The sequence below is a fragment of the Corynebacterium sp. MSK039 genome, from assembly GCF_030232315.1.
Classification (GTDB): domain Bacteria; phylum Actinomycetota; class Actinomycetes; order Mycobacteriales; family Mycobacteriaceae; genus Corynebacterium.
The window spans coordinates 1-115,343 of record NZ_JASPJL010000001.1; the positions used below are offsets into that span (position 1 = coordinate 1).

At 64.7% G+C, this 115,343-nt stretch carries 101 protein-coding genes, 2 tRNA genes, 2 rRNA genes and 2 pseudogenes (1 of these 107 running past the window's edge); 52 read left to right on the forward strand and 55 right to left on the reverse strand.

What is annotated here, in order from left to right; all coding sequences use genetic code 11:
* The 16 genes from QP997_RS00005 to der all read left to right on the forward strand — a co-directional run.
* Window positions 1-89 (forward strand): 23S ribosomal RNA (locus tag QP997_RS00005); the annotation flags it as partial.
* 157 nt (window positions 90-246) lie between these two features.
* Window positions 247-363, forward strand: a 5S ribosomal RNA gene (gene rrf, locus QP997_RS00010).
* 164 nt (window positions 364-527) lie between these two features.
* The gene (locus QP997_RS00015) at window positions 528-1,700 is read left to right on the forward strand and encodes a tetratricopeptide repeat protein (protein ID WP_284845828.1); all 1,173 of its coding nucleotides are present in this window, start codon (window positions 528-530) and stop codon (window positions 1,698-1,700) included.
* A gap of 2 nt (window positions 1,701-1,702) precedes the next feature.
* The gene (locus tag QP997_RS00020) at window positions 1,703-2,728 is read left to right on the forward strand and encodes an HAD-IIA family hydrolase (protein ID WP_284845829.1); all 1,026 of its coding nucleotides are present in this window, start codon (window positions 1,703-1,705) and stop codon (window positions 2,726-2,728) included.
* Window positions 2,729-2,739: 11 nt separating this feature from the next.
* Window positions 2,740-2,958 carry a hypothetical protein gene (locus QP997_RS00025; protein WP_246818112.1) on the forward strand — a complete coding sequence of 73 codons (219 nt, stop codon included), beginning with the start codon at window positions 2,740-2,742 and terminating at the stop codon, window positions 2,956-2,958.
* Window positions 2,959-3,042: 84 nt separating this feature from the next.
* A complete protein-coding gene (locus QP997_RS00030) occupies window positions 3,043-3,876 on the forward strand; it encodes a TlyA family RNA methyltransferase (protein ID WP_284845830.1) in 834 nt (277 codons plus the stop codon).
* Window positions 3,873-4,838, forward strand: coding sequence for an NAD kinase (locus tag QP997_RS00035; RefSeq protein ID WP_012360344.1), 966 nt, complete (start codon window positions 3,873-3,875; stop codon window positions 4,836-4,838). The genes QP997_RS00030 and QP997_RS00035 overlap by 4 nt, the downstream gene beginning before the upstream one ends.
* 68 nt (window positions 4,839-4,906) lie before the next feature.
* Window positions 4,907-6,583 carry a DNA repair protein RecN gene (gene recN, locus QP997_RS00040; protein ID WP_284845831.1) on the forward strand — a complete coding sequence of 559 codons (1,677 nt, stop codon included), beginning with the start codon at window positions 4,907-4,909 and terminating at the stop codon, window positions 6,581-6,583.
* 44 nt (window positions 6,584-6,627) lie between these two features.
* The gene (gene steA / locus QP997_RS00045; protein ID WP_284845832.1) at window positions 6,628-7,818 is read left to right on the forward strand and encodes a putative cytokinetic ring protein SteA; all 1,191 of its coding nucleotides are present in this window, start codon (window positions 6,628-6,630) and stop codon (window positions 7,816-7,818) included.
* Between the two features lie 11 nt (window positions 7,819-7,829).
* Window positions 7,830-8,831, forward strand: coding sequence for a copper transporter (locus tag QP997_RS00050; protein ID WP_284845833.1), 1,002 nt, complete (start codon window positions 7,830-7,832; stop codon window positions 8,829-8,831).
* A 15-nt stretch (window positions 8,832-8,846) separates the two neighbouring features.
* Window positions 8,847-9,758 (forward strand): site-specific tyrosine recombinase XerD, encoded by a 912-nt coding sequence (gene xerD / locus QP997_RS00055; protein ID WP_284845834.1) that lies wholly within the window; start codon window positions 8,847-8,849, stop codon window positions 9,756-9,758.
* Between the two features lie 249 nt (window positions 9,759-10,007).
* Window positions 10,008-10,826 carry a ParA family protein gene (locus QP997_RS00060; RefSeq protein WP_173362353.1) on the forward strand — a complete coding sequence of 273 codons (819 nt, stop codon included), beginning with the start codon at window positions 10,008-10,010 and terminating at the stop codon, window positions 10,824-10,826.
* A gap of 46 nt (window positions 10,827-10,872) precedes the next feature.
* Complete coding sequence (locus tag QP997_RS00065; RefSeq protein WP_284845835.1) at window positions 10,873-11,679, forward strand: segregation and condensation protein A; 807 nt, start codon at window positions 10,873-10,875, stop codon at window positions 11,677-11,679.
* A 50-nt stretch (window positions 11,680-11,729) separates the two neighbouring features.
* Window positions 11,730-12,326, forward strand: coding sequence for an SMC-Scp complex subunit ScpB (scpB, locus tag QP997_RS00070; protein ID WP_284845836.1), 597 nt, complete (start codon window positions 11,730-11,732; stop codon window positions 12,324-12,326).
* 77 nt (window positions 12,327-12,403) lie between these two features.
* Window positions 12,404-13,252, forward strand: coding sequence for a pseudouridine synthase (locus QP997_RS00075; protein ID WP_246818113.1), 849 nt, complete (start codon window positions 12,404-12,406; stop codon window positions 13,250-13,252).
* Between the two features lie 18 nt (window positions 13,253-13,270).
* The gene (der, locus tag QP997_RS00080; RefSeq protein WP_284845837.1) at window positions 13,271-15,625 is read left to right on the forward strand and encodes a bifunctional cytidylate kinase/GTPase Der; all 2,355 of its coding nucleotides are present in this window, start codon (window positions 13,271-13,273) and stop codon (window positions 15,623-15,625) included.
* An 18-nt stretch (window positions 15,626-15,643) separates the two neighbouring features.
* Here der and trhA read toward each other — a convergent pair whose 3' ends face one another.
* From trhA to QP997_RS00095, 3 genes are all read right to left on the reverse strand, one after another.
* Window positions 15,644-16,369, reverse strand: a complete 726-nt coding sequence (gene trhA, locus QP997_RS00085; protein ID WP_284845838.1) for a PAQR family membrane homeostasis protein TrhA — start codon at window positions 16,367-16,369, stop codon at window positions 15,644-15,646.
* 27 nt (window positions 16,370-16,396) lie between these two features.
* Complete coding sequence (locus QP997_RS00090) at window positions 16,397-18,112, reverse strand: formate--tetrahydrofolate ligase (protein ID WP_284845839.1); 1,716 nt, start codon at window positions 18,110-18,112, stop codon at window positions 16,397-16,399.
* Between the two features lie 193 nt (window positions 18,113-18,305).
* Window positions 18,306-19,904, reverse strand: a complete 1,599-nt coding sequence (locus QP997_RS00095) for a cation:proton antiporter domain-containing protein (RefSeq protein WP_284845840.1) — start codon at window positions 19,902-19,904, stop codon at window positions 18,306-18,308.
* Window positions 19,905-20,009: 105 nt separating this feature from the next.
* Here QP997_RS00095 and QP997_RS00100 point away from each other — a divergent pair, with 105 nt between their 5' ends.
* A complete protein-coding gene (locus tag QP997_RS00100; RefSeq protein WP_284845841.1) occupies window positions 20,010-20,615 on the forward strand; it encodes a helix-turn-helix domain-containing protein in 606 nt (201 codons plus the stop codon).
* Between the two features lie 69 nt (window positions 20,616-20,684).
* On the opposite strand, the gene QP997_RS00105 is transcribed toward QP997_RS00100, so the two are convergent.
* From QP997_RS00105 to QP997_RS00120, 4 genes are read right to left on the reverse strand one after another with little or no spacing between them, the layout of a single operon-like run.
* Window positions 20,685-21,290 (reverse strand): response regulator transcription factor, encoded by a 606-nt coding sequence (locus QP997_RS00105; protein WP_284845842.1) that lies wholly within the window; start codon window positions 21,288-21,290, stop codon window positions 20,685-20,687.
* Window positions 21,287-22,480 (reverse strand): sensor histidine kinase, encoded by a 1,194-nt coding sequence (locus QP997_RS00110; protein WP_284845843.1) that lies wholly within the window; start codon window positions 22,478-22,480, stop codon window positions 21,287-21,289. The genes QP997_RS00105 and QP997_RS00110 overlap by 4 nt, the downstream gene beginning before the upstream one ends.
* Complete coding sequence (locus tag QP997_RS00115) at window positions 22,417-23,178, reverse strand: ABC transporter permease (protein ID WP_284845844.1); 762 nt, start codon at window positions 23,176-23,178, stop codon at window positions 22,417-22,419. The genes QP997_RS00110 and QP997_RS00115 overlap by 64 nt, the downstream gene beginning before the upstream one ends.
* Before the next feature lie 4 nt (window positions 23,179-23,182).
* Window positions 23,183-24,100 (reverse strand): ABC transporter ATP-binding protein, encoded by a 918-nt coding sequence (locus QP997_RS00120; RefSeq protein ID WP_284845845.1) that lies wholly within the window; start codon window positions 24,098-24,100, stop codon window positions 23,183-23,185.
* 823 nt (window positions 24,101-24,923) lie between these two features.
* Here QP997_RS00120 and QP997_RS00125 point away from each other — a divergent pair.
* Genes QP997_RS00125 through QP997_RS00135 form a run of 3 tightly spaced genes read left to right on the forward strand, consistent with a single transcriptional unit; the run spans window position 24,924 to window position 31,169 of the window.
* On the forward strand, window positions 24,924-26,858 hold the full coding sequence (locus tag QP997_RS00125; RefSeq protein ID WP_284845846.1) for a type I restriction-modification system subunit M: 1,935 nt from the start codon (window positions 24,924-24,926) through the stop codon (window positions 26,856-26,858).
* A 59-nt stretch (window positions 26,859-26,917) separates the two neighbouring features.
* Window positions 26,918-28,087: a restriction endonuclease subunit S gene (locus tag QP997_RS00130; RefSeq protein WP_284845847.1), complete on the forward strand. Its 1,170-nt coding sequence runs from the start codon at window positions 26,918-26,920 to the stop codon at window positions 28,085-28,087.
* Window positions 28,080-31,169, forward strand: a complete 3,090-nt coding sequence (locus QP997_RS00135) for a type I restriction endonuclease subunit R (RefSeq protein WP_284845848.1) — start codon at window positions 28,080-28,082, stop codon at window positions 31,167-31,169. Before QP997_RS00130 ends, QP997_RS00135 begins: the two co-directional genes overlap by 8 nt.
* A 171-nt stretch (window positions 31,170-31,340) precedes the next feature.
* Here QP997_RS00135 and QP997_RS00140 read toward each other — a convergent pair.
* A tRNA-Pro gene (locus QP997_RS00140) sits at window positions 31,341-31,417 on the reverse strand.
* Window positions 31,418-31,479: 62 nt separating this feature from the next.
* A complete protein-coding gene (gene rraA, locus QP997_RS00145) occupies window positions 31,480-31,977 on the reverse strand; it encodes a ribonuclease E activity regulator RraA (RefSeq protein ID WP_148811890.1) in 498 nt (165 codons plus the stop codon).
* A gap of 134 nt (window positions 31,978-32,111) precedes the next feature.
* Between rraA and secA2 the strand changes: the two genes are divergently transcribed.
* The 4 genes from secA2 (at window position 32,112) to QP997_RS00165 (ending at window position 36,507) form a co-directional block, all read left to right on the forward strand.
* A complete protein-coding gene (gene secA2, locus QP997_RS00150) occupies window positions 32,112-34,433 on the forward strand; it encodes an accessory Sec system translocase SecA2 (protein ID WP_284845849.1) in 2,322 nt (773 codons plus the stop codon).
* Between the two features lie 96 nt (window positions 34,434-34,529).
* The gene (odhI, locus tag QP997_RS00155; protein ID WP_070759131.1) at window positions 34,530-34,964 is read left to right on the forward strand and encodes an oxoglutarate dehydrogenase inhibitor Odhl; all 435 of its coding nucleotides are present in this window, start codon (window positions 34,530-34,532) and stop codon (window positions 34,962-34,964) included.
* Window positions 34,965-34,969: 5 nt separating this feature from the next.
* Window positions 34,970-35,713 (forward strand): transcriptional regulator FtsR, encoded by a 744-nt coding sequence (gene ftsR, locus QP997_RS00160; protein ID WP_284845850.1) that lies wholly within the window; start codon window positions 34,970-34,972, stop codon window positions 35,711-35,713.
* 260 nt (window positions 35,714-35,973) lie between these two features.
* Window positions 35,974-36,507, forward strand: a complete 534-nt coding sequence (locus QP997_RS00165; RefSeq protein ID WP_070759129.1) for a MerR family transcriptional regulator — start codon at window positions 35,974-35,976, stop codon at window positions 36,505-36,507.
* A gap of 55 nt (window positions 36,508-36,562) precedes the next feature.
* On the opposite strand, the gene QP997_RS00170 is transcribed toward QP997_RS00165, so the two are convergent.
* From QP997_RS00170 to gnd, 6 genes are all read right to left on the reverse strand, one after another.
* The gene (locus QP997_RS00170) at window positions 36,563-37,798 is read right to left on the reverse strand and encodes a vWA domain-containing protein (protein WP_284845851.1); all 1,236 of its coding nucleotides are present in this window, start codon (window positions 37,796-37,798) and stop codon (window positions 36,563-36,565) included.
* A 64-nt stretch (window positions 37,799-37,862) separates the two neighbouring features.
* On the reverse strand, window positions 37,863-38,810 hold the full coding sequence (locus QP997_RS00175; protein WP_284845852.1) for a 3-methyladenine DNA glycosylase: 948 nt from the start codon (window positions 38,808-38,810) through the stop codon (window positions 37,863-37,865).
* A 44-nt stretch (window positions 38,811-38,854) separates the two neighbouring features.
* Window positions 38,855-39,889, reverse strand: a complete 1,035-nt coding sequence (locus QP997_RS00180; RefSeq protein ID WP_070759126.1) for a hemolysin family protein — start codon at window positions 39,887-39,889, stop codon at window positions 38,855-38,857.
* On the reverse strand, window positions 39,889-41,286 hold the full coding sequence (locus tag QP997_RS00185) for a hemolysin family protein (protein WP_284845853.1): 1,398 nt from the start codon (window positions 41,284-41,286) through the stop codon (window positions 39,889-39,891). The genes QP997_RS00180 and QP997_RS00185 overlap by 1 nt, the downstream gene beginning before the upstream one ends.
* Before the next feature lie 78 nt (window positions 41,287-41,364).
* Window positions 41,365-42,603 (reverse strand): DEAD/DEAH box helicase, encoded by a 1,239-nt coding sequence (locus QP997_RS00190; protein WP_284845854.1) that lies wholly within the window; start codon window positions 42,601-42,603, stop codon window positions 41,365-41,367.
* 63 nt (window positions 42,604-42,666) lie between these two features.
* Window positions 42,667-44,166 (reverse strand): NADP-dependent phosphogluconate dehydrogenase, encoded by a 1,500-nt coding sequence (gene gnd, locus QP997_RS00195; protein WP_284845855.1) that lies wholly within the window; start codon window positions 44,164-44,166, stop codon window positions 42,667-42,669.
* A 43-nt stretch (window positions 44,167-44,209) separates the two neighbouring features.
* Between gnd and QP997_RS00200 the strand changes: the two genes are divergently transcribed.
* Window positions 44,210-44,686 (forward strand): PaaI family thioesterase, encoded by a 477-nt coding sequence (locus tag QP997_RS00200; RefSeq protein WP_284845856.1) that lies wholly within the window; start codon window positions 44,210-44,212, stop codon window positions 44,684-44,686.
* Between the two features lie 91 nt (window positions 44,687-44,777).
* On the opposite strand, the gene QP997_RS00205 is transcribed toward QP997_RS00200, so the two are convergent.
* A complete protein-coding gene (locus QP997_RS00205) occupies window positions 44,778-46,208 on the reverse strand; it encodes an NAD(P)/FAD-dependent oxidoreductase (protein WP_012360311.1) in 1,431 nt (476 codons plus the stop codon).
* A 146-nt stretch (window positions 46,209-46,354) separates the two neighbouring features.
* Here QP997_RS00205 and QP997_RS00210 point away from each other — a divergent pair, with 146 nt between their 5' ends.
* From QP997_RS00210 to QP997_RS00240, 7 genes and pseudogenes are all read left to right on the forward strand, one after another.
* Window positions 46,355-47,857, forward strand: a complete 1,503-nt coding sequence (locus QP997_RS00210) for a class I SAM-dependent methyltransferase (protein WP_284845857.1) — start codon at window positions 46,355-46,357, stop codon at window positions 47,855-47,857.
* A 150-nt stretch (window positions 47,858-48,007) separates the two neighbouring features.
* Entirely contained in the window at window positions 48,008-49,714 is a 1,707-nt protein-coding gene (locus QP997_RS00215) for an FAD-binding dehydrogenase (RefSeq protein WP_284845858.1), read from the forward strand.
* A gap of 120 nt (window positions 49,715-49,834) precedes the next feature.
* Window positions 49,835-50,521 (forward strand): annotated as a pseudogene (locus tag QP997_RS00220) (amidase family protein); the annotation flags it as partial.
* A gap of 151 nt (window positions 50,522-50,672) precedes the next feature.
* Entirely contained in the window at window positions 50,673-51,224 is a 552-nt protein-coding gene (locus tag QP997_RS00225; RefSeq protein ID WP_284845859.1) for an amidase family protein, read from the forward strand.
* Window positions 51,225-51,346: 122 nt separating this feature from the next.
* Complete coding sequence (locus tag QP997_RS00230) at window positions 51,347-52,765, forward strand: YkvI family membrane protein (protein WP_284757404.1); 1,419 nt, start codon at window positions 51,347-51,349, stop codon at window positions 52,763-52,765.
* Between the two features lie 225 nt (window positions 52,766-52,990).
* The gene (locus QP997_RS00235) at window positions 52,991-54,352 is read left to right on the forward strand and encodes a TrkH family potassium uptake protein (RefSeq protein WP_284845860.1); all 1,362 of its coding nucleotides are present in this window, start codon (window positions 52,991-52,993) and stop codon (window positions 54,350-54,352) included.
* Window positions 54,345-55,034: a potassium channel family protein gene (locus QP997_RS00240; protein ID WP_262369151.1), complete on the forward strand. Its 690-nt coding sequence runs from the start codon at window positions 54,345-54,347 to the stop codon at window positions 55,032-55,034. Before QP997_RS00235 ends, QP997_RS00240 begins: the two co-directional genes overlap by 8 nt.
* A 33-nt stretch (window positions 55,035-55,067) precedes the next feature.
* Here QP997_RS00240 and mgtE read toward each other — a convergent pair whose 3' ends face one another.
* The 4 genes from mgtE to QP997_RS00260 are packed head-to-tail and all read right to left on the reverse strand — an operon-like array spanning window position 55,068 to window position 57,812.
* Window positions 55,068-56,450, reverse strand: a complete 1,383-nt coding sequence (gene mgtE, locus QP997_RS00245; RefSeq protein ID WP_284845861.1) for a magnesium transporter — start codon at window positions 56,448-56,450, stop codon at window positions 55,068-55,070.
* 1 nt (window position 56,451) lies between these two features.
* Window positions 56,452-56,631 carry a hypothetical protein gene (locus tag QP997_RS00250; protein WP_070759116.1) on the reverse strand — a complete coding sequence of 60 codons (180 nt, stop codon included), beginning with the start codon at window positions 56,629-56,631 and terminating at the stop codon, window positions 56,452-56,454.
* 54 nt (window positions 56,632-56,685) lie between these two features.
* Window positions 56,686-57,381, reverse strand: coding sequence for a YceI family protein (locus QP997_RS00255; protein ID WP_070759115.1), 696 nt, complete (start codon window positions 57,379-57,381; stop codon window positions 56,686-56,688).
* 47 nt (window positions 57,382-57,428) lie between these two features.
* Complete coding sequence (locus QP997_RS00260; protein ID WP_070759114.1) at window positions 57,429-57,812, reverse strand: hypothetical protein; 384 nt, start codon at window positions 57,810-57,812, stop codon at window positions 57,429-57,431.
* Between the two features lie 115 nt (window positions 57,813-57,927).
* On the opposite strand from QP997_RS00260, the gene QP997_RS00265 reads away from it, so the two are divergent.
* The gene (locus tag QP997_RS00265; protein WP_168167047.1) at window positions 57,928-58,296 is read left to right on the forward strand and encodes an RNA polymerase-binding protein RbpA; all 369 of its coding nucleotides are present in this window, start codon (window positions 57,928-57,930) and stop codon (window positions 58,294-58,296) included.
* A 79-nt stretch (window positions 58,297-58,375) separates the two neighbouring features.
* On the opposite strand, the gene QP997_RS00270 is transcribed toward QP997_RS00265, so the two are convergent.
* The 13 genes from QP997_RS00270 to QP997_RS00330 all read right to left on the reverse strand — a co-directional run bounded on the left by QP997_RS00270 (window position 58,376) and on the right by QP997_RS00330 (window position 74,564).
* The gene (locus QP997_RS00270) at window positions 58,376-59,173 is read right to left on the reverse strand and encodes a polyprenol monophosphomannose synthase (RefSeq protein WP_070759112.1); all 798 of its coding nucleotides are present in this window, start codon (window positions 59,171-59,173) and stop codon (window positions 58,376-58,378) included.
* Window positions 59,174-59,185: 12 nt separating this feature from the next.
* On the reverse strand, window positions 59,186-60,748 hold the full coding sequence (lnt, locus tag QP997_RS00275) for an apolipoprotein N-acyltransferase (protein ID WP_502870408.1): 1,563 nt from the start codon (window positions 60,746-60,748) through the stop codon (window positions 59,186-59,188).
* Entirely contained in the window at window positions 60,745-61,230 is a 486-nt protein-coding gene (locus QP997_RS00280) for an FxsA family protein (protein ID WP_284845863.1), read from the reverse strand. Before QP997_RS00280 ends, lnt begins: the two co-directional genes overlap by 4 nt.
* Window positions 61,231-61,348: 118 nt before the next feature.
* A complete protein-coding gene (locus QP997_RS00285; RefSeq protein ID WP_070760244.1) occupies window positions 61,349-62,083 on the reverse strand; it encodes an SDR family NAD(P)-dependent oxidoreductase in 735 nt (244 codons plus the stop codon).
* The gene (locus QP997_RS00290; protein WP_284845864.1) at window positions 62,076-64,811 is read right to left on the reverse strand and encodes a DEAD/DEAH box helicase; all 2,736 of its coding nucleotides are present in this window, start codon (window positions 64,809-64,811) and stop codon (window positions 62,076-62,078) included. The genes QP997_RS00285 and QP997_RS00290 overlap by 8 nt, the downstream gene beginning before the upstream one ends.
* A 104-nt stretch (window positions 64,812-64,915) precedes the next feature.
* On the reverse strand, window positions 64,916-65,947 hold the full coding sequence (gene tatC, locus QP997_RS00295) for a twin-arginine translocase subunit TatC (RefSeq protein ID WP_284845865.1): 1,032 nt from the start codon (window positions 65,945-65,947) through the stop codon (window positions 64,916-64,918).
* A 43-nt stretch (window positions 65,948-65,990) separates the two neighbouring features.
* Complete coding sequence (gene tatA, locus QP997_RS00300) at window positions 65,991-66,239, reverse strand: Sec-independent protein translocase subunit TatA (protein ID WP_284845866.1); 249 nt, start codon at window positions 66,237-66,239, stop codon at window positions 65,991-65,993.
* Window positions 66,240-66,282: 43 nt separating this feature from the next.
* Complete coding sequence (locus tag QP997_RS00305) at window positions 66,283-68,589, reverse strand: WYL domain-containing transcriptional regulator (RefSeq protein WP_284845867.1); 2,307 nt, start codon at window positions 68,587-68,589, stop codon at window positions 66,283-66,285.
* A 6-nt stretch (window positions 68,590-68,595) separates the two neighbouring features.
* Window positions 68,596-70,107 (reverse strand): Pup--protein ligase, encoded by a 1,512-nt coding sequence (gene pafA / locus QP997_RS00310; protein ID WP_284845868.1) that lies wholly within the window; start codon window positions 70,105-70,107, stop codon window positions 68,596-68,598.
* The gene (locus QP997_RS00315; protein WP_012360290.1) at window positions 70,104-70,301 is read right to left on the reverse strand and encodes a ubiquitin-like protein Pup; all 198 of its coding nucleotides are present in this window, start codon (window positions 70,299-70,301) and stop codon (window positions 70,104-70,106) included. Before QP997_RS00315 ends, pafA begins: the two co-directional genes overlap by 4 nt.
* 65 nt (window positions 70,302-70,366) lie before the next feature.
* Window positions 70,367-71,956 carry a depupylase/deamidase Dop gene (gene dop, locus QP997_RS00320; protein WP_284845869.1) on the reverse strand — a complete coding sequence of 530 codons (1,590 nt, stop codon included), beginning with the start codon at window positions 71,954-71,956 and terminating at the stop codon, window positions 70,367-70,369.
* Window positions 71,957-72,008: 52 nt separating this feature from the next.
* Window positions 72,009-73,625: a proteasome ATPase gene (gene arc, locus QP997_RS00325; RefSeq protein WP_284845870.1), complete on the reverse strand. Its 1,617-nt coding sequence runs from the start codon at window positions 73,623-73,625 to the stop codon at window positions 72,009-72,011.
* A 105-nt stretch (window positions 73,626-73,730) separates the two neighbouring features.
* Window positions 73,731-74,564 carry a tRNA (adenine-N1)-methyltransferase gene (locus QP997_RS00330; RefSeq protein ID WP_015381648.1) on the reverse strand — a complete coding sequence of 278 codons (834 nt, stop codon included), beginning with the start codon at window positions 74,562-74,564 and terminating at the stop codon, window positions 73,731-73,733.
* A gap of 35 nt (window positions 74,565-74,599) precedes the next feature.
* On the opposite strand from QP997_RS00330, the gene QP997_RS00335 reads away from it, so the two are divergent.
* Window positions 74,600-75,277: a YoaK family protein gene (locus tag QP997_RS00335; RefSeq protein ID WP_284845871.1), complete on the forward strand. Its 678-nt coding sequence runs from the start codon at window positions 74,600-74,602 to the stop codon at window positions 75,275-75,277.
* Between the two features lie 70 nt (window positions 75,278-75,347).
* Entirely contained in the window at window positions 75,348-76,175 is an 828-nt protein-coding gene (locus tag QP997_RS00340; protein ID WP_284845872.1) for a RecB family exonuclease, read from the forward strand.
* Between the two features lie 3 nt (window positions 76,176-76,178).
* Here the strand turns inward: QP997_RS00340 and aspA are convergent, their stop codons facing one another.
* The 6 genes from aspA to QP997_RS00370 form a co-directional block, all read right to left on the reverse strand.
* Window positions 76,179-77,711 (reverse strand): aspartate ammonia-lyase, encoded by a 1,533-nt coding sequence (gene aspA / locus QP997_RS00345; RefSeq protein WP_083317963.1) that lies wholly within the window; start codon window positions 77,709-77,711, stop codon window positions 76,179-76,181.
* 244 nt (window positions 77,712-77,955) lie between these two features.
* Complete coding sequence (gene hisG / locus QP997_RS00350) at window positions 77,956-78,870, reverse strand: ATP phosphoribosyltransferase (RefSeq protein WP_015381644.1); 915 nt, start codon at window positions 78,868-78,870, stop codon at window positions 77,956-77,958.
* A gap of 96 nt (window positions 78,871-78,966) precedes the next feature.
* Window positions 78,967-79,239 (reverse strand): phosphoribosyl-ATP diphosphatase, encoded by a 273-nt coding sequence (locus tag QP997_RS00355; RefSeq protein WP_012360282.1) that lies wholly within the window; start codon window positions 79,237-79,239, stop codon window positions 78,967-78,969.
* A 112-nt stretch (window positions 79,240-79,351) separates the two neighbouring features.
* Window positions 79,352-79,762, reverse strand: a complete 411-nt coding sequence (locus QP997_RS00360) for a hypothetical protein (RefSeq protein WP_284845873.1) — start codon at window positions 79,760-79,762, stop codon at window positions 79,352-79,354.
* A 17-nt stretch (window positions 79,763-79,779) separates the two neighbouring features.
* The gene (gene mshC / locus QP997_RS00365) at window positions 79,780-81,099 is read right to left on the reverse strand and encodes a cysteine--1-D-myo-inosityl 2-amino-2-deoxy-alpha-D-glucopyranoside ligase (protein ID WP_284845874.1); all 1,320 of its coding nucleotides are present in this window, start codon (window positions 81,097-81,099) and stop codon (window positions 79,780-79,782) included.
* Between the two features lie 9 nt (window positions 81,100-81,108).
* On the reverse strand, window positions 81,109-81,948 hold the full coding sequence (locus QP997_RS00370; RefSeq protein WP_070761424.1) for an undecaprenyl-diphosphate phosphatase: 840 nt from the start codon (window positions 81,946-81,948) through the stop codon (window positions 81,109-81,111).
* Between the two features lie 97 nt (window positions 81,949-82,045).
* Here QP997_RS00370 and QP997_RS00375 point away from each other — a divergent pair, with 97 nt between their 5' ends.
* Window positions 82,046-83,197: a YncE family protein gene (locus tag QP997_RS00375; RefSeq protein ID WP_284845875.1), complete on the forward strand. Its 1,152-nt coding sequence runs from the start codon at window positions 82,046-82,048 to the stop codon at window positions 83,195-83,197.
* A gap of 55 nt (window positions 83,198-83,252) precedes the next feature.
* Window positions 83,253-84,380 carry a quinone-dependent dihydroorotate dehydrogenase gene (locus tag QP997_RS00380; protein ID WP_070761422.1) on the forward strand — a complete coding sequence of 376 codons (1,128 nt, stop codon included), beginning with the start codon at window positions 83,253-83,255 and terminating at the stop codon, window positions 84,378-84,380.
* A 32-nt stretch (window positions 84,381-84,412) separates the two neighbouring features.
* On the opposite strand, the gene QP997_RS00385 is transcribed toward QP997_RS00380, so the two are convergent.
* Window positions 84,413-84,976, reverse strand: coding sequence for a YbhB/YbcL family Raf kinase inhibitor-like protein (locus tag QP997_RS00385; protein WP_284757441.1), 564 nt, complete (start codon window positions 84,974-84,976; stop codon window positions 84,413-84,415).
* 161 nt (window positions 84,977-85,137) lie between these two features.
* Between QP997_RS00385 and QP997_RS00390 the strand changes: the two genes are divergently transcribed.
* The 3 genes from QP997_RS00390 (at window position 85,138) to QP997_RS00400 (ending at window position 86,754) form a co-directional block, all read left to right on the forward strand.
* A tRNA-Leu gene (locus QP997_RS00390) sits at window positions 85,138-85,226 on the forward strand.
* 252 nt (window positions 85,227-85,478) lie between these two features.
* Window positions 85,479-85,997, forward strand: a complete 519-nt coding sequence (locus QP997_RS00395; protein ID WP_284845876.1) for a TVP38/TMEM64 family protein — start codon at window positions 85,479-85,481, stop codon at window positions 85,995-85,997.
* 106 nt (window positions 85,998-86,103) lie between these two features.
* On the forward strand, window positions 86,104-86,754 hold the full coding sequence (locus tag QP997_RS00400) for a DNA-binding protein (protein ID WP_284845877.1): 651 nt from the start codon (window positions 86,104-86,106) through the stop codon (window positions 86,752-86,754).
* Between the two features lie 94 nt (window positions 86,755-86,848).
* Here the strand turns inward: QP997_RS00400 and QP997_RS00405 are convergent, their stop codons facing one another.
* On the reverse strand, window positions 86,849-87,688 hold the full coding sequence (locus tag QP997_RS00405) for a DUF3097 domain-containing protein (RefSeq protein WP_070758898.1): 840 nt from the start codon (window positions 87,686-87,688) through the stop codon (window positions 86,849-86,851).
* A gap of 46 nt (window positions 87,689-87,734) precedes the next feature.
* Between QP997_RS00405 and QP997_RS00410 the strand changes: the two genes are divergently transcribed.
* A complete protein-coding gene (locus QP997_RS00410) occupies window positions 87,735-88,577 on the forward strand; it encodes an Rv1486c family protein (protein ID WP_502870410.1) in 843 nt (280 codons plus the stop codon).
* A 57-nt stretch (window positions 88,578-88,634) separates the two neighbouring features.
* On the opposite strand, the gene QP997_RS00415 is transcribed toward QP997_RS00410, so the two are convergent.
* Window positions 88,635-90,608 (reverse strand): DIP1281 family NlpC/P60 protein, encoded by a 1,974-nt coding sequence (locus QP997_RS00415; protein WP_284845878.1) that lies wholly within the window; start codon window positions 90,606-90,608, stop codon window positions 88,635-88,637.
* A 576-nt stretch (window positions 90,609-91,184) separates the two neighbouring features.
* Complete coding sequence (locus QP997_RS00420) at window positions 91,185-91,778, reverse strand: Rv1476 family membrane protein (RefSeq protein WP_284845879.1); 594 nt, start codon at window positions 91,776-91,778, stop codon at window positions 91,185-91,187.
* A 295-nt stretch (window positions 91,779-92,073) separates the two neighbouring features.
* Between QP997_RS00420 and QP997_RS00425 the strand changes: the two genes are divergently transcribed.
* Window positions 92,074-94,884 carry an aconitate hydratase gene (locus QP997_RS00425; RefSeq protein ID WP_284757452.1) on the forward strand — a complete coding sequence of 937 codons (2,811 nt, stop codon included), beginning with the start codon at window positions 92,074-92,076 and terminating at the stop codon, window positions 94,882-94,884.
* A gap of 127 nt (window positions 94,885-95,011) precedes the next feature.
* Window positions 95,012-95,566, forward strand: a complete 555-nt coding sequence (locus QP997_RS00430) for a TetR/AcrR family transcriptional regulator (protein WP_284845880.1) — start codon at window positions 95,012-95,014, stop codon at window positions 95,564-95,566.
* An 11-nt stretch (window positions 95,567-95,577) separates the two neighbouring features.
* On the opposite strand, the gene QP997_RS00435 is transcribed toward QP997_RS00430, so the two are convergent.
* Both QP997_RS00435 and QP997_RS00440 read right to left on the reverse strand, forming a co-directional pair.
* Complete coding sequence (locus QP997_RS00435) at window positions 95,578-95,745, reverse strand: hypothetical protein (protein WP_284845881.1); 168 nt, start codon at window positions 95,743-95,745, stop codon at window positions 95,578-95,580.
* A 10-nt stretch (window positions 95,746-95,755) separates the two neighbouring features.
* A pseudogene (locus tag QP997_RS00440) lies at window positions 95,756-95,956 on the reverse strand (NAD(P)H-binding protein); the annotation flags it as partial.
* Between the two features lie 55 nt (window positions 95,957-96,011).
* Between QP997_RS00440 and QP997_RS00445 the strand changes: the two are divergent.
* The 3 genes from QP997_RS00445 to QP997_RS00455 all read left to right on the forward strand — a co-directional run bounded on the left by QP997_RS00445 (window position 96,012) and on the right by QP997_RS00455 (window position 98,604).
* Window positions 96,012-96,281, forward strand: a complete 270-nt coding sequence (locus tag QP997_RS00445; RefSeq protein WP_070758901.1) for an ACT domain-containing protein — start codon at window positions 96,012-96,014, stop codon at window positions 96,279-96,281.
* Between the two features lie 11 nt (window positions 96,282-96,292).
* Window positions 96,293-97,657: a PFL family protein gene (locus QP997_RS00450; protein ID WP_070761417.1), complete on the forward strand. Its 1,365-nt coding sequence runs from the start codon at window positions 96,293-96,295 to the stop codon at window positions 97,655-97,657.
* 143 nt (window positions 97,658-97,800) lie between these two features.
* A complete protein-coding gene (locus QP997_RS00455) occupies window positions 97,801-98,604 on the forward strand; it encodes a hypothetical protein (protein ID WP_284757457.1) in 804 nt (267 codons plus the stop codon).
* A 61-nt stretch (window positions 98,605-98,665) separates the two neighbouring features.
* Here the strand turns inward: QP997_RS00455 and QP997_RS00460 are convergent, their stop codons facing one another.
* Window positions 98,666-100,297, reverse strand: coding sequence for an ABC-F family ATP-binding cassette domain-containing protein (locus QP997_RS00460; protein WP_012360263.1), 1,632 nt, complete (start codon window positions 100,295-100,297; stop codon window positions 98,666-98,668).
* Between the two features lie 44 nt (window positions 100,298-100,341).
* Between QP997_RS00460 and QP997_RS00465 the strand changes: the two genes are divergently transcribed.
* Window positions 100,342-101,589: a lycopene cyclase family protein gene (locus QP997_RS00465; RefSeq protein WP_284845882.1), complete on the forward strand. Its 1,248-nt coding sequence runs from the start codon at window positions 100,342-100,344 to the stop codon at window positions 101,587-101,589.
* Here QP997_RS00465 and QP997_RS00470 read toward each other — a convergent pair.
* The 7 genes from QP997_RS00470 to QP997_RS00500 form a co-directional block, all read right to left on the reverse strand.
* Window positions 101,586-101,990, reverse strand: coding sequence for a metal-sulfur cluster assembly factor (locus QP997_RS00470; protein ID WP_012360260.1), 405 nt, complete (start codon window positions 101,988-101,990; stop codon window positions 101,586-101,588). The genes QP997_RS00465 and QP997_RS00470 overlap by 4 nt on opposite strands.
* Before the next feature lie 74 nt (window positions 101,991-102,064).
* Window positions 102,065-102,532: a Fe-S cluster assembly sulfur transfer protein SufU gene (gene sufU, locus QP997_RS00475; protein WP_015381632.1), complete on the reverse strand. Its 468-nt coding sequence runs from the start codon at window positions 102,530-102,532 to the stop codon at window positions 102,065-102,067.
* Between the two features lie 111 nt (window positions 102,533-102,643).
* Window positions 102,644-103,891 carry a cysteine desulfurase gene (locus QP997_RS00480; protein ID WP_284845883.1) on the reverse strand — a complete coding sequence of 416 codons (1,248 nt, stop codon included), beginning with the start codon at window positions 103,889-103,891 and terminating at the stop codon, window positions 102,644-102,646.
* A 109-nt stretch (window positions 103,892-104,000) separates the two neighbouring features.
* Entirely contained in the window at window positions 104,001-104,762 is a 762-nt protein-coding gene (gene sufC / locus QP997_RS00485) for a Fe-S cluster assembly ATPase SufC (RefSeq protein ID WP_070758909.1), read from the reverse strand.
* 44 nt (window positions 104,763-104,806) lie between these two features.
* On the reverse strand, window positions 104,807-106,024 hold the full coding sequence (gene sufD, locus QP997_RS00490) for a Fe-S cluster assembly protein SufD (protein WP_148820499.1): 1,218 nt from the start codon (window positions 106,022-106,024) through the stop codon (window positions 104,807-104,809).
* A gap of 5 nt (window positions 106,025-106,029) precedes the next feature.
* The gene (sufB, locus tag QP997_RS00495) at window positions 106,030-107,460 is read right to left on the reverse strand and encodes a Fe-S cluster assembly protein SufB (RefSeq protein ID WP_070761412.1); all 1,431 of its coding nucleotides are present in this window, start codon (window positions 107,458-107,460) and stop codon (window positions 106,030-106,032) included.
* 7 nt (window positions 107,461-107,467) lie between these two features.
* Window positions 107,468-108,139, reverse strand: coding sequence for a helix-turn-helix transcriptional regulator (locus tag QP997_RS00500; RefSeq protein WP_012360254.1), 672 nt, complete (start codon window positions 108,137-108,139; stop codon window positions 107,468-107,470).
* Between the two features lie 127 nt (window positions 108,140-108,266).
* Here QP997_RS00500 and mptB point away from each other — a divergent pair, with 127 nt between their 5' ends.
* From mptB to QP997_RS00520, 4 genes are all read left to right on the forward strand, one after another.
* Complete coding sequence (gene mptB / locus QP997_RS00505; RefSeq protein WP_284845884.1) at window positions 108,267-109,997, forward strand: polyprenol phosphomannose-dependent alpha 1,6 mannosyltransferase MptB; 1,731 nt, start codon at window positions 108,267-108,269, stop codon at window positions 109,995-109,997.
* Between the two features lie 43 nt (window positions 109,998-110,040).
* Window positions 110,041-111,072, forward strand: a complete 1,032-nt coding sequence (locus tag QP997_RS00510; RefSeq protein ID WP_070758913.1) for an ABC transporter ATP-binding protein — start codon at window positions 110,041-110,043, stop codon at window positions 111,070-111,072.
* Window positions 111,069-111,977: an ABC transporter permease gene (locus tag QP997_RS00515; protein WP_284845885.1), complete on the forward strand. Its 909-nt coding sequence runs from the start codon at window positions 111,069-111,071 to the stop codon at window positions 111,975-111,977. The genes QP997_RS00510 and QP997_RS00515 overlap by 4 nt, the downstream gene beginning before the upstream one ends.
* A gap of 165 nt (window positions 111,978-112,142) precedes the next feature.
* Window positions 112,143-113,216, forward strand: a complete 1,074-nt coding sequence (locus QP997_RS00520; protein ID WP_284846006.1) for a COX15/CtaA family protein — start codon at window positions 112,143-112,145, stop codon at window positions 113,214-113,216.
* Between the two features lie 182 nt (window positions 113,217-113,398).
* Here QP997_RS00520 and QP997_RS00525 read toward each other — a convergent pair whose 3' ends face one another.
* Both QP997_RS00525 and QP997_RS00530 read right to left on the reverse strand, forming a co-directional pair.
* Window positions 113,399-113,737, reverse strand: coding sequence for an SdpI family protein (locus tag QP997_RS00525; RefSeq protein WP_012360249.1), 339 nt, complete (start codon window positions 113,735-113,737; stop codon window positions 113,399-113,401).
* Between the two features lie 92 nt (window positions 113,738-113,829).
* Window positions 113,830-114,756 (reverse strand): heme o synthase, encoded by a 927-nt coding sequence (locus QP997_RS00530; RefSeq protein ID WP_284846007.1) that lies wholly within the window; start codon window positions 114,754-114,756, stop codon window positions 113,830-113,832.
* Window positions 114,757-115,107: 351 nt separating this feature from the next.
* On the opposite strand from QP997_RS00530, the gene tkt reads away from it, so the two are divergent.
* Window positions 115,108-115,343 carry the 5' portion of a transketolase gene (gene tkt / locus QP997_RS00535; RefSeq protein WP_284846008.1) on the forward strand. 1,813 nt of this gene lie beyond the right edge of the window, so 236 of the gene's 2,049 nt are visible here — the first part of the coding sequence; its start codon is at window positions 115,108-115,110; its stop codon lies off the right edge, out of view.

Below are 115,343 nucleotides of genomic sequence, written 5' to 3' on the forward strand. Positions count from 1 at the left end.
CCCTAGAGATGATGGGGTTGATAGGCCAGATCTGGAAGCACTGTGAGGTGTGGAGGTGACTGGTACTAATTGGCCGACGTGTAACAAACCACACAATTGCCTTTTGGGTTGGTTGTGTGAAGCGCACACAATGTGAACTTCTAATGAGGATGAAGTGCTCGCGTCTGTTATGCAGTGTCTGGAATGACACGGCACACCAAACGCCTGTTGTGGGTGTGGTTGGGTGTGTGTTGTTCTGTTGTGTTTGTCGGTGGTTTTTGCGGTGGGGTCACGCCCGGTCCCTTTCCGAACCCGGAAGCTAAGCCTACCTGCGCTGATGGTACTGCACCTGGGAGGGTGTGGGAGAGTAAGACGCCGCCGGCATTAAACTTTCATAGTGGTGGTGCGACGTGTTGTTGGTTGTTCCCGTTTTGTACGGGTGATGATCAGCACCTCGTCGCACCACCACTTTTTTATTGCCTAAAAACCCCGTCCACCCGGGGTGATATCGTGTGAGCAGTCCACAGAGTCTGTGAAAGAAGGGTTCAATGTCGGAATACCAAAGCCGCGGCGATCGAGGTCACCGTCCCCGCAACCAGCGAGACGGAAACTTCAAGCCCCGCAGGCACCGTAACTCCGACGACAACCGTCGCGGAAACAACCGTGACCGTGACTTTGACCGCGGGGAGCACCGCGGAGGTAACCGTTACCGGGACCGCGACGATCGGCGAGACAACCGCTACCGTGACCGCGATGACCGTCGCGATGGGCGGTACAACGACCGTGACGGCGACCAGCCACGCGGCCGTCGGGGCGGTGGCCGTCCGTACGGTGGGGGCAAGAAGTTCGACCGGGATCGTCGCAAGGGTGGCGACCGGCGGGGCGGGAACTTCAGGAACCGTGGTGGCCAGGCCAATCGAGCACGTCAGTCCGGGCCCCAGCGCTCTGGCTACCGCGAGGAGCGCATCAACGCCCGCATGAAGGAACCCCGCATTCCGGAGGGTGTGGATCCGAAGGACCTCGATCCACAGGTGCGCCAGGAGCTGCGCAGCCTGTCTCGCGATAACGCAGACATGGTCGCCAAGCACCTCATCATGGCCGCCACCCTTCTCGACGAGAACACCGAAAAGGCTCTCGAGCACGCGCGTGCCGCCAAGGACCGTGCTGGCCGCGTGGCAGTAGCCCGCGAAACCAACGGCATCGCTGCCTACCACGCTGGAGAGTGGAAGGAAGCCATCTCTGAGCTGCGCGCTGCTCGTCGCATGCAGGGTGGTCCAGGTCTGATTGCCGTCCTTGCCGACGCTGAGCGTGCGCTCGGACGACCGGAGAAGGCGCTGGGAGTGGCCGGCGAGTACCGTCCCGAGGAGCTCGACCCGGAGACCCGCGTTGAGCTCGCCATGGTCGTGGCCGGTGCTTACCAGGACCTTGACCGCCACGAGGAGGCCATCGTCGCTCTCGAGGAGGAACTCGACGCTGCCGACGCTCCAGACGTCACCAAGCTGCGCGTGACCTACGCGTACGCCGATGCACTCGCACGGGCTGGACGCACGGCCGATGCCATCCAATGGTTTACCAACGCCAACGAGTTGGATACTGAAGAGGTGCTCGACGCCGAGAAGCGCATCGCGGAGCTCAATGAGGGTACCGGCGAGAAGAAGACCGAAGATACCGGCGAGAGCAATGGCAACGATGCTGGCGCGGAGAGCAGCGAGGAGAAGTAGCCATGCTTGAGCTGCTCAGCCGCTACGACACCCTCCTGCTCGACCTCGACGGGACCATTTTCGCGGGGGATAAGCTGATCCCCGGCGCAGTCGAGGGCATTGCTGACCGGGGCAGAGTCTTCGTGACTAATAACGCCTCGCGCAGTCCTGAGGAGGTCGTGGAGCACCTGGGCAGCCTCGGTATCAGTGCAATCCCCTCCGAGGTCCTGACCTCCGCGCAGGCCGCAGCAACGCTGGCAGCCGAAACAATGGCGCAGGAACGCCCCGGTGCAGGCCCGCTTAAGGCGCTCGTCGTGGGCAGCCAGAGCCTCCGCGATCTCACCCAGGAGGCAGGGTTCGAACTCACGGACTCCGCCGATGATGCGCCCGACGTGGTGCTGCAGGGCCACAGCCCGGAGAACAACTGGGCTCGGCTTTCCGAGGCCACGCTCGCGATCACCCGCGGCGCTCGCTATATCGCCAGCAACCTGGATACGACGCTGCCCTCGTCCCGTGGTTTCCTGGTCGGTAACGGGTCTATGGTGGCCGCTGTCGTCAGCGCCACCGGGGTGCGGCCCTTGAGCGCAGGCAAGCCGCAGCCCGCGATGTTCCACGTTGCAGCACGCAAGGCGGGGGCTAGTGCGCCACTGGTCGTCGGCGATCGTCTGGACACTGACATCGCTGGTGGACGCGCCGCCGAGATGGACACCCTGATGGTGCTCACCGGGGTCTCCACCCATTGGGACGTGATCCACACCGAGCACCGGCCGACCCACATCCGCGCCAATCTCAGCGAGGAGCTCGGCGGTTGGACGGCAGAGGTCACCGAGCCGCACACGATCACTGTTACAGCCGGCGAAAACCCCGCCGACGGACAGGGCACAGCCACAGGCTTCGCCACCCCCGAGCAGCTCACCACTGCGGCAGCACTCGCAGCAGCCGCCCCGCTCGCCTGGGAGCTGCTGGACGGCGGCACCACCCGAGATCAGCTCCGGATTATCGGAAGTGATCCACTGGCCGCCGACGCCATCGCAGCATGGCGGGACTAAACTACAGCACTATGCAGCACCCCCAGCCCACACCAGGATCGGCACCGACACCAGGAAGCCACATGCCCGCCCAGGCGGGCGGGCCAACACCGAACTCGCCGGAGGCACAGGCCGATCACCTCGCCGAGAATATCGACGAGCTGCTTAGCCAGCGGCTGGAGGGCACTGAGGAGGCTGAGATGCTGGAACAAGCTCACAGCCTCATCAGCAAGGCTCTCGGCCAGGGCTAACCCCCGGTGCGGGCGTCCTAAAAGGACGCGGAAAACAACCAGCACCGTCGAACCCAGCAGCGGAAGAAGAAGGAAAGCACACAGGTGGCGAAAAAAGGTCAGCGGCTTCAACGCCTCGACGCGGAGCTCGTGCGCCGCAAGATCGCGCGCTCCCGCGAACAGGCGCAGAAGATGATCAAGGAAGGCCGCGTGCAGGTCAATGGCATGCTCGCCCAGAAGCCCGCGACCGGCGTGAACGCTGATGTGTCCATCCGGGTCGCGGAGTCTGAGGAGGATCACTGGGCCTCCCGCGGGGCGCATAAGCTCCTCGGCGCACTGGCCGCCTTTGAACCGCAGGGGCTGAGCCTGGAAGGCAAACGCGTCCTCGACGCCGGCGCCTCGACCGGTGGTTTTACGGACGTCGCCCTCGACCGCGGTGCTAGCGAAGTGCTCGCGGTGGACGTCGGTTACGGGCAGCTGATCTGGCGGCTGCAGAACGACCCCCGCGTCACCGTGATGGATCGCACCAACGTCCGCACGCTGACCCCGGAAGCGATCGGTGGCCCCGCGGACGTCATGGTCGGGGATCTTTCCTTCATCTCCATCAAGCTGGTCCTTTCCGCCATCGCCGAGTGCATGGCCGAGGGTGCGGATCTGTTGCCGATGGTGAAGCCACAGTTCGAGGTGGGCAAGGACCGGCTGGGCTCCGGCGGGGTCGTGCGCTCCCTGGAGCTGCGCGCGGAGGTGACCCTCGACGTGGCGCGGGAGGCTTTGAAGTATGGTCTATCAACGAAGGCCGTCGTTGCCTCTCCGCTTCCCGGACCTAGCGGGAACGTGGAGTATTTCCTCTGGCTTTCCAAAGATGGGGGAAAGCAGGCGCCAACGATGGATACACTTGAGGCCATGGTGTCCACGGCGGTGAAGGAGGGACCACAGTGACGGCTGCCAACGAGGCCCCCAAGCAGGAGGCCGAGAACCAGTCGCCTGGTGAGGAGAAGCAGCGCGAGGTGCTGCTCGTCGCCCACACCGGGGTACATGAGAACCTGGGCATGGCCGCCGAAGCGGCATCCCAACTCCACGAGGGCGGAATCAACGTCCGCGTGATGGCAACCGCCGATCCAGCTCCCGTGGCGCGCCACGAGATCCTGGGGCGCTTCCCACGCTTCGGGCACACCCGCGAGGCCGCGCAGGGCGTGGAGATGGTGCTCGTTCTGGGCGGCGATGGCACCTTCCTGCGCGCAGCCGATATCGCGCACTCCGCGGACGTGCCCGTACTGGGCATCAACATGGGCCACATTGGCTTCCTCGCGGAGTGGGAGCAGGAGTCCCTCGCCGAGGCCATCGAGCGCGTCATCGCCCACGATTACCGCGTGGAAGACCGCATGACCCTGTCGATTACCGTCCGCGATATGGACGGCCGCGTGCTCGGCACCGGCTGGGCGCTCAACGAGTGCTCGGTGGAGAACCTGAACCGCCAGGGCGTGCTCGATTCGATCCTCGAGGTCGACGAACGGCCGGTGTCTTCTTTCGGCTGCGACGGTGTCCTGGTATCGACGCCGACGGGCTCGACTGCTTACGCATTCTCCGCCGGTGGCCCGGTGCTGTGGCCCGAGCTGGATGCCATCCTGGTGGTCCCGTCTAATGCCCACACGCTGTTCTCCCGCCCGCTGGTCGTGTCCCCGAATTCCTCTGTCGCCGTGGAGACGAACCCGGAGACCTCGCCGGCGACCGCGGTGATGGATGGCTTCCGTCAGATTCACATGCCGCCGGGGGCACGCGTGGAGATCCGCCGCGGCCCGCAGTCCGTGCGCTGGGTGCGCCTGGATCAGGCGCCGTTCACGGACCGCCTGGTGCACAAGTTCCGCCTGCCGATCACCGGCTGGCGCGGCCCACGCCACTAGTAGTCCACTCACTCCACTCACCCCGACGACCGGGAGTCCCCAAAACCTCAAGAAGCGACTTTTCTGGAATGCTCCACGACCTACACATCACCAACCTCGGTGTGATCGAAGAAGCCACCGCCGAGTTCGCCAGCGGACTGACTGTCGTCACCGGTGAAACGGGTGCCGGCAAAACGATGGTGGTCAGCAGCCTGCGTTTGCTTTCGGGGCACCGGGCGGATGCCTCGAAGGTGCGCGCTGGTTCGGAGCGGGCCAGCGTGGAGGGGGTCTTTTCCCACGATGACCCGGCAGTTCAGGAACGCGTCGAGGAGATCGTCTCGGAGTTCGGGGGCTTCTCTGACGAGGGGGAGTACATCGCCTCCCGGACGGTGTCTGCCTCTGGCCGGTCGCGGGCGCACCTGGCAGGGAAGACTGTTGCCGCGGGCGTGCTGGGGCAGTTCGCCGCGGAGGTCATCACCATCCACGGGCAGAACGACCAGTTGCGGCTCAAAGATTCGACGAAGCAGCTGGCCGCGATTGATGAGTTCGCGGGGCTGACGGGCCAGGCTGCCGAGTTCGCCGCGCTGCGACGCGAGTGGATGGCTGCGGCGAAGGAGCTGGAAACTCGCACGAAGGATCGCCGGGAGTTGGCCCTGGAGGCCGAGACCCTGCAACGGGCCCTGGAGGTCATCGACGAGATCGACCCGGAGCCGGGGGAGGACGAGTTCCTCAAGTCCCAGATCTCTCGCCTGCAGGACGCCAGCGACGTCCGCTCCGCCCTGCAGCGCGCCATCGCCGTCATCGATGGCGGCGAGGAGCTGGGCGAGGGGGAGTTGTCCAGCGGAGCCAATGATCTGCTTGGCCAGGCGCAGTCCGAACTGCAGGGCGGCGACGCGAAGTTGGCGGAACTTGCCGAGCGCATCGGGGAGGTCAGCTCCCTGCTCTCGGATATTGCACTGGATCTGGGCCAAGAGCTGATGGATATCCCCGACCCAGAGGAGCTGGAGGAGCTGCTGGAGCGCCAGCAGGAACTACGCCAGCTGCGCCGTTTCGCGGTGGACGTGGACGGTGCGATCGCCTGGCGCGACGAAGCTCGCGAGAAGCTCGCCACGCTCGATGTCTCCGACGATGCGCTGGCGGAGCTCGCCAAGCAGGTCGCGGAGAAGGAAGCCACGATGCTGAAGGTCGGCCGCAAACTCTCCACGGCGCGTGAAAAAGCAGCCAAGGATTTCGGCAAGGCGGTCACCGAGGAGATCTCGGGGCTGCACATGCACGCCAGCGTCGAGGTGGATCTCAAGCGGGTGGACCCGAACCCGCAGGGCCTCGACGAGTGCGAGTTCCAGCTGGTGCAGGGTGGGCACCGCACCGCGCTGGGCTCGAGTGCCTCCGGCGGTGAGCTTTCCCGCATCATGCTCGCCATCGAGGTGATCCTGGCCAGCAGCGGGCGCACGATGGTCTTCGACGAGGTTGACGCGGGCGTGGGCGGGAAGGCCGCGGTGGAGATCGGGCGCCGCCTGGCTGCGCTTGCCCGCGAGAACCAGGTGATCGTGGTGACGCACCTGCCACAGGTCGCTGCCTTCGCGGATGCTCATATCTACGTGGATAAGACCGCCAGCTCCACGACTGTCTCCTCGAGTGTGCGCACACTGAGCGAGGAGGAGCGGGTGGCGGAGCTCGCCCGCATGCTCGCGGGCCTGGAGTCCGATACCGGCCGGGCTCACGCCGAGGAGCTCATGGCGATGGCCGTGGAGGCGAAGAAGCACTAAAACATCGGCGCGCCTAACCGAGAATCCGGCGGTTAAGCAGCAAAATGGTACGCATGATGTTTTCCCGATCAGAAAAACCTGGCATTACCGGGGCTACCCGGAACCTCACCGGCCCCAAAGCTTGGTCTAAGACGAAGATCTCCGAGGGGGATATCGTCGTCATTTCTGCTCCGGATATTAACCGCGCCACCGCGCAGCGTTTCATCGACGCCGGCGTGGCCGGGGTGGTCAATACCGCCCAGTTCACCACTGGTCAGGTGCCAAACTTTGGTCCGCAGATGCTGCTCGACGCCGGCATCGAGCTCGTGGAGAATGTGGATCCGGAGATCACTGAGAAGGTCAAGAACGGCAAGAAGGGCCGCCTGGAGGGCGGGCACCTCTACTACGGCGATCGTTCCCTCGGCAGTGGCGCGATCCTCGATCTGGACGCCTCGATGCAGCGCTTCGATGACGCCCGCTCGGCCCTCGGCGATCACCTCGACGCCCTGGCTGGCAATACCGCGGAGCTCGCCCGCTCCGAGTCCCCACTGCTGATCGACGGCCTGGGCATCCCGGACGTCGACGTGGACATGGTGGACCGCAAGGTCATGGTGATCAGCCCGCTGCCGGATTTGAAGGACCAGCTGCGCGACCTGCGCTTCTTCCTGCGCGAGTACGACCCGATCATCGTCGCGATCGAGTCCGCCGCTGACGAACTGCTGGAGCTGGGCTACCGCCCGGCCGTCATCGTCGGTAACCCGGAAAACATCGGTTCCGAATCGCTGCGTTCCGGCGCGACCGTCGTCCTTCCCGCGGAGGCGGACGGCTACGCGCAGGGCCTGGAGCGTATCCAGGACCTCGGCGTCGGCGCGATGACCTTCCCGGCGGCGACGAAGAACCCGACCGACCTGGCGCTGCTGCTGGCCGACTACCACGGCGCGTCGATGGTGGTTCACCTCGGCGAGAAGTGGGACCTGGATCGCGTCTTTTCTGAGACGGAATCTGAGGACACCCCGTCTGCTCTGCTGTCCCGCCTGCGCGTTGGCCCGAAGTTCGTGGACGCCAGCTCCATCGCCGAGCTCTACCGCGTCTCGAAGTCCGGCTCCGGGTGGCTGTGGGCGCTGATCGGCGTGCTGGCCGCGATCTTGGTGATCATCCTCATCGCCGGCTTCTCTGGCGATGCTGGGTTCGTGGACAACCTGATCGATTCGTGGAATAACTTCGCGCTCAGCGTGCAGGGCCTGTTTAAGAACTAGGGGAGTCGCTCGTGAGTAAGTCTGGAACGATTGCCGGCCTCGGCTTCGGCATTGCCCTCGGCGTGCTGGGCGGGGTCTACGTGCTGGCCCCGAACGTTCCGGGGGCCGGCGGTGGTGCGGGGACGAGCGCCCAGGAGCTCACCGCTGCCCGCGAGGACGCCGACGCGGCGGACCGTGATGCCCAGGCTTCGGATGACGTCGTCGCGGGGCTGGCTGCGAAGGCTGTGGCCGGTGAGCTGGAGGGGAAGATGGTCGCGCTGATCTCCTTCCCGGACGCCGACCGCGAGACCGTTGATCGACTGCGCTGGCTGGTGGACAAGGCGGGAGCGGAGGTCACCCCATTGCCGGTGACCGAGGAGATGCTGAGCCCGGAGAAGGGCGACAAGCTGAAGTCCGTGGCGGCCAACAGCCTGCCCGCGGGCGCCCAGCTCAGCGAGGAGGTGCTAAGCCCGGGCATGCACACCGGCCAGCTGCTGGGTGCTGCGTTGAGCGCGACGCTGCCGAAGGCTGAGAAGCCCGCGGAGGGCGAGCAGAACCGCGATCGCGGTGAGGGTCGCGAGGGTGCGCGCGAGGGCAACCGCGGCGGGGGAACCGCGAGCGCCTCGGACCGGGCCGTCGTCTTCGGTGCACTGGAGAAAAACGGGGTGCTGAAGAAGCCCGCAGACCTCGGCGACGAGGGCGTGGACCTGGCCCTGATCGTGACCAACAAGGGCGTGACCGCCGATGAGTCGGGTTACGGCGCGCAGTTCATCGCTGATTTCGCTGCCGGCCTGGATAGCCAGATGCCGGGCGCGGTGCTGGTGGGCGAGTCCGGCAGTGCGGATAAGAAGGCCGCGCTGGGCATCGTGCGCAACGAGCGGGCTTATGCCGAGAAGCTGTCCACGGTGGACAACGTCCAGCGCAGCGCGGGCCGCATCACTGCGGTGCGAGCGCTGAAGGAACAGGCTGGCGGAGACGCTGGCCACTACGGCGCGGCGACCAACGCCAAGGCCGCCACCGTCGGTAAGAACTAGGCGCAGGCGGCGTCGGTGACGGCGGACGCGCAGGAGGCGAACCTGCAGCACCGGGAACGGTGGCTGCGACACCTCCGACTGGAGCGGAACCTCTCCCGCAACACGCTGGATAGCTACCGTCGGGACACGGACCGTTACCTGGCGTGGCTGGGCGCGCGCAGCGTGACCGAGCTGAATACGGGGGATATCGAGTCCTTCATGGCCTCGCTGGCCAAAGGGGAGGGGCTGGCGGCCTCCACGCGTGCACGAATTCTTGCGGCGGTGCGGAACTTCCACCGCTTCCTGACTGGCGAAGGTGTCACCGAAGGGGACGTCGCGGACGACGTCGCGCGCCCCGGTCAGGCGGCGAGCATCCCGAAGGCGCTCAGCATCGCCGAGGTGACCGCGATCCTGGAATCCTGCCCGAACGACGACGCCGCGTCGCTTATCCAGATCCGCGACCGCGCGTTGCTGGAGATGCTGTACTCCACCGGCGCGCGCGTCAGCGAGCTGCTGGGGCTGGACGTGGATGACGTGGACCCAACCGAGAAGGTCGTCATCGTCCGGGGCAAGGGTTCGAAGGAACGGGTCGTCCCGGTGGGGGATCCGGCGCTGGATGCGTTGCAGCACTATCTGGTGCGGGTCCGCCCGGCGTTCAACAAGAAGGGCTCGGCGGCGTTGTTTCTGAATCGCAATGGCGGTCGGATGGGGCGGCAGTCGGCGTTCAACATGGTCTCCTCGGTCAGCGAGAAGGCCGGGGTGGCCGGGGTCAGCCCGCACAGCTTCCGGCACTCCTTCGCCACGCACCTGTTGGAGGGCGGGGCGGATATCCGCGTGGTGCAGGAGCTGCTCGGCCACAGCAATGTGGTGACCACCCAGATCTATACGAAGGTGAGCCCGGACCACCTGCGGGAGGCGTGGTCGGAGAGCCACCCGCGCTCGAACTAGAGACCTTTCAAGGCTTAAGCCTTGCCTAGTATCAACCTCGGCTTTGAACTCGACTGACCTGCCCGAAAAGCCTGCGAAAAATGGGGGAGAGAGAATTGCACGGGCGTAATCTACGCGTAATCTATGTGTAGTGGGAGCGCCAACCGCGCTCTGAAATGACCGTTAGACAAGGGAGAGGGCTTGACAGTGCAGAGCTCCGACGCGCTTTTCGATAAGCCCGAGCAAGAACTCGGGCTCACGGGGCGCCCCATGCGCCCGCTGCCAGACCCGGAGCCGCTGTCCTCTCATGGGCCTGCGACCATCATCGCCATGTGTAATCAGAAGGGTGGGGTCGGCAAGACCACCTCGACGATCAACATGGGTGCTGCACTCGCGGAGTTCGGCCGCAAGGTCCTCCTCGTCGACCTCGACCCGCAGGGCGCGCTGTCTGCCGGCCTGGGGATCAGCCACGAAGAGCTGGACGTCACCGTCCACAACCTCCTCGTCGACAATTCCTCCTCCATTTTCGACGCCATCCTGCCCAGCGGCGTCGAAAACCTCGACCTGGTGCCCGCGAATATCGACCTCTCCGCCGCGGAGATCCAGCTCGTCAACGAAGTCGGCCGCGAGCAGGCCCTCGCGCGTGCCCTGCGCCCGGTGATGAAGGACTACGACTTCATCATCATCGACTGCCAGCCTTCGCTCGGCCTGCTCACCGTCAACGCACTGTCCTGCGCGGACTCCGTGATGATCCCGGTGGAGTCCGAGTACTTCTCCCTGCGCGGCCTCGCGCTGCTGATGGACACGGTGGAGAAGGTGCGCGACCGCCTCAACTTCAAGCTCGAAGTCCTGGGCATCCTGGTGACCATGTTCGATCGCCGCACCCTGCACGCCCGCGAGGTCATGGAGCGCCTCGTCGAGGCCTTCGGGGACAAGGTCTTCGACTCGGTCATCACCCGCACCGTCCGCTTCCCGGAGACCTCCGTGGCCGGCGAGCCGATCAGCACGTGGGCCCCGAAGTCTTCCGGTGCGATCCAGTACCGCAACCTCGCGGCGGAGGTCATTCAGCGCGTCGCCGAGCAGCACTAGGCCACGCCCCGCGCCGGTCAGCGTGGTGGCAGAAAAGTAGGTTTGCGTGACAGATCCCCAGCAACCGGAACTCACGGGGTTCCGGGTCGCGCTCGCGAACTTCGACGGCCCCTTCGACCTGCTGCTCCAGCTGATTCACTCGCACAAGCTGGACATCACGGAGATCGCGCTCGCCGAGGTCACCGACGAGTTCATCGCCTATACCCGGGGGCTATCCCAGTCCGCTGAGGATCTGGACGAGGTCACGGAGTTCCTGCTCGTCGCTTCCACGTTGCTGGATTTGAAGGCCGCTCGCCTGGTTCCTCGCGGCGAGGTCGACGACGAGGCCGACCTGGAGCTGCTGGAGTCCCGCGACCTCCTGTTCGCCCGCCTGCTGCAGTACAAGGCCTATAAGCAAGTTGCAGACCTCTTCGCCGAGTGGCAGCGGGGTGCGGCCCGCAGCTACCCGGTGGCGCTCTCTCTGGAGGACCGCTACGCCAACCTGCTACCACCGGTGGAGATTAAGCACACGAAGGGGAGCTTCGCGGAGCTGGCCGCCCACGTCTTCCGGCCCCGCCCGGAGGGGGTGCAGACCGGGCACGTCCACGCGCCGGCGGTCTCGGTGCCGAAGCAGGCCGGCAAGATCCTCAACACGCTGAAGATCGCGGGGGAGAATAAGTGGGTGAACTTTGACTCGCTGATTAGCGACGCGGAGGAGTCCATCGTCGTGGTGGGCCGTTTTCTCGCCCTACTGGAGCTGTATAAGGCCCGCGCCATCGGAGTGGAGCAGCCCATGCCGCTGGAGGAAATGCTGGTGGCCTGGACCGGCCTGGACGTGGATCCGCAGGTTGTCGCAGCGTCGAACTGGGACTAGCCCCAGCACCACATTCCCCCTGATCAACCTTAGAAGGAGAGCCCTGGACCATGAGTGAAGAACACCTGAACCTGCCCGCGGTGTCCCAGCTGCGCAGCCGGGTGGAGTCCCTGCTGCTGGTCTCCGACGAGCCCGTGGCCGCCGAGGAGCTCGCCGAGGCCTGCAGTGTGGGTAGCTCCCAGGTGGAGGATGTACTGCGCCAGATCGCCGAGGAGTTCGACGCCCGTGGTTCCGGTTTCGACCTGCGGGAGCGCGAGGGGCTGTGGCGCCTTTATACCCGGCCCGAGAACTCGGATGTGGTGGAGGCGAAGATCCTTCAAGGCACTCAGCAGCGCCTGTCTCGGGCTGCCTTGGAGACCCTTGCCGTGGTTGCCTATCGCCAGCCGGTGACCCGCTCCCAGGTCGCGGCGGTACGTGGGGTGAACTGCGATGGTGTGATGCGGACCTTGGCCCTGCGCGGCCTGATCCGCCAGGTTGAGGTGGCAGCCGAGGGGGAGGAAGAGACCGCTGCCGCAGGACCGGGTGGCGCCCACCTGTACGAGACCACCGATCTGCTGCTGGAGCAGCTGGGCATCGAGTCGCTCGACGAGCTGCCGGACTTGGCCCCGCTGCTGCCGGATGTGGAATCGATCGAATCCGATTACTGATCTAGACTGGGCTGCGTACCTCAAAGACTTTGAGCAAATAAGGACATAATTTGAATACACCCGCTCGCCGAGATGGCATACCGGAAAAGAACGCTGCGAAGCCCGGCGGCGCCGAGACCTTCGTCCCGAAGGCCAAGCCGGCCCGCCACCAGCACGTCACAAAGTCAGAGCAGAAGGCCGCCCCAGCTGCGGAGGATAAGGTCCGCCTGCAGAAGGTCCTGGCAGCCGCCGGCGTGGCCAGCCGCCGCATGAGCGAGAAGCTCATCGCCGCGGGCCGCGTCGAGGTCAACGGCAAGGTCGTGGACCGGATGGGCGTGCGCATCGACCCGAATAAGGACGTCGTCCGCGTCGACGGGGTGCGCGTCCAGGTCAACGACGAGATGCACTACTACATCTTCAACAAGCCGCGCGGCGTCCAGTCCACGATGAGCGACGACATGGGCCGTCCGTCGGTGGGCAACTTCATCGACGAGCGCCTCAAGCAGGGCCAGGGCCTGTTCCACGTCGGCCGCCTGGACGCCCAGACCGAGGGCCTGCTGCTGCTCACCAACGACGGTGAGCTCGCCAACCGCCTCATGCACCCCAGCTACGAGGTCTCCAAGACCTACATGGCCACCGTGCTGGGCGAGGCGAAGAAGGGCCTGGTTCACGAGCTGAAGAAGGGCATCGAGCTGGACGACGGCATTGCCAAGGCCGATGACGTCCAGATCGTGGACGTCTGGCAGGGCAAGTCCCTGATCAAGCTGGAGCTGCACGAGGGCCGCAAGCACATCGTGCGTCGCATGCTGAAGGCCGCGGGCTTCCCGGTTCAGGCACTGGTGCGCACCAAGATCCACACGGTGCAGCTCGGCGACCAGAAGCCGGGGAGCGTGCGCGCGCTCAACCGTTCGGAACTGACCAGCCTGTACAAGGCCGTGGGCCTGTAAGCCGGGAGGAGTTGAAGGATGACTACTGAAATGAACGCTGATTTCTCCCAGCTCGCGCTGATCGACAACCTCGAGGAGGGCGGGTTCCTGCTGGCCATCGACGGCCCGTCCGGCACCGGCAAGTCCACCGTCTCCCGCCGCATCGCCCAGTACGCGGGCGCGCGCTACCTGGACACCGGCGCGATGTACCGCGTGGCGACCCTGCACGTGCTGAAGGCAGGCATCGATCCGGCCGACCCGGCTGCGGCCGAGGCCATCATCGAGGCGACCTCCCAGCTGCCGCTGCAGGTCAACGAGGATCCGCAGTCCACCGAGGTTCTTTTGGACGGGGAGGACGTCTCCGCGGACATCCGTGGTCCGGAGGTCACCGCGCACGTTTCCGCGGTCGCCGCGATCCCGGAGGTTCGCACCAACCTGGTGCAGCTGCAGCGCGACCTTGCTGCTGCCGCTGGACGCTGTGTGGTCGAGGGGCGAGACATCGGTACGGTCGTGCTCCCGGACGCCCCGGTGAAGGTGTACATGACCGCCAGCGCCGAGGTGCGCGCGCAGCGCCGCTTCGACCAGGACACCGCCGCTGGCCGTGACGTTTCTTACGAGGCTGTGCTGGCCGACGTCCAACGCCGTGATGAGGCGGACTCCACCCGCGAGACCTCTCCGCTGCGCCCGGCGGAGGATGCCACCATCCTCGACACCGGCGAGATGAGCATCGAGGAGGTCATCGAGGCGATCGCTGGCCTGATCGAGGAATCGGACCTGGACTCCGATATCCCGGCTGACGGCGCGGACAACACTGGTGGTCTGGTGTTCCGCACGGTTGAGGGGGACGTCGTCCCTGCTGATGGGGACGCGCCGGTGCAGGAAGAATCCGAGGAGGACCTGGAGAACTGGGATCCCGAGAACTGGGACGGCGAGACCTGGGAGGTCGACCCCGAGCAGCTGGGTGAGCACTACCTGCAGGCGGAGGAATTCGACCTGCTGGAATCCGACGAGGAGGACACCGACTGGGAGTCCATCGAGGAAGCCTTCGGCATCGCCGACGAGCTCGAAGCGCAGAAGGAAGCGCTGTGCACGGTGGCGATCGTCGGCCGACCAAATGTAGGTAAGTCCACGCTGGTCAACCGCTTCATCGGACGCCGCGAGGCCGTGGTGGAGGACTTCCCGGGTGTGACCCGCGACCGCATTTCCTACCTGGGCGACTGGGGCGGGCGCCGCTTCTGGGTGCAGGACACCGGCGGCTGGGACCCGGATGCCAAGGGCATCCACGCCGCGATCGCCCGCCAGGCGGAGACCGCGATGGCCACGGCAGACGCGATCGTCTTCGTCGTGGACACGAAGGTCGGGATCACCGAGACCGACGAGGTCATCGCTCGCAAGCTGCAGCGCTCCGACGTGCCGGTGATCGTGGTGGCCAATAAGTTCGAGTCCGATACGCAGTACGCGGACATGGCGGAGTTCTGGGCGCTCGGCCTGGACAACCCTTACCCGGTCTCCGCGCTGCATGGGCGCGGCGCGGCAGACGTGCTGGACAAGCTGCTGGAGGTCTTCCCGGAGAAGCCGCGCGAGCTCTCGGTGGTCTCTGGCCCGCGCCGCGTGGCGCTGGTGGGCCGGCCGAATGTGGGTAAGTCCTCGCTGCTGAACAAGATCTCCGGCGAGCAGCGCTCGGTGGTGGATAACGTCGCGGGCACCACGGTGGACCCGGTGGACTCCATCGTGGAGCTGGAGGAGCGCACCTGGCGCTTCGTGGATACCGCCGGTATCCGCAAGAAGGTGAAGAACGCGGTGGGGCACGAGTACTACGCCTCGCTGCGCACCCGCGCCGCGATTGATGCCAGTGAGGTCGTGGTGTTCCTGGTGGATGCCTCCGAGCCCATCGCGGAGCAGGATCAGCGCGTGCTGCGGATGATCCTGGATGCCGGTAAGGCGCTGGTCGTGGCGTTCAATAAGTGGGACCTGGTGGACGAGGATCGCCGGGAGCTGCTGGAACGCGAGATCGACCTGCAGCTTTCGCACGTGCCGTGGGCCCGCCGGGTGAACATCTCCGCCAAGACGGGGCGTGCTCTGCAGAAGCTGGAGCCAGCGATGCTGGAGGCCCTGGAGAGCTGGGATCAGCGCATCCCGACCGGCCAGCTGAACACCTGGCTGCGTGCGGTGATCGCGGAGACCCCACCACCGATGCGTGGTGGCCGCCTGCCGCGCGTGCTCTTCGCGACGCAGGCTTCCTCCCGCCCGCCGGTGATCGTGCTGTTCACCACGGGCTTCCTGGAGCACGGCTACCGTCGCTTCCTGGAGCGCAAGCTGCGCGAGACCTTCGGCTTCGAAGGCTCCCCGGTGCGCATCGCGATCCGCATCCGGGAGAAGAAAAAGAAGCGCTAGCGGAAGCTACAACAGGTTCTAGCGGAGCACGAGCACCCAGATCGCGATGTGGTGCAGAAGCGCTGCCACGATGGTGGCGGCGTGGAAGACCTCGTGGAAGCCGAACCAACGAGGGGAGGGGTTCGGCCACTGCTTGGCGTAGATCACCGCGCCGAGCGAGTAGACCAGCCCGCCGAGCAGCATCAGCAGGCTCACGGCGACCCCGAGCTGCTGGTAGTAGCCCACCGCGCCGATAGCGGCCAGCCAGCCGAGCGTGAGGTAGGTGGCGGCGTCGAGCCACCGCGGGTGGTCGATCCACACCAGGTTCAGCACCACCGCGGCCAGCGCGGCGAGCCAGCAGACCGCCAGGATCCACAGTCCGCCGGTGTTGAACCAGGCCCAGCCGGTGAACCACCTCGCACCGAATGCGGCGACCGTCACCGGCCCATAGGTGCCGGCGATGAAGATCGCGATCATGGCGTGGTCGGCGCGTCGCCAGCTGTTGACTGCCGCCGCGGAGCGCCACGGGACCCGGTGGTAGAGGGCGCTCACGCTCAGCATGCCTGCCAGGCACAGCGCGTAGAGGGCGGTGGTCAGGGACATCCAGGAGAAGCCAAACTTCGCCAGGGCCACGATCGTGAGGGCGGTGCCCATCCCGCCGAAGTACCACGCGGCGGCGGTGTGTAACCGCCCGCGCATGTAGGGCCTGGGGCCGCGGTCGAAGACCGGGCGGGGACGTTTCTTCGTGAGTACCTGATTCTGCACGAAGATCAGTGTAGTCCCCTTTTGCTACTAAAACAGTCCGGTGATGGTGCCGTCCTCGGCGACATCGATCTGCTCGGCAGCTGGCCGCTTCGGCAGCCCCGGCATCGTCATCACCTGTCCGGTCAGCGCCACGACGAAGCCCGCGCCCAGGCGTGGGAGCAGTTCGCGGACGTGCAGCACGTGTCCTTCCGGCGCGCCCAGCTCCTCCGGGTCATCGGAGAAGCTGTACTGCGTCTTGGAGATGCACACGGGCAGTTTGTCCCAGCCGTGATCGGCGAGGAACTGCAGGTCCTTCTTGGCCTTGGTGGAAAACTCCACGCCACTAGCGCCGTAGATGCGGGTCGCGATGGTCTTGATGGACTCTGCCAGGCCCTTTGCCGGGTCGTAGAGCTGCTGGGAGCTGGCCTGCGGGGTCTCGCCGTTCTCGATGACTTCGAGTACCTGCTGGGCCAGCTCGGTGGCGCCGGCGCCACCCTCGGCCCAGACGGTGGACTCGGCCAGGCGCACGCCCAGCTTTTCAGCCCACTCGGCGACGTGTTCGCGCTCGACGTCGGTGTCGGAGGTGAAGAGGTTCAGCGCGACGACCGGGGTGGTGCCGAACTTCTCCATGTTCTTCACGTGGCGCTCGAGGTTCTTCAGTCCCTCGTCCAGGGCGGCCAGGTTTTCGCTGTTCAGGTCCTCCTTCGCGACGCCGCCGTTGTACTTCAGGGAGCGGATGGTCGCGACGACGACGGCCGCGTCCACGTCGATGCCGCCCTCGCGGGCCTTGATGTCGAAGAACTTCTCCGCGCCGAGGTCGGAGCCGAAGCCGGCTTCCGTGACGACAATGTCACCGAGACGGCGGGCGGTCTGGGTGGCGATGAGGCTGTTGCAGCCGTGCGCGATGTTGGCGAAGGGGCCACCGTGGATCAGCGCCGGGGTGCCGCCGAGGGTCTGCACGAGGTTCGGGTTCAGCGCGTCGCGCAGCAGGGCGGTGAGCGCGCCCTCGACCTGCAGGTCGCCTACGGTGACCGGCCCGCCACTATAAGTCTGGCCGATCACGATGTTGGCGAGCTTAGCCTTCAGATCAGCCAGGTCCGTGGCGAGGCAGAGGATCGCCATCATCTCGCTGGCAGCGGTGATGTCGAAGCCCGCTTCTCGCGGGGTGCCGTGGGCCGGACCACCGAGCCCGGTGACGATGGAACGGAGGCTGCGGTCGTTGACGTCCATGCAACGGCGCCAGGTGACCCGGCGCGGGTCGATGCCGAGTTCGTTGCCTTGCTGGATGTGGTTGTCGATGAGGGCAGCGAGGGTGTTGTTCGCGGCGGTGAGGGCGTGCATGTCGCCGGTGAGGTGGAGGTTGATGTCCTCCATCGGGACGATCTGCGCGTAGCCGCCGCCGGCCGCGCCACCCTTGATGCCCATGACTGGGCCCTGGGACGGTTCGCGGATCGCGACGATGGTGTTTTGCCCGGCGGTGCGCAGGGCGTCAGCCAGGCCGATAAGGGTGGTGGACTTGCCTTCGCCCGCGGGGGTGGGGGACATGGCTGTCACGAGCACGGTGCGGCCCAGGGGCTTGTTCCACACGTCGGTGGTGCGCAGGGCAGGGACGTCCACCTTGGCCTTAGTGGTGCCGTAGGGGATGAGTGCTTCGGCGGGGATTCCGGCACGCTCGGCGATGTCCGCGATGGGCTCGAGGGTGTGAGCCTGTGCGATTTCGACGTCGCTGGGCTGGGGCTTGGTGCTTGCACTGGAGTTAGTCATATTTCCAGAATAAGCAAGGAGCGCAGCGCGTGCCGACCGACTGCCTCATCTCCAGCGGTTTTCGGGACTACGGCGCCAGGATCCGGAGTACGACGACGGGCCGGGCCTGGAGTACGGCCGCCCCGTCATCTTCGATAACGGCGAGGTCATCGAGGGGATGCGCTACGCGAAGCGATCCTAGCCGGGCCGAGCATTACTGCAGCTGTGAGCGGCGTTGCTCCTGGTTCAGGAAGGTTCGCTCCGCCAGGGACTCGCCGGCGCCGTCCTGGAGGTGGACGACGACGTCCAGGCCGAGCTCCTCGAGGGCTTCGACGTCCTCCCGGTACATCGCCACCGAGCTGATGGTGCACTCCTCGGTGTCCACGTGGGAGGCGTGGATCTCCTTGACCGTGTCCACGTTTGCGTGCTGGGCGGGCATGGCGAGCATGATCATGTCGATCTGGTGGCTGTCCTTCACACGCTCCCAGAAGTCGATGTCCGTGGCGTCGCCCTCCACGACGTTGTAGCCGCGTTCCTGCAGGTGGCGTACCCGGGCGGGGTCGTGCTCCACGCCCAGGATCTTGGCCCCGTAGACCTCGCTGAGCTCGTTGTAACACGCAAGCCCGACGCGTCCGACGCCAAGCACTAGCGCGTGGGCGTCGCCTAGCTCGATGGGGCGGTCGTCCGGGTGGATCTTGTGTGGCGGGCGCACCGGCAGGCGCTTGGCCAGGTGGGTGGCCCGGGACACGCTCTGCGGGTTGAAGATCGCGGAGATGACGAAGCTGATGGAGACCGCAAGCACCAGGGAGAGCAGCCAGCGCTGGTTGAGCCAGCCATCCTGAACGCCAACGGCGGCGATGATGAGAGCGAACTCCGAGTAGTTGGCCAGCAGCAGTGCCGTGAGCACAGAGGTACGGTTGCGCAGCCCCAGGGACCACAGGATTGCCCAGTAGGCGACGGCCTGAAGGGGAAGCAGGAGGAGGAGCAGCGCGGCGTCGGCAACGTTCTGCCAATTCGGTAGCCCCATGAATCCGATATTGACGAAGAAGCCGACCAGCAGCAGCTCCTTGAGGGTGAACAGGGAGTGGCTGAGCTGCTCGGCGCCGGGGGAGCGGGAGAGAACCACGCCCATAATCAGTGCGCCGAGGCTGCCGGAAAGCCCGACCCACTCGAAAAGCGCGTAGCCGGGGATCAGTGCCATGGCAATGCCGAATAGCGCGCCGAGTTCGCCATGGCCGAGCTTGTACCAGCGGCGGGTGGTGAGCGCGAGCAGCGGGACAATCACGACGAGCAGCAGGGAGGCCAGGTGTGGCGGCTCGCCCCGCAGGATGCTCATGAAAGCCACCGCGAGGATGTCCTGCATAATCAACACGCCGATACAGATATTGCCGTAGAGGGCCTGCTCGTCGCCTCGATCCTGCAGGATCTTGATGACCACGATGGTGCTGGAAAAGCTCAAGACCAGCGCGACGTTCACCGCCACCTGGAAACTGGTGGGGCCGAACGCACCGAGCGCGCCGAGGGCGGTGATGAAGCCCGCGCCGATGAGCGTCATCACCAGCACGTGGGCACTGGCCGTGAGCCAGACTGCCTTATCTGTCAGCGCCTTTAGATCCAGGCGCAGGCCGATGGCAAAGAGCATGAGGGTTACGCCGATATCGGCGAAGAGGTCGAGGGACTCGACATGCTCCACACCCGCGGCATGGAGGGCGAAACCGGCGGCGAGGAAGCCGATCAGGGGCGGTAGCCGCACGGCCCAGGCGATGAGTCCACAGACGAAGACCACGCCAAGGTAAGTCAGCAATAGTTCCATGGACTGTAGTGTGCCTCACAGCCAGGTTTTTCGCGCTGTATGAAACGCATTATTCATAGGGGTGTGTGAAGAATTGGGGCAGAATGGCGGGGTAGGATTCTTCGCATGGGACTGGCACAGCGCATTAGGGATCTCCGCCGCAAGGCCGGGCTTTCCCAGTCGGAGCTCGCGGACAAGCTCGTGGTGGACCGCGAGGCCGTGCAAGGTTGGGAGTCTGGGGACAGCGCGCCCGATATCGAGGTCCTCACGAAGCTTGCTGCCCTGTTCGGGGTTAGCACCAGCGACCTCCTCGGCAAGGACGGAGCGGTACTGGGCGCAAGAACCAACCGCGTGGCCGTCGACGTCCAGTCCCTAGAGAAGTCTGGGGGCAGGCTGGCGAAGGGGACGAAGGCCCACACCGCGGTTCGTCAGGTCTTCCCGGACGCCGTGATCACACCACTGCTGCGGGAGAAGAAGAACACCAAGGGCGAATCGGCTGCCCAGTGGTTCACCGAGATTGTCTTCGACGGGGTGCCCAATTTCTTCTCTGAGGTGAAGAACTCCTTCAGCGGTGCTTCCTTCTACCTGGTTGAGGACGCCGGTCGTACGCTGCTCGTCCGTGTTACGAAGGACGCCGTGGAGAGTCGTAAGATCTTCGGGCAGCTGTCTCGAAGCAAGTTTGTCGTTGGCAGGAATTCGTTTATCAAGTTCGGCACACCGCTGAAGAACTAGCGGACTGGGCTGGCGGCAGCAGCTAACGGCAGCGCGTGCCCAAGCCGCCTGTGTTTCCCGCGCAGCGTGCTAGATCCAGCCGTTCGCCTTCGCCAGGTGGGCAGCCTCGAAGCGGTTCCCCGCGCCGGTCTTCGACATGATGCTGGAGATATGATTGCGCACCGTGCCCGGCGAAAGGTGCAGGGCCTTGGCGATGGCGGGAGAGCTCTTTCCCTGGAAGAGCTGCTGGCAGACCTGCGTTTCCCGGTCGCTGAGGGGATTATCGGGGGCCAGCAGACTATCCCGGGCCAGCGTCGGGTCGATGACGCGCAGCCCGGCGTGCACCCGGCGGATTGCCTCGGCTAGCTCCTCGGGAGGGGTGTCCTTCACGAGGAATCCGTCCACGCCCGCCTCCATCGCGCGCTTGACGTATCCCGCCTTGCCGAAGGTCGTGACGATCAGGCAGCGGCACGGGTGCCCAGCCAGCTCTTTGGCCACATCCAGGCCGTTGATCCCCGGCATCTCGATATCCAGGAGGGCCACGTCGACGGGGTGTTCCTGCACCAGGCGCACGGCCTCGGTTCCGGTGGCGCACTCCGCAACAACCTCAATGTCCGGTTCCGCGCTGAGCAGCGCGACCAGCGCCCCGCGCACCAGCGACTGGTCCTCGGCGAGCAGTACTCGAATCGGGTTCATCGGTTTTCCTCCTCGCACGTGGCGCTGTCGTCAATGATCTCGCGATCCGCACCCATCGCGATCAGCACGGTACTTAAGTCTCGTTCGCGGTGCACGATGAGCTGACCACCGGCCGCCTCGACGCGCTCGCGGAGCCCAGCCAGGCCGCCGTCGCCGTTGCGCGTCTCCTCGTCGCTGAAGCCGCAGCCGTCGTCGGTGACCTGCAGCTTGTCGCCGGCCACGGTGACCCAGCAGGTACTGGCCCCGGAGTGGCGGACCACGTTGGTCGTCAGCTCGCGCAGGCCCCAGGAAAAGATGGCCTCGTGGGCACCCGGGGTGGTGAGACGTTCGGGGAGGTGTGCGGTGATGCCTTTCGTCTCCAGCGCTCGGCGCGCGCCCTGGAGTTCGCCGGCGAAGGTGGGCGTGCGCATCTGAGTCACGGTCGAGCGGACCTCGGCAAGCGCCAGGCGGGAGAGCTCGCTGATTTCCTTGAGCTCCTGCTTGGCCTGTTCCGGGTTCTTCTCCATTGCCCGGCGCGCGACCTCGGATTTGAGGTTGATGACGGTCAGCGAGTGGCCCAGCAGGTCGTGGACGTCCGTGGCGATGTCCTCCCGCTGCTGGGCGAGATCGAGTTCGTGTTGGAGCTGGTGGCGGGACTCGTCGTACTGACTGAAAACGCCCACCGCGACGAGCATCAGGGGGATGAAGAACAGGATGAAGGTCGACCAACCGAGGTTCTCCGGGGCCAGGAGCCACACCGCGACCGCTCCGACCGCGCCCGTGGCGAGAACGATGGGCAGGGACCGCTTGAGGGGGATCGTGAAACCCAGCATCGCTGCCAGATAGGGGGCGAAGCTTATGGCACCCGTGTGGATCACCGGAACGCTGGTCAGCGCGATCGCGAGCAGCACCGCCCACCGGAGGAGAGCCTGCGGTAGCAGACCCCAGCTGCGCGGGGATGTGCCCATCGAGCCGAAGGCGTAGAAGTAGACGGCGCTGAAGGCCAGCACGCAGATCGTCATCCACGTTTTATCCCCGGCGTTGAACTCCTCGCCGGTGTAGACCTGGAGCAGAACCGGCACCAGGAACATCAGCCATATTGAGGCGAAGATCGCGTTGCTGAACTGGAAGCTCTCGAAGGTACGCATCAGCTTCGGTTCTTGTCTCGCTTGCCCATCATGAGGCAGCAGCCCACGAAGATCGCCGTCCATACCGCGATGCTAACCCAGGCGTGCCACATCGGTTCGGTGATCAGCCCGGTGCCAACCACTTGGGCGCCTTCGGCCAATGGCCAGCGCACCAGCATCATCGCCCCATACATCGGGGTGAATCTTCCGATATCCAGCAACGTCCCGCTCAGCGGCATGAACACATTGCCTGCGAAGGCGAGGATCACGATGGATCCGGTGGCCACGCCGACCGTGTTCTCCTTGGGGACCAGCAGCGTCCAGGCGAGGCCGTAGAAGCCGAAGGGGATGGCGCACAGCACGCACACGAGGAAGCTCAAGGCCCATTGCTCGGGTTGCATCTGCGCTCTCGTCAGCCCGCCGACGAGGAACACGGCCACGATCGGCAGTACCGCGCGCGCGGCGATGCTCACTGTGTTCGCGAAGGCCAGCTGCCAGGGGCGCAGCGGTGTCAGTGCCAGTTGGCGGCCCCACCCGCTGCGGTTGTCGGTGACGGCGGATCCTGCGGCGCCGACCGCGCCCACCACGCCGGCGTAGAAAGCCATCCCTAGCATGACGAATGCGGCGAGGTTGCCGCCGTTGATTTCCTGCTCGCCGTAGTCCTGCAGCGCTCCGAAGATGAGGTAGAAGAAGATCGGCAGCCCGATGCTGAAGAACAGGGTGGTCATATCCCGGCGCAGGCGGAGGAGTTCGTGGCCGGTGAATCTCAGGGTGGTGTTCATGGTTCTACGCCTCCTGGTTTTCTTTCGTCAGTGCGAGGAAGGTGTCCTCCAGGCTGTGGCTGCTGATGGCAAGGTTGCGGGCGTCGGTGTCGGTCAGCAGATAGCGGGCGAGCGCGTCGGAATCCTCGGTGGTCATGCTTAGGCGGTTGCCGCTGATGTCGCTGCTTTTCACCCCAGGAAGCCTGGTCAGGTCAGGGAGTTCGCCCGGGAATTCGGCGGTGACCACCCGGTCGGCACTCATGTTCCGCAGTTCCGCGGTGGTGCCGTCGGCGATGATCTCGCCTTTGTTCATGAGGACGATGCGCTGGGCGAAGTTTTCTGCTTCCGCCAGGTAGTGGGTGGCGAAGATGATCGTTTTTCCCTGCCGTGCCTGGTGGGTCATGGAGTCCCAGAAGCGGCGACGTGCGCCGGCGTCCATCCCTGCGGTCGGTTCGTCCAGGATGAGGATCTCCGGGTTGCCGAGGATGGCCAGCGCGAAGCGGAGGCGCTGTTGCTCACCGCCGGAGCATTTGCCCACGCGACGGGAGTAGATGGGCTCCAGGTTGGCCTGTGTGATGACGTCGTCGAGGGGCAGGTGCTCCGGGAAGGTCGCGGCGATCATCTCCACGGTGTCTTTGACCGTGAGCTCGTTGAGCAGGCCGCCGGTCTGCATCAGCGCGCCGATGTGCTGTGTGTAAACGGCCTGAGTGGGGGAGAGACCCATGACGGTGACTGTTCCGGAGGTTGGGGTGGTCAGCCCCAGGATGATGTCCAGTAGCGTGGTTTTACCTGCTCCGTTGGTGCCAAGGAGGGCGATGATTTCGCCCGGCTGGACAGTAAGGTTCGCGTTCTTCAGCGCGTGGACGGGGCGGCTGGAGCGTGGGTTGAAGGTTTTGCCGACTCCGGTGACTTCTATTGCGTGGGTGGTGTGTGTCGTGCTCATGGTTTTCACGCTAGAAATTCAGCGTGAGGAGCAGACATATGTTCTGTCACCACCTGTCCATGACTTTTGTCAGGGGGCCCGCAAACGCTAGGCGCTAGGCGGGTTTCTTGGTCTTTTTCTTTTTGGTTTCTGTTTCTCCGCCGTCGCCCTTGGGCAGGAAACGGCGTTGTCAATCGGGTTGCCGGGAACGTCGACGTGAGGTCGGGGTGCCTACCTGCGGTCTTGCTTGTCACAGGAAGTGAGGGCGGGGGACGAGGGGTGGCCTGTTCTTAAGTTGCAGGTGGGGGCGTTTCCGTGCCCCCGCTTAGGGGGTCGGTAGTTTTGCGGAAATAAGTGCACTTGAAATGAATTGTTAGCGTCAAGGTGCACCGATCAACCCCCGGGTGCGACACCTTCCACTAGTAAGGAGAACATCATGTTCGAGCTTATCTCTACCCTGTTTGACGTTCTTGTTGGCGCTATCAGCGGTGCTTTCCAGGCCATCGTTGCTGCCATCAAGGGCTAATATTGGACCGCCTTCGGGCGCGCCTGACCTTCTCCGAGCTTCGGCTTGGGGGAGGTCTTTTTGTGTTGCCGTGGCTTTATCTGTCGGCCCCGGGACGCCAGCAGCGGCGCTGTCAGTGCGCCGGGCTAGCTGTTGGCCCCGCGCCCTTCGGTGCGTCTCGCCAGGGGCGCTCGGCATTGTGTTCGAGTGCGCCTGGCCCGTGTCTGGCGGCATTGCTCGAATGGCAGCTGAGCGGTGAGAGCGTGTCTCGCAGACTTTTCGGAGCGCGCCGTTTACCGTGGACACATTGTGTTTTCTGGCCCAAGGAGGCATGCCCGGATGAGCACAGCGGAGCTGAACCAGTCCGCCGTTTGGAATACCGCAGATAAGTTCCTGCGGTCCATCGTCGAGCCCGAGGATTATGGGGATTACATCCTGCCCATGACGGTGCTCCGCCGTCTGGAGTGCATTCTCGAACCCACGAAGGACGAGGTTCTCGACCTGGTGGAGAGCCTCCAGGGGGAGGGGTACAGCGAGGAGATGATCGACTGGGAGGTCCGTGTTCGCTTTGGCCTGTCCTTCTACAACTCCTCCCGCCTGGACCTGACGCGTATCGCCCAGCTAGACGACCACGTCTACGAGGCGTTGATGGATTACGTCGGCGCGTTCTCGTCCTCCGTGCGCGATGTGTGGGATGCCTTCGACTTCGCGGTGAAGATGAAGACCCTCGATAACGCCTCGCGCCTGTGGCCGGTGGTGAAGCACTTCGCCACCATCGACATGAGCATGGAGGCGCTGCCGGACGCACAAATGGGCGACCTTTTCGAGCACGTCATGTACAAAGCCTTCGACACAAAGGGCAAGGCCGCGGGTGCGTTTTATACCCCGCGTGATGCGATCCGGCTGATGGTGGATATTCTTTTCGCTTCCGACGATGTCGGTCTGACCGCGGAGGGTGCTTCGCGCACCGTGTACGACCCGACGGCGGGCACCGGCGGCATGCTGCTCGTGGCAGCACGTGCCCTCAAGGAGCTCAACCCGGATATTGAGGTGGTGCTCGCGGGCCAGGAGCTCATGTCCACTGGTTATGCCATCGGTAAGGCTGATCTGCTGATCCAGGGTGGCGAGCCGGATGCCATCCGCCACGGGGATACCCTGCTCACTGACCTTTACGAGGGCGAGCAGTTCGAGTACATCCTCTCCAACCCGCCATTCGGCACGGACTGGGAGGTGCAGCAGCAGTCGGTGAAGGAGCAGGCGAAAGTGCCGGGCTCCCGGTTCAGCCACGGCTTGCCAAGTAAAGACGATGGCCAGATGCTTTTCCTGGCCCATGTCGCTTCGAAGCTCATGCCCGCAGGCCCCAATGGTGCAGGCGGTCGTGGTGCGGTGGTCTCCAATGGCTCGCCTCTGTTTACCGGAGCGCCGGAATCAGGGCCGGATAAGATCCGCGCCTGGCTGCTGGAAAATGACCTGGTGGATGCGATTATCCAGTTGCCCACCAATATGTTCTACGGCACTGGAATTTCCACCTATGTGTGGATCCTGGACACGAACAAGGAGGAGCACCGTAAGGGCTTCGTCCAGCTGATCGATGCTTCCGAGTGCTGGTCGGTGCCGGATAAGGGGTTGGGGGAGAAGCGCCGGGAGATGAAGGAGCCCGACCGTAAGCGCGTGCTCGAAGAGTACGCCGGGTTCGAGGACACCGAGATCTCGAAGGTGCTCACACCAGCGGACCTAGGTTTCCGCGACGTGAAGGTCACCAAGCAGAAGCGCCTGCGCGTGGCGGTCACCTCGGAGGCGGTGGCGCAGGTGCTGGAGCATAAATCTGCCGTGCCCGAGCACGCGGAGGTCCTTGCCGACGTGGCGGACGTGAAGTTCAATGACCTGCCGGAGGCACTGAAGGCTGCGGCCAAGAAGCGAGGTGTGAAGATGCTCGCCGGCGTGATTGACGAGGTGCTTGAAGCGGTCGGAGTACCGGACGAGAATGCTGAGCCCAGTTTCGATCGCAAGGGCAACCCAATCCTCGACCCGGCGTTCTCCATGACGGAGCGCATCCCGCTGACCGAGGACGTCGACGAGCACATGACCCGCGAGGTCCTCCCATTCGCGCCGGACGTCACCTGGGACGAGGAGGCCGCGAAGGTCGGCTACGAGATCCCTTTCAAGCGCGTGTTCTATCGCCCAGCTCCGGTCCGGTCACTGGAGGAAATTGACGCCGACGTCGCCGCGGTGATGGGGCGCCTGGCTGAAAAGTTCGCGGAGGTGCGGGAGTGAGCACAGTGACTACGCACCGCACGGCGCCGTTGTGGAAGTTCGCCGAGGTATCACCCCCAATGCCGGAGTTCAACGACCTCACCGAGTCCGACGAGGTGACGTTTATTCCCCTGGAGGACGTCTGGCCGACTAACAAAGCCGACGACTTTCGAACGGTTCCCTGGGAGAAGCGTTTAAACGGATACACCCCGTTTCGCCGGGGTGATCTCCTCCTGCCGAAAGTTACCCCGACGGTGACACACGGGCGCACCATGATTACGGACACCGCCACCGAGTTGGGGGTTGCCTCCACCGAGGTCTACACGGTCCGCGCACGTCCAGGGGCAGACTCTCGCTGGCTCGCGTACCTGCTTGTCGGAACGGAGTTTCTTGGACTCGCGGGGGCCTCCGTGCAGGGAACCGGTGGATTGAAGCGAATCAGTACGCAGTTTGTCGAGTCCTACCCGCTGCCGGACGCCTCGCCAGATGAACAGCGGGCCATCGCGGATTATCTCGACCGCGAGACTGCCGAAATCGATGCCATGAGCGCCGACCTGGACGAGATGGAAAAGCTGCTGACGGAGCGGCGTAGGACCGCAGTGACCGCGGCCTTCAACCAATTCTCTACCACCGCACCCCTCTGGAAATTCGCCAAGGTTTCGCCTTCCACACCGGGAATTTATGACCTGGACAAGGGAGAAGACGTGACGTTTATTCCGCTGGAGGACGTCTGGACAAATCAGAAACCAGGAGTTTTCAAGGTTGCTCCTTGGGAGGACAAACTTGCTTCATACACGCACTTCGAAAGCGGAGATGTCCTGCTCCCAAAGGTCACCCCGACAGTCACCCACGGCCGCGCGATGGTGGCAAACGTTACTACTGAGCTGGGTGTGGCAACCTCTGAGATATACACCCTGCGACCTAGTGAAAGAACGAACCCCGATTGGTTAGCGTTCTTCCTGACGTCGCAAACGTTCCTAGATGAGGCGGGCGTTTCCGTTTTAGGAACAGGGGGCTTAAAGCGAATAAGTACCCAGTTTGTCCAGTCCTTCCCTGTACCTGACATGAGTCGTTCGGAGCAAGACGGTCTGGTCAAGGACATTGACCGCGAGACCGCCGAGATCGACGCCATGCTCGCGGACATCACCGAGCTGCGTGACCTGCTCGCAGAGCGTCGCGCCGCCCTCATCGCCGCGGCCGTGACCGGACAAATCGATATCCCCACCGCCGAGGAGACCCCCCATGCCTAGCTCAGATATCACCCGCGAATACGCGCACGAGTCCGCCATCTGCAAAGCCCTCGCTGAGCGCGGCTGGACCTACGAGGAAGGCAAGAACGACCAGGGTTGGGATCGCCGCCTCGCGCTCTACCCAGCCGACGTGTTGGAGTGGCTCTCCACTCAATACCCGGAAGAGTACGCCAAGGCAGTGCCCGCGGACGCCCCGGAAGCCACCCGCGAGGTCGCACAGCGCAAACTGCTTGAATATGTCGCCGACCGGCTGGAAACCAAAACCCGGAAGGACCCACAATCCGGGCGTACCCTCGGCGGGCTGCTCGGCACACTGCGGGAGGGCTTCAAATACGCCCAGGTCGGGGCTCGTTCCGCTGCCTTCGGCCCGATGGTCGCCTTCCCGCCCGCGAACCCCCTGCTGGAGAAGGTTGCTGAACGCGCAGAGGAAAACATCCTGCGCGTGATCCGCCAGGTCCACTTCGATCCGAAAACCAACGAAACCATCGACCTCGTGCTCACCGTCAACGGCATCCCCGTGGTGACGATGGAGCTGAAGACGGACAACACCCAGTCCGTGGCGCACGCCCGCAAGCAGTACCGCGAGGACCGCGTGCCCAGCCCCAGCCGGCGCCTCCTGCAGCCAGGCCGGGCTCTGGTCCACTTTGCCGTCTCCAACGCCGAGGTTTACATGACCACTGCGTTGAAAGGCGCGGATACTTTCTTCCTGCCCTTCAACCGAGGTTTCAATGGCGGGGCCGGTAACCCACCCATCCCCGGCAAGTCCGAGACCTCCTACTTGTGGGAGGACGTGCTGGAACGCGACATGTTCCTCCGCATTTTGCGCGACTTCGCCGTCTGGGAACCGGACGCCACACCGAAGCGCGGCACCCCGGGAGGAAAACTGATCTTCCCGCGCTACCACCAGCTGCGCGCTGTCGAACGCGTCACCAGGGATGTCACCCGGCGCGGGGCCGGTGGCCGTTACCTGATCGAGCACTCCGCGGGTTCCGGGAAAACCAAAACCATCGCCTGGCTGGCCCACCGTCTGATCCGGCATGTGGCGGAGGATGGGCAGAAGACCTTCGATTCGGTCATCGTCGTCACTGACCGTACCGCGCTGGACACCAATGTTCGCCAGGATATGCAGATGATGGAAGCCTCCTTGGGCCTGGTGGTCTCCGTTGGCGAGAATGCTGGGGCGAAATCCCCGCAGCTGCGCCAGGCGATCGAAGAGGGCGACCACATCATCACCTGCACCCTCCAGACCTTCCCGCACGTGCTCAAGCTCCTCGAGGACGAACAAGACCTCGCGGGTCGGCGCTGGTGCGTGATCGCGGATGAGGCGCACTCCTCCCAGACCGGTTCCAGCGCTTCAGCGCTGCGTGAGCTGCTCACCGATGTGGAACTCGATGAGGGGGAGGAGTACACCGCCGACGATCTGCTGGAACTGCGGCAGGAGGCCATCGCCGTCGCCGAGAACATGACCTTCGTGGCGCTCACCGCCACCCCTAAGGGCAAGACCCTGCGCCTGTTCGGAACCGAAACCCCGGACGGCCACTTCGTCGCCTTCGATACCTACCCGATGGGGCAGGCCATCGAGGAGGGCTTCATCCTTGATGTGCTCGGCAACTATTCGACCTACCAGATGTGGGCCGAGGTCCGCGACGAGCTGGGGCGGACTGAGGAAGTCGATGAGTCCGCGGCCGTAACCGACATGGTGCGCTTCGTGCGCCTGCACCCAACCTCCATCGCGCAGAAGGTGGAGGTCGTCATTGAACACTTCCGCCGCAACGTCGCCCACCACCTGGGCGGGCAGGCCCGCGCGATGGTCGTGACTTCCTCCCGCAAGGCCGCGGTCCGCTGGTCGGAGGAGATGAACCACTACATCCAGTCCAAGGGCTACGACTTCCGCTCCCTGGTCGCCTTCTCCGATGCGGTGCGCGTGGATGAGGGCTCCGAACCGGTCACGGAGGTGCAGCTCAACGGCGTGCCGGACGTCGAGCGCGCCTTCAAGGACGATGAGCAGGGATACCGCGTCATCATCGTCGCCAACAAGTTCCAGACGGGCTTCAACGAGCCCCGGCTGTGCGCGATGTACGTCGATAAGCAGCTATCCGGTGTCACCACCGTTCAGACACTCTCGCGGCTTAACCGCATCCACGAGAACAAGCCCACCCCGATGGTGGTGGACTTCGTCAACGACCCGGAGATGATCGTCAAGGACTTCCAGCGCTACTACGCCGGAGCCTCCATCAACACAGACATCGACCCGAACGCGCTGCACACCCTCGGTGAGGAGCTCGACACCTCTGGGTTCTACACTCCCGAGGAGATGGAACAGGTCGCTCAGGCCTATATGGCTGGCTCCGACTCGGAGGCACTCCGCGGTGCGGCCGCACCGATCATCCGGCGCTGGCAGGTGCGACGCGATTCCGGCAAGGACGGGCGCGACGCGGCACGCGACTTCAAATCCAACGCAGAGAAATACCGCCACGCATATGAGTTCCTCTCCCAGATCGTCGCCTACGCCGACGCGGAGGTCTCGAAGCGGGCGATGCTTGCCGCCGTGCTGGAGCGCAACCTCCACCTCTCCGAATACGACGACGAGGACGAGGACTTCATCACCGGGCTCTCGCTGGCCGGAGTGGCGATCACCCAGAGCGACATTGAAGTCGACCGCTCGCTGAGCGATGGCGGGACCGAAGCGCTGAAGGTGCCTACCTTCGACGTCACCGTGGGTGGGGAAGGCACCCCTATGCGCGCCGCATTCTACGACGCGGTGGACAAGGTTAACGACATCTTCTCGATGGCCGGTGTGGACGTGAACTCCGATGAAACCTCGCAGATGATCGTCGCTGCCTGGGGCACACTCTCCGAGCAGCCCGAGGCGGTGAAACTGGGTCGGACGAACTCCAAGGAACAGCTCAAACGCTCCAAGAAGTTCCAGGGCGCGGCGACGCAGGCGATCTTCGACGGCATCGCGGAACGTAAGAAGCGCGATACCTTGCTCTCCAGTGACCGGGACGTGCTTAACGGTGTGATCAACGCCCTGGCCGACATCATGGCCGCGGCTAAGGAGATGGGTGAGCTGGACAAGTAGGGAAGTGGCCCCTGAGCTCAATGTCCGTGCCAAATTTGTGCCAAATCCGTGGCTGCATCCGTGACCATGTGAGCTTTGCCATGGGGCTTGGGGGCGCTGGTTGATCTGCCCGTTGCTTCGACCTGCGGAAACGACTGAAGCCCTGGCCTTGCAGCCAGGGCTTCTATCACGTGGTCGGACTGACAGGATTTGAACCTGCGACCCCTACACCCCCAGTGTAGTGCGCTACCAAACTGCGCCACAGCCCGTTACGCCCTGTAACAGTACAGCATGGCTCAGGGCGCGTACTAATCAGCCCCGCCAGTGGGCATTACTGCGGGTCAACCGGGGATTCCGTGACGATGATGCCGTCCGAGTCCGCATAGACGTACTCGCCCGGGTTGAACTCCACGCCACCGAAGCGCAGCACAACATCCTTCTCGCCTGCACCGGTCTTTGTGGACTTGCGCGGGTTGGTGCCCAGCGCCTTGCAGCCGAAGTCCATCTCGCCGATGGCCTTGCTGTCGCGGATCGCGGCGTTGACGATCACACCCGCCCAGCCGTTCTTCTGGCCCAGGCCGGCGATGATGTCGCCCACCAGTGCGGTGTGCAGGGACTCCTGGCCATCGATGACCAACACGCCGCCCGGGTTCGGCTCGCTGAGGATGGACTTCAGCAGCGCATTGTCCTGGAAGCAGGACACCGTGGTGATGCGGCCGCAGAACTCGACCTTGCCGCCGAGGTCCTGGAACTGCGTGTCGCAGGACCGGGACTCCGCTCCAATAATGTCAACCAAGTCTGCCGTGGGGATAAAAGTGATCTCGCTCATAGCCTCTAAGCATAGGTGCTGGACCACCCCTGAACAGCAAGGTGCCCCACTTTGGGCGGGCATGTCCGGTCGCCCCGGTAAAGTGGACGGCGCATAAACAAGCGTCGATCCGACACGAGGTTGTAGAAGAGCACATGGCTGCATTTGACTGGTTCTGGCGTGCGATGGGCACGTCGCCGAAGAAGAATCAGAAGAAGTCCCGGGCGGTCGTCGCACAGGCCAACCCTGAGCGCTACACCGGCGCTACTGATGACGAGCTCCGCGCCGCCGCAGCAGACGCGGTCGTCAAGGCAGGGGAGCGGGAGGACGGCCGCATCAAGGACGTCCCGCAGCTGCTCGCCGTCCTCCGGGAGGTCACCCGCCGCACCCTCGGCATCGCCCCCTTCGACGTCCAGCTCCAGGGCACCCTCGCCCTGCTCAACGGGGACGTCGCCGAAATGGCCACCGGTGAGGGCAAAACCCTGACCGGCGCGATGGCCACCATCGGCTACGCACTGCAGGGCAAGCGCGTCCACGTCATCACCGTCAACGGCTTCCTCGCAGCCCGCGACGACGAGTGGATGGGCCCGATGTTCGACTTCTTCGGGCTCACCCACGGCGCCATCCAGGAGGAGTTGACCTCCGAGCAGCGCCGCGAGGTCTACCAGCGGGACATCGTTTTCGGTGCGATCAACGAACTCGGCTTCGACGTCCTCCGCGACCACCTGGCCACCGAACGCTCCGAGGTCGTCCGCACCCCCGCGGACGTCGCCGTCATCGACGAGGCGGACTCCGTACTCGTCGACGAAGCCCTCGTCCCACTCGTCCTCGCGGGTAGCGAGCCGGGCACCGCCCCGGCCGGCCAGATCACCCAGCTGGTCCAGCGGATGGAGGAAAACGAGCACTTCACCATCTCCCCGGACCGCCGCAACGTCTTCCTCACGGACAAGGGATCCGCGTTCGTTGAAAAGGCCCTCGGCATCGACTCCCTGTACTCGGAGGGCAAGGACGGCGAGGACGCCGGCCAGACGCTCGTCCAGGTCAACGTCGCCCTGCACGCCGAGCACCTGCTCATCCGGGACGTCCACTACATCGTCAAGGACGGCTCCGTCGCCCTCATCGATGGTTCGCGGGGCCGCATTGCCGACCTGCAGCGTTGGCCCGATGGCCTGCAGGCCGCGGTGGAGGCCAAGGAGGGGCTGCGCGTCACCGATGGTGGGCGCATCCTCGACCAAATCACCATCCAGGCCCTGATCGGCATGTACCCGACCGTCTGCGGCATGACCGGCACGGCCCTGGCGTCCGGGGACCAGCTGCGCCAGTTCTACGGTCTGCAGGTCTCGGTCATCGACCCGAACGTGCCGACCAAACGCTTCGACGAGGCCGACCGCATCTACGCCACCGACGAGGAACGCGACGCCGCCGTCATCGAACACATCCTCGCAGTTCAGGAGACCGGACAGCCGCAGCTCATCGGCACCCAGGACGTCGCCGCCTCCGAGCGCATCGCCGAGGCGCTTGCGGCTCGTGGCGTGCAGAGCTCGATCCTGAACGCGAAGAACCACGAGGCCGAGGCCGCCGTCATCGCCGAAGCAGGACGCCCCGGCCACGTCACCGTCTCCACTCAGATGGCAGGCCGTGGTACGGATATCAAGCTCGGCGGTAAGGACGAGTCCGCCCGCGATGCCGCCGTCGAGGCCGGGGGACTTCACGTGGTCGGCGTGGGCAGGTTCCGCTCCCAGCGCCTGGATAACCAGCTGCGCGGACGCGCGGGCCGGCAGGGCGACCCTGGTAGCTCGGTCTTCTTCGTCTCCCTGCAGGATGATGTCGTGGAAACCGGCGGTGCCGGGGAGAGCCTGGAAGCCCAGCCGGACGCGAGCGGTCGCCTGGATCAGAAGAAGGTCGCGAACTTCGTCGACCACTGCCAGCGCGTGACCGAAGGCCAGATGCTGGACATCCACGCCACGACCTGGAAGTACAACAAGCTCATCAAGGATCAGCGGGACATTATCGATGCCCGTCGTCAGAAGCTGCTGGACACCGATGCTGCCTGGCAGGAGCTCGCCGAAGCGCAGCCACAGAAGGCCGCCAGCCTGCAGGAGCAGGGCATCGAGCAGACCGTGCTGGAGCAATCGGCCCGGGCGATCATGCTCTTCCACCTGGACCTGGAGTGGAGCGAGCATCTGGCCTACCTGGACGACATCCGGGAGTCCATCCACCTGCGCGCCATCGCCCGGGAATCGCCCATCGACGAGTTCCACCGCATGTCCATCGCCGCTTTCGGTGACTTGGCAGCCCGTGCGGTGAACAAGGCGGAGGACACCTTTGCTGAGGCGGAGTTCACCAGCGAAGGCGTGGACCTGGATGGCCTCGGCCTCCACAAGCCGTCTGCGACCTGGACCTATATGGTCAACGACAACCCGCTCTCCAGCGGTGGCGGTTCGTTGATCGGCTCTGTGGCGCAGATGTTCCGATAGTTATGAACTTGTGAACACAACCGCGGTGACTCTCCATCGCTTGCGGGGTAGTATTGTGTTGTCGTTAGCCAAATACGTTCCAGAGAGGATCTCACTATGAGCCAGAACACCGGTAAGCCGGAGGCATCTGTCGAGACCACATCGGTGTTTCGCGCGGACCTCCTGAAGGAGATGGAGTCCGGCGCCCAGGCCGACGCATCTCCCTCCGGTGTCGAGGGGTTGCCGGAGGGCTCCGCCCTTCTCGTGGTGAAGCGCGGCCCGAACGCCGGTTCCCGCTTCCTCCTCGATCAGGAGACCACCGCCGCTGGCCGTCACCCGGACAGCGACATCTTCTTGGACGACGTCACCGTCTCCCGCCGCCACGCTGAGTTCCGCCGCAACGGTGCGGACTACGAGGTCGTGGACGTCGGCTCCCTGAACGGCACCTACGTCAACCGCGAGCCGAAGAACTCCGCGGTCCTGTCCAACGGTGACGAGATCCAGATCGGCAAGTTCCGCCTCGTGTTCCTGAACGGCGCGAAGGAAAGCTAAAAACCGTGGCGGCACAAGAAGGTAACGCAGCGAAGAAGCTGCTCGAGCAGAACCCGGCGCAGACCGGAGAGAAGGTGCTTCCCACCGCCTCCATCGGCGATGTGCTGAAGCAGCTGAAGCCGGACTTCCCGGACGTGACGGTCTCCAAGATCCGCTTCCTGGAGTCCGAGGGGCTCATCACCCCGCGCCGTAGCCAGTCCGGCTACCGGCGCTTTTCCCCGGAGGATATCCAGCGCCTGCGCTACATCCTGACCCACCAGCGCGATAACTACCTGCCGCTGAAGGTCATCAAGGAGCAGCTTGATGCGATGGACGCCGGAAAGGTCACCCCGGTGTACGCCAAGCGTCAGATCGCCGGCGCGATGTCCGCGGAGCAGTTCCGTTCCTCGGAGCCACGCCGCCTGACCCGCGCGGACCTGACGGCGCGTGCTGGCGTGGAGGATTCCTTCACCGGCAGCCTGATCCGCCTGGGGCTCGTCATGGCCGACCAGTCCGGTTTCTTCAGCGTGGACGACATCGCGATCGTGCAGCTGGCAGACCGGCTCAGCGAGTTCGGCCTCGACGGCCGCCACCTCAAGGCCATGATGACCATCGCGCACCGCCAGCTCGACCTGGTCTCCCGCGTCTCCGATCCGCTGAAGCACGCCCGTGACGAAAACGCGCGCCAGCGCTCCGCGGAAACAGCTCGCGAGGTCTCTGCGCTGTTGCTCTCCCTCAACGCCGCCATCGTGAAGGGCAACCTCGACTAGATTCTCTAGAGCTTTTGGGCCCGCGCCTACTTCCCGCACAGGGGAGGGGCGCGGGCCTTAGTTTTTGGTCGAAGGCGAAGCCGGGGGTGTCCGCAAAAGTTATCTGACACGCGTGTTGTTACACATGTGTCGTTTGTTGTGGATGTTAATGTTAACCTTGAACTTGAACTTAAGGGTTTGCGGTTGACGTGTCCGCCGACCCGGCTATTCTTTAACTAACAAGAGGGGACCGCGTAAGCGGCCACGGTCAGGAGAAGCGAATGGGTACGAACGAAGGCCAGCAGGATGCACTCTTCGATGTGCACGGGCCAGACTATGAGGTGGGCTACCGCGTGCCCATCGCATGCCAGGTCGCAGGTATTACTTACCGCCAGCTCGATTACTGGGCTCGCACCGACCTGGTAAAGCCCTCCATCCGTAACGCCTCCGGCTCCGGTTCCCAGCGCCTGTACTCCTTCCGCGACATCCTCGTGCTGAAGATCGTCAAGGGCCTGCTGGATACCGGCATCTCTCTGCAGAACATCCGCAAGGCAGTCAGCAAGCTGGAGAACCTCGGCGTGGATGACCTCGCCGGCCTGACCCTCGTCTCCGACGGTACGACCGTCTACGAGTGCCGTTCCTCCGAGGAGGTCATCGACCTCCTCAACGGTGGCCAGGGCGTGTTCGGCATCGCCGTTCCAGGCCTGATGAAGGAGCTGAGCGGCGACATCACGAGCTTCCCATCGGAGAAGATTTCCCAGGACCCGGCGATCGACGAGCTCGCAGAGCGTCGCCGCCGCCGTCGCCTGGCCTAAGCCCCAGCCTTTCGCGAAACTTTAAGCCTCGCTGCCCCCCTGACCGCAGCGGGGCTTAAAGAATTTCCTTCAATACCCCGTCCACGGCCTTCGCGTCGCGGGCGGGGTAGAACTTTCCACCCGTCGCCTCCGCGATCTGCGCGAGCTCGTCTGCGGAAACATCGCCACCGATACCCACGATGTCCACCCGCACCTGCGGGTTGGCCGCCGCCAGCTGGGCCTTCAGCTGCTCGACGGAGAGCTCGTCCTGGTTCTTACCGGCCAGCACCACGACCATGCGGCCCGTTGGCTTCTCCGCGCCCGCCGCTGCAGCGGAATCCACCGCCGCCTTGTGAGCGGCCGAGATGGAAACGTTCGCGTGGTTGCCACCGCCCACATTCAGCTGATCCAGCACCGCACCGGCGGCCGCCCCACCATCGCGTGCCGAAAGGTCAACGTTCACGCGGTAGGGAGTACGTGCCCCGGGGGAGAGCTGCGAAGAATAGTTCCACAGGCTCACCGCCCCCTCGTTCTCGCCAACTCGCTGGAAGGCAGAGTGCAGTGCACCTCGCACCACGTCGAGGCGGCGCGCATCGCCCTCGACGACACCCATCGCGTCGGAGGTATCCAGCAGGAAGGTGACGTCCGTGCCACGAGCCAGCGCCGGCTTCTTTGCCTTATCCTCGTCCTTTTTGGAGCCCTTAGCCTTCTCGTCCTCGCCGCTTTTCGCGTCCTTAGCGCCCTCGCCCTTGCTACCGGTCAGCGCGGCAACCTCGGTGGTCGGCAGCTTCTGCTCCTCAACCGCGAAGCTGGTGAAGTCTGAAGCCGCACGCTGGCCAAGCTCCGGCACCCGGTCGCCGGCCTCAAGGCGGAGCACCGGTCGGGCTGGATCGCCGACCGTCGGGGCCTTGCTACCAGCCACCCGCACGCCGTGATCCTTCGCGGCCGGAAGGACTGCCGCGGCGTCCTCCGCAACCCACGCTGCAGGGACCTCAGAGTCCAGCTTGGACAGGCCGTCGCGGTCCGCGACCTCGGAGACAGCGGCGGTGACGCAGTGATCGGCGACGACCCGGTCGGCGTCGTTATACGCGTTTGCGAGGTCCTCTGCCGCCGACTTGGCCTTAGGGGCGGCCCAGACGCTCAGTTCGTAGTCGCCCTCCGCGCACTCCTCGGAGGCCACCGTCTCCTGGTTATTCTTCGACACCGCTGACCAGCCGATGATCAGTGCGGTGACCAGCACGACCGCGATCAACACGGCCCAGACCCACCCGGCGACCTTGAAGTTATTCTCACCATTCGCGTGACGCGCCATCGACCCTCCAAAAATCGTGTTCAACCCTTCAGTTTAGTGCAGCCCGGTGCACCCCAGCCGTCGATCACATGCCCGGCGCGTTCTGCGTCGGCTGCCGGGGTTGGTCCTCGTGGCTGAGCAGCAGATCCAGAAGCTCCAGCAGCTCGCCGCGCAGCTCCTGGGCCCTGGTCGTCAGCTCTCGCTGGCGGCGGACGTACTCCGCCTTTCCCTCGGCCATCTCGATGCGCACCGGCTCGAAACCCCATTCCCGCAGGTCATAGGGGCTGGCCTCCATGTCCAGCTGCCGGAAATCCCGCGCTAGCTCGAAGCAATCCACCCACAGCTCGCCCGGCACCACCGGACCCAGCTTGGTCGCCCACTTGTACAAGTCCATGCCCGCGTGCAGGCAGCCCGGCTGTTCAAAGAGCTCCTGGCTTTCCCTGGTGAGCTGATTCGCATTCATCGGTGCGGAAGAAGAGGTGAAGAACCGGAAGGCGTCGAAGTGCGTGCACTTCAGCTCGTGGCATTCCACGACCTCGTTGGTGCCAGCCGCACCCAGCCGAAGCGGCTCCGGGTGCCGCGGGGCATCCCGGTAGACCATGGCCCACTCGTGCAGCCCGAAGCAGCTTAAGACCGCGGGCCGGGCAGCCGTCGCCGCGAGCAGCCGCCGGATGAACCGGGCGGTCCCGCCCCGGCGCGCCAGAAACGCTGCTGGATCCAGCACCCAGGTATTCCCAACGCGGTGGTAGAAGTCCTTAACCTGCGGCAGCCCCTCCACCGGTTCGTCTGGGCGGATCTCCAGGGCCGTGCCCAGCCCCGGGTGCCACTTCTTCAGCTTTCCAGGGGTTACCGGGTAGTAGCTGAACAGGAAGTCCCACACCGGGTGGCGTTCGCCCTGCTTGCGGCGCGCCTGGTGTGCCTCGGTCAGCGACTCCACTCGCTGCTGGTGGGCAGCCTCGCGGGCGTGCCACTCACCCCAGCCCAGGACACGCTCGGCCGGGCGGGTGGGGGATAGCTGCGTATCAGTAGCCATGCAAGCCTTCGCTGCCTCCTCTTCTCTACGGGGAACTAGTGCTTTTAGTCGTGGGTCCAGTCGCGGACCGTGCCCACGAGTTCCTCAATAATGTCCTCGAGCATGACCAGGCCGATGGTGCGTCCGTTCTCCACCACCGCGGCGACGTGCGAGGAGTTCACGCGCATCGCGCGCATCGCCAGGTCGAAGTTCTGGGTGCTCGTCACGGTGATCAACGGGCGGATAGGGACGGCGACGTCGCGGTCTGCAAGGAAATCATCCAGGGCGTCCTTGACGTGCACGTAGCCCAACCAGGTGCCGTTCGAATCGGCGACAGGGAAGCGGGAGAAACCCGTCTCCACCACCGCGTGGTGCACCTCCATGACCGTCGGGCCGGACGTCCCGAACGGCAGGGCGTAGACGTCCTCACGGGGGATGAGAACCTCGCCCATCGCGCGGCGGGAACTAGCCAGGGCGTTGGAGATGCGGTCCGCCTCGTCGGCGGCGATCAGGCCCTCGGAACGGGACTCCGCGATCATGTTCGCCAACTCATGCGGCGAGACGGTGGAATCCAGCTCGTCCTTCTGTTCAACACCGAGTGCATGGAGCACGGTTCGTGCGATCCAGTTCAGCACGACCATGATCGGGTGCGTCACCTTAACGAACGCCAGGTGCGGCAGAACCAGGTACGTGCCGACAGTCTCAGGGCCGGCGAGCGCGATATTCTTCGGCACCATCTCGCCCAGCACGATGTGCAGCATCGTGATCAACAGCAGCGCAATGGTAAAGCCAATCGGGTGGACGAAACTCTCCGGCAGCCCCAGGGCCGCCAGCGGGGCCTCGATGAGGTGGGCTATCGCCGGCTCGCCGATCATGCCCAGCAGGACGGAGGCGATGGTGATACCGAACTGCGCGCCCGCCAGCATGATGGTCAGGTGTTCAACGGCGTAACGGACCTTCTTCGCCCGCTGGTTGCCCGAGGCGATCATCGAGTCCAGGCGGTCCTTACGGGAGGAGATCAGCGCGAACTCCACCGCCACGAAGAAGGCGTTGACCAGGATCAGAAAAGCGGCAAGAAGAATGCCCCACAGATCACCCATTAGTTTTCACCCTCCTCATCGATGTACTCGGCGGCCTGTTCCTCGGTGATCGGGCTCAGGATCACCCGATCGACGCGGTGCTCATCCATCGACACCACGCGCGCCAACCAGCGGTTGTTCAGCCCGCTTTCAAACGAGTCCCGGAGTTCCCGCTCGGAGCGGGGGAGGACCACCTGGTCGCCCTCCAGCGGTACCCTGCCCAGGGCGGACATCACGAGCCCACCGAGGGTCTCGTAGGGGCCGTCTGGGGCGGTGTAGCCGACCTCTTCGAAAATCTCGTCGGTACGGACCAGGCCGGACATCTCCCACATCTGCCCGGTGCGGCGGACCTCGGCGTCCTCGTCCTTATCGTCGTACTCATCCCAGACCTCGCCGACGATTTCCTCGACGACGTCCTCGATGGTGATGATGCCGGAGGTGCCGCCGTACTCGTCCGCGACGAGGATGAGCTGCGAACCGGCGGATCGCACGCTCTGCAGGACGGCCTCCCCGCCCAGGCTTTCCGGAACGGTGGGGACGGGGCGGGCGAGGCGTTTGACGGTGGTCGTCGCCAGCCGCTCCGGCTGCAGCGCGACCGCGTCCTTGACGTGCACGACGCCGATCGTGTCGTCCAAATCGCCACGGGTAACGGGGAAACGGGAGTGGCCGGTCTCCATGGCGAGCAGGATCAGCTTGTCCGCGGTGTCCTCCTCATCCAGCGACTCGACGGTGGAACGCGGCGTCATGATGTCGTCGGCGGAAATGTCCCGGAATCGCAGGGAACGGTCCAGGATCTGTGCTTTGGCCTGCGTGAACTCGCCGGTGCCGGCGGAGGACTTCACGATGGCGGCCAGCTCCTTCGGGCTACGGGCGCTCGCAAGCTCATCGGCCGGTTCGATGCCGAAGCGGTGCAGTACAAAGTTGGCGAGGTTGTTCAGCCAAGAGATGAAACCACGGAAGAACTGGTTGAAAGCCCACACCGGGCGGATCGCGAAGCGCGCAACCTTGATCGGGTCGGTGATCGCCAAGTTCTTCGGCACCAGCTCGCCGAAGATCATGGAGAGGGCCGTGGCCAGGATGACGGCGAGGGTCAGCGCGATCGCCATCGAGGCGGAGTGCGGGATGCCGAATAGATCCAGCATCGGGGTGAAGAACTTCGCCAGGATCGGCTCGGCGAGGAAGCCGGTAGCCAGGGTCGTGATCGTGATGCCCAGCTGCGCGCCGGAGAGCATCAGGGAGAGCTCGCCGTGAGCCTTTTGGATCAGGCGTGCCGGGCCGTCGTTCTTGTCCTTGACGTGCTGGTCAATGGTCGATCTTTCGAGACCGGTGATGGCGAACTCGATCCCGACGAACAGCCCGGTACCCGCGGTCAGCGCAATGAAGCCCGCGAGGCCGAGGATGCTCAGCAGTATGTCCATATTCTTGAGAAGTTGTCCTTGGCGAGGAGTGAGTGGGTGGTGGGTTGTGCGTGCTCCGGCGGACCGGGACGGTGGTGGCTATTCACGGAGAATCCGGCGGACGAGCCTGGTGGACTCGACCTTCTCGTAGCCCAGGTTAGCGGCCCGCATCATGGTCGAAACGTCGCGAACCTGGTCGGGGAAGGCAAGCAGGGCGACCGTGCCGGACGCACCCGCGCGGCCCGTACGGCCCGAGCGGTGTACGAGCGCCTTGGGATCGCGCGGCGGGTCGATGTGCACGACGGCGCGCACTCCCGGCACATCGATTCCCCGGGCGGCGATGTCGGTGGCGACAAGCACCCGCACCTTACCCTCGCGGAAGTCCGCGAGCGCGCGCTGGCGGGACTGATGGCCGCGATTGCCGTGCAGGGCGGAGACCTTGACCCCGCCCGCGGAGAGGTACTTCGCCCAGCGCGTCACCGCGTGAGTGGTGCGCACGAAGAAAATCACGCGCGGCACCTTGCGGGCGATCGCGCGGACCGCCGCCTGGCGCTGGCCGTTATCAGCGACCTCGCTGAGGAGGAACTCCACCGGGGAGTCCGCGCCCTTGGTGGGGCGTGGGGTTGGTCGAGCCGCCGTGGCTCGTGCGCCTGCCGCGTCCCGGTCATCTGCGCCTCCGGCGTCGGTGGCGGCGATGCGCGGAGCAACTGGCGGGGCGGAGCGTGCGCCTGCGGCCTCGATGCGGACTGGGTTGCGAGTCCAGCCCTCAGCCAGGGCCGCGACCTCGCCGTCCAAGGTCGCGGAGAAGAGCAGCCGCTGGCTGCCTTGCGGAGTGCGTTCGAGAATTGCCTGCACTTGGGGAAGGAATCCCAGGTCTGCCATGTGATCGGCCTCGTCCACGACCGTGACGGCGCAGTGCTCTAGGGAGATCGCACGCCGCTCAATGAGGTCATTCAGCCGACCCGGGGTGGCCACGACGATATCCACCGTGCGGGCCAGGGAGGTGAGATTGGCTCGCACCTTCACCCCGCCCACCAGGACCAGCGCACGCAGGCCCAGAGCTGCGGCATGCGGGTCCAGGTTTTCGAAGACCTGCTCAGCGAGCTCGCGGGTGGGGCAGAGCACCATACCCCTAGGATTGCTCGGCCGGGTCGCGCGCGGCAGATCCCCGGAACTCAACCGGGCCAGCATGGGAAGCCCGAAGGCGAGCGTTTTTCCCGAACCAGTCGGAGCGCTGGCCAGCACGTCCTTGCCCTCAACGGCGGAGGGGATCACGCTGGCCTGGATGGGAAAGGCTTCACGCAGCCCCGTGCGCTGCAGGGACTGGGCGAGCGCCACTGGTAGCCCGAGCGATCGAAACTCGGGCTGGGAAGACGGTGGCTCGGGGTCAGGCGACGGCACTTAAGCCTCGACCTCGCTGCGGTCGCCGGACCAGAGGGTGTGGAAGGCGCCAGGCTTGTCCACGCGGCCGTAGGTGTGGGCGCCGAAGAAATCCCGCTGGCCCTGAATCAGCGCGGCCGGCAGGCGCTGGGCGCGTAGGGAGTCGTAGTAGGAAAGAGAGGAGGCAAACACTGGAACCGGGTGCCCCTGCGCGGTCGCGGTCCCGACGACGCGGCGCCACGAATCCACCAGGCCAGACATCTGCTCCAGGAAGTACTCGTCCAGCAGCAGGGACGGCAGCTGCGGGTTGGCCTCGTAGGCATCGACAATGCGGTTGAGGAAGCGGGCGCGGATGATGCAGCCACCGCGCCAGATTCGGGCCAGGTCCCGGGGGTCGACGTCCCAACCGTATTCCTGCGAACCGGCGAGGATCTGGTCGAAGCCCTGGGCGTAGGCAACCATCTTCGACGCGTACAGCGCACGGCGGACGTCCTCGATGAAATCCTCCCGCTGGGCGGCGTCCACTGGGGCAGCAAGCTCACCGGAAGCGAGCTTGCCCTGGGCGGCCTGGCGGGCAGGGCCATCAGAGGAGAGCGCGCGGGCAAAGACTGCCTCGCCGATACCGGTGACCGGGATGCCCAGGTCGCAAGCGGACTTCACGGTCCAGCGCCCCGTGCCTTTCTGGCCGGCTGCGTCCACGATGATGTCCACCAGCGGCTTGCCGGTTTCAGCATCGACCTGCGCCAGGACTTCCGCGGTGATCTCCACGAGGTAGGACTCCAGCTCGCCGGTGTTCCACTCGCGGAAGACCTCGGAGATCTCCTTCGGGCTCAGCCCCGCCCCGTAGCGCAGCAGGTGGTAAGCCTCGCCGATGACCTGCATATCCGCGTACTCGATGCCGTTGTGGACCATCTTGACGAAGTGGCCGGCGCCGTCCGGGCCGATGTGGGCGCAGCACGGCTCGCCATCAACCTTCGCGGAAATGGACTCCAGCAGCGGGCCCAGGGACTCGTAGGCCTCGGCGGTTCCGCCCGGCATGATCGCCGGGCCGTTCAGGGCGCCCTCCTCGCCACCGGAGATACCGGTGCCGACGAAGTGCAGGCCGCGCGCAGAGATCTCTTTCTCGCGGCGGATCGTGTCCGTGTACAGGGCGTTGCCACCATCGATGATGATGTCGCCCGGGTCCATGAGCTCGGCGAGCTGCTCGATCATGGCATCGGTGGCGGGGCCGGCCTGCACCATAATCAGCGCGCGGCGCGGCTTTTCGAGGGAAGCCACGAAGGCCTCCAAGGTCTCGGCTGGGATGAAAGAACCCTGCTCGCCGAAGTTCTCCATGAAGCCCTCGGTGCGGGCGAAAGTGCGGTTGAAAACCGCCACGGTGTGGCCGTGATTCGCGAAGTTGCGGGCGATATTGGACCCCATCACCGCCAGGCCGATCACGCCGATCTGGGCGAGCTCGCCATCTGGTGCGCCTGCGGGTGCCTGATTCGAGGAAAGATTCGGTGCCGAAGGTTTACTCATGATTTCCCAGTTTACCCCGACACTTCGTGGTTAATCTATTGACATGAACGAACACGTGAAGACCATGCTGGAGCTCAGCAGCACTGCCGGCCAGCGTAAGCTCACCGGCGAAGAGCTTGACACGCTCAATGGAATTATGACCGCAACCAACGGGCTGGAAGAGACACTGGGTGTTCGCTACACCGAGGTAGCACCTCATTCCCTCACCCTGCGCCTCGAGGTGCAACCGATTCACCTGCAGCCTTGGGGGATCACCAACGGAGGCATCTACGCCACGCTGGGGGAGACCGCAGCCAGCATGGCCAGCTTCGTCGCCGCGGGCGCCGGGCCGATCGTCGTCGGAACGAACAACAATACGGACTTCCTGCGGCCATCGAAGGTCGGCGACGTCATCGTCTCCACCGCGACCGCTGAGCACCTGGGGTCGACCTCCCACCTGTGGCGCGTCGAGCACCGCAATGAGGAGACCGGCAAGATGCTGGCACTGACCATGTTGAAGACCGCCGTGATGAATAAGTGAGTTAACGCCAAGCAAAAATCCCCGGCCGCCCACCACGAAGGTGGGGCCGGGGATCGAGCTTTTCTAGCGCCCTCGGGCGCCAGCGCGGGAACTAGTCGGCGTCAGCCGGGGTGTCGCGTCCCTCGCCGAACTTGAGGTTATCGCGCACCTCGAGGGAGCGGATGCCCTTCTCGTCCTCCAGCTTGCGCAGCTTGTTCAGCGCGTTGCGGGCGTGCAGCTGCTGACGGGTAGCAACCAGCTGCCAGCGGCGACGGGACACGGAGTTCAGGCCCCAGCTGAACGCGGCGATCGCGCGGTTGCGGAAGCCGACCAGGTACAGCAGGTGCAGGGCCAGCCACATCAGCCAACCGATGAAGCCCGAGACCTCGGCCTTGTTGATCTTCACCACAGCGTTGAAGCGGGAGACGATCGCCATCGAGCCCTTGTCGAAGTAGTCGAACGGAGCGCGAGCCTCCGGGCTGGTGCCATTCTCGATCTCGTCGATGATGGTCTTCGCAGCGTACTGACCACCCTGCATAGCGACCTGCGCCACGCCCGGCAGGCCGTTGAGGTTGATCATGTCGCCGATGAGGAAGACGTTCTTGTGCTCACCCAGGGTCAGGTCCTCGTTGACCATGACGCGACCCGCGCGGTCGGACTCCACACCAGCCTGGTCGGCGACGTGCTTGCCCAGCGGGGAAGCGGCCACACCGGCGGACCAGATCTTGGCGTAGCTCGGGATCGAGGACTCCTCGCCCGTCTTCATGTTCTTGTAGGTCACGCCCTCACGGTCCACGTTGGTGACCAGGGAGTTCAGGACGACCTCGACGCCAAGATCCTCAAGCTTGCGGCGAGCCTTGCGGCCCAGGCGCTTGCCGAACGGAGGCAGAACCTGCGGGCCACCGTCGATGAGGATGATGCGGGCGTCGTTGGTGTCAACCTCGCGGAACTCCTTGGCGAGGGTGCGGTGCGCCATCTCAGCCAGCTGACCAGCCAGCTCCACGCCGGTCGGGCCCGCGCCGACGACGACGAAGTTCAGCAGGCGGCGGCGCTCCTCCGGGTCAGTGGTGATCTCGGCGCGCTCGAAGGCGCCGGTGACGCGGGCACGGATCTCCAGCGCGTCGTCGACGGACTTCATGCCCGGCGCGAACTCGGCGAAGTGGTCATTACCGAAGTAGGACTGTGCAGCGCCCGCAGCGAGGATCAGGGAGTCGTACTCGATGACAGCTTCCTTGCCGCCCAGGTCCGCGGTGACGTTCTGGCCGTCGATGTCGATGTTGCGGACCTCGCCCTTGATCACGCGGATGTTCTCGTCGTCAGCCATCAGCTGGCGGATGGAAGGTGCGATCTCACCTTCAGACAGGATACCGGTCGCGACCTGGTACAGCAGTGGCTGGAACAGGTGGTGGTTGGTGCGGTCGATGATGGTGACCGCGATGTCCTTGCCCTTGAACTTCTTTGCCGCGAACAGACCGCCGAAACCGCCGCCGATGATGACGACGTGGTGGCGCTTACCTGCTGGACCAAGGGAGTTGGTGGTCATAAGAAACTAATGCTCCTCAGCACAATATTTTTGGTTTTTGTATTCAAGTTCTCGCTGATATACGGACCCTGTGAGATCCTCACGAAACGTGCTTCAACAATCCTAATGCTTAAGGCCTTCTAAAGCACTTCCGGGATCCACCTGATGTGGGTTGCTTCCTGAGTGTTAATACCCCGTTTGGGGCGCAATATCGGCTAACTTTAGGGATAACTTCACCGCGAATGGCCGAGTCGGCCCCGCGAGCACCGGGAGAGGAGTGTCTGATAGTTCCCGTGGAACGTTTCTCTCTCGACCCCTATATCGACCCCGAGCGGTGGCCGCACCTCGCTGAGCTGCCCCGCGGCCGGTTCCTCGGCAAGCGATCCGAGGCCTTTCGCGAGCGGTTGGAAGAGCTATTGGACGATGAGGGTGTCTCCTTCGACTCCAAGGACGAGACCTACCTCGAGGTGCGAGACGGGCTCATGCTCGACCGGGTGGTTGCCCAAGGCTGGCTGGGGCTTGCGGAAAGCTACCTGATCGGGGAGTGGCGGGCCGAGCCCCTGGTCAAGGTGCTGGAAGTTCTCCTTCGCCAGCCCCTCGAAGCGCCGATGAATACCTTGCTGGCTGGGATCAGCCCACGAAAGCCGCGCCACGATTTTGGTTCGGTGCGCGCCGGCGAGCTGCCCGATGGTCTCGTGGAGCTGTACGCGGGAGCCACCCGTGCCACCGCCACCGCGCTGTTTGCCTCGGCCGCCCGCACCACGGAAACCGTTCAGGTTGACCGCAGGACCGGAGAGACCCTGGTGGACGATGAGGAGAAACCCGCCCCCCGCGGTGTGGCGGGCCTGACCAGCGGCGTGCGCCGCCGCCTCAGCAGGCCGGAGGAGCCCGTCAGCCTCGATGAAACCTGGTACCTCGAGCCCGCCGACGTGCAGCGCCAGGACCTCAACTCCGGGCAGCTGCGCCGCATCAACCTGATGCTGGACGAGGCGAATGTTGGCCCGGGTGACCGCGTCCTCGAGCTCTCGAGTTCCGGCGGGCAGCTGGCGATCCTCGCTGCCCAGCGTGGCGCGTCGGTGAGCGTGCTGACCTCCGATGAGGAGCACGCCGAGGTGGTTCGCTCCCGCGTGCGTCAAGCCGGCGTGGCCGGTGGCGTGCGGGTGGAGCTGATCAGCGGTCCAGTGCCCTCGCCACGGCAGTGGGCAGGCGAATATGACGCCATCTTCTCCACCGAGCGGCTGGAAACCCTGGGGCGAGGTGGCCTTGGGCACTTCTTCCGGGCCGTGGATAGGCTCCTCGCGGACGGGGGCGTGGCCGTGGTGCAGACCCTGGTCGCCACCCCGCAGATGCGCGATACCGCGCGGGAATCCCTCGACGTGGTGCGTGGCTACATCTGGCCCGCGCTGGAATACTCGCCGGCGGCACTGATCCGCCAGCACATCTTCGCCGCCGGGCTGGACGTCGTCGCCGAAAATCACCTGGGGCCGCACCTCGCGGCGACCCTGCCGATGTGGCGTGCCCACTTCGCTTCCCGCGAGCGACAGGCTGCTGCCGCGGGCTTCGACGCGATCTATCGCCGCCTCTGGGACTTCCAGCTCGCGTTGCACGAGGCGCTCGTGGACGCCGGCGACATCGACTGCATGCAGTTCGTTATTCGCCACCGCCATTAGCGTGAGGCGGGGGTCGGTCGTGCGAGGGGTTGATGGAAATTTCGCAATTCACGCACACAGCAATGTCCTTTGCCTAAACTAACCATCTATATTCGCGCCCCACGATCCCGTGGAGCCGAGGCAGATGCCCGTAGACAAGGGGAGGACAGTTTGAGCACGCAGTGGAATCCGGACGTCATCGTCGTCGGAGCAGGCCTGGCAGGCCTCGTCACCGCATACGAGGCCGCAACGAGCGGGTTGAACGTCCTCATTCTGGACCAGGAAAACCGTAATAACCTCGGCGGACAGGCGTTCTGGTCCCTCGGTGGCCTGTTCTACGTCGACAGCCTAGAGCAGCGGCTCATGGGGGTCAAGGACAGCGAAGACCTCGCCTGGCGGGACTGGGAGAACTCCGCGCAATTCGAAGACACCCCGAACGACCGCTGGCCGAAGGCCTGGGGCCGGGAGTACGTCCGCTTCGCCGCCAATGAGAAGCGCAGCTACCTCAAGAACCTGGGGCTCAACGTGCTGCCCACCGTCGGCTGGGCCGAGCGCGGCTCCGGCGACGCCTCCGGGCACGGCAACAGCGTGCCGCGTTTCCACCTGACCTGGGGAACGGGCCCGGAGGTCGTCCGCGTCTTCCGCGAGCAGGTCGAGAAGCTGGAACAGGAGGGTCGCATCCGCTTCGAGTTCCGTCACCGCGTCGACGAGCTGATCACGGGATCCGGGGCCGACGGGCGCACCCGGATCGAGGGCGTGCGTGGCACGGTCCTGGAAGCCACGGACCTCCCGCGCGGCGAGGCGTCCTCCCGAACAGCGGTGGGTGAGTTCGAGTTCCGGGCGGCGGGCACCGTCGTCGCCTCGGGCGGAATTGGCGGAAACCTCGACCTGGTGCGCAAGCGCTGGCCGACGGACCGCTGGGGACCCGCCCCGGAGGACATGGTCACCGGCGTGCCGGCCCACGTCGACGGCCGCATGATCGGCATCTCCGAAACTGCGGGCGCGAACCTCGTGAACACCGACCGGACCTGGCACTACCCGGAGGGCATGCACAACTGGAACTCCATCTGGCCAGGCCACGGCATCCGAATCATCCCAGGTCCCAGCGCGATGTGGCTGGACGCTGCGGGGCAGCGGCTGCCCAGCACCCTCATTCCGGGCGGCGATAACCTCGCGGCACTGAGCCATATTGGGCGCACCGGGATGGGGTACAGCTGGTTCATCCTGAACAAGACCATCGCCGCCAAGGAGTTCATCTTCTCCGGCTCCGAGCAGAACCCGGACCTCACGGATAAGAGCGTGAAGAAGTTGCTCTCCAAGCTCGGCTCCGGCATGCAGGTCGCCGTGCAGGCCTTCATGGACCATGGCGAGGACTGGGTGATCGCGGACGACCTCAGCAGCCTGGTCAAGAAGATGAACGAGCTGGTCGGGCCGGATAAGCCACAGGTCGACGAGGCCGAGCTGCGCCGCCAGATCGAGGATCGGGATAGCCAGATCGAGAATAAGTTCTCCAAGGACTATCAGATCAACTACATCCGCACCGCCCGCCAGTACTTGGGCGACAAGGTGGTGCGCTGTGCCGCACCACACGAGTTGATGGACCCGAAGCACGGGCCGTTGATCGCTGTGCGTCTGAGTGTGCTGACCCGAAAGACCCTGGGCGGGATCGAGACCGACCTGGCGGGGCGTTGCCTCACCAACGACGGGGAGGTCCTGCCGGGCCTCTACGCGGTGGGCGAGGTTGCCGGCTTCGGTGGTGGCGGTATGCACGGCCAGAACGCGCTGGAGGGAACCTTCCTCGGTGGCTGCATCCACTCGGGGAAGCGGGTTGGCGAGCAGTTGAGGTACACGCTGCCTAAGGCGGGCGCCGGGGCGTAGCGCGACCCACTTGGGGTATATGGGCTCACACGCGGGTGTGGCGACCGGGCAAGCGCTGTGCCCCGCTGTAGCCCGGGGGCCCGGCGATGGAGATAGCTCGGAAGAAAGCGGTTGATGAAGATGTCACCTCAGGGACACAACGCCAGCATCCGGCGCGAAGACACGGGGGATACCCCGTGGCACGAGCTCGACGTGCACCAGTGGCGTGGCCGGGTAGCGGAGCGTTCGGCGGTTGAGGGGGTGCGCGCCGCCCTCGACCGCATCAAGGAGCGGGACGGCTTCATTAACGCCTTCAGCCAGGTCTTCGCGGAAGCTGCCCTGCGGGATGCGGCATCGCTCGACCAGCTTGATCCCTCGGAGCGTGGCGCCCTCCACGGAGTTCCCATTGCTATTAAGGAGGAACACGATGTCGCGGGTGCGGTGACGAGCTTCGGCACCCGCGCGAACCACACGCCGAAGACCGCAGACTCCGCGGTCGTCGCCCGGCTCCGCGCCGCGGGGGCGATCATCATCGGCAAGACTCACATGCCGGAGTTCGGCGCCTACCCGCTGACCTCCTCGCAGGGTTACGGGGTGACCCGCAATCCCATCGACCTGTCCCGAACACCGGGTGGGTCCTCCGGCGGCTCTGCAGCAGCGGTGGCTGCGGGAATGGTGCCGATGGCGATGGGCGGCGACGGCGGTGGCTCAGTTCGGATCCCGGCTGCGATGTGCGGGCTCGTGGGGCTCAAACCGGGTCGGGGAGTGCTGCCCACCGCCCCTTATGCCGACCTCTGGAAATCCCTGGGGACCTCCGGGCCGATGGCGCGCACGGTGGAGGACATCGAGCTGATGATGTCCGTCTTGCAGGACGACGATCCTGCTCCACTCGGATGCTCCACTCGGACCGGGTGGACACGAAGGGGAGAGGTCCTGGCGGGTTGCGTGGCTGGACCGCTCGAGCACGCCGTTCATCCCGGTGGCCACGGCCAATCGCGAGGCGCGAAAGCGTGCCGCCGCGCAGCTCGAGGCGCAGGGGGTGGAGGTTCGGCCGCTGTCTGCTCGGCTGCCGGATCCCACGCTGCCGTTCCTGATCCTCATGTTCGCCGGAATCCGGAGCGAAATCGGACTGCTGGAAAAGCCCGAGCGCATCGAAAAGCGCCACCGACTGACGAAGCTGGTGGGCGCGCTCATGAGGCCGAAGATGGTCTCCTGGGCGGAGAGGAGGGCAGCCACCATTGGGCGCAAGGTCTCGGACATCATGGCCCGCGAGGGTATTGATGCGATCCTCACGCCGACCGTGGCCGACCGGCCACGCCGCGCTGACCTGCTGGTGGGGAAGGGGGCCATTCGTGCCTCCCTGCTGAGCATGCCTTCGATCGCCTACACCGCCATGTGGAATGTCGCGGGTCAGCCGGCGCTAGCCGTGCCAATGGGGCAGGGTAGCGACGGGCTTCCGACCAGCGTGCAAATGGTGGGAGATGTCGGCGCCGAGAAAAAGCTCCTGGACCTTGCCCGCGAACTGGCATGACCCAGGGGCTGCGGGGGAGATTTGTGTCTGCGAACACAGTTTCGCAGTATGAGAATAAGGGAATATTAAGTAATACTGGAGAGCGTTCGTATTTGTGATATTTACGAAAGAGGCTCTCGTTAGTGTCGTTAAAAAACACTTTTAAAATTGCATTATCCTTTGTGGGCCTCCTGGTTGGCGCGGGTTTCGCGACTGGTCAAGAGGTCATTCAATATTTCGGCTCTTTTGGGCTTTCCGCGCTGTGGGGCGCGCTGCTCGCCGGAGTCCTGATGACCATCGCCGGGGCAGTGATCCTGCAGCTCGGCAGCTACTTCCTGGCGCAAGAGCACCGCATGGTGTTCCGGAACATGTCCCACCCGATCGTCTCCAGGTTCCTGGACTTCGGCGTGACCTTCACGCTGTTTGCCGTGGGGTTCGTGATGCTCGCGGGAGCCGGGTCCAACCTGGAGCAGCAGTTCGGCTGGCCCGCCTGGGTCGGCTCCCTGATCATGCTGATCCTGGTGATGATCACCGGGCTGATGGACGTCGACCGGGTCTCCAGCATCATTTCGACGGTGACGCCGCTGATCATCGTCGCGGTGATTTTCGCGTTCGGCTACACGCTGTTCAACCTGCCGGATGACATGGCAGCGATGGGGCAGTTGGCTCAGGGGGCCGAATCGCCAATCAGCCCGTGGTGGCTTTCTGCCCTGAACTACACCGGGCTTGCGCTGCTGCTGGGGCTGTCCATGGCCCTGGTGATCGGTGGCGCCAATACGAAGCCACGCGAAGCGGGTGTGGGTGGCCTCATGGGTGGCCTCATCTACCTGACGATGCTGATGATGGCGACCTTCGTCCTGCTCGCAAACTTCGACGTTGTCGGGGATTCGAGCGTGCCGATGCTGAGCATGATCGATCACATCAACCATCCGCTGTCCTATGTGATGGTCGTGATCATCTTCATCATGATCTACAACACCTGCATCGGCATGTTCTACGCGCTGGGGCGCCGCCTGACGGCCAATCACCGCGATAAGTACCGTCCGGTGTTCCTGGGTGTCTGCCTGGTGGGCTTCGGCGTGAGCTTCTTCGGCTTCGAAGCGCTGATGGCCAATGTCTATCCGATCATCGGCTGGGTGGGGCTACTGACGATCGCAGTGCTCGTCGCCTGGTGGATCAAGTCTCGCGTGCGCATCCAGCGCGAGGCTAAGTACCGCGAGCGCGCCACCGAGCTGGTGAATAAGTTCCACGAGGGGGAGGAAGAGCTGAGCGACTCGGAGAGCCGCGAGCTCAAGAAGATCGTGGAGAAGTCCAACGTGGGCAACTACGAGCTCGCCGAGGCGTTGACCCGCGAGTCCCAGCCAGACGTTGAGGAGGATGATTCCGAGGACTCGGCTGACGACGATGCCGCCGAGGCGTCAGAGGCTTCCGAGAGTTCCGCCGACGATAAGAAGGGCTCGACGACGGAGGTCGAAAACTCGACCCAGGAGCTCATGGATGAGCTTGAGGTTGATTGGGAGCCCGGCGAGGATTCCGACTTGAAGGAGTCCAAGGACTCTTAGAGTTCCTAGGGGAGGACTGACGGCGCCCGCTGCATTAGCCGCGGGGCCGGAGGGGCTTGGCGCAGGCCAGTGCCCCATAAATGCAAAGTGTCATAATGTATATTATCGGACAATAACGGCCAGGCTGTTTGCTAGTGGAGCTGGCGATGATCCCCGTAGCCCTGCGCCTCTGGATCGATCAGAAAACTCTAGTGTGCGCGTCACTACAGGTCTAGGATTATTCTGGTGAATCGCTTATTCGCGTCCCTGACGCAGAATCCGGCGCGCCTCGTGTCCGTCGGGTTCTTGGGGCTCATTGCGCTTGGCACGTTATTGCTTCTCATGCCGTTCTCCGCGCCCGACGGCGACTCAGTCTCGCCGCTCGAGGCCTTCTTCACAGCGACGTCCGCGGTGACGCTGACCGGGCTGGGTGTTCGTGACACCGGCACGGGTTTTACTGCCGCCGGGCAGGTCGTCATTCTGGTCCTCATTCAAATCGGTGGCTTCGGGATCATGTCCTTGACGTCTCTAGCTGGGCTCATCCTCAGTGGCAGGCTAGGACTGAAAACTAAGCTTTATACCGTCGCGGAGCGGCGCACGCTCACCGTTGGCAGCGTGAAATCCACCATTATCGGCGCCATCCTTCTCACAGTGATCTGCGAACTGCTTGTTGCGGGCGTCCTCACGATACGAATGTTTATGGGCGGCTATGTCGATAGCCTCGGCTCCGCTGCATGGATCGGTATTTTCCACTCCATCTCTGCCTTCAATAACGCCGGTTTCGGGTTGAACGCCGGTAGCCTCATTCCCTACGTCGGCGATGCATGGATCGTCCTGCCGATCGGCCTGGCGATTGTCTTCGGCGGGCTCGGCTTTCCTGTGCTCGACGAGCTCATCGCGCGGGTGCGCCTGCGCAGGCAGCGGAGGAAACCACCGCGGCTGTCTATGACCGCTCGGATCACTCTCAACGGCACCGCGGTGCTCCTCATCGGTGGCTTCGCGATGTTCTGGGCGCTCGAGCGTAATCATGCATTCGCCGGGCTGAGCAGCGGGGATGCTGCCCTGGCGGCAGTGTTTCAGTCCATTACGACCCGTACCGCTGGTTTCCAGTCCGTGGACTTTGGCGAGATGTCGCCCAATGCCCTGATGGGTACCGACATTCTGATGTTCATTGGAGGCGGATCCGGCGGTACCGCAGGTGGCTTGAAGATCACCACGCTCTTCGTGGTGCTCGCGGCGATCGTGGCAGAAATTAGGGGTGAAAAAGACACTGTCATCGGCGGTCGTCGCGTTGATCACACCGTGATCCGCCAGGCTCTCACTGTCGGTGCTGTGGCAGTAGGTGTCATAACATTCGTTATCGCGTGCCTCCGTACCTTCAACCCTCAGTTCAGCGCCGACCAAATCCATTTCGAGGTCATCTCCGCCTTCGCCACCGTCGGCCTCTCCACCGGCGTCACCGCTGACCTCAGCGGTGCCTCGCAGATCCTCCTCTGCGTCCTCATGTTCATGGGCCGCGTCGGACCCATCACCCTCGTCGCAGCGCTCGCCACCACTACCCCGAGCAAGCACTACTCCTATCCTGCAGAAAGGCCCTACATTGGTTAACCCACTCGACAAGCTCCTCCCCAGCGCCCGCCCCATCGATTTGCCACCGGTCGCGATCATCGGGCTCGGCCGGTTCGGTTCCGCCATGGCCGAGGAGCTCCACAGCCACGGCGTCGACGTCCTCGGCATCGACGTCGAGGAGAAGCTACTGCACGACAGTGACCCCCACCTCACCGACTCATTCATCGCTGACGCCACCGACCCCGAGGCGCTCAAGCAGCTCGGAGTGAAGGATTTCCAGCAGGTCGTCATCGGCATCGGCAGTAGCCTCGAAGCCTCGATCCTGACCGCATCCAACCTCGTGGAACTTGGGGTCAAGGACATTTGGGCCAAGGCGGACTCCGATGCCCACGCCCGCATCCTCACCCGCGTTGGTGTGAACCACGTCGTCCGTCCCGAACGGGACACCGGACGCCGCGTTGCACACCTGCTCAGCGGCCGTTTCCAGGACTACACCGTCTTCGATCAGGGCTACGCGATGATCACCCTAAGAGCTCCCAAGGAGCTGGTGAACCACTCCCTCAACCGGCACAGCCTGTGGGCGAAGCACCGCGTCCAGCTGGTGGCCGTGCACAGCGGCAACCAGTGGGCACCACCCTTTGCTGACCACCAGCTCTCCCCCGACGACGACGTCATCCTCGCCGGCGCGCCCGCCGACCTGGAGAGGTTCGGCCGGCGTTAGTTCCCAGCCCCGGCGCTAGCCCCAACCTCGGTGCTAGCCACCCGTCGCCTGGCGGATCTGATCAGCCATGATCACACCGGCGATGCTGAAGTAAATGATCAGGCCGGTGGCGTCCACCAACGTGGACACCACGGGCGTCGAGAATACTGCCGGGTCCACGCCCAGCTTCTTCGCGACCAGCGGTAGCACGCCACCAACGATGCAGGCCCAGGTACAGATCGCCACGATCGTCAACGAAATAGTGAACGCGACCTGCGGATAGTACAGGAAAGCCAGAATCGGGAAGATCACCGTCCCCAGGAACACTCCCAGCAGGAAGCCCACCCGAACCTCACGGCCGATGACCCGCAACACGTCCCGGGGCCTCACCTCGTTGACCGCGAGCGCACGCACCACGGAGGACGCCGCCTGCGAGCCCGCGTTACCGCCCGTACCGATCAACATCGGCACGAAGATGCTCAGCACCACCACGGCCTCGAGCACATCCTCGAAGTACTGCATCACGTTGATCGTGAGGAACGCGGCCAGGATCAGGACGATCAGCCAGACGCCGCGCTTCTTCGCGAGCGTCATCACCGTCGCCGTCAGATAAGGCTCGTTCAGCGGCTCGGCACCACCGGCGCGGTAGGCGTCCTCCGTCACCTCGGCCTCGAGGACCTCCATAGCGTCATCGACCGTGATGACGCCCAGAATGCGGTCCTCGTCGTCGACGACGGGCAGCGCGAGAAGGTCAGCCTCCTGGATCAGGCGAGCGGCGTGCTCCTGGTCGTCGTAGGCAGAGACACTGTGCTGCTCCTCTTCGAGCAACTCCCCGACCAGCGTGCCCTCGGGCGCAGTGACCAGGTCCGCGAGCTCCACCATGCCCAGCAGCTTGCGCGACTCATCGGTCACCGCCACGGTGGCCAGCGCGATCGAGTGATGCGGGCCAGAGGCGTAGCGCTGAGCGCGCGACTGCAGCTTCTCGAGGGACTCCTCCCGGGTGGCGTCCGGAGTCAGCACCGTTGGCGTGGGCACCATCAGACGGCCTGCTGACTCGGATGGATAGCCCAGCAGTCCGCTGGTCACACGACGCTGGGAATACGGCAGCCCCTGCAGCAGGCGCGAGGCGACCTTCGCCGGCATCTCATCCAGCAGCGACGCCTGGTCATCCGGGGCCAGACTCGCGAAGATCTCCGTGACGTGGTCGTCTCGCAGCGCCTCCAGAAGCTCAGCCTGGTGCACCGGATCCAGGTACTCGAAGACATCCAGGGCACGATCCTTGGGCAGCAACCGGAAGGCCACCGCCTGCTCCGCCCCGGAGATTCGTCCGAGCTCCTCCGCCACTACGACGGACGAGCGATCGGCGAGCCACCGGCTTACCGCGTCGAGGTCCTTATCATCCAGCAGGTCTTCGAGGAAACGTGCGTTTGATGCCATATCAGTGGCTTCCCTTCTGGATGCTCGACCACAGTTGATAACAGGTCAGTGCGATCAGCGCGGCGCAGATCGCGGCAAAGAAGTAGTCAAGGCCAGTGCCATTACTCACGAGCCACCCGCCGAGCGCGAGCAGCACCACAAGCCGGATAACCCGGGACCACAGGAGAAATTGGGTATTCAATGGTGCTCCTAAAATTGACCGCGATCATTCTCGCGTACGTCGGGCGCGTGGGCTTTAAGGCTTCTCGAACACGAGAAGCAGGTCGATCGTTCCTTCGTCAGCGATCTTGGCCGCGACGAACTCTGGGGTCTTGATGTTGAAATCCGAACGTTTGAACGGCACCTTGCCCTGGACGACAACCTTGTCCCCCGTGCGCAGCACCTTCAGCGGCGCACTGACCTTATTCGACTCGCCGCGGAGGGTGAGCTCTCCCGTGACGTCGACCTCACCGACGGAGCCGTCCTCCGGAATACCACTCAGATCCACCGGCTCGGTGATGCTGAACTTCGCCTTCGGGTAGTCCTCCGTGTGCAGGATCGAGCGGCGGACGTTGATGTCGCGCTTCTCCACATCCGAGGAGATCCCCGCGACGCGGACCTCGACCAGGCCCTCCGTGAGGGTGCCGTCCGAGACCTGCAGGTCGCCCTTGATGTTCTCCTCCGTGCTGTTATCCGCACGTCCGGAGGTGGTCTTCTCCTGCCCTGGCAGGATCTCACGGAAGGTATAACCAGCCTGGGTGTGGTTGGCACCGGCACCAGGGACGATCACCCAGTGGCCGTCCGCTGACGTTGTTGGCTCGGGTCCGCCCTCGACGAGATCGGCGGTCTGCAAACCCCGATCAGTGAGCAGCTGATACGCGATCGGCCCAACGCCGAACAGGAATGCCGCGATAATACCGATAACACCCAGAGTGATAATTCCCTTGCGCATGGCACCCAGCCTAGTGCTAAGCAGGGAAGATTAGGAAAAGGTGCGGCTTAAGCGCGTCCCGGGGGTTGGGGGTGGTTCAGCTGCTCCGCGCGGTGCGCCAGCCGCACCAGGTCCGTAGCCATGCCGCGCAGTTCGGCGGGTTCTGCGCGCTCGTCCATCGCGGTGACGAGATCCTCCGCTGCGCAGCGGAGTTCGAAGAGCTGATCCCCCAACTCATCCCCGGTGTCCCCTGGAGTCCCCGGCCGGGTGCCCGTGGGCGCGGGTGCGTCCGCCGCCGGTTGGCTCGCGCGCTGCTCGTAGGCCCGTTGGCGGCAGGACCGGCTGCAGAATTTACGTGGCCTCCCCCGCTGCTGGCCGGGCATTTCCTCCCCGCACCATGCGCAGAACCCCGGCGTGTGGGGGAAGTCTTCGCGCGAGGTGGGGGTGCTCATGGCTAAAGATCCTAACCCTTTCGGGGAATCTGGGAACAAAACTCGCACCCGGTGCGTTATCTACATTGATGGCGCCCTGGAGGCGCCGCTAGCGAACTTCGGAAGTGAGGAACTAATGGCAGACCGCGTACTGCGAGGCAGTCGCATGGGTGCCGTGTCGTATGAAACCGACCGGGACCACGATCTCGCGCCACGTCAGATGGTGAAGTACCAGACTGAGGACGGCGAAATTTTTGAGGTCCCGTTCGCTGACGACGCCGAGATCCCGCAGGACTGGCTGTGCAAGAACGGCCAGATGGGCACCCTCGTGGAGGGCGAGGGCATCGAATCCAAGCCTGCGAAGCCACCACGTACGCACTGGGACATGCTTCTCGAGCGCCGCTCCCTGGAGGAGCTCGACGAGCTGCTGGAGGAGCGTATCGAGATGCTGCGTAAGCGCCGCCGCGAGGCGATGAAGCTGCTCAAGGAGCAGGAGAAGGCTTAAGCCCTCCCCTCGCCTCCGCACGAACAAAGGCCTGGCCACGTTATGAACGTGACCAGGCCTTTAGCGTTGCGCTATCCGATTAGCTCTGCAGCGCGCGCTCCACGGTGCCGGCGCCGATGCGTGCACCCTCGCGCATGAGCTGGCGGACCTGGTACATGCGGTGGCGGAAGCCCCAACGGGTCACCTGAGCCATCGCCTCGCCAATGATGCGGCTGCTCATCTTGGACTCGCCGATCTCGCGCTCGGTGAAGGTGATCGGAACCTCACGAACGTCGGCGCCCTCGTTGACAGCACGCCACGCCATGTCCACCTGGAAGACATAACCCGCGGAGTCCACGGCGTCGAGATCCATGCGCTCCAGCAGGTCGCGCTGGAAGGCGCGGTAACCGCCGGTGATATCGGACAGGCCAGCGCCCAGCGCCATGGAGGCGTAGATGTTGCCGCCACGGGAGAGGAACTTGCGGTCGGCCGGCCAGTTCACGGTCTTGCCACCCTTGACGTAGCGCGAGCCCAGGACGAGCTCCGCGCCGTCGTCGATCTTGTCCAGCAGCAGGTGGAGCTGCTCCGGGGCGTGGGACCCGTCGGCGTCCATCTCGCAGAGAACCTCATAGCCGTTCTCGATGCCCCACTTGAAACCGGCCAGGTAAGCCCCGCCGAGGCCGCCCTTGCCCTCGCGGTGCAGTACGTGGATGCGGGAATCGTCCTTGGACATCTGATCCGCCAGATCTCCGGTGCCGTCCGGCGAGTTGTCGTCGACGACGAGAACGTTCACGCGCTCCGGCTCGGCCTCCAACAGGCGGCGCGTGATGATCGGGAGGTTATCGCGCTCGTTGAAAGTCGGGATGATGACGAGAGTCTTATCGCTGAGCTTCTTCATAATGTGATTAGTTTATCTGCTTTTCTTGCGCCGTGTGGGCCGAGACGCGAGGAAGGCCCCGATTATCCCCAAAACACCCGCCGCAGCCAGCCCGAGCTCCACCCAGGGCCCCACCTTTACGGACGGCGTGATGCCATCGCGCAGCGGAATATCGGCCTGCAGGATATCCGGGCGGAACAGCCGACTCTGGGCCACCACTTCCCCATCCGGCATGACGATCGCCGAGACCCCGGAGGTCGCAGCAACCACGACCGCCCGGTCCGTCTCGATCGCCCGCATCCGGCTCATCGCGAGCTGCTGGTAGCTCATGTCCGTGAAGCCGAAGGTGGCGTTATTCGTTGGGCTAGCCAGGAACTGCGCACCATGACGCACCGCGTCGCGGGCACTGGCGTCGAAAGAGATCTCGTAGCAGGTGGACACCCCCACCTCGACGTCCCCGCGTGCAGCGGGCATCCGCACCACGCCGGGCCCGTCGCCAGGGACGAAGTTGCCCGCTCGCTCGACGTTTTCGTTGACGTGCTTGAGAACCTCTCGAAAGGGCATGTACTCGCCGAAGGGCTGGAGGAACTTCTTTACGTGCTTCTCCCCCGGCCCCGGCTCGCTGCTGGTGGCCGGGCCCCAGGTGAGCATCGTGTTTTCATTTCCGATGACGGTGCCCACCATCACCGGAGCGTTGACTGCCGTGACCGCCGAATCGATGGCGGCGTGGGCATCCGGGTCCTTAAACGGGTTCACATCGGAGGAGTTCTCCGGCCAGATCACCACGTCAGGCTGCGGTGCCTCGCCGGTCGCGACCGAGTCTGCGAGCTCGTGGGTGCGCTGCACGTGGTTGTTCAGCACGGCGCGGCGCTGGGCCGCGAAGTCCAAGCCAGCTCGGGGGACGTTGCCCTGGATTGCGGCGACGTTGACCTGACCCGCGGTGGGATCCTGGCTAAAACTCGAGCCGTAGATGACGGAGGCCAGCAGCACGACAGCCACCACTCCCGCGTACTGCAGGCGGACCTTCGGGGCGACCGCAGCCCGGCTCTTATACGGCGGACGGGCTGCCAAGTAGATCAATCCGCCGAGCAAGACGACCAGGAAACTCACGAACGCGGAGCCACCAAGGCGGATATCGGCGGCCAGCGGCCCGGAAACCTGGCCCCACGCCAGCCGACCCCAACCGAAGCCCCCGAACGGCCAGTGGGAACGGAACCCCTCGACGGCGACGAAGAACGCCGCCGCGCACATGATACTGCGCCAGTTCCAGGTTCCGTTGCCCCAGCGCAGCAACCAGCGGGCTCCGAGGCCAAAAAGCAAGGCGTAGAGCGCCTGCACGATGGCGAGCGCGATCCACGCCGAGGCGCCGACGAACTCCCCGATCCAGGGCAGCAGAAAGCCATAGGTAGCCAGCGAGTTGAGGAAGGCGAGCGAGACTGCGTGCCGTTGCGTGATAACGGCGAAGAAGAGCGCGTAGCCCAAGGGGGCTGCCCACCACAGCCCGGTGGGCTCATAGGAGGCGAAGACCATGAAGCCCGCAAAAAGGGCTCCCACCACCCGCCACGGTGAGGGAAGGTTAGCGAGCCACTGCTTCATCGGGCGTTATCGGTCCCGGCAGGACCCTCGTCCCCGAACTCCTCGCTGCGGTGGTCGATGACCTCGCCCCAGCCTGGAATGTTGCGCACCTGCGGGTCGCTGGCGCGAGAGGACATGATGAAGGACGCTCCTCCCAGGCGGGTGACCTTCGCTCGCAGAGCGGTTCCCATGGAACGTCGAGCGATCGAGCGGGTCGGCGGCAGCATGAACAGAATGCCCACGACCCCCGTCACCACGCCCGGCAAGGCTACCAGTAGGGCGCCGAATGCAGACAGCGCTGCGTCACCGGTCAGCTTTCCTGGCGACCTGCGACTCCGCAGCACGCGCACCGTCAGCGCGCGCATCTGCCAGGCGGCGATCGCGACACCGAGGATGAACAGCCCCAGGTACAGCAGGATCGTCCAGCCGAAGCCGAGCCACTTGCCCAGCAGAATAAAGGCCAACAGCTCCACGACCACGTAGAGGAAGAAGCTCCTGCGCATAAGTTTTCCGTGTCCTCCTAAAGACAATCAGCGCACCAGCGGCATGCGGTACCTGATAGCACTAACGCTGCAGCGGTGTTAGAGATTCCATCGTAGTCCCGGCGGTGGCAAAAGTGCTCTAACGCGGCGCGAGCCGCCACAGCCAACGCGGGACCAGCTGCATCACCGCAGCCAGCACGCGGAGCTTTCCCGGGATCCACACGTCGTCGCGGTTGCCTTCCAGGGCCTCCACGGTGGCCTTCGCAACCACGTCAGGGGTGGAGGACATCGGTGCAGGATCCATCCCCTCGGTCATCCGTCCGATGACGAAGCCGGGGCGCACGACCATCAGCCGCACCCCGCTGCCCCGCAGGGCGTCCTGCATCCCCTGGGCGAACCCATCCAGGCCGGCCTTCGCGGAACCGTAGACGTAGTTCGGGCGGCGCACCCGGGCACCGGCGATCGAGGAATACGCCACCAGCGTGCCCGTGCCGCGGCGCTTCATCCGCTGGGATAGTTCCGTGAGCAGCACGGCCTGCGCGGTGAAGTCGGTGTGCAGCACCCGGTAGACCTCAGCACCGTCCTCCTCCGCGAGCTGCTGGTCGCCCAGCACCCCGAACATGGCGAAGGCGGTGTCGATTGGCCCGCAGTCCGCCTCCATCTCATCGATGACGCCGCTGTGGCTCGCGGTATCTGCCGCGTCGAAGAAGTAGGTCTCCACCCGCCGTGCGCCCAAGCCGCGTAGCTCCTCGGCCAGGGTGTCCAGCGCTTCAGGCCGGCGTCCTGCCAAAAGGAAGGACTGCCCCGGTGCCAGCAGGCGCGCGATGTGCTCGCCGATCTCGCTGGTGGCGCCGAAAATGGCGATATTAGACATCGATAGCCACAACCCCTCGTTGCATCGCGTCCACGGCCTTACGCGCGGACTTCCTCACGTCGTTGGAATAACCGGTCATCTTGATCTGATCCAGCAGGTCCTTCACCCGACCACAGGCGCGGACGAAATCGCCCGGGGTCAGCACCGCCCCCGAGGCCTCCGCGGCCTGCAGGCAGTACTCCAGCGGTGCCCCGGCCACCCACTGGTGCACCGCCGTGGCGAAGCCCAGCTGAGGCTCCCGGGTGGCGGTCAGGCGGTGGCGTTCCTCGTCGCTGACCAGCTCCTTGTACACGCGCAGCGTGTGAGCCACCGCCTCCTCCAGCGCATCGGTCGGCAGCTGGGTGCGCACGGTGGATTCCCGACGGTTCTCAAACACGCAGGCACTCACCGCAGCGGCCAGCTCGGCCGGGTCGAGGTCATCCCACAGCCCGCGGCGGAGGCACTGGGCCACCAGCAGATCGGATTCGTGGTGAATCCGAGCCAATTTCTCACCTTCTTCGGTGACCTTCGCCGCCGGGGTACCACCCTCAGCCGTCCAGGTTTCCACGTAGCCCAGCTCCTCGAGCAGCGCAATGATCCGGTCGAAGGTGGCGGTCAGTGAGTCCCCAGGCTGCTCGGATTCTTGCTTCTGGTATTCCCAGCGTCGGCCGGCCTTCAGCACCGACTGCGCCTTCTTCGCCAGCTCCTCGCGCTCCGCCCAGGCATGCACCGGGTGGACATGCAGCTGATTGCGCAGCTCCGCGGCCTTCTTCGAACCCCCGCGGGCGTGCGGGCGGATCTTCTTCGGCTTATCCAGGTGCATGCGCCGGAGCTGGGAGGCCACAGCCCGAGCGTGGCGCTTCGGCGCGCGCTCCACGCCTCGGTGAATCCTCATGTGACCGATGATCACCGGGGTGTTACGGAACATGTCGGCGGCGACGCGCTCCACCCAGCCGTCGTCGAGAACCAAGGTAGGGCGCGGATTGCGACCCGAATCAGAACGGACGACCACCGCGGTCACCGGGTTCTTGCCCGTCGGCAGGGCGAGCACATCACCCACGTTGATCGAGCGCAGCAGGTGCTCGACCTCCTGCTGGCGCTCGAGGGCGGCATCCCGCTTCGCCTGCCGCTCCTCGTGGGACAGCGTGCGCCGTAGCTCCGCGTAATCCAAGACCTGCTCGGTGAGCTCGGCGGCGTCGGCCCGCTGTGCGGCCTCGGTGCGTCCCACCAGGGCCTGAAGCTCTGCACGCTCCCGGTCGAAGTCCTGCCGGCGCAGCTCGACGGCGTGCGCGCGCTCCACGATCGTGTCATTGGCCTGGTACTGGGCGAAGGAACGCTCCAGGATCCGGTGTGCCTCCGCCCAACCCTTCGTGGCGATGAGGTTGACCGCCATGTTGTAGCCCGGCCGGAACGTCGAATCCAGCGGGTACGTCCGGGCCGAGGCCAGCGCTGCCACCGCGTAGGGATCGACCTGGGGGCTCCACAGCACCACGGCATTGCCCACCGTGTCGATACCGCGGCGCCCTGCGCGCCCCGTCAGCTGCGTGTACTGGCCCGGGGTCAGCTCCGCGTGAGCCTCCCCGTTGAACTTCGTCATCTTCTCCAGCACCACTGTGCGCGCGGGCATGTTGATGCCCAGCGCCAGCGTCTCGGTGGCGAAGCAGACCTTCAACAGCCCACGGCTAAACAGCTTCTCAACGATGTGCCGGAACGCCGGCAGCATCCCGGCGTGGTGAGCCCCGAATCCCCGCATCAAGGCCCGGCGCCACTGGCGGAAACCCAGCATGTGCAGATCCGCCGGCTCCAGCCCAGCTACGCCGTCGTCGATGATCTCGCCGATCTCACGAGCCTCCTCGGGCGTGGTGAGCTCCACCTTCCGGATCAGCAGCTGCTGCACCGCCTTATCGCAGCCGATGCGGGAGAAGATGAAGTAGATCGCCGGCAGCATCTTCGCCTGCTCCAGGTGGCGCACCACGTCCTCGCGGCGGGGCCCACGCTGATTGCCATAGGCCTCCGCCTTGCCCACCGCCGAGAGCAGGGAGCGGTTGATCGCGCCGGGGTGATTCTCCCCCGCCAGGTGCTCGGCGTTCTTGCTGAACAGCCGCATGATCTTCGAGCCGACCATCATGTACTGGGTCAGCGGAACGGGGCGCTTATCGGTGACGATGATGTCCGTCTCACCCCGCAGGGTGCGCAGCCAGCCGCCGAACTCCTCCACATTGGAGACCGTCGCCGAGAGCGACACCAGGGTCACGCGCTGGTCCAGGTTGAGGATCGTCTCCTCCCACACCGGCCCGCGCCACCGGTCGGCCAGGAAGTGGACCTCGTCCATCACCACGTGGGTGAGGCTGGCCAGCCGATTTGAGTCCGCGTAGATCATGTTGCGCAGGACCTCGGTGGTCATGACGACGATCGGCGCGTCCGGGTTGAGCGTCACGTCGCCCGTGAGCAGCCCGACGTTCTCTTCGCCGTAGCTGGCGCACAGGTCGTGGTATTTCTGGTTGCTCAGTGCCTTGATCGGCGTGGTGTAAAAGCAGGCCCCGCCACCGTGGAAGGCCATGTAGACCGCGAATTCGCCGACGATCGTCTTTCCGGCACCGGTCGGTGCTCCCACGAGCACTCCCCTGCCCTCGGCGATCGCAGCGGCTGCGTCGAGCTGGAATTCATCGAGTTCGAAGTCGTATTCCTTCCGGAACTCTTCGACCAGCGTGGGGTAGTTTTTTGCGTTGCACGTAGCGCTGTTAGCCATATGTGTACCGAGTCTATCCGCTCGCTGTTGCTCACGCGTTTCAGGACGTCGGTTCGGGCGGTCGCTCAAGCCTCGGCTCGCCACCCATTGGGGTGAGGTGGTGTTTAAACGTCCTCGTCGAAGATCTCGGCGTAGTTGAAGGAGTTCCGCCGTCCCATGCCAGGGTCCGCCGGTGCCTGACCCGCGATTCCTTGGGAGGCCCTGACCGGCTCGGCCCGTTCGACTGCCTCTGCGGGAGCGACCGCGCCGGAGGGGCGAATCTCGGAACCAGAGGCGTCCGCCGCCTGGGCCTGCCGCTTATCCTGGCGCTTATCGTTGAAACGGATGATCAAGTAGGCGATCTCCATCATCAGGGTCAGAGCGCAGCCGAGCGCCAGCATGGAGAATGGGTCAGCCGGGGTCACGAAGGCCGCGAAGGCGAAGAGACCGACGATGATGTAGCGGCGTTTCGTCTTGATGCTGTCGTAACGCAGCAGCCCCGCGAAGCTCAGCAGCACCGTGAACAACGGCAGCTCGAAGCTGACGCCAAAGACGAGCAGGAGGATGAGGACGAAGCTGAAATACTCGCTGCCCTTCAGTGCGGTGATCTGGGCCTCGTCGCCGACCGTTAGGAGGAAGTGCAGGCCGTGGTGCAGGACCAGGTAGGCCAGCGCGGCGCCGAAGAAGAAAAACAGTGTTGCTACCAGTGACACCGAGACCGCCCAGCGGCGCTCATTCTTCTTCAGCCCCGGGGTGATGAAGCCCCAGATCTGGCCGATCCACACAGGAGCGGAGAGCACGATGCCGGCGATGAAACCGACCTTCAAGCGCAGCAGGAACATCTCGAAGGGGCCGGTGGCCAGCAGGCGGCACTCCCCGGTCGCGGCACCGAAGCGCACCTCGGAAGGGAGTTTGCAATAAGGCTCGCGGAGGATTTCCCCGAGGCTGCGGATCGGGCCCACGTTGGTGCCGTACCAGAGGTAGCCCAGGATCGTGCCGATCAGGATTGCGATGACCGCGACAATGAGGCGGCGGCGCAGCTCCTGAATGTGCTCGACGATGCTCATCGCGCCGTTGGTTGGGCGCTGGTTGGCACGGCGAAAAGCCCGGCGGCGGGGCCGCTGGGCTGTGCGTGCTACCTGAGGGGTGTTACTCATGCGGAAGAGCGAAAACGCGCCGAAGGTGGGCGCGAGTTTCTACCTAGTTGCTGTTCTGATTCTGCTGCTGCGCTGGATTGACCTCCTGCGCCGGATTAGGCTGCGGCGTGCGCTGTTGCTCGATGGCCTCCTGCCCGTTCTGCTCTGGGTTATCGGTGCGCATTTCGTCCATCTCGGACTTGAAGATGCGCATCGAACGGCCGAGGGAGCGGGCTGCGTTCGGCAGGCGGGATGCGCCGAACACGAGAAGGACAACCAGCAACAGGATGAGGATGTGGCTACCAGAGAGCATGAAGGTTTTTGCCTTTCAGGACCTGCGTTAAAAATCTCAGCCTTCAGCTTACATCGGGGAAACGGTCCCGATAAACCCCCAGCCCTGTTTCCGCGCGTCGCGCGACGCGTCCGGCGAGGTCCGGGGTCGAGAGTTCCGCGACCTGCCCGGCATGGGCGATCAGGAAGCGCTCCAGCCAGGCCCCGGTGTCCGGCATCGTCACCGCGGTGCTCCTCGCGTCGGTGCTGGTCGCAGCGGACGTGGATTCGGCACCGTCGGCGTCGTTGCCGTCCTCGTCTCCCGCGTCGGCGTCCTGCCACAGCGGGAAGTACTCCAGCATCCACAGGGCGGAGTCGGAGAGACGGAAGTGCGCCCAATCGGCGGCCGCACCAAAGGCGAAGGGGTCGGTGGCATCCACCTCGGTGGACAATCGCGCCGGTGCGCTGGCCTCCTCCCCGAGCGTGACCTCGCTCATGCGGGAAACCCGGAAGTTCTTCGGGGACTGATCCACCACGCCCTCGTCGTCGATGCTGCGCGCCAACAGATAGGCGTTGCCCTCGATCATGCGGATTGCGTCCGGCACCAGGCGGCGGCTACTGCGCTGATCCCGGCTGAGGGTGAGGTATTCGCAGTCCACGACACGCCTCTCCGCGAGTGCGGTGCGCAGCAGATCCAGGGTGGACTCCACAGTGTTCTCCGGGGAGTTGGGCTGGGGTTGCGCAGCCGTGTCCAGGTGCTCCGGGGTGATGGTGCCGAATTGAGAGGGGCCGGAATCGGTGCCCGTCGAAGGCCGGTTGGCCGCGCCCTGCTTTCCCTTCAGGAGGCCACGCAGCTTGGCGGTGACCGAGTCCACGGCTTCCCGCTGCTCGGCGGGGACGGCGTCCCGGACCGCTTCCAGGTTGAGCAGCAAGGCGCCGGCCTCCACGGTGCTCAGCCGCACCGGGCCGTCCAACCCGGCGGTGAACTGCGCCTCCGCGGTGGTGCGGTCCATCGCGATCTCAACCAGCGATCCCGGGTAATAGCCCGGCAGCCCGCACATGCTCAGTTGCTTGAGCTCGTGCTGGATCTGGGCCACGCTGAGTCCCAGGTCGCGGGAAGCCCGCATGAAGGAGCCACGCGGGTGGGCCTGGAACCAGGCCAGCACCGAAAGCGTCTGGGCGAACTGCTGGGCCACCAGGTTGACCGGCGGCGCTTGGACGTTGGCCGGTTCGTCTTCGTCCATGGCCTGATCGGGGGCGTCGGCTTCCGTGATCTCCGGCTCTTGCTCGTCCACCGCTGAACCGCCATCCAAGGTCGCGGCCGGCGCGGCTGTAGCCTGCGTGGCTGAGATCCGTTCCTGGGTGCCCAGCCGCTGGGCGCGCTGCAGAAGGTCGAGGACCTCAACGACGAGCTGCTGGGGCCCCAGCAGCACTGCATCCGGGGCATAGCTCGCCGCCGTCTGCACTAGCCAATCACGATCCACCGGCCCGACCGTCCCCACTCGTCCGTCGGGCGTATCGCGGAGCTCGTGGGCCATGTCCTGAAGCTCGATGGCCCCCTCCCCCGTGAACAGCACGCTAGCTGTGACCTTCGTCTGGTGCCCTTCCAGCCCGCGACGAATCAACTCGCCGGCCGGCACAGGCTGACCGGTCGCGGGATCGGTGGGTGCCGGGTGCTGGGTGAACTGCGCCTCCGCCCGAACATCGGAGAGCCTGGCCAGGCGGAAGGTGCGCTGGGCACCCCGGTCAACGTCGAAACCGGTGACATACAGGCGGCCCTCGACCCCGGCAACCGCCCATGGATCCAGCGTGCGCTGCTCCGGCTCGACCAAGTAGGCCGGGTAGTACCAGAAAGTCATCCGCAGCCCGCGCTGGGTGGCGCGGAAAATAGCGTCGACGCTGCGCGGATCCAGCTCCACCATGTCGGGGACGGGCTGAACCACGGCGGCATCGTCGACCCTGCTGAGCCCCGCGCCGGCGAGCTTCAGCTGCGCTTGTGCCGTGGGGCCAGCCATCGCGGAGTCCACCGGTTGGCGTGCCCACTGCGTGGCGGTCGCCAACACCTGCAGCTCGGCTTCCGAGAGGTCCAGGTCCGGGAGGAAGACCTGCTCGGGGCGCAGCAGCCAGTAGTCCTGCCCTTCCCGGCTTTCGTGGCTCAGCTGGATCCCCAGCTGGCGCAGCGACTCCCGGTCCCTGTGGAACACGCGTTCCCGGGACTTAAGCTGCCCGGAATAGCCCTCGATATTCTCAACGACCCAGGCGGTCGGCCGGGGGCTTGGGGCGTTGAGCAGGCCGATGACCAGGTTGAATAGCCTGCTCGCGCCCTGCTGCCAGGTCACCTTCACTGGCCGGTTGCGGGACCCGGCGCTGCCGGGCTTGTGTGGACCCACCATCGGCGCTTAACCCCGCGCGGGCGCGTCGGCACCGCCGAGATCAGCCATGCTGGCGATCATCTCGTCTACCTGCGGATCCGTGGCCGCGAACGGGTCCGGGAGCGCAACCTCGCTGCCGAATTCGCCGTTGATCTTCAGCCGCATCCAGTCCACGGTCGTGGCGCAGCCGTGCTCCCGCGCGGCGGAGAGGAAGCGTCCACGCAGGGCCGCACGCGTCGTCGTCGGAGCCTGGTCCATCGCCTCGTGGATCTGCTCCTCGCTCAGGATCGACGTTGCCTGGCCGCGGCGCTTCAGCACGTTGAACAGCCCACGGGTGGGGTGAATATCGTGATATCGCAGGTCAATCTGCGCCAGCCGCGGATCGGTCAGCTCCAGTCCGTGGCGGGAGGCCATGCCGTCCAGCAGCTTCTTCTTGATCACCCAGTCGATCTCGGTGTCTACCGGGGAGAAGTCCCCGGTCTCGAAGCAGTCCAGGACACGACCCCACAGCTCCACCACCGGCTCGAGCTGCTCGCGCGGGGTGCCCAGCCAACGCCCATCGACGCACTCTGGTTCTGGGCGGCGCTCCAGCCACTGCACCGCAGCGGCGTGGAAGGTGCGCTGCATCTCCAGGGGGGTGGCAGTCTCGCCGCTGCGCAGCTTGACCTCGGTGAGCCCCGTGAAGTCCCGGGCGATGTCCCGGATGGCGCGAATCTCGTTGGCCAGCTCGTAGTTCGGCAGCTCCACGCCCGCCTCGATCATCTCGAGGACCAGCAGCGCGGAACCGATCTTCAGCGCGGTGGTGGTCTCGGACATGTTCGAGTCGCCCACGATCACGTGCAGGCGCCGGTACTTCGAGGAGTCCGCGTGCGGCTCGTCACGGGTGTTGATGATCGGTCGGGAACGGGTGGTGGCGCTCGAGATGCCTTCCCACATGTAGTCCGCCCGCTGGCTCATCATGAACCCGGCCTCGAAGTTCTCGTTCGGGGCGCCCGGGCTTGGGATCGTGAGCTTGCCCGCCCCGCAGATCAGCTGGCGGGTCACCAGGAACGGCAGCAGCTGGGAGGACAGGTGCTTGAGCAGCACGTTGCGGCTGATCAGGTAGTTCTCGTGGCAGCCGTAGGAGTTGCCCATCGAGTCGGTGTTGTTCTTCAGCAGGAAGACGTGCCCACCGACACCGTTGCCGGCCAGCTCTTCCTCGGCGCGGCTCGCCAGTTGCTGGACGAGCTCGTCGCCCGCGCGATCGTAGGCGAGCAACTGGTGCAGGCTATCGCACTCTGCGGTCGCGATCTCCGGGTGCGCGCCCACATCCAGGTACAGCCGGGAGGCGTTCTCGGTGAAGATATTGGAGCTGCGGTACTTCTCCACGATGGGAGAAAACAGCAGGCGGGAGACCTCATCGGGCCCCAGGCGGCGCGTGCCGTCGAGGACGTTCGTGATGCCGTACTCCGTCTCCAGCCCCATGATGCGGCGGACGTAGACGGGGTTCTCCGCAGCTGCCTGCTCCGTTGGTGTGGCGTCTCCGGTCACCGGGCTCACTGTCCGCCCTTCTGGACGTAGGAGCGGACGAATTCTTCGGCGTTGGTCTCCAGCAGTCCGTCGATTTCGTCCAGGAGGTCGTCCGTCCCGGTGACGTTGACCTGCTGGGTGCCCGAACCCTGCTGCGGGGCGTCGTTGTTTTCGGCGTCGTCGCCGCCCCCGCCGCCGAAGACCTGCTGCTGAGCGTTTGCCATGCCTATCTCCTCAAACGTTGATTAGTTGAACTTCACATTACCTGGGCTCCCAGGCGCGTTCGGCGCTAGCCCACGCCCATCACGCGCTCGGGCAGAGCGGCGATCAGCGCGGCAGCCACCTCCGAGAACTCCGGGGCCTGGCCCGGCTTGGCCTCCGCGAGATCCGCGAGCACGGTGCCCGAGAAGCTGTCGGCCGTGGCCTGCAGCGGCTCGGGCAGCCCGACCCGCATCGCTGGGTGCCCCTCGTGCGGGTGATCGAGGACAACGCTATCCCAGTTCGCGGCGAGGATCTTTGGGGCGTAGTGCTTCACCAGCGCCCCACGCAGCCAGGCCCGCGTTCCCCGAGGCGGGGTGTCGACGGCCGCGGTGATCTCGGCGTCGTCGACCAGCGTGCGCATCTTCCCGCGCGCGACAAGCGCGTGGTAGAGCCCGCGGGCCGGGTCGATGTCGTGGTACTGGATATCGATCAGCGCCATCCGCGGGTCCGACCACTCCAGCCCCCGGGCGCGGTAGCCGCGCAGCAGTGCGTATTTCGCCGTCCAGTCCAGCCGGTCGGAGGTGCGCAGCGGATCAGCTTCCAGGTCGTCCAGGATCTCCTCCCACAGCGCCAGCACTCGCTGCTCGTCGGTGGTGAGCTTTCCTGCCGGTTCGAGGGCGGCGATGACCTTCTCGCGGATCCTACGCTGCAGCTCGATCGCGGTTGCGGTGGTGTTGCCGTAGAGCCGCAGCGGGGTCTTCAACTCCAGGTCGCGGGAGACCCGGCGGACATCCTCGACCGGATCGATCAGCACGATGTCGCTGAAATCGGCGCCCGCCACGACGGCCTTGAGAACCAGTGCGGTGGTGCCGAAGCGCAGGTAGGTCGCGAACTGGCTCAAGTTCGCATCGCCGATGATCACGTGGAGGCGGCGCCAATCATCCGCGGTCGCGTGGGGCTCGTCGCGGGTATTGACGATGCCGCGGTTCAGGGTGGTCTCCAGGGACACTTCCGTCTCGATGTAGTCGGCGCGCTGGGAGATCTGGAAGCCCGCCTGCTCCCCTGCCTGCCCGAGCCCCACGCGGCCCGCGCCGGCGTAAATCTGGCGGGTGACGAAGTGCGGAATCAGCGCCTGGTGCACGTCCTCGACGTTGAGGTTGCGCGGGTAGAGGTAATTCTCGTGGGCGCCATAGGACGCGCCCTTGCCGTCCACGTTGTTCTTGTAGATCTTCAGCTCCGGCTGGCCCTCGACCTGCCCCGCTGCCTGCGCAGCAGCGTGCATGACCCGGTCGCCGGCCTGATCCCAGACCACCAGGTCATAGGCGCAGGTGACCTCAGGCGAGGAATATTCCGGATGGGCGTGGTCCACGTAGAAGCGCGCACCCGCCGGGGTGATGACGTTGGCGATGCCCACTGCGTTCGGGTCGTAGCTGGGGGCCGCGCCGGAACGGTAGCGGCGCAGGTCGAAGCCACGGGCGTCGCGCAGCGGGGACTCGGAGTCATAGTCCCAGCGGGTCCGGCGGTTGACTCCCTGCCCGGAGACCTCCGCGTAGGCGACGACCGCCTGCGTGCTCGTGTACACGGGGCTGGCTTCCGGGGCGTCGACGGCGACGATGCCGAACTCCGTCTCGGAGCCGAGCACGTAGCCGGTGGCCTCGTTATCCTTCTGCGCGTTCACCAGGGTTTTCCTTCCAGGATTTTTAAAGTGTTCTCTCGTCGGGCTTAGTTCTCTAGTCCGCCAGGGTGATGTCCACGACCCGGCCGGTGGCGTGCCCGGAGATGCGTGCCCATTCCGTGGGGTTGGTTGTGTCCGGCAGGTTCTCGCTGTCGTTGATCTCCGCCGTGATGGCATCCAGGACGTCCGCGGTGCTCAGCCCGCCCTCGGCGGCAGCCTGGCTGGTAGTAGCGGTCTGTGAGAGGGCGCGCTTGATCGCGAAGGTCTTGGCGCGGTCGACGATATTGGCCAGCATCGCGCCGGAGACGAAGTCTGCCCAGTACAGGTCCTTGGTCTGCCCATCCGCGAGGTGGAGGGTCACGTAGCGGTGCGCGGCATCCCGGCGGAAGAGCTCCTCGGCGATGATGCGGCATAGCGCGGCCGCGGCCTCCTCCTTGCCGCCGTGCTCCGCCACCAGGTCCGCGGCCAGCGGCAGGGAGGCGTCGATATGCTTGGACAGGATGTCGAGTGCGGCGTCCTGGTCGGGGCGGTCCACCCGGATCTTCACGTCCAGGCGGCCCGGGCGCAGGATGGCGGGGTCGATGAGCTCCTCGCGGTTCGAGGCGCCGATGACGATGACGTTATCCAGTCCCTCCACGCCGTCCAGCTCGGAGAGCAGCTGCGGGACGACCGTGGACTCCATGTCCGAGGACACGCCGGTGCCACGGGTGCGGAAGATGGCCTCCATCTCGTCGAAGAAGACGATCACCGGCTTACCGGCGTGGGCGATCTTGCGGGCGCGCTCGAAGATCTGCCGGATCTGGCGTTCCGTCTCACCGACGAACTTATTCAGCAGCTCCGGGCCCTTGACGTTGAGGAAGTAGGAATCCGCGAAGCGGGACGCCTTGTCGCTGGAGCCCATGGACTTCGACAGCGAGTTGGCCACCGCCTTGGCGATGAGCGTCTTGCCGTTGCCGGGCGGGCCGTAGAGCAGCACGCCTTTCGGCGGGCGCAGTCCGTAGTGGCGGTAGATCTCCGGGTGCAGGAAGGGCAGCTCCACCGCGTCCCGGATCTGCTCGATCTGATTGCTCAGGCCGCCGATGTTTTCGTAGCTGACATCCGGGACCTCCTCCAGCACCAGGGAGGTGACCTCGGCCCGGGGGATCATGCCGAAGGCCCAGCCGCTGCGACGGTCGACGACCACGCTATCGCCGGTGGTGAGCTCCCGGTTCGTGATCAGGGACTGCAGCGGCCGAGCTGCCTTGACGATCGACTCCTCCCCCAGCTTGTCCGCGATGATCAGGCGATCACCGACGACCTCGACGACCGCGGCGACGTCGCCAGAATCAGCGAAGCCGGTGACCTCCACGACCTGGAGATTCTCCCCCAGCCGCACCGTCGCCCCGGGCTGCAGATCCATCCGGTCCAGCAGCGGGGAAACAGCCAGGCGCATGTGACGGTTCGAGGTGAAGACCTCCGCGGTCTTCCCAGTACCGTTCAGCTGCAGCAGCGTGCCGTAAGTACTCGGCGGCTCGGCCATATCCGCCAGGCGGGAATTGATCTCCGCCAGCTTCTCGCGGGAGGCCTTCAGCGCCTCGGTGAGCTTCTCGTTCTGGGCCCCCAACCGATGATTGGCCAGCCGCAATTCGCGGGCGGTGGGCGAAGGCTGATCGGAAGGATTCTGCGCAGTCATGCCATCAATCCTACTGAAGGCACCGCAGCTCAAAACCTGCCGGTAGGCCTAGCGGAGAGGCTACCGGGAAGCGCGCCCGTCCCCGCTAGCCGTACTCGGATCGCTCTAGCGGCGTGCCCGGCGTTGTGGCCGCGGGGCGGTCACGCCATCCGCCAGGCGGCGGGCCCAGATGAGGAACGCGGTGTGCGCGTTCATGCGGTGCTCTGGGCGGGTGGCCAAGCCCTCCACCTTCCATTCGCGCACCAGCGACTCCCAAGCGCGCGGCTCGGTGAAGCACCCAAGCTCCCGGATGCCCTCCATCACCTTCATCAGCTGCGGGACGGTGGCCACGTAGGTCATGAACACCCCGCCCGGGACCAGGACGTCTCGCACCGTCTCCAGAACCTCCCACGGTTCAAGCATGTCCAGCAGGACGCGGTCGACCTCGCCCACAGACTCGCGGGTGGCCTCCTTGACGTCGCCCAGGCGCACGTCCCAGTTCTTCGGCTCCCCACCCATGATGTTGTGGACGTTGCTCACCGCGTAATCCAGGTGATCCTGGCGGACCTCATAGCTGATGACCTTCCCGTGCTCACCGACCGCTCGCAGCAGCCAGCTGGACATCGCGCCGGAACCAGCACCAGCCTCCAGCACAGTCGCGCCGGGGAAGATATCCCCCTCCACCAGGATCTGTGCGGCATCCTTCGGGTAGATCACCGCTGCGCCACGCGGCATGGAGAGTACCTGATCGACCAGGAGGTGGCGGAAGCAGAGGTACTCCCCGCCCACGCTGGACTCCACGACGGTGCCCTCATCCGCGCCAATGATGTCGTCGTGACGAATCTCGCCCTTATGGGTGAAGAAGCTCTCCCCCGGGGTCAAGGTGATGCTGAAGTGTCGCCGCTTCGCGTCGGTCAGCTGGACGCGGTCTCCGGCGGTAAAAGGTCCGGTATAAGCCATAGGAAAACCCTAACCTACTAGACTCTCAAATCACTATGATGGAATCGCGTCCCGGGGAACGGGTGCTGGCAGGCGTATTCGCCTTCATCGCCGGCTTTATCGACTCGGTGGGTTTTCTCTACCTGGGCGGGGTGTTCCTCTCCTTCATGTCCGGCAACACCACCCGCTCCGCCACCGCCATCGTCGACGGCAACTGGGACATGGTGAAAGTGGCCGGCGGCTGCATCATCTTCTTCCTGATTGGCGTGATCAACGGTGCGTTTACGAAACGCATCGTGGTCCGCGCCTTGGAGGAGACCCGGGGCCGGGAGTTCGTCCTCGTCAACGTGAGTTTCTGGTTCGTCCTCTCCAGCGTCCTCATCGAGCTGGAACACCACAGCGCGGCCATCATCGCCCTGTCCATCGGCGTGGGTACCATGAACAGCATCTTCGAACGCAACGGCGAGGTCGCTATCCCGCTGACGTATATGACGGGCACGCTGGTGCGCACGGGGCAGCGCTTCGTTGACGCGTTCTTCGACGGCCGTCACCTCGTCTGGATCCTCAACCTCTCGCTGTGGCTGAGCCTGTCCGTCGGGGCGATCGCCGGCGCCCTGGCCTACCGGATGCTGGGGATCCACGCCGTCGAGCTGATGACGCTGATCACCCTGGTGACCGTGGCGATCAACCAGCTGGTCCGCGACCACCGACGCCGCGCCGGCCTACCGCTGTAGCCCGCCGCAGCCACGCTTCGCAGAGCCCCTGCGGAGACCCAAACCTAAGAACAAAGCCGAAGGAGAATGAGTGTCCACCCCGACCGAGAAACCGCAGCCGAAGGTCTCCCTCGACCGCTTGGCGCTCTCCCCCTCCCGCGCCGGGGACTATCAGCAGTGCCCCCTGCTCTACCGCTTCCGCAGCATCGACAAGCTGCCGGAACCCAAGACGATCGCGCAGGTGAAGGGAACCCTCGTCCACGCGGTGCTCGAGGAACTCCACGCCCTGCCCCGTGAGCAGCGCACCTACCCGGCCGCAGTGAAGATGCTGAAGCCCGCGTGGACAAAGATGGTGGACAAGGACACCGATCTGAACGAGCTCGTTCCGGAGGACCAGCTCTACGACTTCCTCGTCGATGCCCGCGCCCTGGTCAAGGGGTATTTCCAGATGGAGAACCCCCAGGGTTTCGACGCCCACGAGGTCGAGGAGTTCGTCGAGGCCACCCTGCCCAACGGGGTTCCCGTCCGCGGCTTCATCGACCGGGTGGACGTCGCCGCGAATGGCCAGGTACGCGTCGTCGACTACAAGACCGGAAAGAAGCCGCCACCGCGCTTCGCCGCCCAGGCGCTGTTCCAGATGAAGTTCTATGCCCTGGTTTATTGGCGGCTGCACGACTTGATCCCGGCCCAGCTTCGGCTGATGTACTTGAAGGTGGCCGATGACCTGGTGCTGCAGCCCACCCCCGCCGAGCTGCAGTACTTCGAGCGCGACCTGCGCGAACTCTGGGACAGCATCCTCGCTGATATCCATAGCGGGGACTTTCAGCCGAAGACCTCCAAGCTCTGCGACTGGTGCTCCTTCCAGGAGATCTGCCCCGCCTTCGGCGGCACGCCCCCGGAGTACCCGGGGGTCCGCTAGCGCCTACTCGTAGCGGCGACCCCGGTACATCGGGTTGAGCAGGTTCTCCGTGCTCAGCACCTCGTTGAGGGTGTCCTCGTCGAGCAGCCCCTTCTCCAAGACGAGTTCGCGCACCGACTTCCCGGTCGCCGCGGCCTCCTTGCCGATCAGGTCGCCGTTGTGGTGGCCGATTAGCGGGTTGAGGTAGGTGATGATGCCGATCGAGTTCTCGACGTAGTTGCGGCAGACGTCTTCGTTCGCGGTGATGTCCACGACGCACAGCGTGCGCAGCGTGGTGCAGGCCCGCGCCATGAAGCGAATGGATTCGAAGGCGCACTGCGCGATGACCGGCTCCATGACGTTGAGCTGGAGCTGGCCGGCCTCGGCGGCCATGGAGACGGTGACGTCGTTGCCGAAGACCTTGAAACAGATCTGGTTGACGACCTCAGGGATCACCGGGTTGACCTTCGCCGGCATGATCGAGGACCCCGCCTGGCGTGGTGGGATGTTGATCTCCCCCAGGCCGGCACGCGGGCCGGAGGACAGCAGACGCAGGTCGTTACAGATCTTCGACAGCTTCATCGCGGTGCGTTTCACCGCCGCGTGGGTGTTGACGAACGCGCCGGTATCGCTCGTCGCCTCCACCAGGTCGTACGCGGAGGTGATGTCCAGGCCCGTGATCTCCCGCAGGGCCTCGATGGCCGCCTCGCGGTAACCCGGGGGTGTGTTCACACCGGTGCCAATCGCGGTGCCACCCAGGTTGACCTGGCGCAGCAGGGACTGCGCATGCCTGAGCTGCGCGGACTCCTCGGCGATGTTGTTCGCGAAGGCGCGGAACTCCTGGCCCAGGGACATCGGGACGGCGTCCTGCAGCTGGGTTCGGCCCATCTTGATGATGTGGTCGAACTCCTGGGCCTTAGCGAACAGCGCGCGCTCCAGCGCAGCCAGGTGCTTGAGCAGCTCGTCGATATCGAAGTGGAGGCCCAGGCGCAGCCCGGTTGGGAAGGCGTCGTTGGTGGACTGGGACATGTTGACGTCATCGTTCGGGCTGATGATGTCGTAGCGCCCCTTCGGGTACCCGAGGTGCTCCAGCGCGAGGTTCGCGATGACCTCGTTGGTGTTCATGTTTTGGGACGTCCCTGCCCCGCCCTGGAAGACGTCGATGGGGAACTGATCCATCGCGCGGTGTTCCTCGAGCACCGCATCGCAGGCCGCGACGATCGCCTCGCCCTTGTCGATGGGCAGCGCCTTGACCCGCATGTTGGCCATCGCGGCGGCCTTCTTCACCATCACCATGCCACGGATGAGCTCCGGGATGTGGTTGATGTTCGTCCGGGAGATCTGAAAGTTATCCACGGCTCGGAGGGTGTGGATTCCGTAGTAGGCGTCTGCCGGAACCTTCATCGTGCCCAGCAGGTCTTCCTCCAGGCGGTAGTGTGCGCCGCTGCGGGCTTCCAGGGAGGAGGATTCGGCTGAGGTGATGATGTCCGTCGAGCTCAGGACGTGCCCGTCGCTGGAGCTCTGGGAGTTTGGGGAGGGCTTGGGACGGTGTGCCATGTGAAACTGCCACCTAAACTTTCGCGTCAATCGCCACAGGCGTTAAGGGGTGTTGGGAGCCGTACTAATTCCCCGGTGCGGCGGAGCAGGGGACGCTCTCGCTGACCGGTGCCGGTACGGGTGTACTTAAAGAGTGTAGAAGAAACGGCGCGCGGCAGGCGCGGGGCTATCTCCCCTGGGGTAGCCGTGGAAGAAAAACGGGGCCGCCACGACGGCGACCCCGTTGAGGGATAAGGCGAATCCGCTAGATCCGGGCGATGCGGATATCCGTTGCGAGGATCGCCTCCGCCCCCAGGGCGGACAGCGAATCCATCAGCGCGTTGGCCTGCTTGCGCGGCACCATTGCGCGCACCGCGACCCAGCCTTCATTGGCCAGCGGGGAGACGGTCGGGGCCGAGAGCCCCGGGGTGATGGCGGCAACTTCGTCCAGCACGTCGCGGGAGACGTTGTAGTCAAGCATCACGTAATTCTGGGCGTGCAGGATGCCCTCCATGCGCTTCAGCAGCACCTGCTTTGCTTCGTCCATCTCGGCCCCCTTGCGGCCGATCATGACGGCCTCGGAGACGCACAGCGGCTCGCCGAAAGGCTCCAGGCCCTGCGTGCGGAGAGTGCGGCCGGTGGAGACCACGTCGGCGATCGCGTCGGCCACGCCCAGGCGGATGGAGATCTCCACCGCGCCGTCCAGGCGGATCACCGTGGCGTCGATGCCCCGGTTATTCAGGTCCTTGCGCACGAGGTTCGGGTAGGCGGTGGCGATGCGCTTGCCCGCCAGCTTCTCGACTGTCCAGCCCTCGCCCATCGGGGCGGCGTAGCGGAAGGTGGAGGCTCCGAAGCCCAGCGGCAGCAGCTCGGCGGTTTCCTCGCGGGTATCTGCGGCAAGGTCGCGGCCCGTGATTCCGATGTCGAGGTGGCCGGAGGCGACGTAGATGGCGATGTCCTTCGGGCGCAGGAAGTAGAACTCAACCTGGTTCTCGTGATCGACCGCGGTCAGCGCCTTGGAATCAGCGCGGGTGGTGTAACCCGCCTCCTTGAGGATGTTCGTCGCGGCTTCCGAGAGCGAACCCTTGTTCGGGACGGCGACGCGCAGGTAGCGCTCACCGGAATCAGTGGCGTTGTCTTCAGAGATCGGGGCGTTTAGGTTGGGCGCGACCGGGGACATGTGGCTCCTTGCGTGGTGGATACTGTGCAGCGCCGCCGCGGTGATGGGTGCGGCGCAGTCGGGTTCCGTGCGTTTAGTTCGGGCTTCTATCTGGGCCTAAAGATGCTTGTAGATGTCCTCGAGGCTGAGGCCCCGGCCGACTGCCACGACCTGTAGCCAGTACAGCAGCTGGGAGATCTCCTCGGCCAGCTCCTCATCCGACTCGTACTCGGCGGCCAGCCACACTTCCCCAGCCTCTTCGACGATCTTCTTGCCCTGGAAATGGACACCGGCGTCGAGGGCTTTGACGGTGCCGGAGCCTTCTGGGCGGGTGCGCGCCTTCTCGGAAAGCTCCGCGAATAGGGAATCAAAATTCTTGGGATTGCTCACGCCCCTATTGTGGCACGCGTCTCCCCCGAAGGTTGCAAGGAGCCCCGATAGTGGGGTGAATAATCGCACCACTATCGGGGAAAGTGTCCAGCCCCCGGGGGGGCTTAAGGGGCTACTCCTCGACGAGCTCGCGCACGGCGTCGCAGACCACCGAAGCCTCCCCACCCACTGTGGCAGTGAGTCGACTGAGGAACACCAGCAGCTCGTCGAGCTCCTCGCTATCCAGGAGCAGCCCGCCGTTGGCGTCGGAGATTGCGATGATTTTGCGGACCCCGGCCAGGGAGGTCTCCTGAGGATCTGCCCCGCCCAGGATCGCCTCTCCGATGGTCACCAGCTCTGCCTGGGCCTCGTCCACCGCAGACTCCGGGTACGGCGGGTCCCAATGCTCCCGCTCCTCGGCGCGCAGGTAGCTGCCGGTAGCCATCATCCGGAGGTTTCCGATGAACTCCGTGGCGGCCTCACGGACATCTGGTGGCCATTCGGAAAGCGAAGAATCGCCCGCCGAGTATGGGCGCTGTGTCACGGCGCTCGTCCCCCGCCCTAGACCGAGACGCCGAGCAGCGCGTCGAGACCCGCGGCGAGAGCCTGGGAAGCCGCAGTGCGCTCGGCGGCAGGGGTGACCCGGTAGCCACTGGCTCCAATGCCCTTGTTGACCGCCGCTGCCCACTCGTCGAGCGTGCACAGGACGGCTGGAGTGTCGAGATCGTTGGCCAGGTGCCCGGTGACGGCCGCCAGCACTTCCGCGACACGCTGCGGATTGTTCTCCTCAGCGGCAGCGGCGCGCCACTTGGCGAGGCGATCCTCAGCCTCACTGAGGACCTCCGCGGACCAGTCACGATCCGCCCGGTAGTGCCCGGCGTAGAGCCCCACACGGATTGCCGCGGGGTCGAAGCCCTGCGCGGTGAGCGCGGAGACGAACTCCAGGTTGCCCAGGGACTTGGACATCTTGGTCCCCTCAAGGCCGATCATGCCGGTGTGCACGTAGTGTCCCGCCATACGCTGGGTGCCGCAGGCAGCCTCCACATGAGCTGCCGAGTACTCATGGTGCGGGTAACGCAGATCAACGCCGCCACCCTGGATGGCGAACTGCTCCCCCAACCGGTTCATTGCGATGGCCGCGCACTCCACGTGCCAGCCAGGGCGCCCTGAGCCAAAGGGAGCATCCCACTCCGGCTCACCCGTGCGGTGGGCCCGCCACAGCAGTGCATCCAGCGGATGGCGCTTACCCTCCCGCTCCGGGTCACCACCGCGCTCGGCGAAGAGTTCCCGCATGGTGGCCTCGTCGTAGCGGGACTCGTAGCCGAACTGCTCGGTAAAGGTGTGGTCGGCGTAGATATCCGGGTATTCCCCCTCCACGACGTAGGCCGCGCCCTTGTCGAGCAGCGTGCTGACCATCTCGACGACCTCATCGATTGTCTCCATCGCCCCGACGAAGAACTCCGGCGGCAGAATCCGCAGCTGCGTCATGTCGGAACGGAACAGGTCGGTCTGCTCCTTGCCTAGCTCGCGCCAGTCCACGCCATCGCGCTCGGCGCGCTCGAACAGCGGATCGTCGACATCCGTGACATTCTGCACATAAGTAACGGCGTGCCCGGCGGCGCGCAAGTAGCGGTTCACCAGGTCGAAGGTGTTATAGGTCGCCGCGTGCCCCAGGTGGGTGGAGTCATACGGGGTGATCCCGCAGACGTACATGCCCACCGGGGCGCCGTCCTCTGGCAGTGCGACGGGCTTGACCTGGTCATCTGCCGTGTCGTAGAGCTGCAACGCTGGCGGGGCAACCACCTCCGCTGCAGCGGAATCGGCCACCGCCGGAATGGCCGTCGGGAACTGTGGGACACGGAGAGCAGACCAAGAATGCATGGTTCCCCACTATAACGGCTGCAAAACTCCCGCGCCCAGCAGCACCATCACCAGCACACCGACCGGGATGCGCCATGCTGCGAACCAGGCGAAACTGTGGTTAGACACGAACTTCAGAAGCCAGGCGATGGAGGCGTATCCGACGAGGAAGGCGATCAGCGTGCCGACCGCCAGCTGGCTCCCGCTCGCCGCCTGGCCTGCGGCCGGATCGAACACATCCCCCAGAGAAAAGATGCCGGACGCCAAGACTGCGGGAATCGCCAGCAGGAAGCTGAACCGGGTGGCCACCTCGCGGTCCAGGTTGAGGAACAAACCGGCGGAAATCGTACCGCCCGACCGGGACACGCCAGGGATCAAGGCGAGGCACTGAGCCAGACCCATGAGCACGGCATCCCGCATGGTCAGCTCATCGAAGGAGCGGCGTCGACGTCCTACCTTCTCCGCGAGAATGAACACGAAGGAGAAGAGGATCAACATGGCAGCGGTGATCCACAGGTTGCGCAGCTGGTCACGGATCAAATCCTTGCCGAAGAACCCCAGCACCGCGATGGGGATGGTGCCCGCGATGACCATCCACCCCATCTGATAGTCGTGGTTCCGCCGGGACTTATCCACCAGGCCGGCGAACCACGCGGTGAGGATCCGCCAGATGTCCTTAGCGAAGTACACGAGCACCGCCAGCTCCGTGCCGAGCTGGATCACAGCTGTGAAGGAGGCGCCCGCGTCGGCTCCCCAGAACAGCTCGGAGACAATCCGCAGGTGCCCGGAGGAGGAAACGGGTAGAAACTCGGTGAGACCTTGCACGATCGAGAGCACGATCGTCTGCAGCCAAGACATTTCGGTAGGCATGCTTAAGGACGATACACCGACCCACCCAACTCGGCTGGTAGCGTACTACCTGATGAATGCAGGTAAGCGTGTTTGGCGTAAACGAGGCGATGACGCGATGGCTTGGAAGAAACCTCTGACGTGGGCGGCTGCGGTGACGGCCACCGTTGGGCTCGGGTTGGCAGGCTGTGCCACCGAGGATGCGGCGGACAACAGCGCGCCGGAAGGATCCGCCGCCCCAGAGTCGGCCCCGAAAGGTGGCACGCCCGCCACCCCGGCGGACTCCCCGGCAGCGAAGGACCCGCTCGGTGAGGTGCAGAAGGCTAGCGAAGTCGGCGAGGTCATCGACGTCTCCCAGATCGGCCTGGACCCGAAGACTGAGCAGGTGGCGGCACTGAGCGCATCCACGCTGCGCATCGGAACGCTGGCCGAGCTGTCTGGCGAGGGCGAAGCGAAGAAGATCGACGTGCCGGAGAAGTGCACGAAGGTCACGCCTTCGGCCGACGGCGTCATGCTCGCCTGCGACGGCGCGCTGTATGAATACGGCGCCGACGGCAAGCAGCTGAAGAAGTACAGCCTCGACGGAACTCCCACGGTGGCCACCGTCACGACGGACGGCCGGGTCTTCGTGGGCTTCAAGGATTCCAACCAGCTGCACTACTACTCCCCATCCGGCGATCAGCTCGGTGAGGCGGAGACCATCGTCGTCAGCCGTAGCCTCGACGACCTCGTCCACGTCAACAACGAACACGGTGAGGAAAGGCTCGCGGTGATCGACCGCGACCAGACCAGCATCACCGACATCGACCTCGCCACCAACGGCCCGCGCGGTGCCCTGCGCATCGGCCAGGGCGTGGGTCTGAACAGCGTTGGTCGTGGGGATCAGGGGATCTTCATCGCGGCGGATACCGTGCAGGATCAGTTCCAGGTGTTCACCCTGAACGACGTGGTGCGCCAGGTTCAGGCCGCTCCCACGGGTAAGAGCCCGTGGGCGGTCCTGTGGGACGGCAAGCGCCAGATCGCCTGGGTCTCCACCACTGGCGATAATGAGGTCACCGGTTACCGCATCGACAGCGGTACCCCGATCCAGGTAGCCGCGTTCGACTCCATCGCGAACGTGCGCCACATCCTGGACTCCCCGGACGGCGACATGCTGCTCTTCGGCGCGGACGGCGCCACCCAGCGGGTGTCGGCCGCGGACATCGACGTCGCCGTTGAGCGCGGGGTGCCGGAGGCTGAGGACTTCCCCGTGACTCACGAGGATCAGTAGCCCACTGGTCGCCATAGAGAACCACGTCCACCACAACACGATTCAGGAGACTGCCATGGCCAATACCCCGACTTCCCGCCGCTTCGATCACCTCTCGGACTCGGCCTACGAGAAGCTGTTGAAGCTGATGTTCCGTATCCCGCCGGAGCGGATCCACGGCATGCTCTCGGGCGTTTTCCGTCGGATCGCTGACTCGCAGGTCGCCTGCGCTGCGGTGCGTCGCGCGCTAGTCGTCGACGACCCGGTGCTCTCCCAGACGGTGGCCGGTATTCGCTTTGACCGGCCGCTCGGCCTGGCTGCGGGCTTCGATAAGAACGCCGAGGAGTTCCACATTTGGGGCCCGCTCGGCTTCGGCTACTCGGAGCTCGGCACGCTGACCAGCGTGGCCCAGCCGGGTAACCCGACCCCGCGCCTGTTCCGGCTGCCTGAGGACCGCGCGATTCTCAACCGCATGGGATTCAACAACGACGGCGCGATTGCTGCCGCTCAGCGTCTGTCCCGCCGCCGCTGCCTCGAGCCCGTGGGTGTGAACCTGGGCAAGGCGAAGATCACCCCACCGGAGCTGGCCCCCAACGACTACCGCGAGTCCGCGCGTGCGGTGAAGGACGTCGCCGACTACCTGGTGATCAACGTGTCCTCCCCGAACACGCCGGGGCTGCGCGACCTGCAGGCCGTGGACTCGCTGCGTCCCATCGTCGCAGCAGTCCAGGAGGAAGCCGATCTCCCGCTGTTCGTCAAGATCGCGCCGGATCTTTCCGATGAGGACATCGACGCCGTGACCGATCTGGCCATCGAGCTTGGAGTTACCGGCCTGATCGCGACGAATACGACGATTAGCCGGGAAGGGCTGAAGTCCGACGCGCAGTGGGTTCAGTCCCTCGGCGCGGGTGGGGTCTCCGGGGCTCCCCTGGCAGAGCGCTCCCTCGAGGTGCTGCGGCGCATTGCGGCACGTGCGGAGGGCAAGTTGGTGCTCATCGGTGTGGGTGGCATCGAGACCCCGCAGCAAGCCTGGGAGCGCATCGCTGCAGGTGCCAGCCTTCTGCAGGGCTACACCGGCTTCATCTACGGCGGCCCGAACTGGATCTCGAAGATCCACCGGGGCCTGGCCGCACAGATTCGAGCCCACGGCCTGCGGAACATCTCCGAAGCGGTGGGCTCAGGTCTGGAATGGAAGGAGCTCTAAAGCAGCTCCCTTGCGTTGAGCGCTTAAGGGGCTTAGTTCTCTGCCCAGCCCCACAGGATGCCGCGCGCCAAAGCCTTGAACTGGAGGTTGAACCCCAGGACGGTTGGCGTTGCGGAGTCGCTGATGTCCAACTTCTCCCCGACAGCGTGCACCGCGAAGAGATAGCGGTGCGGGCCATGGCCCTCTGGAGGCATGGCGCCGTAGTAGCCACGGCTACCGGAGTCCCCGCGCAGAGCTGTCGCTCCCTTTGGAAGGCCGGCGAGCTCCTCGTCCCCCGCATCGAGCTGGAGGCTAGTCACGGACGCCGGGATATTGAACACGGCCCAGTGCCAGAAGCCGCTGGCGGTGGGCGCATCCGGGTCAAAGCACGTGACCGCGTAGCTTTCGGTCCCCTCCGGGCCGGGCTCCCAGCTCAGCTGCGGGGAGACATCGTTGCCACCGAGTTGCGCCTCCGGGAGGCGGTCTCCGTCGGCGAAGGTCTCGCTGCTGATCTTAAGCTTGGGCAGGTCGGCTAGTGGCGCATACGGGTCTGGTCCCGGGAAGCGCTCGTCGACATAGGAGGCTTGAGTTAAAGCATCTTCTGGATTGAGAGTCATGCTGTTTAGTCTACCGAACAATCTTGCGCTCTAGCCACGGATTTCCGGAACTTTTATTGCCCTGACCTGCCAATTTGTTTTAATTTCATAAGCTGGATAGAGTGTTTCAAGCACGCACGGGCTAGGTGCTAAGGTATCTAATCGCAGTGCATGCTTACCCTGTCCGGGTGGCGGAATGGCAGACGCGCTAGCTTGAGGTGCTAGTGCCCTATTAACGGGCGTGGGGGTTCAAGTCCCCCTCCGGACACCATGATTCGCCCCGCTTGAGCCAAGCGGGGCGATTTTTTATTGGATCTCACGTGGCTGGAAGGGGCGCCCTCAAGTGCTGACCCATCTTCGCGAACGTTGGGCGCAACTTGGAACGTGGGCTCAAATCGGTCTCATCCTTGCCTCGCTCGCCACGGTCGCGTGCCTTTTCTTTATCCCGCTGCCCTCCCCGCACACCATCCGCGACTGGGTGGGGTCAACTGGCCCCTGGGCGCCACTGGCATACCTGGTGTTGATGGTTCTGTGTACCCAGTTCCCGTTCCCTCGCACAGTCTGGACGCTGACCGCGGGGCTGATGTTTAACCCGTTGCTGGGCATCACACTGATGTTCCTGGGGCTCGCGCTGTCAGCCACCATCTCCGTGCTGATTTTCCGCCGCGTCGGCGGTCGGTGGCGGCCGGCCGAGGATGGTGACGACCCGCGCGTTGGGACCTTGCGCGAGCTGATTGAACAGCGTGGTTGGCTGGCCGTGCTGGGGCTCCGGCTCGTGCCAGCGGTGCCGTTCAGCTTGTTAAACTACGCCTGTGGCCTGGTGCGCATCCCCCTCCCGGGTTTCCTTTTTGCCACGGTGGTGGGCAGCGCTCCCAATACTGTTGGCCTCATCATCGCGACCAACAGCCTTACCTCCCAGCACATGGACTCCGGGACGCGAATGCTGTGGCTCGTGGCCTCGGCCCTGTTGATGCTGGCGGGCCTGGCTATCGCCTCCCGTGAGGCCTGGCTCTGGCGCAAGCTCGTGAGCAGCAGGCCTTAGAATAAAAATCACCGGCGCACACGCGCCGCTTTGTTTGGTGTGCCCCCGCCACCGCAGGCCACCAGCTAACGTCCCGCAGTTCCCAATAAGAAAGCTCTGACAGCAAGTGTTCGCAATTTTCGCTTCCTACCGTGGCCGGTCCCGCCGCCGGGCGGAATACGTCGAAGAGGTCACCGAAGCCTTCGCTAATGCGGACTCCGTTTTGAACGTGGAACAGGTCGGGGTCGAGGACCTGCTCTGCCACACCGAGGGGGCTGAGGAGACGCTCGCGGTGGTTCTGAGCCTGATCCAGGCCGGGGACTTCGCCATCGGTATCGGGCGGACGGTGACCATGGCCGAGGCCTACCCAGAAGGCGCTGAAGAATGGGAGGAATTGGCACCGCACGAGCAGATGGCTGCCACGGGTGAGGTCGCTCGGCGGGCGGTCCGCATCCGGCAGCGGGCTGGCGAGGTGAGCGTCCGCCTGGAGCTTCCTGGCTCGGACCACACCCAGGCGCCGGGCAAGGGGACGGAGATCGCCGAAGATATTGCCGCCGCGTTTACCCTCATCGCCCATGTGTTGGCCCGGCGGACAAAGGAGGGGCGCGAGGCTACTGCCCTCCTGCGTTCCGGTTACTCGCAGTCGGAGGCAGCGGAGGTCGTCGGCATCTCCAAGCAGGCGATGAGCCAACGGCTCGCTTCTGCGGGTTGGCAGGCCGAGCAGGCCGGATGGAACCTTGCGGTGCACATGCTCGCCCGCGTGGACGAGCTGGGCTGACTCACACCGAGCTTGAGGCAACTGCCGAAGTTGGCACTGACCCTGCCTGGGGCCAACCGTGTGGCGCAAAACGCCCCGTGGAAATAAGAGTTGGCTACTCCCCGACCGTCACGAAGTCGATCAGCCGCTCCACTGCCCCCAGCAGCGAGGAATCGAGGTCCCGGAAGGTCTTCACGGAGGAATAGACCTTCCGCCAGCCATCCTGCGGGGTTCCCCAACCGAGTTGCTGGCACACCCCGGTCTTCCAATCGATCCCACGCGGAACGTGAGGCCAGGCTTTGATCCCAACTGAGGACGGCTTCACGGCTTCCCAGATATCGATATACGGGTGGCCGGTGACCATCACATGGGGGCCAAGGCTCTGCACGAGCCGCATTTCCTTGGTGCCTTCGATCAGGTGATCGGCGAGTACGCCGACCCGCCGATCCGCGGTGGGCTGGAACTCGGCGAGCCTCTCGTGGAGGTTGTCCAGGCCCTCGATGTACTCCACCACGATGCCCTCGACGCGGAGGTCGTGCCCCCAGACCCGCTCGACGATCGCGGCGTCGTGAATCCCCTCCACCCAGATACGGGAAGGGGCGGCGACCTTTGCTTCGACGTTGGCGACCCGTCGGGAACCAGAATTAGAGATCGTTGGCTGAGCGGGCACCTCGCGGGGCGCGACGTACCGGCTGAGGCTGACTCGCTGCCCCTCGAGGAGAAAACCGCCAGGGCGTAGCGGGAACAGGCGCTGGGAGCCATGGCGGTCCTCGAGCTTGACGCACCAGCCGTCGATCGTCTTCTCGCCGCCGACGACCTCCCCCACGAAGTCATCGGCGAGAACCTCGATGATCAGCCCAGGTTCGGCGGGCACCTCCGGGTACTGTGGCCGCTTCGTGCGGGCGTGACCTTGAAAAATGTCGCCTGCGTAGGGGTCGCGATTGTTGAAGCTCATGGCTGTCAAGCTTAGGCTAAGGCGGATGAAAGAGGTCGGTGGCGCAATGCCTAATGCTGAAACGAAGCGGCTGATCCGCAGCCAGCTGTGGTCCCCGGTGCAGAACACGTCCCTATGGTTGGCGTGGTGGCTGCATGGCGTCATTAGCACCGACGAGGTGATCGACTCCTTCCATGCGGTGCAGGGCCGGCATCACCGAGTGCTGGCCCGAGCCGGTGGGACGGTATCCGGAACTGCCGCAGAGGCGGATGAGGCCACCGGTTTGATCGACCTCCTCAAGACCGTGCGCGCAGTCACTGAGGGAGCACCCGTCGGCCTGGAACACCGGCCGTTGGTGAATTTGGTGCTGGCTGGAATGGGGGATCCGCCCCCACTGCCGGCCGGCGAGGCCGCTTCGGCGGTCGCCGCGGCGGGTGCGGGGATTGCCTTTGCGGACGCGACCCCAGATGTCCACCACGTCGCCGTGCCCGAGATCGTTGATTCCTCGGTGATCTACTGGCACTGGCACACCGCCGAGGGCCGGGCTCCGCAACTGCCAACCAACGGGCCGGGCGACGCGGATGCGATGTTGCGGCAGGCGACGGATCGGGCGGTTGCAGGAATCGAATCCAGTGGAGTGATAGTTCGCTGGCCCACCGGCTCGGTCGGGCCACGGATGTTGGTGGGGGCGCTGAGCGATGCTTTCGGTGTGCCGGGGTTGCCGGTGAACGTTCCCTCGCGCGCGGAGAAGCTCATGGCTCGTGCGGACTATGTCGCGGCCATTATTGATGTCGCGCGCGATTCGGCGCCGCAGTCAAGCCTCGATCCTTTTCTCCTGCCGCTGGGGCGGGCGGTGCGTATCGCTCGGATGACCGCGGTGGATTACGCACAACGAGAACTGCTCCGCTAGTCAAGTCATTCACCTTGACTATCGGAGCAGTTCCCCAGGAGCTCTTTTAGCGTCTCATCACTCGATCATGCGCACCGCGTAGGGGCTCATGCCGTTGTAGCGGACGTCGGAAATCTTGACCACATCGCCCGACTGCGGGGCCTCGATCATCTTCCCGTCGCCCAGGTAGATCGCGACGTGGAATTCGGCGTTCGGTCCCCAGAAGAGCATGTCGCCACGCTTGATCTCCGAGACCGGGATCTTGCGACCCTGGTTGTACTGGTAGCCGGTGTAGTGACCGATATCCAGGCCCACTGCGGCGAAGGCGTAGAGGGTCAGACCGGAGCAGTCGAAACCGATCTTCTGGTAGTCGCCGTACGTGTCAGCCACACCCCAGTCGCGGATTCCGAGCGTCGGGCCATTGGCGTTTCCGCCGCCCCAGGCGTACTGCACGCCGAGCTGGCTCATCGCACGGTCGATCACACGCTCGATCTTCTCTTCAGCGGTACCGCTGGTGTCGACGGTGGTGTCCGCGGCCGGCAGGTTGTCGTTATCCGGTGCCGTGACCGGTGGCATCTCGCCGGGGCGCTCCTCCTGAAGGCCCGTCTCAGGGTTGATCAGGATGCCCTGGGACTCAGCCTGCTGCGCCGGGTTGTCGCTCTGATCCTGGGTCTCTGCCTCTGCGGTCTGCTCGGCCTGCTGTTCAGCGGGCTCCTGCGCAGACTCAGGGGTGGTCGCAGGAGTGGTCGCCGTCTGGTTCTGTGATGGCGCCTCAGTGGCGCTCGGGGCGGTCTGCGCGGTCTGTGCGCTGCCTGCGTTAGCGACGAGCTGATCGTAGTGCTGACCGGCGGTATTCCGGCCTGCTTCCCCAGCGGCGCGCAGCGCGGCGGCACGATCCTGCCCATTGGCGGTGGCGGTGGCGCCTGCCCGGAAGGCGTCTTGGCCGGCTGCAATCAGGCCGTCGATAGCCTTCTGACGGTGGTCGTCGCCAGCGTTGGACTGCTCGAAGGTAGCAGGTGTCTCCGGCGCAGCAATTACCGCGGTATCCGGCGTAGGTGCCTCGGATGGCGCCTGGGTCTCGGTAGATGCTGCAGTGCTTTCAGCAGTGTTGTTGCCGGACGTTGCTTCCTCAGTCTGCGGGGTGTTCTGCTGTGGTGCGCTCGGCTGCTCGGACTTCTTATCGGAGTCCTTCTCCGCCTTTTTCTCGACCAGGTTCGCGGCCTTCTCCGCTGCAGCACGCTTTTCAAAGGAGGAAGCCTTGGGCTTCTGGTTTGCTAGCGTCTCGATCGCGCTCTTGGCTGCGCGAAGCTTTGCCTGAGCCTGCTCGGCCTGGCGCTTGAGCTTCTGGTACTCCGCCGAGATCTGCTGCAGCCGCTGCTGGGAGTTGCGCAGCGTGTCCACGGCAGTCTGGTGCGCCTTGACCGCGTTCTGCACCGCGTTATCCGCGGCCTCGCGGGACGCGCGCAGGCGAGACTCCTCGTTCGCGCTCTGGGTGCGAGACAAGTCTAAACGGTTGACTACGCCCTGCTGCTTCTCCGTCGCGAGACGAACATAGCTGGCGCGATCCATCTGGGACGCGGCGGAATCGGCGCCCGCGGCGAGAGTGACCGGAGCCGTGTGGCCGCCCTGCTTATATGCGGAGCGAGCAATTTCGTTCAGCTTTTCCTGGGCGGTGTTGACGTCCTTTTCGGCGCTGTCGAGCCGCTTGCGCGCGGACAGCGTCTTATCCTGCGCTTCCTGGGCGGCCTTCTGGCTACGCTCCAGATCCACGCGGGACTTATTTGCTGCTTCGCGGATGCCGCCCATCTGGTTGAGGATGTTGTCAACCTCGGACTGCTTGCTGGACGTCTGATCCACCAGGTCCGCGAGATATGCCTCAACGGACTCCTGGTCGTCTGCTAGTGCGGGTGCGGTGGCCGTGTGCGCATAGATGCCGGCGGTCACAGCGACCGCGAGAAGAGTGCGACTAGACCGCGCGATGTTTGCCGTGTCGTTACGGCCGATGCTCGGGCGAGATAGCACGTTAAAGGTCTCCTGGTTGACGGTGGACATCCACAAGAAGGTCACCCGCGGTCCGGTTTATCTCACTTCCCCATGAGATGAAGCACGGTCCAGGGGGTGTCCGAAGGTTTCGGTGCAGCTCGAGTAACTCGAGTGCCTTCCTGTTTCAGTCGATGACGTTCAAAACCCTAGGGCACAAATGCATAACTGAGCGACTCAATTCACATAAGTATCAAATTAAACACACGCCACTTTGGTCATGTCACATGGCTTGACCAGCGGAAAGGTAAAGAATTGGCAACATTGTGAGGTGGGTCACAATTTGGAAGATGCTGGCGTGTCTGCTTGAAGGGTGCAAGAAAGCGTGTAAATCGCTCAACTCTCGATTAAGGTCTGTCAAGCCTGTGGGATTGACCCCAATTTTTGCCAGTCCGGTTGTATGGTTTTCTTCGCCTTGTCGTGACCTTTGGGTCCTTAAAGTGCGCGGAACTGAAGACTTGCCTGTTATTGCCCTGGTGATCCGGTGGAGGCGAGCTGGGGTGATGCGGCTAAAAGTTAAGGGGTGGAGCTTCGGACACGCGCGTATCGCTGAACTGTGTGCGGACCCCTGCGGCTACTTTTGTTTTGCTAGCGGCGCCGCTGCGCGAACAGTGCGGTGATCGCAATCGAGAGAATGGTGATTCCCAGCAGGCCGTTGCTGACGGCAGTTGTCGGTGTTGCTGTGTTTTCTACCGCGCTGAGGAAGTTCTCGACGGCATCCGCGCTGAGGTTGCCGTGGAGCTTTCCGTGGTTTCGTTCCAGGGTGAAGCGTGGGTAGAGATCGGACACTGACGTTCCCCACTTTGGCGTCATCACGAGAGTCGTGTCCGAACATGTCGCGTCGTGGAGGATTTGCGCGAGGTCGCGTTCGGTCGCTGGCTCTAGCTGGGTGCTGTTAACTACCGCGAGCTGAATCCGCGACCCCCCTTCCGCATCGTCCAGTGCGGCACGCATTCCCGAGACTTCAGGTTCCACGCGAGCCTCAAGTTTGGGATCCACCCACAGGGGACCCTCCTCGAGCCCGCTAATGATCTGCGGGGCATCGATTCCCAACTTGGCGAACTTTTTTACGGTGTCTGGATGGGGTGAGGTGGCTACGGAACACGAAGTGTTGGCCATGAGATCTCCATCCGGAACTTTAAAGGGGAACTTGAGGGTTTGGTTCCATGAAGTGTAGATCATGGCTGTCTCGTCATGCATCTCGGAACGGAAATTCAGTTTTCTCTTGGGGCGCTGCGCAGCCCGTGGGTGTTCGGGGGTAATGCTCCCGCGGGGAGCGATAGCGAGAGATTTCTAAACGTAACGGCCGTACTGTTAATGTCGGTGGCAGACGTCACCGGGAAAACCTGCATAATAGAGGTGTACTCCCCGTGCTACGTCCACGACGAACTCCGGGACGTAATTTTAAGGAGCGCTCCCCCGCGCTCCAGCCCGCGGAGCGACTTATCGACTACGAGAAGAGACTCAGGAGCTAATAGTGACTGAAAGCATCAACTCCTTCGACGCGAAGGGCACGCTGGAGGTTGGCGAGAAGAGCTACGACATCTTCCGCCTGTCCGCAGTGCCTGGCATGGAGAAGCTCCCTTATTCCCTGAAGGTGCTTGGCGAGAACCTGCTGCGGAACGAGGATGGTAAGAACATCACCCGTGAGCACATCGAGGCCATCGCGAACTGGGATCCTAAGGCCGACCCATCCATCGAGATCCAGTTCACCCCGGCTCGTGTGATCATGCAGGACTTCACCGGCGTGGCCTGCATCGTTGACCTCGCAACCATCCGTGACGCAGTGGTCTCCCTGGGCGGCGACGCCGACCAGGTCAACCCACTGAACCCGGCTGAGATGGTCATCGACCACTCCGTCATCATCGAGGCCTTCGGTTCTGACCAGGCCTTCGAGCAGAACGTTGAGATCGAATACCAGCGCAACGAGGAGCGCTACAAGTTCCTCCGTTGGGGCACTGGCGCCTTCGAGAACTTCCGCGTCGTTCCTCCGGGAACCGGTATCGTCCACCAGGTCAACATCGAGTACCTCGCTCGCTCCGTCTTCGAGAAGGATGGCGTGGCCTACCCGGATACCTGTGTTGGTACCGACTCCCACACCACCATGCAGAACGGCCTGGGCATCCTGGGCTGGGGTGTCGGTGGCATCGAGGCCGAGGCTGCAATGCTCGGCCAGCCGATCTCCATGCTCATCCCGCGCGTCGTCGGCTTCAAGCTCAGCGGCGAGATTCAGCCGGGCGTGACCGCAACCGACGTCGTCCTGACCATCACCGACATGCTGCGTCAGCACGGCGTCGTCGGTAAGTTCGTCGAGTTCTACGGCGCAGGCGTTGCCGAGCTGCCGCTCGCAAACCGCGCAACCATCGGCAACATGTCCCCAGAGTTCGGCTCCACCGCCGCGATGTTCCCGATCGACCAGGAGACCGTCGACTACTTGGCTCTGACCGGCCGCGACCAGGAGACCCTGGACCGCGTCGAGGCTTACGCCAAGGAGCAGGGCATGTGGCTCGACCCGGAGGCCGACGTCGAGTACTCCGAGTACCTCGAGCTGGACCTGTCCACCGTCGTTCCGTCCATCGCTGGCCCGAAGCGTCCGCAGGACCGCATCGAGCTCACCGACTCCAAGTCCCAGTTCCGCAAGGATCTGCACAACTACATCGACACCGCAGTCGGTGAAGAGGGCGGCGCCTTCGACGCAGAAGGCCCAAGCACGAACGACACCTCGAAGGCTGAGGGCACCCCGGCCTCCGCTGCTGATGCCAAGGGCAACCTGCCGTCCGCAGCCGCTGGTGCTGAAGGCCGTCCGTCCGCTCCGACCACCGTGAACTACAACGGTCAGGACATGGAGCTGGACCACGGTATGGTCGCCATCGCGTCCATCACCTCCTGCACCAACACCTCCAACCCGTCCGTCATGCTCGGCGCAGGCCTGCTGGCACGCAACGCACGCAAGAAGGGCCTGAAGGCTGCACCATGGGTCAAGACCTCCATGGCACCGGGCTCCCAGGTCGTCACCGGCTACTACGAGAAGGCCGGCCTGTGGGAGGACCTCGAGGCAATGGGCTTCTACCTCGTCGGCTACGGCTGCACCACCTGTATCGGTAACTCCGGCCCGCTGCCAGAGGAGATCTCCGAGGGCATCAACCGTTCCGACCTGGCTGCCACCGCAGTCCTGTCCGGTAACCGTAACTTCGAGGGTCGCATCAACCCGGACGTCAAGATGAACTACCTGGCGTCCCCGATCCTCGTCATCGCTTACGCCATCGCCGGCACCATGGACTTCGACTTCGAGACCCAGCCGCTGGGTCAGGACCAGGACGGCAACGACGTCTTCCTGAAGGACATCTGGCCATCCACCGAGGAGATCCAGGACGTCATCAAGTCCTCGATCACCAAGGAGATGTACGTCTCTGACTACGCCGACGTCTTCAAGGGCGACGAGCGTTGGCAGGGCCTGGACGTCCCGACCGGCAAGACCTTCGACTGGGATCCAAAGTCCACCTACATCCGCAAGGCTCCGTACTTCGACGGCATGAGCCGCGAGCCGGAGGCAGTTGAGAACGTCGAGGGTGCACGCGTCCTGGCTCTGCTGGGCGACTCCGTCACCACCGACCACATCTCCCCTGCTTCCACCATTAAGCCGGGCACCCCGGCTGCTCAGTACCTCGACGAGAACGGCGTTGCCCGCAAGGACTACAACTCCCTCGGCGCACGTCGTGGTAACCACGAGGTCATGGTCCGCGGTACCTTCGCGAACATCCGTCTGCAGAACCAGCTGCTGGACGGCGTTGCAGGTGGCTACACCCGCGACTTCACCCAGGAGGGTGGCCCACAGTCCTACATCTACGACGCTGCAATGAACTACAAGGAGCAGAACACTCCTCTCGTGGTTCTCGGCGGCAAGGAGTACGGCACCGGCTCCTCCCGTGACTGGGCTGCAAAGGGCACCCTGCTGCTCGGCGTGAAGGCCGTCATCGCAGAGTCCTTCGAGCGAATCCACCGCTCCAACCTCATCGGTATGGGCGTTGTTCCGCTGCAGTTCCCGGAGGGCGAGTCCTGGAAGTCCCTGGGCATCGAGGGCACCGAGACCTTCGACATCACCGGTCTGGAGAAGCTCAACGAGGGCGAGACCCCGAAGACCGTGAAGGTCGTCGCTACCAAGGAGAACGGCGAGAAGATTGAGTTCGACGCCGTGACCCGTATCGACACCCCGGGCGAGGCTGACTACTACCGCAACGGCGGTATCCTGCAGTTCGTCCTGCGCAACATGATGGACGAGAACAAGTAGTTCTCTCCATCCGCTGAGGGGCCTTCCGGCCTAGCCGGTGGGCCCCTCTCCCCTTTTCTTAAACTTTTTCTTCGACCCCGCGCGACCCCACCCCCAATCCCGAAGGTGCGCAATCAAGGAATCCGCCATGCCCATCGTCAGCGACCGTGAACTATCCCGCCGTCGTCGGGAGATTATCAAGCAAGCCCGTGGTTGCTTCGCGCAATATGGCTACGAGGGAGCGACCGTCGCCCGGCTAGAGAAGGCCACCGGAAAGACCCGGGGTGCGATTTTCCACCACTTCGCGGACAAGGAAGCCCTGTTCCTCGCGGTGGTGCGGGAGGACGCCGCCCGCCAGGCGGAGGTCGTGTCGAACCACGGCCTCATTGAGGTCATGCGGCACATGATCACGCACCCGGAGACCAACAGCTGGTACATCACCCGTGCGGAAACGGTCCGTAAGCTGCGCACCGACCCGGAGTTCGAGGCGCGGTGGCGCAAGCACCAGCAGGTCCTCGATGCCGCCGTCCGGGCCCGCCTGTCCCACAATGTCTCGATGCGCACCGACGTGCCCCTGGAGGTCATCCAGACCTACCTCGAGACCGTCATGGATGGGCTGATGGCGAAGATGGCGGAGGGGGCCGACACCGCGCAGCTCGAGAAGATGCTCGACCTCGTCGAGCAGTCGGTGCGCGGCGTGTAGCCCCCCCGCGGTTAGACGTCGGCGACCGAGCCCGTTCCGTTTTCGAAGTCGAGCGGGTTGCGGCCAAAGGCTTCCCCACGCCCGAGGGACTCGACGATGACGTCGGCGACCAGCTCGCGCGGCGTCTCGGAGGCGGGGTCCATGGCGCCGTCCAGCACCGGCGGACCAGACGACCACATCGAAGGGGCTCAGCAGACGCGCCCAATCCTCTGTGCTGATCGTAGTGAGATCGCGCACAATCGCGGTAGCACCCTCGTCGACGAGATTTTGGACGTGCCCGGGGTTGCGGACCAGGGCCGTGACGCTGTGGCCTGCTGCGACGAGCTTCGGGATGCTGTGGCGCGAGATGTTCCCGTCGGCGCCAAGGACAAGAACATGCTGCTTTTTCATGGCGCCCACCCTACACCCGTTTCTAGGCGCATTTTTCCAGGTCTATACTGGCCGCATGTATGCAATCATTACCACTACCGGCAAGGATCGCCCCGGTGTTATCGCCGCCGTCGCGAAGGCGGCAGCCGACGAGGGCCTGAATATCGTCGACGTCTCCCAGACCATCATGGATGACTTCTTCACCATGATCATGCGCGTGGAACTGCCGGAAACAGACGTGGATATGGGCGCCCTCCAGGAGGCCTTTGACGCCGCGGGCCAGCCGCTGGGCATGGTCGTGCGCATCCAGTCTGAGGCTCTGTTCAGCGCCATCAACGATATTTAAGGCGGCCCGGCGTGAACTTCGAATTCTCTTCTGCCCGCTTCCTCGAGGTCATCCGGATGATCGAGGACTACCGTCTGGACATCCGCACGGTGACGATGGGCATTTCACTCATCGGCTGCACCCGCTCCACCATGGAGGCCACGGCTCAGGCGGTCTACGATCGCGTGACCGAGCGCGCCCGCGACCTGGTGCCGGTGTGTGAGGGTATCGAGCGCGAGCTGGGCATCCCGATCGTCAACAAGCGGGTTTCCGTCTCCCCCATCTCCCTCGTCGCCGCCGGCGTGGAGGGTAACCCGGTGGAGATCGCCAAGGCGCTGGACCGCGCCGCCGGTGAGCTGGGCGTGAACTTCGTCGGTGGTTACTCCGCGCTGGTGGAGAAGGGCGCGACGACCTCCGACGAGCGGCTCATCCGCTCCATTCCCGAGGCACTGTCCACCACCGGCGCGGTCTGCGGCTCGGTGAACGTCGCGACCTCCCGTGCTGGCGTGAACATGGACGCCGTCGGCCTGATGGGCCAGGTCGTCAAGGAGGCAGCTGAGCTGACCAAGGACGAGTCCTCCATCGCCTGCGCGAAGCTCGTGGTCTTTGCCAATGCAGTCGGCGACAACCCGTTCATGGCGGGTGCCTTCCACGGCATCGAGGAGCCGGACACGGTGATCTCCGTCGGTGTCTCCGGACCGGGCGTGGTGAACAACGCCATCTCCCCGATGGCTGGCGCCTCCCTCAACGAGATCGCTGAGGAGATTAAGAAGGCTGCCTTCAAGATCACCCGCGCGGGCCAGCTGGTCGGCACGATGGCCGCCGAGCGCCTCGGCGTGCCCTTCGGCATCGTCGACCTCTCCCTCGCCCCGACCGCCGAGGTGGGTGACTCGGTGGCGCACGTGCTCGAGAGCATGGGTCTGGACCAGGTCGGCACCCACGGCACGACCGCGGCACTGGCCCTGCTCAATGACGCGGTGAAGAAGGGTGGCATGATGGCTTGCTCGCGCGTGGGCGGGCTATCCGGGTCCTTCATCCCGGTCTCCGAGGACAAGGGCATGATCGACGCCGTCCGCGAGGGCTCCATCACCATGGACAAGCTCGAGGCCATGACCAGCATCTGCTCGGTCGGTTTCGACATGATCGCCATCCCGGGTGATACGTCCGCTGAGCTCATCGCGGGCATGATTGCCGACGAGGCCGCCATTGGCGTGATGAACCATAAGACCACTGCTGCTCGCCTCATCCCTGTACCGGGCACGAAGCCGGGCGATGAGGTCAACTTTGGTGGCCTGCTGGGCTACGCCCCGGTCATCCCGGTGAATGCGAAGGGCAACGACGCCTTCGTCCACCGCGGCGGTTTCATCCCCGCCCCGGTGCACGGCTTCCGTAACTAGCGAGCCTCGCGGGCAAAGCCAAGCACAGTGCATAAAGCCAAGTCGTGCTTGGCCTTGTCCGTTTTTTGCGTGTCGGTGGCTGAATCACGGCGTATGCTGGTGGCACTTTGTTGTCTACTTCACAGCGACGAGGGGCCAGAGCTTTGACGCAGCCGACGCGCATGCCGCGCACACAACTGAAGTTCAAATCCGGGCTGGAGAATCCGCTGGTGCCCGAGCGAGACGAGGACTTTTATTCCAGCCCCAACCCGATGCGGGACCACAGCGGGGTCTTCGAGGCAGTGAAAGCGGCCGGGCCTGCGCCCTACCGGGGAGCGCTGCCCGGGCGCATCGCTTTCTTCCTGATCTTCGTGCTCTTCGGCGGTTTGTTCGCGCTGATCGGCTTTCGCTTCCTGCTCAGCGGTCTGAGTGATACCGGGTCATGGCGCGATAAATTCGACGTCATCGACATCGGCTTTGCCGCTATCGGCAGCATCTTTGTCCTCGTCGGGGCGTACGCGATCTCACGCGACGTTTCCCGGCGCAGGCGGATCGTCACAGCCTGGAAGAATGGCTGGATCGACTACTACCCTGCGCTGGTCGGGCAGTTCTATCACTGCCGCACTGATGTCAGTAGTTCCAGCGACTCCGGCCGAACGTTTTATTACTACTACCGGGCGCCGCTGAAAGTGCTCCACCCCGATGGCTCGCTGAAGGAGATGCATTCCTTCGAATTCGAGATGAAGCGCAGGCCCGACTGGTACCGCACACGTTTCAACATGGCGAGCTCGGCGGAGGATGCCAAGTTAGATGACTGGAACAATAACGGCTGGGCGATTGTCGGAATCAGCCGCCGTCCCGGACAGACCTACGCTGAGCTGGACTCGGGGCTGACGAAGAAGCAGCGCGAAGCCGTCTTCAACCTCGCTGAGCGCAACTGGTTCGGGCGGACCGGCTGGTCCTGGTAAGCGCCAACTGCGAACCGGCACACCGTGCCGGACAGCCAACCAACCGACCAGACAGACGGGCCTAGGCCAGCTCGACGATCTCCATGTACTCGTCGTTCCACAGGTCCTCCACACCATCGGGCAGGACGATGACCCGCTCCGGCTCCAAAGCCCGCACGGCACCCGGGTCGTGTGTCACCAGCACCACCGCGCCCTCGTAGGTGCGCAGCGCGTCCAGGACCTGCTCGCGGGACTGCGGGTCCAGGTTATTCGTCGGCTCGTCGAGCAGCAGCACGTTCGCACGTGAGGAGACCAGCGTGGCGAGCGCCAGGCGTGTCTTCTCGCCGCCCGAGAGCGTGCCCGCCGGCTGATCCAACTTCTCCCCAGAAAACATGAACGCGCCCAGCAGGCTGCGTAGCTCCTGCTCATCGGCGTCGGGGCAAGCATCGATGGCGTTCTGCCACACGGACTTGCTCCCGTCGATGGTGTCGTGCTCCTGGGCGAAGTATCCGATCTTGAGCCCGTGGCCCGTGACGATGCCGCCCTCCCCGTCCGTGCGCTCCACCCCGGCCAGCAGCTTCAGCAGCGTGGTCTTACCGGCGCCGTTGAAGCCCAGGACGACGACGCGACTGCCCTTGTCGATCGCCAGGTCCACGCCCGCGAAGACCTCCAGGGAGCCGTACATCTTGGTCAGCCCCTTGGCGAACAGCGGGGTTTTGCCGCACGGGGCGGGTTTCGGGAAACGGATCGAGGCGACCTTATCCTCGACGCGCACCTCATCCAGCTGGTCGAGCATCCGGTCGGCGCGGGCAACCATCTGCTTGGCGGCGCGGGCCTTGTTCGCCTTCGCCCCGAACTTATCCGCCTGCTTCTTCAACGCGGAGGCCTTCTTCTCCGCGTTCGCCCGTTCCCGACGTCGACGTGCCTCGTCCAGGGCGCGGGCGTCCAGGTACTTCTTCCAGCCCATGTTGTAGACATCCGCCTCGGCTCGGACCGCGTCCAGGAACCAGACCCGGTTGCAGACCGCCTCGATGAGCTCGACGTCGTGGGAGATCATGATCAGCCCACCCTCGTGCTTGGAGAGGAAGTCCTTCAGCCAGGCGATGGAGTCCGAGTCCAGGTGGTTGGTCGGCTCGTCGAGCAGCAGGGTGGTCTTGGAGCGCCCAGAACCTGCCGTGGCGGCGAAGAGAATCTGGGCGAGCTCCACGCGGCGGCGCTGTCCACCCGAGAGGGTCTTCAGCTGCTGGTCGAGTACCCGTTCCGGCAGGCCCAGCGCGTCGCAGATGCGGGCAGCTTCGGCATTGGCCTCGTAGCCGCCCAGCGAGTGGTACTGCTCCTCCAACCGGGAGTACTTGCGGATCGCGGCATCGCGCTTGGAGTCCGTCGTCGCGGTCTCCATGATCTCCTGCTGGCGCTCCATGGACTGCCGGATCCGGTCGAGCCCGCGCGCCGAGAGGACGCGGTCCCGGGCACTCTGTTCGATGTCCCCTTCCTTCGAGTCCTGCGGCAGGTAGCCCAGCTCCCCGGAGCTGACGACGCTGCCGCCGTAGGGCTCGGTCTCCCCCGCCAAGATCCGCATCGTGGTGGTCTTTCCGGCGCCGTTACGCCCCACCAGCGCGATGCGGTCGCCCGGCTGCACCCGTAGGTGCTCGCCGGGGGCGGTGAGGAGCGTGCGCGCGCCCACCCGAACTTCCAGATCCTTCGTCACAATCACAGGCAATACCCTAACACTGCCCGGCCCTTGGCTAGATTGGGGGCATGAGCTGGAGTATTAGCGCAGCCCCTGGGGCGCCCGCCCGGGGTGCCGGTCCGCGCCGGATCAACGTCATTGGTTTGGGGCCAGCGGGTGCGATCCTCGCGCTTCGGGCGGCCGAGCGGGGTTGGCAGGTGGACGGCTACGACCCCGGTTCTCGTCCGGACGCAGCAGGGGCGGATGCGTGGCCAGCCTGGCCCGCCACCTATGGAGCCTTCGCCCCGGAGGTCCCCGACTGGGCCGATGAGCTCTTCTCGCCTGCCGAAGCCATCCGCGTGACCCCCACCCCGGGGAGCACCAAGCAGTTAGGCTTTCGCTACCGGATGATGGCCAAAGACGCCCTGCGAGCCGGGGCGGCCGAGGCAGTGAGGTACGCCGGGGGAAGCCTGCACGCCGAAGCCATGACCGAGGAACAACTCGCCGACTTGCCGGGGCTCACGGTGGACTGCCGCGGGGCGGCCACAGGCGGTGCGCTGTGGCAGATTGCGGTCGGTTACGTGCTCCGCCCGGTGCCGGGATCCGGCGCCACGCTGTCGGAAGCGCTGATCACCCCCACGCTGATGGACTGGACAGCCTCCCCCGCGGCAGAACCCGGTGGCGCCAAACCCAGCTTCCTCTACGTCCAGCGCCTCCCCGAAGGCTGGCTGGCGGAAGAGACGATCCTGGCAAGCACCTCCCGCCCCACCGACGCTGACTTCGCCCTGCTGCGCGCCCGACTCGAAGCGCGGCTAGCCAGCCTCCAGGGCGAGGGTTGGCGCGAGGAGCTGGAGGTCGTGGATGAGGAGCTCGTCGCCATCCCGATGGGCACCATCGCTGCTGGCTCAGGGGTGCTCGCCTTCGGGGCCCGAGACGGGTTCATCCACCCTGCGACCGGCTATTCGGTCGGCACCGCACTGCAGGAGGTGGATGGCTTCCTCGACCGCGTGGAGGCGAAATACGCTCGAGCAACACACAGTGGGGCGAATCTTATGGGGCTGGCTCGGCGGGCGAACGTGACCCTCGCCCGGGCACTGCGGCGGATCGGTTCCCTGCTTGTCGCCGAGGCCGACACCGAGGACGTCCAAAGCTTCTTCGCCGCCTTCTTTTCCCTGTCCACCGCCGACCAGCTGGCTTACCTCTCCGGGCGCAGCGGGCTGCGCACCGCCAGAACCATGTGGCGGTTAAGGAAAAACACCGGGTGGGTTCACCCGGTGTTACTCCCCCTCTATCGCCGCCCCTGGCGGTACCTACGCTTCGGCCTGCAGCGAAATTAGACCGAGAAGCCGAGGTAACGCAGCTGCTCGCGGCCTTCCTCGTTGATCATCTGCGGGCCCCAGGCTGGGGTCCAGACCCAGTTGATCTGCAGGTCCTCATACTCCTGGAGCGTGCTCAGCACCGCGGTCTGCGCTTGGTCCTCAATCATGTCGTGCAGCGGGCACGCCGGGGAGGTCAGCGTCATATTGATCATGACAGTCTTGCCCTCATCCCAGATGTCGTATACCAGACCAAGGTCGACGACGTTGATGCCCAGCTCCGGGTCGATGACGTCGAGCAGGCACTCCTCGATCTTGCCGTAACGCTCAAGATCCTCCTGGCTTGGGTTTGCCGGTGGCTCCGGAACCTCGTTGAGCGGCGATGGGTCCATCTCCGGGCTGGAAGGGTTCTGTTCAGACATTGCTTTCCTCGCTTAGGGGGTTGGGCTTAAAGTGCCGTGAAAGAAACGGTGAGTTGTTAGTTAATGGGTGATTTCTAAGCATCTTCGGACTGCTCGGGCGGGGTGACGCCTGCGTCGATCGCGGCGGCCTCGAAGGCCTTCCAGCCCAGCAGGGCGCACTTCACGCGGGCCGGGTACTTGGAGACACCGCTAAAGGCGATGCCGTCGCCGATGAGGTCCTCGTCGCCCTCCAGTTTGCCTCGGGAGGTGATCATCTTCTCGAATTCGGCGAGCTTTGCGAAGGCTTCCGTGACCGGCTTGCCCACGATCTCATCGGCCATCACGGAGGTGGATGCTTGGCTGATAGAGCATCCCACGGCGTCGTAGGAGATGTCCTGAACCGTCTTGTGGTCCTCGCTCAGGTGCACCCGCAGCGTCAGTTCGTCACCACAGGAAGTGTTGACGTGGAAGACCTCCGCGTCATACGGCTCGCGCAGACCCGCGTGTTCCGGGTGCTTGTAATGGTCCAGGATGACCTCCTGGTACATCTGTTCCATTCTCATGTACTTTCACCACCGTTTTGAAGGTTGAGGTTGTGTAGTTGGGTTCAGGTCTTCTGCTACGTGGGGGGCGTTGACGTCCTGAAAAGGAGCGTCACCACCCCGGCGGCGGGGCTAGACGCCGAAGAACTCCTGCGCCTTGCGAATGCCCTCGACGAGCCGGTCGATCTCCCACTTCTCGTTATAGACGTAGAAGCTGGCGCGCGCCGTGGCCTGCACGCCCAGGCACGTGTGGGCCGGCCATGCGCAGTGGTGTCCCACCCGGATGGAGACTCCCTGGTCGTCCAAGATCTGACCCAGGTCGTGCGGGTGGATTCCATCGACCACCATGCTCACCGCGCTACCCCGGTTGTGCATATCCGTTGGACCGATGATCCGCAGGCCCGGGATCTCGCTGAGCTGGGCCAGCGCATAGGCGGTGAGCTCGTGCTCGTGGGCGGCGACCTTGTCCATGCCCAGCTCGTTGAGGTAAGCCACCGCAGCGCCAAGACCCACGACCTGGGAAGTCATCTGGGTGCCCGCCTCGAACTTCTGCGGGGCGTCGGCGAAGGTGGAGCCCTCCATCGTCACCTTCTGGATCATCGACCCGCCGGTGAGGAACGGTGGCAGCACCCGCAGGTGCTCCTTCTTGCCGTACATCACGCCCACGCCGTTGGGCCCCAGCATCTTGTGCCCGGAGAACGCCGCGAAGTCCACATCCAGGTCGTGGAAATCCACGGCCATGTGCGGCACGGACTGGCAGGCATCCAACACGAAGAGTGCGCCGACCTCGCGGGCCCGCCGCACAGCCTCCTTGACGTCCAGCACCGCACCGGTGACGTTGGACTGGTGAGTCAGAGCCACGACCTTCGTCTTCTCACTGAGCTGCAGGCTGTCCAGGTCGATGCGGCCGTCCTCAGTGGCGCGGAACCACTTCAGGGTCGCACCAGTGCGGCGTGCCAGCTCCTGCCAGGGCACGAGGTTGGCGTGGTGCTCCAGCTCAGAGACGACGATCTCGTCGCCCTCGGTGACCTGCAGCTCCCCTGCCCGCGAGTCCCCCAGGATGAAGGCCACCTCGTTGAGCGCCTCGGTGGCGTTCTTCGTGAAGGCGATCTCCTCATCCGCCGCGCCAACGAAGGCCGCGATGGCCTCGCGGGCGCCCTCATAAGCGTCGGTGGCCTCCTCCGCGATCTGGTAGGCGCCACGGTGGACCGGGGCGTTGTGCTTGGTCAGAAAATCGCGCTCCGCGTCCAGCACCTGCAGGGGCCGCTGCGCGGTCGCCCCGGAATCGAGGTAGATCAGCGGCTGGCCGTCCCGAACGGTGCGGGAAAGGATGGGGAAATCCTGTCGGATCGCTTGGGTGTCGAGATGAGTATCAACCATGAAAACCTTCGATTCTTCGCTTCTCTAACCGCAGTGACGCGGTTGAAGCATGCCTGCGGGGATTGAAAACCCACCCCAGGGGTCGCGGGGTGGGACTTTCGGTGCGTCTTTAGGCGTTGACGAACTTGTCGTAGCCCTCGTTCTCCAGCTGCTCTGCCAGCTCCGGGCCACCGGAGGTCACGATGCGGCCGCCGGCGAAGACGTGCACGTGATCCGGCTTCACGTAGTTCAGGATGCGCTGGTAGTGCGTGATCATCAGCACGCCGCCGTTCTCGCGCTCCTGGTAGCGGTTGATGCCCTCGGAGACGATGCGCAGGGCGTCGACGTCCAGGCCGGAGTCGGTCTCGTCCAGGATGGCGAACTTCGGCTTCAGCAGGCCGAGCTGCAGCACCTCGTGGCGCTTTTTCTCGCCGCCGGAGAAGCCCTCGTTGACGGAACGCTCGGAGAAGGACGGGTCGATGTCCAGCTCCTTCATCGCCTCGCGGGCCTCCTTGACCCACTCGCGCAGCTTCGGGGCCTCGCCACGGGTGGCGGTGGCCGCGGAGCGCAGGAAGTTAGCCATGGAGACACCCGGCACCTCGGTCGGGTACTGCATCGCCAGGAAGAGGCCAGCGCGGGCGCGCTCATCGACGTCCAGGTCGAGGAGGTTCACGCCGTCGAGCAGCACCTCGCCCTCGGTGACCTCGTAGCGCGGGTGGCCACTGATGGCGTAGGCCAGGGTGGACTTACCGGAGCCGTTCGGCCCCATGATGGCGTGGGTCTCGCCGGAGTTGATGGTGAGGTTCACGCCGTTGAGGATCTTCTTCGGCTCGTCGTTCTCGTCCGAGGGCAGGACCTGGGCGTGGAGGTTCTTGATCTCAAGAGTGCTCATACTAGTGATGTTTCCTTTGAAAGATTCTTGGGAGGATTAGCGGGTTAGAGGACGGTGCGCTCAAGCTCGTTGCCGACGAGCTCTTCCAGGTGCTCGCGGACGGACTCCACCGGGATGCGGCGGATGACGTCCGTGAAGAAACCGCGGACGATGAGCATCTTGGCCTGTGCCTCCGGAATGCCCCTGGCCTGCAGGTAGTACATCTGCTCGTCGTCGAAGCGACCCACCGTGGCGGCGTGGCCGGCACCTGCGATCTCGCCGGTCTGGATCTCCAGGTTCGGCACGGAGTCCGCACGGGCACCGGTGGTCAGCAGCAGGTTGTTATTGGTCTCGTAGGTGTCCGTCCCGGTGGCCTCCGGGCGAATGAGGACGTCACCGATCCACACGGTGCGGGCGTCGCGCTTACGCTCGGACGCCGGGCGATCCGCGTCGGCCGGGTCGCCCTGCAGTGCGCCCTTGTAGAGCACGTTGGAGCGGCAGTTCTGGACGGAGTGGTCGATGAGCAGACGCTGCTCGAAGTACTGATCCGCATCAGCGAAGTTGACGCCCAGCATCTCCACGTCGCCACCCGGTGCGGTGTAGCGCACGTGCGGCACGGAGCGCAGGATCTCGCCGCCGAATGCCGCGTAGGCGTGGCGGACGGTGGCATCTCGGCCAGTCTGGACGTGCGAGTTGGAAAGGTGGACGCCATCGTCCTCCCAGTCCTCCAGCACCACGGTGACCAGCTTCGCGCCGTCGCCGACGACGAACTCGACGTTGTCGGAGTGCGCGCCGGAACCCTGGTAACGCAGGATGACGACGGCCTCGGCGTGACGCTCGAGCTCGACGACCAGGGTGCTGTACGAAACCTGGTCCTCGCCCGGGCCAGTGATCGTGATCTCGATCGGCTCGGTTAGCGCGGTGTCCTTGGCAACCTGGACGTAGTCCGCGACCGGGGCATTCTCCCAGGCCTGGGCTGCAGCACGGTCGACCGGTGCGCCGGCCAGACCCACGCGCGGGTCGGAGGAGTCAACCTTCGTCACGGAGACGTTGTCCCCGGCGTTCTCCGGGACCTCGATGACGACGTTGGCGTCCGTGGGCGCCGCGGCGGTGCCGTCGTGCAGACCGCGGAGACGACGCAGCGGGGTAAAGCGCCAGTCCTCGTCGCGGCCCTTCGGGATCGCGAAATCCTCAGCCTTGAAGGAGGTGAAGCGGTCGCCCTTAGTCTGGTGATCGGTTCCCGCCTTGACGGTTTGGTTCTGAACGTTTTCCAAGGTGGTCATCTGGCTTAGCCCACCGATCCTTCCATTTGCAGTTCGATCAGACGGTTGAGCTCAAGCGCGTACTCCATCGGGAGCTCCTTGGCGATTGGCTCCACGAAGCCACGAACGATCATCGCCATCGCCTCGTCCTCCTCGAGGCCTCGGCTCATCAGGTAGAAGAGCTGATCCTCGGAGACCTGGGAGACGGTTGCCTCGTGGCCCAAGGTGACGTGGTCGTTGCGGATGTCGTTGTACGGGTATGTATCCGACCGCGAGATGGAGTCCACCAGCAGGGCGTCACACTCAACCTGGGAGGCGGAGTGGTGCGCGTTCGGGTGAACCTCGACCAGGCCGCGGTAGGCCGCGCGACCACCGGAGCGGGCCACGGACTTCGAGACGATATTGGAGCTGGTGTACGGCGCCATGTGGGTCATCTTCGCGCCGGTGTCCTGGAACTGGCCCTCACCTGCGAAGGCGACGGACAGGACCTCGCCCTTGGCGTGCGGACCGGTCATCCAGACGGCCGGGTACTTCATGGTGACCTTGGAGCCGATGTTGCCATCGACCCACTCCATGGTCGCGCCCTCTTCACACTTGGTGCGCTTGGTGACGAGGTTGTAGACGTTGTTCGACCAGTTCTGGATCGTCGTGTAGCGGCAGCGGCCGCCCTTCTTCACGATGATCTCGACGACGGCGGAGTGCAGGGAGTCGGTCTTGTAGATCGGGGCGGTGCAGCCCTCGACGTAGTGCACGTAGGCGTCCTCGTCGACGATGATGAGAGTGCGCTCGAACTGGCCCATGTTTTCCGTGTTGATGCGGAAGTAGGCCTGCAGCGGGATGTCCACGTGGACTCCCGGTGGGACGTAAATGAAGGAACCACCGGACCACACGGCGGTGTTGAGAGCGGAGAACTTGTTATCGCCCGCGGGGATCACGGTGCCGAAGTACTCCTTGAACAGCTCCGGGTACTCCTCCAGGGCGGTGTCGGTGTCGACGAAGATCACGCCCTGCTCCTCCAGGTCCTCGCGGATCTGGTGGTACACAACCTCGGACTCGTACTGCGCGGCGACACCGGCGACGAGGCGCTGGCGCTCCGCCTCCGGGATGCCCAGCTTGTCGTAGGTGTTCTTAATATCCTCCGGCAGGTCCTCCCAGGTCGTCGCCTGCTGCTCGGTGGAGCGGACGAAGTACTTGATCTGGTCGAAGTCGATGCCGGACAGGTCCGCGCCCCAGGTGGGCATGGGCTTCTTGTCGAAGATCTCGAGGGCCTTGAGGCGACGCTCGAGCATCCACTCCGGCTCGTTCTTCTTGGCAGAAATATCCCGGACGACGTCCTCGTTCAGGCCACGGCGCGCGCTGGCGCCGGCGTCGTCGGAATCGTGCCAACCGTAGCCGTAGGCACCGATCGAGTCGATGATTTCCTGATCGGATTGCAGTTTGTCAGCAGCTTGAGTCATAGATTCTTTAGCTTTCCTTCGTTGCGGAAGGGGTAATGGTGGTCAGCGGAATATGGGTCGTACAGATACCGTTGCCGTCCGCGATAGTAGCGAGCGGCTGAGTGTGCTGGCCGAGTAGCTCCGCAACTACCCGGTGCTCTGCAGCGCACAGCTCGGGGAACTCCTCCGCCACGTCCTGGATTGGGCAGTGGTGCCTGCAGATTTGGACGCCGCCCGCCGCGTGGCTCACGGTGGCCGCGTAGCCACGGTTGGTCAGCGCCTCCGCGATGTTCTTGGCCTGGGCCTTCACATCACGGTCGTCTGCGTAGTCACCGTCGAGTTCGGGGATGTCCCCCAACAGATCATTGATGCGTTGCGCAGCAAAGGCCTCGACTGCTTCCTCTCCGCCCGAGTTCTTCAGGGCGCGCAGCGCGAGGAGTGCAAGGGTGTCGTAATCATGACCGAACTGTGCTCGACCCGCATCAGTGAGGCGGAATAGCTTCGCCGGTCGCCCACGCTGTCCTGACCGTGGCGCGTCAACGGCCTCAGCGAGCCCATCTGCAACGATGTTGTCCAGATGGCGCCTCACGCCAGCGGCGCTCAAACCAAAAGCCTCGCTGATGGTTGTCGCGCTCACCGGCCCGTGTCTCAACACGTACAGCAGGATGCGACGGCGCGTGTCGGTTTCCACTGGTGCCATATCAACCCGCCTTTCATCGTTGAGTGCCGTCATGATTAGACAACACGAGTGTGTCTTAAATAATTCCCCCTGTCTACTAAGGCGAACCTATGTTCCCTAAAAACGCTGGCTTCATTATCGTGGTTGCATGTCTTCGAACCGACCCGGCCGCGCGTTGATCCGCGGCCCCTTCAGCCTGTGGCGCCGCTATTTGGACGTGCTGCCCCGGCTCGGCCTGGCCGGTTCCCGATCGGCACAGCTCCACCAAGAGGGTCGGGTGCTTCCCCTCCACGCGCCGTTGGAGCCCCTGAACCCCGCCTACCGGCTGCGGCTGCAGATCGCGGTGTGGCTGGGATCCATCGGCACCATTCTCATCGCTCTCGGGGGTATTGGCGCGGGCGCCATGCCCGTGGTGGGCAACCCATTCTGGTCCGTTCCCGGGATCAACGTCTTGGCCCGGATGCTGCACAGCACCACCGTGACCGTCTTCGTCGGAATCGGATTCCTAGTGCTCGCCTGGCTCCTACTCGGCGCCTTCGTGCTGGGGCCAGGGGGAAGGCAAGTCCCCCGCCTGCCCATCCGCACCTATTGGCGGATCTTCGCCCTCTGGGTGCTTCCCCTGGCGATCACTGCGCCGATGTTCACCCAGGACATCTACTCTTATCTAGCCCAAGGGGCGATCGCCGCGCAGGGGCTGGACCCGTATAGCGCAGGTCCGGTGGACATCCTCGGGATGCAAGACCCGCTCGCCCGTTCCGTGCCCTTGATGTGGGCGCACTCCCCTGCGCCCTATGGCCCGGTCGCACTGGGCTACGGGGCCGTGATCTCCATGATCACCGGCAACAACATCGTGCTGGGGGTCTTCGGCCATCGGCTGATGAGCATCACCGGGCTGGTGCTCACCGGCTGGGCGTTGACGAGGCTCGCCCAGCGCTGCGGCATCGCGCCCCAGACAGCCTGGTGGCTCGGGGTGCTGAACCCGCTGACGCTGCTCCACCTCGTCGCGGGTATCCACAACGAGGCGCTCATGCTCGGCTTTCTGCTCGTGGGCATGGAGTTCGTGCTTCGCGGCACCGACCATTACGAGCGACCTTTGAGCAGCCGCCTGCTGCTCATGGCCTCCGGCACGGTGCTCGTCACCTGCGCGGGCCTGATCAAGGTGACCGCCCTGATGGCTCTCGGCTTCACCGCAGTGGCGATCGCGCGCTGGTGGGGCGAGGGACTGCGACACCTTATCGGTGCAGGAGTGGCCAGCGCGGTGGTCGCCGCGGCCACTGCGAGTCTGTTCTCCGTGATCACAGGCGTGGGCTTCGGTTGGATCACCTCCCAGGGCGGGGCGGCAGAAATCATCAGCTGGATGAGCCTGTCCACGTTGGGGGGTTTGGCGTCGTCGTTCTTAGGGACCCTCCTTGGCTTAGGGGACCAACAGTCCGCTGCGCTGCTCGTTTTCCGCTTCCTCGGGGTGATGATCGGCGCATTCTGGGTTGTGCGCATGCTGTGGGCCTCCTACCGGGGCCGAATCCACCCCGTGGGAGGGCTCGGGGTCGCCACGCTGTTCCTCGTGATCTTCTTCCCCGTCGTCCACCCCTGGTACCTGCTCTGGGCCATTCTGCCGCTCGCGGCGTGGGCCAACCGGCCGGTCTTCCACTTCGCGACAATCGTGTACTCGGTGGCTTTCAGCTTCTTCATCCTGCCCCGTGGTCTCGGGCTACCGCCGGCGACGGTGGCCTTCATCTACGCCATGTCCGCGCTACTTTTCCTCGCGTTTCTGGTCGCCAGCTGGCGCTACCTCAAGAAACACCCGGCATATGCCAACGCCCTCGCGTTGCCTCGCCCCAAAGAAATGCCCACGAAGGCAGACACACCCAACAACCGGTGATCCCCCAGCCCGCGCCATCTGGCTAGACTGAATAGCTGTGAAAATGCAGGACTCTTCGGCCCCCCAACTCCAACCACTGCTGCAGGTCACTGGCGCGGTGAAGAAGTTTGGCGCCCACACCGCCGTCGATGGGCTGGACTTCCAGGTCTACCCCGGCGAGATCGTGGCACTACTGGGCCCCAACGGCGCGGGCAAAACCACGACCATCGAGATGTGCGAGGGCTTCGCCCGCCCGGATGCCGGCGAGATCCGGCTGTTCGGCCTGGACCCCGCTAAGGAATCCGACGCCGTGCGTTCCCGCATTGGGGTGATGCTGCAGGGTGGCGGCGCCTACCCCGGCATCCGGGTCGGCGAGATGCTCAAGCTGGTTGCCAGCTACAGCGAGGACCCGCTGGATACCGAGTGGCTGCTGGACATGGTGGGGCTCACCAAGCACCGCTCCACCACCTATCGGCGCCTCTCCGGCGGCCAGCAGCAACGTCTAGCGCTCGCCTGCGCCCTGGTGAACCGCCCGGAACTGGTCTTCCTCGATGAGCCCACCGCAGGGCTGGATGCACAGTCCCGTCACGCGGTATGGGATATCGTGCGCTCCATGCGTCGCGATGGCGTGGGTGTCGTCCTCACCACCCACCTGCTCGACGAGGCTGAGGCGCTCTCCGACCGGGTCGTCATCATCGACAAGGGCAAGGTCGTCGCCGCGGGCACCCCGAAGGAACTCACCTCCGAGCGCGCGGGTGGCGGTAGCGGGCATACCTTCCAGGTCAGCGTCGACGCCGATCTCGACCGGGACCACTTCCACCGTGCCCTCCTCGAGGTCAAGGCCGGTGCGGCCAAGGCAGGACAAGGAGTACTGCTGGATGAGGTCGGCGGTGCCGCGTCGGCGCCTTCGGTACTAGTCCGGGAGATCAAACCACGCCAGTTCGCCGTAGAGGGCATTCCGGCCACACCCGATGGCGTCCTGATGATCGCGCTCGCCGCCCGTGACTGCGCAACGATGATCACGAAGCTCGACAGCACTGAACAGACCCTTGAGGAAGTTTTCCTCTCGCTGACCGGATGGGAGATGCGTTCATGACTTCCGCGAATAACCGAGGCATGCAGAACAGCCATCCCGCAGGTACGCCATCGGGTCAGGGGGCCGGAACTCCGGTGGAGCCTGTGGCCGAGACGGGTGCAGTGATGGAGGACGCGCCAGCTACCGGCGGCCGCTTCCCCGTCGGGACCTTCGAGCCTGCCCCGAAACAAGCCAGCTTCGTGCGGATGCTGTTGGCACAGACCAAAATTGAGTCGTTGCTCTTCCTGCGTCACGGCGAGCAGCAGCTGCTGTCCCTGATCATCCCGGTCGGCTTGCTGCTGGGGCTGGCACTCGTGCCGGTCGTCCCGTTGGACGACCCAGTGGCCAGAGCGTTCCCGATGGTGCTGGCGGTGGCGATCATGGGTGCCGGTTTCACGGGCCAGGCCATCGCCGTGGCCTTCGACCGGCGTTACGGGGCACTCAAACGGATTGGGGCGGCCGGGGTTCCCACCTCGGCTCTCATCGCCGGCAAGATCGCTGCAGTGTTGATAGTGGTCGCCATCCAAGTGCTGATCCTCACGGTGGTCGCGCTGCTGCTGGGGTGGTCCCCGCCAGGGCTCGGCCTTGTGATCGCCGTGATCTTCCTCATCCTGGGGGTGGGGTGCTTCACCTCGCTGGGCCTGCTGCTCGGGGGAACCTTGAGCTCCGAGATGGTGCTGGCACTCGCGAACACCATTTGGTTTGTACTGCTGGGTGCGGTTGGTTACTCCACCGTCGCCTCCGACCTGGGGCCCCAGGCACAAACCCTGTTGCAGCTGATTCCATCCGTGGCGCTGGCCGCCGGGCTGGAAGAATCCTTTGCCGGTGGGGTCGACTGGTTCGCCATCGTCGTCCTCGCGGTCTGGGCGATCGTGGGTGCGGTCGCCGCCCGGAAGCTGTTCTCTTTCACCATCAAGGGCGACTAGCCCTCACCGGGAATCCTCCCCTGTATTCGCTAGCCGACCCCCTGCCCCACTGCCTGAGGTGGAACGCTGCCTGAGCTGGCACGCTGCCAACGAACCGCGGGGTGAAACGAGCCCCGCGCGCCCTTTCGCTTTGCTCCCTCACCACGACTAATCTTGAGTGCTGTGATGGATCCGATTAGCCAACAAGCAGCCCAAACGAACAACCCGTTGAGCCGGGCAATGCTGAAACTCTACGCAGCTATTTACCGCGCGGACCGCAAGGTCGGCCTGCCGCGCGAGGTGGACTCCGATGGCAACAAGGCCGTGAAGGTTCCACGGCTCAAAACCCAGTGGGTACTGACCCTCATCCTGCTGATCTGCCAGACGGGGATCACCTTCACCGGATCCCTCGTCCGCGTGACCGGCTCCGGGCTTGGTTGCGAGACCTGGCCACAGTGCCACCCGGGTTCCTTCGTGCCGGTCCCCGGGTCGGCCCCCTGGATTCACCAGATCATTGAGTTCGGCAACCGGATGCTGACCTTCGTGCTGGCTGCCGCCGCCCTCGCCGCCTTCATCGCGCTGCTGCGCGCCGGCCGACGCTCCTCGATCCTCCACCTGTCCTTCATCCAGGGTCTGGGCATTATCGCCCAGGCAGTCATCGGTGGCATCAGCGTGCGCCTGGATCTGGCGTGGTGGATCGTCGCCGCCCACTTCCTGCCCTCCATGCTGCTTGTCTTCCTGGCTGCGGTCCTGCTCGTCAAGGTCACCGAGGACGACGACGCCCCCATCAAGGAGCAGATGCCTGCTGCCCTGCGCGTCCTCACCACCATGAACGCCGTGGCGCTGGCATTTACCTTGTTCACGGGCGTGCTCGTCACGAGTGCGGGCCCGCACGCCGGTGACGAGGCCATCAAGCCGGAGCACCGCCTGCAGGTGAGCCTTGAATCCATCGCCCACATTCACGCCCACGCCATGTACCTCTACCTGGGCTTGACGATCGGACTGATCGCCGCTCTCATCGCCGTGGTGGCCGCTCCCCGCGTGCGGAAGGCCGCCGCCTGGATGTGCGCCGGCATCCTCTTCCAGGGCGTGGTGGGCATCATCCAGTTCTGGTTGGGCGTGCCCCGTTGGACCGTCCCGGTCCACGTCATCGGATCCGGTCTGGTCACCCTGGCCACGGGTTACCTGTGGGCGCTGCGCTACCAGAAGACCCATGAGGAGCAGAGCGAAACGGTGAGCCACGCCGTCCAGGGAGACTAAACGGATTTCCCCTTCCCAGCGCATGCGCCCCTCAAGCGCCGGGCAAACGCCCCCAAAAAATTCCAGGGGCCGCAACATATCGACGCGGCCCGTGACCCGCACAAGCCCGGGTGGTCCGTTGTTTTCCAACGGCTCGGCCCGGGCTTTTTGCCACGACTTTTTTGCCACGACGGGGGCGAGACCTATTCGCTGATGGCTGTATGCGCCTTGCGTACTGCGAGCATCACCAGCACAAACGTGATCCCCGCAGTTGGCAGAGTTGCGTAGCCAATCTGCTCGTCACTGGCGAAGATGAAGAAGATCCCACCGAGGATCATCGGCACGCTGCTGGCTTTGAGATAGCCCGCAGCAGCCTTATGCCCCGTCAGCCAGGCCTCATCGCTGGAAAGCGTCTTGTGGGTCCTGATTCCGATCCAGTCGTTGCGGGGCAGAGTTTCTGATCCGCCCTTCACCCCAACCCACAGCAATACGGCGCCCCCGGCCAGGTAAGAAGTCACCATGATGATGGAAAAGAGCGGCATAGGTACTCCTCTTCGCTAACAAAAAAATAACGGCCGCATCCTCCCGGATGCGGCCTGCAGATCGGGGCGAATCCCCGGGTTAGGGCTACAGCTTAGTTGCCGAGCATCTGCCAGACGGTGTCCCAGCCAATAACGGCGTCGACCGAAAGGGCAACGAAGAGCAGGGAAAGGTAGTTATTCGACAGGAAGAACAGCTTCATCGGCTTGACCGGCGTGCCCTCCTTGACCCCGCGGTGCAGGCCGTGGGCGCGGAAGATGAACCAGGCGCCGGAGGCCAGAGCCGCGACGGCGTAGATCCAGCCCGCGGCGGGGACCAGAAGCAGCGAGGTGATGACCGTAGCCCAGGTGTACCAGAGGATCTGGCGGGTGACCTCCAGCGGCGGCTTGACCACCGGCATCATGGGTACGCCCGCGGCCTTGTAGTCCTCGCGGTAGCGCATGCCCAGCGCCCAGGTGTGGGGCGGAGTCCAGAAGAAGATGACCATGAACAGGATGATCGCCTGAATCCAGGAGCTCCAGCCGGCGTTGAAGGCGCCGCCGTTGTTGTCCGTCACAGCTGCCCAGCCGACCATGACGGGCATGCAGCCGGCGGCCCCACCCCAGATGACGTTCTGCCAAGTGCGGCGCTTCAACCACTTGGAGTAGACGTAGACGTAGAACCAGATGGTCAGCAGAATGAACGCGGCAGACAGCGGAGAGTGCACGAGGAAGGTCAGCCACAGCACACTGGCGATCATCAGCACCCAGGCGAAGATCTTTGCGTGCTCGACCGGAACCGTGTCCTTGGCTAGCGGGCGGCGACGGGTGCGGCGCATCAACTGGTCGATGTCGTAGTCGACGACCATGTTGAAGGTATTAGCGGAGGCTGCGCCCATCCAGCCACCGATGAGGGTGAGGATGATCAGGCCGAGCTCAATCTCACCGCGATTGGCCTGGAGCATCGCCGGGATCGTCGCGACGAGGAGCAACTCGATGACCCGGGGCTTAGTCAACGCTAGATAAGCCTTGACCGCATCCAAGATTCCATTCACGAAGCCTTCTGCCTCCACTTCTCCACGTCTTATCCGCCTATACGCTACCCGAGCGCATTCTGTGGGCGAAACTGCGCCGATACCGCGAGTCGCCAGATTTGGGGGCTGGATTGGCGACGTTTCATCAAGCCCTCTTGAGTAGTCGAAAATGACCGCTAAAAAGTTCCGGCTGCCCCAAGAACGCAGAGTTTTGCCGTGGCCGGTAGATTGAATATGCATAGTTAAGCCTCGCCCGCGCGTCCGCGGCGGCGAGAGCTACAACCCGAGTACGTCACACCCCGAGGAAGGCCCAAGTTCGTGTCTTATAATCCGAATCTCCCTGCCGAGCTCCAAGCATTGATGGCCCGCAACTTCCCGGCGGACTGGTCTGAGAAGGACACCCGGGCGGTTGACCTCGCCCGCGTGCTTGCCGCCGACGCCGTGGAGAAGTGCGGTTCGGGCCACCCGGGCACCGCGATGAGCCTCGCGCCCCTGGCCTACACGCTCTACCAGCGCGTGCTGCGCCACAACCCGAAGAACCCGACTTGGGTTGGTCGCGACCGTTTCGTCCTCTCCTGTGGCCACTCTTCACTCAC

Coding starts and splice junctions, on each gene's coding strand:
- QP997_RS00015 (WP_284845828.1), top strand. CDS start 528: ATGTCGGAATACCAAAGCCGCGGCGATCGAGGTCACCGTCCCCGCAAC.
- QP997_RS00020 (WP_284845829.1), top strand. CDS start 1,703: ATGCTTGAGCTGCTCAGCCGCTACGACACCCTCCTGCTCGACCTCGAC.
- QP997_RS00025 (WP_246818112.1), top strand. CDS start 2,740: ATGCAGCACCCCCAGCCCACACCAGGATCGGCACCGACACCAGGAAGC.
- recN (WP_284845831.1), top strand. CDS start 4,907: ATGCTCCACGACCTACACATCACCAACCTCGGTGTGATCGAAGAAGCC.
- steA (WP_284845832.1), top strand. CDS start 6,628: ATGGTACGCATGATGTTTTCCCGATCAGAAAAACCTGGCATTACCGGG.
- QP997_RS00060 (WP_173362353.1), top strand. CDS start 10,008: ATGCGCCCGCTGCCAGACCCGGAGCCGCTGTCCTCTCATGGGCCTGCG.
- scpB (WP_284845836.1), top strand. CDS start 11,730: ATGAGTGAAGAACACCTGAACCTGCCCGCGGTGTCCCAGCTGCGCAGC.
- der (WP_284845837.1), top strand. CDS start 13,271: ATGACTACTGAAATGAACGCTGATTTCTCCCAGCTCGCGCTGATCGAC.
- QP997_RS00090 (WP_284845839.1), bottom strand. CDS start 18,112: ATGACTAACTCCAGTGCAAGCACCAAGCCCCAGCCCAGCGACGTCGAA.
- QP997_RS00095 (WP_284845840.1), bottom strand. CDS start 19,904: ATGGAACTATTGCTGACTTACCTTGGCGTGGTCTTCGTCTGTGGACTC.
- QP997_RS00100 (WP_284845841.1), top strand. CDS start 20,010: ATGGGACTGGCACAGCGCATTAGGGATCTCCGCCGCAAGGCCGGGCTT.
- QP997_RS00105 (WP_284845842.1), bottom strand. CDS start 21,290: ATGAACCCGATTCGAGTACTGCTCGCCGAGGACCAGTCGCTGGTGCGC.
- QP997_RS00110 (WP_284845843.1), bottom strand. CDS start 22,480: ATGGACGGCGATCTTCGTGGGCTGCTGCCTCATGATGGGCAAGCGAGA.
- QP997_RS00115 (WP_284845844.1), bottom strand. CDS start 23,178: ATGAACACCACCCTGAGATTCACCGGCCACGAACTCCTCCGCCTGCGC.
- QP997_RS00120 (WP_284845845.1), bottom strand. CDS start 24,100: ATGAGCACGACACACACCACCCACGCAATAGAAGTCACCGGAGTCGGC.
- QP997_RS00125 (WP_284845846.1), top strand. CDS start 24,924: ATGAGCACAGCGGAGCTGAACCAGTCCGCCGTTTGGAATACCGCAGAT.
- QP997_RS00130 (WP_284845847.1), top strand. CDS start 26,918: ATGCCGGAGTTCAACGACCTCACCGAGTCCGACGAGGTGACGTTTATT.
- QP997_RS00135 (WP_284845848.1), top strand. CDS start 28,080: ATGCCTAGCTCAGATATCACCCGCGAATACGCGCACGAGTCCGCCATC.
- rraA (WP_148811890.1), bottom strand. CDS start 31,977: ATGAGCGAGATCACTTTTATCCCCACGGCAGACTTGGTTGACATTATT.
- secA2 (WP_284845849.1), top strand. CDS start 32,112: ATGGCTGCATTTGACTGGTTCTGGCGTGCGATGGGCACGTCGCCGAAG.
- odhI (WP_070759131.1), top strand. CDS start 34,530: ATGAGCCAGAACACCGGTAAGCCGGAGGCATCTGTCGAGACCACATCG.
- QP997_RS00165 (WP_070759129.1), top strand. CDS start 35,974: ATGGGTACGAACGAAGGCCAGCAGGATGCACTCTTCGATGTGCACGGG.
- QP997_RS00170 (WP_284845851.1), bottom strand. CDS start 37,798: ATGGCGCGTCACGCGAATGGTGAGAATAACTTCAAGGTCGCCGGGTGG.
- QP997_RS00175 (WP_284845852.1), bottom strand. CDS start 38,810: ATGGCTACTGATACGCAGCTATCCCCCACCCGCCCGGCCGAGCGTGTC.
- QP997_RS00180 (WP_070759126.1), bottom strand. CDS start 39,889: ATGGGTGATCTGTGGGGCATTCTTCTTGCCGCTTTTCTGATCCTGGTC.
- QP997_RS00185 (WP_284845853.1), bottom strand. CDS start 41,286: ATGGACATACTGCTGAGCATCCTCGGCCTCGCGGGCTTCATTGCGCTG.
- gnd (WP_284845855.1), bottom strand. CDS start 44,166: ATGAGTAAACCTTCGGCACCGAATCTTTCCTCGAATCAGGCACCCGCA.
- QP997_RS00200 (WP_284845856.1), top strand. CDS start 44,210: ATGAACGAACACGTGAAGACCATGCTGGAGCTCAGCAGCACTGCCGGC.
- QP997_RS00205 (WP_012360311.1), bottom strand. CDS start 46,208: ATGACCACCAACTCCCTTGGTCCAGCAGGTAAGCGCCACCACGTCGTC.
- mgtE (WP_284845861.1), bottom strand. CDS start 56,450: ATGGCATCAAACGCACGTTTCCTCGAAGACCTGCTGGATGATAAGGAC.
- QP997_RS00255 (WP_070759115.1), bottom strand. CDS start 57,381: ATGCGCAAGGGAATTATCACTCTGGGTGTTATCGGTATTATCGCGGCA.
- QP997_RS00260 (WP_070759114.1), bottom strand. CDS start 57,812: ATGAGCACCCCCACCTCGCGCGAAGACTTCCCCCACACGCCGGGGTTC.
- QP997_RS00265 (WP_168167047.1), top strand. CDS start 57,928: ATGGCAGACCGCGTACTGCGAGGCAGTCGCATGGGTGCCGTGTCGTAT.
- QP997_RS00270 (WP_070759112.1), bottom strand. CDS start 59,173: ATGAAGAAGCTCAGCGATAAGACTCTCGTCATCATCCCGACTTTCAAC.
- lnt (WP_502870408.1), bottom strand. CDS start 60,748: ATGAAGCAGTGGCTCGCTAACCTTCCCTCACCGTGGCGGGTGGTGGGA.
- QP997_RS00280 (WP_284845863.1), bottom strand. CDS start 61,230: ATGCGCAGGAGCTTCTTCCTCTACGTGGTCGTGGAGCTGTTGGCCTTT.
- QP997_RS00285 (WP_070760244.1), bottom strand. CDS start 62,083: ATGTCTAATATCGCCATTTTCGGCGCCACCAGCGAGATCGGCGAGCAC.
- QP997_RS00290 (WP_284845864.1), bottom strand. CDS start 64,811: ATGGCTAACAGCGCTACGTGCAACGCAAAAAACTACCCCACGCTGGTC.
- tatC (WP_284845865.1), bottom strand. CDS start 65,947: ATGAGTAACACCCCTCAGGTAGCACGCACAGCCCAGCGGCCCCGCCGC.
- tatA (WP_284845866.1), bottom strand. CDS start 66,239: ATGCTCTCTGGTAGCCACATCCTCATCCTGTTGCTGGTTGTCCTTCTC.
- QP997_RS00305 (WP_284845867.1), bottom strand. CDS start 68,589: ATGGTGGGTCCACACAAGCCCGGCAGCGCCGGGTCCCGCAACCGGCCA.
- QP997_RS00315 (WP_012360290.1), bottom strand. CDS start 70,301: ATGGCAAACGCTCAGCAGCAGGTCTTCGGCGGCGGGGGCGGCGACGAC.
- arc (WP_284845870.1), bottom strand. CDS start 73,625: ATGACTGCGCAGAATCCTTCCGATCAGCCTTCGCCCACCGCCCGCGAA.
- QP997_RS00330 (WP_015381648.1), bottom strand. CDS start 74,564: ATGGCTTATACCGGACCTTTTACCGCCGGAGACCGCGTCCAGCTGACC.
- QP997_RS00335 (WP_284845871.1), top strand. CDS start 74,600: ATGATGGAATCGCGTCCCGGGGAACGGGTGCTGGCAGGCGTATTCGCC.
- aspA (WP_083317963.1), bottom strand. CDS start 77,711: ATGGCACACCGTCCCAAGCCCTCCCCAAACTCCCAGAGCTCCAGCGAC.
- hisG (WP_015381644.1), bottom strand. CDS start 78,870: ATGTCCCCGGTCGCGCCCAACCTAAACGCCCCGATCTCTGAAGACAAC.
- mshC (WP_284845874.1), bottom strand. CDS start 81,099: ATGCATTCTTGGTCTGCTCTCCGTGTCCCACAGTTCCCGACGGCCATT.
- QP997_RS00370 (WP_070761424.1), bottom strand. CDS start 81,948: ATGCCTACCGAAATGTCTTGGCTGCAGACGATCGTGCTCTCGATCGTG.
- QP997_RS00375 (WP_284845875.1), top strand. CDS start 82,046: ATGGCTTGGAAGAAACCTCTGACGTGGGCGGCTGCGGTGACGGCCACC.
- QP997_RS00380 (WP_070761422.1), top strand. CDS start 83,253: ATGGCCAATACCCCGACTTCCCGCCGCTTCGATCACCTCTCGGACTCG.
- QP997_RS00385 (WP_284757441.1), bottom strand. CDS start 84,976: ATGACTCTCAATCCAGAAGATGCTTTAACTCAAGCCTCCTATGTCGAC.
- QP997_RS00395 (WP_284845876.1), top strand. CDS start 85,479: ATGGTTCTGTGTACCCAGTTCCCGTTCCCTCGCACAGTCTGGACGCTG.
- QP997_RS00405 (WP_070758898.1), bottom strand. CDS start 87,688: ATGAGCTTCAACAATCGCGACCCCTACGCAGGCGACATTTTTCAAGGT.
- QP997_RS00410 (WP_502870410.1), top strand. CDS start 87,735: ATGCCTAATGCTGAAACGAAGCGGCTGATCCGCAGCCAGCTGTGGTCC.
- QP997_RS00415 (WP_284845878.1), bottom strand. CDS start 90,608: ATGTCCACCGTCAACCAGGAGACCTTTAACGTGCTATCTCGCCCGAGC.
- QP997_RS00420 (WP_284845879.1), bottom strand. CDS start 91,778: ATGATCTACACTTCATGGAACCAAACCCTCAAGTTCCCCTTTAAAGTT.
- QP997_RS00430 (WP_284845880.1), top strand. CDS start 95,012: ATGCCCATCGTCAGCGACCGTGAACTATCCCGCCGTCGTCGGGAGATT.
- QP997_RS00435 (WP_284845881.1), bottom strand. CDS start 95,745: ATGTGGTCGTCTGGTCCGCCGGTGCTGGACGGCGCCATGGACCCCGCC.
- QP997_RS00445 (WP_070758901.1), top strand. CDS start 96,012: ATGTATGCAATCATTACCACTACCGGCAAGGATCGCCCCGGTGTTATC.
- QP997_RS00465 (WP_284845882.1), top strand. CDS start 100,342: ATGAGCTGGAGTATTAGCGCAGCCCCTGGGGCGCCCGCCCGGGGTGCC.
- QP997_RS00470 (WP_012360260.1), bottom strand. CDS start 101,990: ATGTCTGAACAGAACCCTTCCAGCCCGGAGATGGACCCATCGCCGCTC.
- sufU (WP_015381632.1), bottom strand. CDS start 102,532: ATGAGAATGGAACAGATGTACCAGGAGGTCATCCTGGACCATTACAAG.
- QP997_RS00480 (WP_284845883.1), bottom strand. CDS start 103,891: ATGGTTGATACTCATCTCGACACCCAAGCGATCCGACAGGATTTCCCC.
- sufC (WP_070758909.1), bottom strand. CDS start 104,762: ATGAGCACTCTTGAGATCAAGAACCTCCACGCCCAGGTCCTGCCCTCG.
- sufD (WP_148820499.1), bottom strand. CDS start 106,024: ATGACCACCTTGGAAAACGTTCAGAACCAAACCGTCAAGGCGGGAACC.
- sufB (WP_070761412.1), bottom strand. CDS start 107,460: ATGACTCAAGCTGCTGACAAACTGCAATCCGATCAGGAAATCATCGAC.
- QP997_RS00500 (WP_012360254.1), bottom strand. CDS start 108,139: ATGGCACCAGTGGAAACCGACACGCGCCGTCGCATCCTGCTGTACGTG.
- mptB (WP_284845884.1), top strand. CDS start 108,267: ATGTCTTCGAACCGACCCGGCCGCGCGTTGATCCGCGGCCCCTTCAGC.
- QP997_RS00510 (WP_070758913.1), top strand. CDS start 110,041: ATGCAGGACTCTTCGGCCCCCCAACTCCAACCACTGCTGCAGGTCACT.
- QP997_RS00515 (WP_284845885.1), top strand. CDS start 111,069: ATGACTTCCGCGAATAACCGAGGCATGCAGAACAGCCATCCCGCAGGT.
- QP997_RS00520 (WP_284846006.1), top strand. CDS start 112,143: ATGGATCCGATTAGCCAACAAGCAGCCCAAACGAACAACCCGTTGAGC.
- QP997_RS00525 (WP_012360249.1), bottom strand. CDS start 113,737: ATGCCGCTCTTTTCCATCATCATGGTGACTTCTTACCTGGCCGGGGGC.